Origin of the sequence: Herbaspirillum sp. alder98, from assembly GCF_020179755.1 — a bacterium.
Lineage (GTDB): Bacteria > Pseudomonadota > Gammaproteobacteria > Burkholderiales > Burkholderiaceae_D > Herbaspirillum.
In genome coordinates this window covers 287,506-401,313 of record NZ_JAIUCY010000005.1, presented here as the reverse complement: position 1 = coordinate 401,313, position 113,808 = coordinate 287,506, and the positions used below count along the sequence as shown (strand labels likewise).

Genomic DNA, 113,808 nt, shown 5'->3' with positions numbered 1-113,808 from the left:
CTTCACCCTGGTAGATGAACCAGGGCGCGCCGAATACGCTGGCGGCATTGGCTTCATCGGTGAAGCGGTCGAATTCGGCCTGCACGCTGGCCGTCTCGGCCGACTTCAGCAGCGTCGCGCCGTCGCGCTCCTGGGCGTTGGCGATGGCCACCAGGGTGTCGGTGTCGGCGATGTTGCGTTGCTCTTCCCACACGGCGCGCATGAAAGCGCCCGCCAGTTCGAGTGCGGCACGGCTGCCCTGCGCCAGCTGGACCGCGATGATCATGCGCGCGGCGGTGTCGCTGTTGACCGGGAAGTGGGTCGGCTGCAGCACCATCGGCTTGCCCAGGAATTCGCTCCAGCGCGCCAGTTCCTTGAGCCGATAGGCCTGGCGCTGCGGAGCGCGCTTGGCCAGCGGCAGGCCACCCGATACACCGAAGATCTTCGACAGGTCGAACGGCTTGGGGATCACCTGCACCTGGTGCTTCTCGGCCATGGCCACGAAGCGGTCATGGCCCAGATAGGCGAACGGCGAATGCGGCGCGAAGAAGTATTCACAGACTTTGCTCATGACCGGCTCCGGTTGACTGACGAAAACAATGGGGGGCAACAGGCTTCAGAACGGCTTGACGACGACCAGCACCACGATGGCCAGCAGCAGCAAGACCGGCACTTCGTTGAACCAGCGATACCAGGTGTGGCTGCGCACATTCTTGCCCATTTCGAACTTCTTGAGCAACGAACCGCAGGCGTGGTGATAGCCGATCACCAGCACCACCAGCAACAGCTTGGCATGCAGCCAGCCGTTGCCGGGGCCGCGCCAGAAATCGAAGGTCACGGCCCACAGCCAGGCGCCTAGGCCCAGCGCCACCAGCGCCATGATGCCGGTGAAGCGGTACAGGCGGCGCGCCATGCCCAGCAAGCGCTCGCGCACCACCAGGTGCTCTTCCTGGGCCAGGTTGACGAAGATGCGCGGCAGGTAGAACAGGCCGGCGAACCAGGAGGCGATGAAGACGATGTGCAGCGCTTTGATCCAGAGCATGGTGGTCCTTGGGTGAGTCGATGGGATGGCGCCTGCGCGCCGCCTTTCCTTATAACCGGATCACTGCCGGACCTGGCCCTGGCCCAGCACCACGTACTTGAGCGAGGTCAATCCTTCGAGCCCGACCGGGCCGCGTGCATGCAGCTTGTCGTTGGAAATGCCGATCTCGGCGCCCAGGCCGTATTCGAAGCCGTCCGCAAAGCGGGTCGATGCATTGACCATGACCGAGGCCGAATCGACTTCGCGCAGGAAGCGCATGGCGCGTGTGTAGTCTTCGGTGATGATGGCGTCGGTATGCTGCGACGAATGCGTATTGATGTGCTCGATGGCTTCGTCGATGCCGGCCACCACCTTGATGGCCAGGATCGGAGCCAGGTATTCGGTATCCCAGTCTTCGGCCTGCGCCGTCTTCAGGAACGGGTAGTCGCCCAGGATGGCGTGGCTTTCGGCGTCGCAACGCAGCTCGACTTCCTTGGCACGGTACAGCTCGGCCAGCGGCGGCAGTACGGTGGCGGCGATGTCGCGCGACACCAGCAGCGTTTCCATGGTGTTGCAGGTGCCATAGCGATGGCACTTGGCATTGAAGGCCACGTCGAGGGCACGGCGGGTATCGGCGCGTTCATCGATGTAGACGTGGCAGATGCCGTCGAGGTGCTTGATCATCGGCACCGTGGCGTCGGCGATCAGGCGCGCGATCAGGCCCTTTCCGCCGCGCGGCACGATCACGTCCACATAGTCCTGCATGGTGATGAGTTCGCCCACGGCGGCGCGGTCGGTGGTCTCGACCACCTGCACCGCCTCGGTCGGCAGGCCGGCGCCGGCCAGGCCTTCCTGGACCAGTGCCGCCAGCGCCTGGTTGCACTGGATCGCCTCGGAGCCGCCACGCAGGATGGTGGCGTTGCCGCTCTTGATGCACAGGCCGGCGGCGTCCACGGTGACGTTGGGACGGGCTTCGTAGATGATTCCGATGACGCCCAGCGGCACCCGCATCTGGCCGACCTGAATCCCGCTGGGACGGTATTTCATGTTGCTGATCTCGCCGATCGGGTCGGGCAGGGCGGCGATCTGTTCGAGCCCTTCGGCCATGGTGGCGATGGCCTTGTCCGACAGCGTCAGGCGGTCCAGCATGGCGTCGGCCAGGCCGTTGGCGCGCGCTGCATCGAGGTCACGCGCATTGGCCGCGCGCAGTATGTCCGCGTCACGCCGGATGGCGGCTGCGATCAGCAGCAGCGCCTGGTTCTTGACGGCCGTGTCGGCGCGCGCCATGGCGCGTGAGGCAGCGCGTGCGCGCTGGCCGATCTGGTTCATATAGAGGGCGATGTTTTCCATGGTGTCTGCTTTCCAGCTGCCGCAGTCCGGTGGCTGCGGGCCGTCATAGTTGGGGCTGCCGCAATGCCGGCAGCCGGGGTTGATTCTATCCGCCGCGTGCCAGGGTCAGGCCCAGTTGCGACAGGGCATCCCACGGATCGCCGGCAAAGGTGCGGGCGCGCAGACCTTTGACCATGCGGTCGATCAGCGCGGCCTGGCGCAGTGCATCCTGCAGCGCGCCCAGGCTGATGCGGCGCAGGGCCGGCTCCATCAATCGTTCACGCGGACCCCAGATGCGGTATTCCTTGAGCAGCACCCCGACCGCCTTGCCCTGGGCCACGCCGGACTTGATCTTGAGCAGGGTGCGGATTTCTTCGGTCAGCGCCCACAGCACCAGCGGCAGCGCCTCGCCTTCGCCCTTGAGGCCTTCCATCATGCGCGTCAGGCGCGCAGCGTCGCCGGCCAGCATGGCTTCGTTGAGCTTGAAGACGTCATAGCGGGCGACGTTGAGCACGGCATCGTGCACCTGCTCGAACGACAGCTTGCCAGCCGGGTACAGCAGCCCCAGTTTCTGGATCTCCTGGTGCGCCGCCAGCAGGTTGCCTTCGACCCGGTCGGCGATGAAGTCGAGGCAGGCGCGGTCGGCATTCTGGTTCTGCGCGGCCAGCCGGTTGCCGATCCAGCCGGGCAACTGGGTCCGCTCGACCAGCGGGATATCGATATATACCGCAGCCTGCTGCAGCGCTGCCACCCAGGCTGCTTTCTGGGTCGCCCAGTCCAGCTTGGGCAGGGTGATGATGGTCAGGTTGTCGGGACTCAGGGCGCCGGCGTACTGCTGCAGGGCTTGGCCGCCATCCTTGCCGGGTTTGCCGGTGGGGATGCGCAGTTCGATCAGTTTCTTGTCGCCGAACAGCGATTGCGACTGGTTGGCCGCCAGCAGTTCGCCCCATTTGAAGCTGCGTTCGACCACCAGCACCTCACGCTCGGAAAAACCGTTGGCGCGCGCGGCCTGGCGAATCTTGTCGGCGGCCTCCAGCGCGAGCAGATGCTCGTCGCTGGCGATCACGTACAACGGCGCGAGCGTGCGACCGAGGTGGGTGTCGAGGGCATCATGCCGCAATTGCATCAGGCGTTCTCCGCAGGTCGCCGGCGATCAGGGTTCCGGATCGACGTTTTCGGTCGCCAGCGCCGTCTTGGACGCCGCCAGGCGACGCAGGATCTGCTGCACAAGGTCCGACTGCATGTCGCGGTACAGCAGCACTTCTTCGGCCTGCTTGGCCAGTTCCTGGTTTTCGTCGTAGGTGATCACGCGGCGCAGCACGATTGCCGTGGGTGGAATCAGCACGACGCCCTTGGGATCGGCAACGCTGAAGGTAAAGCGCTGGAACAGCGCGTATTCACGCACCCGGCCATTGGTGTTCAAGGTCAGCACCTGCTTGTCGCGGGTGTCGGCCAGCACCTTCAGGACCGCCTCTGCCTGGTCCGCCTTGTCGACCACTTCACCGCCGCTGGCGCGAATGTTGCGACGCAGTTCGACGCCCACGGTGGAGTTGGGCGAAAAGCCCAGGTAGATGGTCTTGAATGGCAGGTCGGCGGCGCCGCGCAGATGGAAGCCGCAGGCCGTCAGCAGCATGACCACCGTGATGGACAGCAGCCATTGTGCGATGCGCTTCGAATTGTGATGAAGGTGCATTGGAATGCCTTGTATGTCGAAAAGGACGCGAATCAGACCACGATGTTGATCAGCTTGCCGGGCACCACGATGACCTTCTTGGGCGTGCCGGTCAAAAACTTCTGCACGCCTTCGTTGGCCAGCGCGGCGGCTTCGATAGCGGCCCGATCGGCTTGCTTGGGCACCGTCACGCTGCCGCGCAGCTTGCCGTTGACCTGCACCATCAGCTCGATCTCGTTTTGTTCCAGCGCGCTGGCGTCGACCTGCGGCCAGGCGGCATCAAGGATGTCGCCATGGGTCGCGGCAAAGCCCAGCTCCTGCCACAGCACATGGGTGATGTGCGGTGCGATCGGATTGAGCACGCGCAGGAAGATCGAGAAGCATTCGGCCAGCACGGCGTCGCCGGCGGCGCCGTCGGCCAGCTTGGCCGCTTCCAGCGTGTTGAGCATTTTCATGCAGGCCGAGACCACCGTGTTGTACTGGATCCGCTTGAGGTCGTGATCGGCCTGTTGCAGGATCTTGTGCACTTCGCGGCGCAGCGTCTTGTGGGCTTCGTCCAGTGTGGCGGCGTCGAGCGCGCCAGCCTGGGCAATGCGCGCGACATGGTTGTGGCCGAAGGCCCATACCCGACGCAGGAAACGGTTGGCGCCTTCGACCCCGGCGCCGGACCATTCGAGGGTCTGCTCTGGCGGCGAGGCGAACATCGTGAACAGGCGCGCGGTATCGGCGCCGTACTGGTCGATCTGCGCCTGCGGATCGATGCCGTTGTTCTTCGACTTCGACATCTTCTCGGTGCCGCCGATGATCACCGGCTGGCCATCGGCCTTGAGGATCGCCGACACCGGGCGGCCCTTGTCGTCATGGGTCAGTTCGACCTCGGCCGGGTTGATCCAGGTCTTCTTGCCGCTGGCTTCTTCACGGTAGTAGGTCTCGTTGAGCACCATGCCCTGGGTCAGCAGGTTGGTGAAGGGCTCATCGAACTTGACCAGGCCGAAGTCGCGCATGACCTTGGTCCAGAAGCGGGCATACAGCAGGTGCAGCACGGCGTGTTCGATGCCGCCGATGTACTGGTCCATCGGCATCCAGTAGTCGTTGCGGCTGTCGACCATGGCGTCGTTGCTCTGCGGCGAGGTATAGCGCATGTAATACCAGGACGAGTCGACGAAGGTGTCCATCGTGTCGGTCTCGCGGCGCGCCGGCTTGCCGCACGATGGGCAGTCGACATGCAGGAACTGTTCGTGCTTGTTGAGCGGGTTGCCGCTGCCGTCGGGTACGCAATCTTCAGGCAGCACCACCGGCAGGTCCTTTTCGGGGACCGGCACGTCGCCGCAGTCGGCGCAGTGGATGATCGGGATCGGGGTGCCCCAGTAGCGCTGGCGCGAGATGCCCCAGTCGCGCAGGCGGAAGGTGACCTTCTTTTCACCCACGCCCTGCGCGGCCAGATCGGCGGCGACCGCATCGACTGCCGCCTGGTAAGCCAGGCCGTCGTACTTGCCGGAGGCCACCGTGCGGCCCGATTCCTTGTCGCCGTACCATTCTTCCCAGGCATCGGTGGAGTAATCCTTGCCTTCCAGGGCGACTACCTGCTTGATGGCCAGGTCGTATTTCTTGGCGAAGGCGAAGTCGCGTTCGTCATGCGCCGGCACGCCCATCACGGCGCCGTCGCCGTAGGTGATCAGCACATAGTTGCCGACCCACACCTCGACCTTGTCGCCGGTCAGCGGATGGGTCACGAACAGGCCCGTGGGCATGCCCTTCTTTTCCATCGTCGCCATGTCGGCTTCGATCACGCTGCCCTTCTTGCATTCTTCGATGAAGGCTTGCAGCGCCGGATTGTTCTTCGCCGCAAACGTGGCCAGCGCGTGTTCCGGCGCGACCGCGCAGAAGGTCACGCCCATGATGGTGTCGGCGCGGGTGGTGAAAACCCACAGCTTGCCGTCGTTGATCAGCTGGCCGTCATCGGCGATGTCGTGCGGGAAGGCAAAGCGCACCCCGGTCGACTTGCCGATCCAGTTGGCCTGCATCAGGCGCACGCGCTCGGGCCAGCCCGGCAATTTGGTCTCGACGTGCTCCAGCAATTCGTCGGCGTAGTCGGTGATGCGGGCGTAGTACATCGGGATTTCGCGCTTCTCGATCAGCGCGCCCGAACGCCAGCCGCGGCCGTCAATGACCTGCTCGTTGGCCAGCACGGTCTGGTCGATCGGATCCCAGTTCACGGTACCGGTCTTCTTGTAGATGATGCCCTTCTCGAGCATCTTCAGGAACATCCACTGGTTCCACTTGTAGTACTCGGGGCTGCAGGCCGTCATCTCGCGCGACCAGTCGATGGCCAGGCCCATCGACTGCATCTGCTTCTTCATGTAGTCGATGTTGGAATAGGTCCACTGCGCCGGCGGCACGCCATTGGCCATGGCGGCGTTTTCTGCCGGCATGCCGAACGCGTCCCAACCCATCGGCATGAGCACGTTGTAGCCGCTCATGCGCAGGTAACGGTACATCACGTCATTGATGGTGTAGTTGCGCACGTGCCCCATGTGCAGCTTGCCCGAAGGGTAGGGCAGCATCGAACAGGCGTAGAACTTCTTCTTGTCGCGCCCGCTGGCGTCCTTGGCGTGTTCGACGGTCTTGTAGGCGTCGATGGCGTTCCAGTGCTGCTGGGCGGACTGCTCGACTTCGGCTGGGCTGTATTTCTCTTGCATGGCAATGGGCGCGTTGGAAAACGGAAACCCTGCATTATACCGGCTCGACCAGCGCCTGACCTAGCGTTGGCGGCCAATCCCCCTTTGCTCAGAGATAGACCATTTCGATGGTGGCCGACCCGTCCAGGTTGATGATTTCGTTGGCCGGAAGCAAGCTGGCCCTGTTCAGCACCGGTGTGACCCCCAACGTCGCCGTAATGCGCTGGTAGCTGCCCACCGCGACGGTGTTGGCGTCGCCCCACGACAGGGTCTGGTCGGTCCGCACCGTGCCAGTGCTGCTTTTGGTCCAGATCGCGCCGGCCTGGGGGCCCCGAACCAGCAAGTCCAGCGGTACGCTGCCGGCCTGCAGTTTTGTGATGGCAACACGAAACGCACCGATATTGGTCTTGCCCACGGTGCCCAGGCCGTACATGGCGGCCTGGTCGATGATGCTGGGAAAAGCCACCTTGCTGGCGCTGCGGTTGTCGACGGTGCGGATACCTACCCGGGCCGGTGCGGTGCAGGTGATGCTGAGTTCGATTTCGCGGGTGGGCAAGCGGTTGATCTCGGTCTGGCTGAGGCTGCGGTAGCCGACATCGAGATAGTCGATGGTGCCGTCGCCCTGCAGGGCCGGCGTGCAGGCGGCAGGCCGGACGACCCCGTGGACCTGCAGGTGCGTGGAAGCGCCGAGGGCGTCGCCGGGGACAGTGATGGTAGCGGCGGCAGCGGCGAGCACCAGGGCGGTATGGATGAGGCTGGCTTGTTTCATGGGGACTCCTTGGGTTTGGTGGTGGACGGCAGGTATTCTTTTCATCTTTTTTCATCACCCGTCGATCCGGGCGAGCGGCATTCGCATCTTGTCGAGTTGATAATGCCGTTGCCATGTTAAAACTCTCAAAAAGTCACTTGCGCTTTTCATGTGATTTTTCGATGATTTTTTGTTATTTTTCGAGGGAATCGGGACGCAGGAATCCAGGCAGCACGGGTGTTGCAGGGCGAACACGATTCCGGCTGCATCGACGGCGAGCGTCATCAAGGCGTCATATTGGCTCTGCATCATGAAATCGTTTTCATGACGTGGAAATCCAATGCGCCCCTCCATCAAGCAGGTAGCCACACTGGCAGGCGTCTCGATCGCGACGGTATCGCGGCTGCTCAATAATCCCGGCGCCGTGAGCGCCGAGACGGCCGAGAAGGTCCAGCGCAGCATCGCCCAACTGGGCTTTCGTCCCAATTTCACCGGACGCAACCTGCGCGCCGGCAGTTCGCGCACCATCGGCGTGGTCTTGCCGACGCTGGCCAACACGGTATTTGCCCAGTGTCTGCAAGGCATCGAGCTGGCCGCGCGGGCGCTCGACTATTCGGTCATGTTCACCACCACCGAATACCAGCCGGCCGAGGAATCCGACGCCGTCGAACTGCTGTTGGCGCATCGGGTGGACGGCATCATCCTGACGGTGGCCGACGCCAGCGCCAACGCCACCCTGGACTTGCTCGAGCGCGAAGATATTCCCTTCGTACTGACCTATAACCAGTTGCCGGACCAGCCGGCAGGCGCCAGCGGACGGTTTTCGGTCTCGGTCGACAACCGTGCCGCCGCCTGCGATGCCGTGAACCACCTGCTGGCCAGCGGGCATCGCCGTATCCGCATGTTGTCCGGTCGCTTCGATGCCTCTGACCGCGCCATGCAGCGCTATCTCGGCTATCTCGATGCAATGGGCGCGGCCCGGCTGGAGCCGATGCCGCCGATCGAACTCGAATTGCACACCCTGACGGCGGCCGCCGACTACCAGCAGATGTTGTCGGATCCGCTGTTACGGCCGACGGCCTTGTTCTGCTCCAACGACATGCTGGCCATGAGCGCCATGCGCGACCTGCGCGCGCTGGGCCTGCAGCTGCCGCGCGATATGTCGGTGATGGGCTTCGACGGCATTCCCATCGGTGCCCTGGTCGAGCCGGTGCTGGCCAGCGTGGTGCAGCCCTCCGAGCAGATCGGCGATGTCGCGGTGCGCACTTTGCTCGGGCTGCTGGAGCAGCGCGGCGGCAGCGTCGCGCCGGCCACCGGGGCGGGGCGGCAGGTGCTGGCCCACAGTCTGCGCAGCGGCGGCTCGGTGAGCCCGCTGGCAGGCGTCTGATTTTTTTGCAGTCACTTTTCTTCAACCACCTCCAATTCATTTACAGGGGAACCGAAATGTTCGGCAAACGTGTTATTCAAACCTTGGTCGGCGGCGTGATGCTGTCGGCCTGCCTGGCCGCTTCGGCGCAGACCGCGATCTGCTACAACTGTCCGCCGGAATGGGCTGACTGGGCCGCACAGATCAAGGCGATCAAGGACAAGACCGGCATCACCGTGCCGCCCGACAACAAGAACAGCGGCCAGGCGCTGGCCCAGATGCTGGCCGAGAAGGCCAGCCCGGTGGCCGATTTCACCTACCTCGGCGTGAGCTTCGGCATCGAAGCCCGCAACAAGGACCTGGTCAGCCCCTACAAGCCGGCCCACTGGAATGACGTGCCGGCTGGCCTGAAGGACGCCGACGGTTACTGGACCACCATCCATTCCGGCACCATGGGCCTGATGGTCAATGTCGATGCGCTCAAGGGCAAGCCGGTGCCCAAGTCGTGGCAAGACCTGCAAAAGCCGGAGTACAAGGGATTGGTCGGCTACCTCGACCCGGCCAGCGCCTTTGTCGGCTATGTGGGCGCGGTGGCGATCAACCAGGCCCTGGGTGGCACGCTGGACGATTTCTCACCCGCCATCGGCTTTTTCAAGAACCTGCAGAAGAACCAGCCTATCGTTCCCAAGCAGACTTCGTATGCGCGCCTGATCTCGGGTGAGATCCCGATCCTGCTGGGCTATGACTTCGACGCCTATCGCGCCAAGTACAAGGACCATGCCAACGTGGCATTCGTGATCCCCACCGAAGGCACCGTGACGGTTCCGTACGTGGTGGCGCTGGCCAAGAACGGCCCGCATCCGGAGCAGGCCAAGAAGGTGCTGGACTTCCTGCTGTCCGACCAGGGCCAGGCGATCTGGGCCAATGCCTATCTGCGCCCGGTGCGGGCATCGGCCATGTCCAAGGAAGCGGAAGCACGTTTCCTGCCGGCGGTCGACTATGCACGTGCCAAGTCGGTGGACTACGGCAAGATGGCTGAAGCGCAGCGCAAGTTCGGCGAGCGTTACCTGGCGGAAGTACGCTGATGCAAGGGGCAGGACAGACCATGAAGGCAAGCATCATTTCACCGGCACCGTCGCGCTCTGACCCCAGGCGGGGCGAGGGCGTCTGGCTGTGGTTCGCGGCCCCCGGCGTGGCGCTGTTCTGCGCCTTCTGGCTGCTGCCGATGGTGCGGCTGGTGGGCGTGGGCGCCAGCGGGCCGAGCGGGGCGATGGCCTATCTGGCGATACTGACCAATCGCCATTATTTCGCCAGCCTGGTGTCGACGCTGAGCCTGTCGGCGGCGGTCACCGTGGTGACGCTGGCGATCTCGGTAGCCGTGGGTCTGTTCCTGCAGCGCAACCGCTTTTTCGGGCATTCGATGTTGTTGGCCATGTTGACCTTCCCGCTGGCTTTTCCCGGCGTGGTGGTGGGCTTCATGGTGATCATGCTGGCCGGCCGGCAAGGGCTGATCGGCCGTTTCACCGATTGGCTGGTGGGCGAACCGCTGGTGTTCGCCTATGCCTTGCCGGGGCTGTTTCTGGGTTACCTGTATTTTTCGATCCCGCGCGTGATCCTGACCGTGACCGCCGCTGCCGGCAAGCTGGACGGTTCGCTGGAAGAGGCTGCGCGCTCGCTGGGCGCGCGTCCATGGCAGGTGCTGCTGCATGTGATCCTGCCGGCGCTGACGCCGGCGTTGATCTCGTCGGGCGCGATCTGTTTCGCCACCAGTGTGGGCGCATTCGGCACGGCCTTTACGCTGGGCGCCAATATCGACGTGCTGCCGATGACCATCTATAACGAATTCACCGGTTACGCCAACTTCGCCACCGCCGCCTCGCTGTCACTGGTGCTGGGCGCGATCACCTGGGTGGTGCTGGCGCTGGCGCGTTCGCTGGCCGGCAATAGCGTAGCTGCGGCGGCGTGAGGAGCGATGCATGAAACGTGATATTCGATTCTGGCTGCAACTGGCGTTTACCTTGCTGGTGTGCGCCTTCATGATCGTGCCGGTGCTGCTGTCGATGGCCGCGGGCGTGACCGAGAATTTCTTTGTCGGGATCTCCAGCGGATTTACCTTGCGCTGGGTGGCGCAAGTGTGGGAAATGTATCAGCCGACCATCTGGCGCTCGATCTTCATCGCCCTCTCGTGCCTGGTGGTGACGCTGGTCGCCGGGGTGCCGCTGGCCTACATGCTGGCGCGCTATCGCGGCGGCAACAGTCGCCTGGCGCGTGTCATCGAAGAGTTGCTGATGATGCCGGTGGCGGTGCCGGGCCTGGCCACCGCGCTGGCCTTGATCATGGCCTACGGGCAGTACCGGGCATTTCGCGGCAGCCTGCTGTTCATCCTGGTGGGACACGTACTGTTCGTGCTGCCGTTCATGGTGCGACCGGTGCTGGCGGTGATGCAGTCGTCGCAACTGGCGCAGCTCGAAGAAGCAGCGGCCAGTCTGGGCGCGGGCATGATGCGGCGGTTCTTCGGGGTGGTCATTCCCAATGTCAGCGGCGGCATCCTGGCCGGCTCGCTGATGGTGGTGACGCTGTCGATCGGTGAATTCAACATCACCTGGATGTTGCATACTCCATTGACCATGACGCTGCCGGTGGGCCTGGCCGACGCCTATGCGTCGATGCGGCTGGAGATCGGTTCGGCCTATACCCTGATTTTCTTTTTCATGATCATTCCGCTGCTGGTGGGCATGCAGTGGGTGACGCAGTTTGCAGACAAGAGAGCAAGTCTATGAAGCAACCAGTATCGATACGCCTGGCCGCCTGCGCCAAATCGTTCGCGGGTGGCAACCGCGCGCTGCAACCGCTGGACCTGGAGATCCAGGCCGGCGAGACGCTGGTGCTGCTGGGGCCGTCCGGCTGCGGCAAGACCACCACGCTGCGCATGATTGCGGGGCTGGAGTTTCCCGATGCGGGTGGTCAGGTGTGGTTCGGTGACGAAGACGTGACCGCCCTGCCGATCGAGCGGCGTGGCGTGGGCATGGTGTTCCAGAGCTACGCGCTGTTTCCCAACATGACTGTGGGCGAGAACATCGCCTACGGCATGAAGCTGCGCAAGATCGCCGCGCCCGAGCGTGCCGCGCGGGTCGAGAAACTGCTGGAGATGGTGCATCTGCAGGGCCTGTCGCAGCGCCGGGTGGACCAGTTGTCGGGTGGGCAGAAACAGCGCGTGGCGCTGGCGCGCGCGGTGGCGGTGGAGCCGCGGGTGCTGCTGCTGGACGAGCCCCTGACCGCGCTCGATGCCAAGCTGCGCGAGACCGTGCGCAGCGACCTGAACCAGCTGCTGCGCAGCCTTGGCATCACCGCCGTCTACGTCACGCACGACCAGGGCGAGGCGATGGCGCTGGGTGACCGCATCGTGGTGATGGAGCGTGGCCGCATCGCCCAGATCGGCACCCCGCAAGACATCTACTATCATCCCGCCAATGCCTTCGTGGCCGACTTCATCGGCGCCATGAACCGGGTCCAGGGCGTGGTGTCGCAGGGTCGGCTGCAAACGCCGGCAGGCAGCCTGGCGCTGTTCGACCAGGTCACCGAAGGGCAGATGGCCACTGCCATGTTCCGGCCAGAGGATGTGCGCGTCATCGATGCCGGCGCCGAGCATCAGCCGGCCGAGGCGCGCGCGGGTATGGCAGGCATGTTGAATGGTCGGGTGGTGTCCAGCTTCTTCATGGGCGACCGTACGCGGCTTGAAATCGATATCGGCGCCACGCACCCGCTGATCGCAGAGACTGCGCGACGCGGCAGCTGGCATGGCGGGCAGGGGGTGGCGCTGGAGGTGCCCTTGTCGGCATTGGTACGTTTGCCAACCGAGCAGGAGGCAGCATGATCCTGGCGCAAATTTCTGACCTGCACATCAAGACCGATGGCAAGAAATCCTATCGCGTGGTGGATACCGCCGAGAGCCTGCGGCGGTGCGTGGTACAACTCAATGCCTTGCGCCAGCGGCCGGATGCAGTGGTGATCACGGGCGACCTGGTGGATTTCGGCCAGCCGGGCGAGTACGTTTTCCTGCGGCAGCTGCTGGCGTCGCTGGAGATTCCCTATTACCTCTTGCCGGGCAATCACGACGAACGTGGCGCCTTGCGTGCGGCGTTTCCGGATCATGCGTATCTGCAGCAGGGCGGCGAGCGTATCGAGTATGTGGTCGAGGTCGGCCCGCTGCGGGTAGTGGCGCTGGACACGGTGATTCCGCGTGCCAGCGGCGGCGAGCTGGCGCCGCGCAGCCTGCAGTGGCTGGACGATACGCTGGCCCAGCAACCGTCGCAACCGACCGTGATCGTGATGCATCACCCGCCGTTTACCACCGGCATCGGTCACATGGACGACATGGGCCTGGCCAATCCCGAGGCGCTGGCGGCGGTGGTGCGCAAGCATCCTCAGGTCGAGCGGGTGTTGTGCGGGCATTTGCACCGCGCCATCCAGAGTCGCTTTGCCGGGACCCTGGCGTCAACCTGCCCGGGCGTGTCGCATCAGGTGGATCTTGATCTCGACCGCCAGGCGCCGTCGGCGTTCGTGATGGAACCACCCGGTTTTCAATTGCATTGGTGGGATGACGCGGCGCGCTCGTTGATCAGCCACACCGCGTTCATCGGCCAGTTCGAGGGACCTTATCCGTTCTACGACGGCGACGAACTCATCGATTGACGCCACGCGCTGCGTTGGCGCTTACTTCCAGACCAGCTCCAGCACCGGCGGCTCGTCGTAGTCTTCGCAGCGGTCATTGATCGCCGTGCAGCAGAACTCGACTTCTTCGACCAGGTCCGGCAGGCGGCGATGCAGCTCGGCGCTGCCGGTGATCTCGATCTGCAGCAGCTCTTTCGGCTTGAGCCTGAATTTGCACATGCCGTCGTCCTCGCGCAGGTAGGACAGGCAATCGACCCAGGCATTCATGTTGCGGCCGTAGAAGTCGGGGAAGCCGAACGCCTGCGCGCTCAGGTCGTGAAAGCTGTCCCAGTCGGTGATGCGGTCACCCGCCAGTTGTACGCTTGCCATCGTTGCCTTACTTTTTCTTGGGTTCTGTGACGAAGCCGAGTTTGGAGAGGCCGGCGCTCTGCGCGGCCGACATCACCTCGGCGATGATTTCGTAGCGGGTCGACTTGTCGGCCCGCAGTTGCAGCTCGGGTTGCGGCTGCTGCGTGGCGGCCGTGGCCAATCGCGCCTCGAGCGCGGCGCTATCGACGGCCTGGTCGTTCCAGTACAGCTTGCCGGCGGCGTCGATGGCGACCGTGACGGTCTCGGGCTTTTCAGGCGCCGGCGCCGAACTGGCCGTAGGCAGGTCGAGCTTGACCGCGTGGGTAAACAGCGGCGCCGAGATGATGAAGATCACCAGCAGCACCAGCATCACGTCGACCATCGGGGTGACGTTGATGTCGGCCATCGGCCCGGGGTTCTGGTTGTCGTTGAAGCCGCCGAAGCTCATGATGCGGCCCTCCGCTCGCCATTGCCCACTCGTTCGCCGGTGGTCAGGTAGGCATGCAGGTCGTGGGCGAAGCCGTCCAGCTCGGCCAGCCGCACGCGGTTGATGCGGGTGAAGGCGTTATAGGCCAATACCGCAGGAATCGCCACCACCAGCCCCAGCGCGGTCATGATCAAGGCTTCGCCGACGGGGCCGGCGACCTTGTCGATCTGCACCGTGCCACTGGCGGAAACGGCCGCCAGCGCATGATAGATCCCCCAGACGGTCCCGAACAGGCCCACGAAGGGCGCGGTCGATCCGACCGAGGCCAGCAGCGTCAGCCCGCGTTCCAGGCGCGCCGAGACGCGGTTGATCTCGCGCCGCAAGGTGCGGGTGATCAGTTCGCCGGGATCGGTGGCGGCATTGAGCGAGACGCCGGGCTGCGGGCGATTGGACAGGTCGGCGGCGGCCGCCGCCCGCTCGGCCATGGGCGTGTAGATCGCTTCGCTGTCGAGCCCTTGCATGGCGCCGATGGCGTCGGCCAGGGTGGGCGCCTGCCAGAAGTCTTCCAGCGCATTGCTGCCGGCCCGGATGCGCCAGGACGACCAGGCTTTCGACAGGATGTAGTACCAGCTGGCCACCGACATCAGCAGCAGCACGTAGGCCACCGTGTGCGAGACCGCATCGCCTTGCGCCCAGTAATGGGCAAAACCGGTTGTGGATTCCATGGGTTGACCTCTTTCGACGAATAACAGCAGATGGCCGCAAAAAAAATCGCTGCCGGACCAACCCTGGTGCGGCAGCGACTGGCATGGTCGGCGGGCGGTTTAACGCAGGCCCAGCACGTCCTGCATGTCGTACAGCCCGGTCGACTTGTCGGCCAGGAAGCGCGCTGCGCGCAGGCTGCCCATCGCATAGGCAACGCGGCTGGACGATTTGTGCGAAATCTCGACCCGCTCACCGATACCGGCAAACAGCACCGTATGGTCGCCGATGATGTCGCCGCCACGCACCGTGGCAAATCCGATCGAAGAGGGATCGCGCTCGCCGGTGACGCCTTCGCGGGCATACACGGCGACGTCGTCGAGCTTCTTGCCGAGCGAGTCGGCAATCACTTCGCCCATCTTCAGCGCGGTGCCCGAAGGCGCGTCGACCTTGAAGCGATGGTGCGCCTCGATGATCTCGATGTCATAGCCGTGGGCGAAGTTCTTGGCCGCCATTTCGAGCAGCTTCAAGGTCACGTTCACGCCGACGCTCATGTTGGGGGCGGCCATGATGGCGACCTTTTGCGCAGCGCCGGCAATCAGGTCGCGTCCGGCCGGTTCGAAACCGGTCGTGCCGATCACTACCTTGACGCCATGCGCGGCACAGTATTGGACATGCTTCAAGGTGCCTTCGGGGCGGGTGAAGTCGATCAGCACGTCGGCGCCGGTCAGGCCGGTGGCCAGGTCGGCGGTGATCGCAACGCCCGTGGCGCGGCCCAGGAACAGTCCGGCATCGGTGCCCAGTGCCGGCGACTGTGGTACGTCCAGCGCGCCGGACAGGGTCAGGTCGTCGGCATTGACGATGGCTTCGATCAGCATGCGGCCCATGCGCCCGGAGGCGCCGGCTACCGCGATTTTCAGTTCTGCCATGAGATTCTGGTCAGTAAAGTGGTCACTAAGGTTGCTGGAGGATTACGGCTTGGCGGAAGTAGGCGCCTGAGGCGATGCCGGTTTGGTATCGGTATCGATCAGGCGGGCCTTGGAGCCGGTCTTGGCGTTGGTGATCAGGGTCAGGTATTCGCTTTCGGTAGGCAGGTTGTCGCCGCCCTCGATATGCTCGACCAGGTCATCCTTGAAGAAGACCGAGACGCGGCTTGCCATGACTTCGCCATTGCCTTTGGCCAGGCGGAAATCGTAGTCCCAGCGATTGGCGTGGAACATGTCGTTGAGCAGGGGCGTACCCAGCACGAAGCGCACCTGGTCGCGTGTCAGGCCAGGGCGCAGTTGCGCGACCATTTCCTTGGAGACGAAGTTGCCTTGCTGGATGTCGATGCGATACGGCCGCAGGAAGCCGAACAGGCTGCTGCTCTTGCCGGATACCTTCACGCCGGAAGCGTCGGCGTCGGTGGCCGCGGCGGTGTCAGGGGTCTTGGTCGAGGAACAGCCGGACAGTGCCAGCGTCAGCGCCGCCGCCAGGATGGCAAGGCGGCCGGTCGCCACGGAGTGGCTTCGGGACTTCATTCGGGGCAGCATACGCATAAAGAAAGATATCAACCGGGTTGAACCATGGACCTAAAGCGCTATATGATAAGCCAGATAATCCCCAATTTACTCAACCATGCCCAATAATCCCTCAGAACTCAAGGCGAGCGGCCTCAAGGCCACCCTGCCGCGCCTGAAGATCCTCGAGATCTTCCAGAACACCAGCGTGCGTCACCTGAGCGCCGAAGACGTCTACAAGCAGTTGTTGTCGGACAACCTCGACGTCGGCCTGGCGACCGTGTATCGCGTGCTGACCCAGTTCGAGCAGGCAGGCCTGCTGCAGCGCAATCACTTCGAGACCGGCAAGGCCGTGTTCGAGCTCAACGAAGGCTCGCACCATGACCACCTGGTGTGCCTGGATTGCGGCAAGGTCGAAGAATTCTTCGATGCCGAAATCGAAAAGCGTCAGTTGAAGATTGCCCAGGAGCACGGTTTCGAGATCGCCGACCACGCCCTGGCGCTGTACGGCCATTGCAAGAATTGCCGTCGCACGAAGAAGTAAAAAGCGATCAAGAGCCGGTCATCAGGGCCGGAAAACTGAAAAGCCACGTGGTTTTCACGTGGCTTTTGGTTTTTCAGGACTGGAAAAGCCGATGCCCTAGTGCTGGCTCAATGCGCTCGACAGCAGCTTGGCGGTGATGTCGACGATCGGGATGACGCGTTCGTAGGCCATGCGGGTCGGGCCGATCACGCCCAGCGTGCCGACGATGCGCCCATTCACCTCGTACGGGGCGGTGACGATGCTCATGTCGTCCATCGGCACCAGTTGCGACTCGCCGCCGATGAAGATCTGGACCCCGGTGGCCTTGCTGGAGACATCCAGCAACTGTAGCAGCCCGGTTTTTTTCTCGAACATGTCGAACAGCTGGCGCAGTGAATTCATGTTGGACGACAGGTCGGTGACCGAGAGCAGGTTGCGTTCGCCGGAAATCACCACGTTGTTGTCGGCGTCTTCGCTCATGGCGTCGCTGCCGGCCTCGACGGCGGCCTGCATCAGCGTTGTCATGTCGTCACGCAACTGGCGCAGTTCGCCCTGCACGCGCAGGCGCACCTGTTCGAACGACTGGCCGGCGTAATGCTGGTTGATGTAGTTGGCGGCCTGGGTCAACTGGCTGGGGGTGTAGTCGACTTCGGTCAGCAGCATGCGGTTCTGCACGTCGCCCCCCTGGTCGACGATCACCAGCAGGATGCGTTTCTCGGACAGCCGCAAGAACTCGATCTGCTGGAACACCGCTTCGCGCCTGGGCGTCATGACGACCCCGGCAAACTGCGACAGCGACGACAGTACCTGGGCAGCGTTGGTGATGATCTTTTGCGGCGAGGTATTCTGCAGCCGGCTCTGCATGCGGCCTTCGAGGGCGCTTTCGTCGATGGCCTCGACCGTCAGCAGGGTATCGACGAACATGCGGTAGCCGCGCGGTGTCGGCACCCGGCCTGCGGAAGTATGCGGGCTGGCGACAAAACCCATCTCTTCGAGATCGGCCATGATGTTGCGGATGGTCGCCGGCGACAGCTCCAGGCCGGACAGCTTGGACAGCGCGCGCGAACCCACCGGCTGGCCGTCGGCGATATACCGTTCGACCAGGGCCTTCAAGAGTGTACGTGCGCGGTTGTCGAGTTGCATGCTTGCTATTCTAACGACTAATCGGCGCAAAAGCGGTGCTTGGCTTGACGCCGTCGTAAATAAGCCCGATCGCTCAGTTCACCTGTTGCAGCCAGTCGTGCAATTCATGCAGGTCGCGGCAGATGGCGTCGGGCGCAAAGCCGGGTTCCAGTGCGCGTTCGAAACGATTCATCCACACTGCGCGCAATCCGGCCTGCTGAGCGCCGCGCACGTCCAGCGTCAGGTCGTCGCCGACGTAGACGGTGTTGGCCGGGGCGATGCCCAGCGCATCGCAGGCGGCATGGAAGATGGCGGGATCGGGCTTGGCCCGGCCGAAGCGGTGCGCCGCGATCGAAACCTTGAAGTGGCCTGCCAGGCCGATGCGGCCGAGGTCGGCGAAGCCGTTCGACACCGAACCCAGGGTCAGCGACTGGCCCAGCCGCTGCAAGCCCGGCTCGACATCATCGAACAGGTCGACCGTGCTGCGGGCCTCGGAGAACAGCGCCATGGCATGCTCGACCAGTTCCAGGTCTTCACCATGTTCGATAAACATCTCGGTCAGCGCGGCGTGACGCAGTTTCCACAGGTCGATGCGGTATACCGGGTCGCTTTCGAGCAGCGCCATGCGGCGTTCGCGCAGGGATGCGATGGTGTGGCGCTCGGTGATGCGCGGGGCGTTCTGGCGCAGCCAGTCGAATAACAGGGTCTCGGCCCGCGCCAGCACCGGCTGGATCGCCCACAGGGTATCGTCGAGATCGAACAGTACCGCCTTGACGGGCGGCGGTGCGGCGGGGGTTGCAGTTTGATTCATGAAATGAGTTCTAGTAGGTTCTGAGTCGCATCAAATTATGTTCTAATCCGCAGCATGTGGCCCATCAAATTACCCATCCAGGCAGCTGTACCCAAGACGATCGCCATCGTCGGCAAGTTCCAGGCGGTCGGCATTGCGCAACTGCTTTCCGAGATTGCAGTCTTCGTCGAGTCCCACGGGCATACCGTGGTGTTCGAGGCCGAGACCGCCCAGAACGTCTCGCTGGAAGGGTACGACGCCATGACGCCGGAACAGATCGGGCAGCATGCCGACCTGGCCATCGTGGTCGGCGGTGACGGCACCATGCTGGGCATTGCGCGCCAACTGGCGCCTTACAATGTGCCGCTGATCGGGATCAACCAGGGGCGGCTGGGGTTTATCACCGATATTTCCCAGGACCGGATGATACCTTCCCTGGGCGACATGCTGGAGGGCAAGGTCGAGGCCGAGTCCCGTTCGCTGCTGGAGGCGCGGGTGTTTCGCGAGGGCGCCGAGATCTTCCATGCGCTGGCGCTTAACGATGTGGTGGTGGCGCGTGGCGCGACCTCGGGCATGGTCGAGTTGCTGGTCGAGGTCGATGGCCGCTTCATGTACAACCAGCGTTCGGACGGCCTGATCGTGGCCACGCCCACCGGGTCGACCGCGTATGCGCTGTCGGCCGGCGGCCCGATCCTGCATCCCAGCCTGCACGGCATCGTGCTGGTGCCGATTTCGCCGCATGCCCTGTCGAACCGGCCGATTACCATTTCGGACTCTTGTGAAATCGTCATCCAGGTGGTGGCGGGGCGCGAGGTCAGCGCCAACTTCGACATGCAGTCGCTGACCAGCGTGTTGCACGGCGACCGAATCGTGATTCGCCGCTCGGCCCACAAGATCACCTTTCTGCACCCGCAGGGCTGGAGCTATTTCGATACGCTGCGCCAGAAGTTGCACTGGAACGAATATCCGTCGCTGGAAGGGCGGCTACAATAAGCGTCAACTCATGCGGCAGCCCGCTGCCCGCCCATCGCGCCATCCACCTGTCCAGAACATCATGCTGCGTACCCTCACGATTCGCGACTTTGTGATTGTCGACGCCATCGAGCTCGAATTCGCGCGCGGGTTTTCCGTCTTCACCGGCGAGACCGGCGCCGGCAAATCCATCCTGATCGATGCCCTGGCGCTGGCGCTGGGAGGGCGCGGCGACGCCAGCGTGGTGCGCGAGGGCGCCGCGCGTGCCGACATCAGCGCCGATTTCACCCCGACCCCCGAAGTGCAGGCCTGGCTGGAAGCCAACCAGTACACCGACGAAGACGGCGGCGTGCTGCTGCGGCGCGTAATCGACAACGCCGGACGTTCCAAAGCCTATGTCAACGGCAGCGCGGCCACGGCCACCCAACTGCGCGAGCTGGGCGAGATGCTGGTCGACATCCACGGCCAGCATGCGCATCAGTCACTGATGAAGCCGGATGCCCAACGCCACCTGCTCGATAGCCAGGCCGGGCTGCTGGAGCTGGCGCGCGAAGTCGCCAGCGGTCATCGCAGCTGGCGCGCCCTGGCCCGCCAGCGCGAAGAGTTCGAACAGAACCAGCGCAATGTATTGCTGGAGCGCGAGCGGCTGCAATGGCAGGTGAGCGAGCTCGGCAAGCTGGCCGTGAAGCCCGGCGAGTGGGACGAGATCAGCGCCGAGCACAGCCGGCTGTCGCACGCGGCGGCGCTTATCGGCGGCGCCCAGGAAGCCTTGCTGGCGATTTCGGAGTCGGACTCGCCGATGCTCTCGCAGCTGTCGTCGATCACGCAGAAGTTGGGCCGCCTGGCCGATGTCGACGTCGCCTTGAAGCCGGTGCTCGATGTGCTGGAACCGGCCCGCATCCAGATGCAGGAGGCGGTCTATGCGCTCAATGATTATCTGGGGCGGGTCGAACTTGATCCGGCCCGGTTGCAAGAGGTCGAGTCGCGCCTGGAAGCGATCCATTCCACCGCCCGCAAGTTCCATGTGCAGCCGGACGACTTGCCGCAGGAACACCTCACCCTGTCGGAGCAGCTCAGGCAGTTGGCCGACGCCAGCGACCTCGATGCGCTGCGCGCCCAGGAAGACAAACTGAAGTCCGCTTACCTGGCGTTGGCGGGGAAATTGTCCAAGGCACGGGCGGCCGCTGCCGCCGCATTGGGTGCCGCCGTGACGGCCGCCATGCAGGACCTGTCGATGTCGGGCGGGCGATTTGCCATTGCGCTGAACCCCGCCGAGCCTGCCGCCCACGGCCTGGAGCAGGTCGAGTTCCAGGTCGCCGGGCATGCCGGCGTGGCCTTGCGCCCGTTGGCCAAGGTCGCCTCGGGCGGCGAGCTGGCGCGCATTTCGCTGGCCATCTCGGTGATCGCCTCACATGCCACCGGCACCCCGACCCTGATCTTCGATGAAGTCGACAGCGGCATCGGTGGCGGCGTGGCCGAAGTGGTCGGACGCCTGTTGCGCCGGCTGGGGCAAGAGCACCAGGTGCTGTGCGTGACGCACTTGCCGCAAGTGGCCAGCCAGGCCAACCAGCATTTCCAGGTCAGCAAGCGCAGTGAAGATGAGCGCACCGTATCGACCATCGACGGCCTCGACGCCAAGTCGCGGGTCGAAGAAATTGCCCGCATGCTGGGCGGACTCGAGATCACGGCCACCACGCGCAAGCATGCGCGCGAGCTGCTGGCGTCCTGAGCGCTTTCCCTTAAATTTTCAATTCCGATGGCATTCAGACAAGAACCCCCTCGCAACACCAATGAAGCCACGGCTGTCGTGCTGGTCAATCTGGGTACGCCCGACGCGGCCGAGACCGGCGCCGTGCGGCGCTACCTGAAGCAATTCCTGTCCGACCCGCGGGTGGTCGAGATTCCGCGTGCAGTGTGGTGGTTCATCCTCAATGGCATCATCCTGCCGTTCCGTTCGTCGCGCTCGGCCGCCAAGTACCGTTCGATCTGGAGCGAGCAGGGTTCGCCGCTGATGGTGCATACCCGGCAACAGGCCGCAGGATTGGGGCAACTGCTGGCCCAGCGCGGCCATCAGGTGCGGGTCGAGCACGCCATGCGCTATGGCAATCCCGGCTTGCCGGAAGTGCTGGATCGCCTCAAGGTCCAGGGTTGCCAGCGCATCCTGGTGATCCCGGCTTATCCGCAATATTCGGGCACCACCACCGCCTCGATCTTCGATGCCGTGTTCGCGCACTATCGGCAAGTGCGCAATATCCCTGCGTTGCGGCTGGTGCGCGACTATCGCCTGCACCCGGGCTATATCCAGGCCCTGCAACAGTCGGTGCAAGCGTATTGGGCCGAGCACGGGCGCGGCGAGCGGCTGGTGATGAGCTTTCATGGCGTGCCCAGGCGCACCTATGAACTGGGCGATCCGTATTACGACGAATGCCTGCAAACCGCGGAGTTGCTGGCGCAGGCGCTGGGGCTGGAAGCAGATCGCTATCTGGTGACGTTCCAGTCGCGCTTCGGGCGGGCCGAATGGTTGCAGCCTTATACCGCGCCCACGGTGCAGCAACTGGGGCGTGATGGCGTGCAGCGCATCGACGTGATCTGCCCCGGCTTTACCAGCGATTGCCTGGAAACGCTGGAAGAGATCGCCATGGAGGTCAAGGACGAATTCCTGCACGCCGGCGGCGCGCAATTCCACTACATCGCTTGCCTCAACGAATCGACGCCATGGCTGGCGGCGCTGGCCGATATTGCCGAGCAGGAACTGGCCGGATGGCCGACGCGGTAGGCGGGGCTGCTAGAATAACGGGTTCGAGCGGGGGAGCAGGGTCGTGCGGGGAGGCTGGCGGATGGCTGGCCGTGTTGCTAGAGCGTAAATTCCCCGACCAGGTGGGAGTAGCTGATCCAGGCCGTGGCCAGCAGGCTGTAGGCCGCAATCAGGATGGTCACTGCAATCAGAGGCAATTTCATGGTGTCCCCCATTTGAATGTCGACGCCTTCGGGCGGCGCACAATCATCTTAGGTCACGGTCGGTTCAACTTGAAGATGCGTCTCGACATTCTTGTAACCCCTCGTAACAATTCTCTTGTTGAAATGACAGGAAAAGGCAAAAAGGCCTTGAAATGCGGGCAGCCTGCCTTATCTAGGGCGGCATCCGGGTTCGGTCCGGCTGGCTCTGCCGCGCTTCCGGCTGCGGGCAGCCTTGCAGGACTTCACGTAACGCTTTGATTTGTTGGAGGTAATTCAGGAATGCAAGACAACGATAAACAGCAAGCCCAGAACGAGCAGGCGCAGGTCCAGGCCGAACAGGTGGTGGCGCCCGAAGGCGAGGCTCAGGTCGAGGCAGTGGCTGCCGAACCTACGCTGGAAGACAAGCTGGCTGCGGCCGAAGCGCGTATCGCAGAAATGCAGGACGCTTTCCTGCGGGCACGTGCCGAAGGCGAGAACATCCGCCGCCGCGCCCAGGACGATATTGCCAAGGCGCATAAATTCGCCATCGAAGGGTTTGCCGAGTCGCTGTTGCCGGTCAAGGACAGTCTCGAAATGGCCCTGAAGCTGGACAACCCCAGCCTTGAATCGCTCAAGGAAGGTGTCGAGATGACATTGAAGCAACTGTCTTCGGCGTTCGAGAAGAACAAGCTGCAAGAGGTCAATCCGCAAACCGGCGAAAAGCTCGACCCGATGAAGCATCAGGCCATCTCGGCCGTGCCGGCCGAGCAGGAAGCCAACACTGTGGTGCTGGTGTTGCAGAAGGGTTATGTGATTTCCGAGCGTTTGCTGCGCCCGGCACTGGTGACGGTGGCGCAGGGAAAGTAATTCAGGCGGCGGACGCCAAGAGGCATAAAAATTGCTTTTTGGGCTGGCTCCGGCGCTTGAAACTCTGACTGTCCTCCACATATTAAAAACATCTAAAACTACTATGGCCCGGCATCCAGGGCCGATCGAGGAAAAATCATGGGAAAAATCATTGGCATTGACTTGGGTACGACCAACTCTTGCGTTTCCGTCATGGAAGGCAATACCCCCAAGGTAATCGAGAACTCCGAAGGCGCGCGCACCACGCCATCGATCATTGCTTATCAGGAAGACGGTGAAGTCCTGGTTGGCGCTCCCGCCAAGCGTCAGGCCGTCACCAACCCCAAGAACACGATCTACGCCGCCAAGCGCCTGATCGGCCGCAAGTTCGATGAAAAGAACGTGCAGAAGGACATCAACCTGATGCCCTACCAGATCGTCAAGGCCGACAACGGTGACGCCTGGATCGGCGTGCGCGACAAGAAGCTGGCGCCGCCGCAGATCTCGGCCGAAGTGCTGCGCAAGATGAAGAAGACCGCAGAAGACTACCTGGGCGAAGAAGTGACCGAGGCCGTCATCACCGTGCCGGCCTACTTCAACGACGCCCAGCGTCAGGCCACCAAGGACGCCGGCCGCATTGCCGGTCTCGACGTCAAGCGCATCATCAACGAACCGACCGCAGCGGCATTGGCTTTCGGCCTGGACAAGGCTGAAAAGGGCGACCGCAAGATCGCCGTGTATGACCTCGGCGGCGGCACCTTCGACGTGTCGATCATCGAGATCGCCGATGTCGACGGCGAAAAGCAGTTCGAAGTGCTGTCGACCAACGGCGACACCTTCCTGGGTGGCGAAGACTTCGACCAGCGCATGATCGATTACATCATCGAAGAGTTCAAGAAGATCAACGGCCTGGACCTGTCCAAGGACGCCATCGCTCTGCAACGCATCAAGGCATCGGCCGAACGCGCCAAGATCGAACTGTCGTCGTCGCAGCAGACCGAGATCAACGAGCCGTACATCGCCATGGCCAATGGCGCGCCGGTCCACCTGAACCTGAAGATCACCCGCGCCAAGCTCGAATCGCTGGTCGAGGAACTGATCAACCAGACCATCGAGCCATGCCGCACCGCCATCAAGGATGCCGGCGTGAAAGTGTCCGATATCGATGACGTGATCCTGGTCGGCGGCATGACCCGCATGCCCAAGGTGCTGGAGAAGGTCAAGGAGTTCTTCGGCAAGGAACCGCGCCGTGACGTCAACCCCGATGAAGCCGTCGCCGTGGGCGCTGCGATCCAGGGTTCGGTGTTGTCGGGCGACCGCAAGGACGTGCTGCTGCTGGACGTGACACCGCTGTCGCTGGGTATCGAGACCATGGGCGGCGTCATGACCAAGATGATCAAGAAGAACACCACCATCCCGACCAAGTTCAGCCAGGTGTTCTCCACTGCCGACGACAACCAGCCGGCCGTGACCATCAAGGTGTACCAGGGCGAGCGCGAGATGGCTGCCGGCAACAAGGGCCTGGGTGAATTCAACCTGGAAGGCATCCCGCCATCGCCACGCGGCACGCCCCAGATCGAAGTGACCTTCGACATCGACGCCAACGGCATCCTGCACGTGGGCGCCAAGGACAAGGCCACCGGCAAGGAAAACAAGATCACCATCAAGGCGAACTCGGGCCTGAACGAGGACGAGATCGAGAAGATGGTGCGTGACGCCGAAGTCAACGCCGAAGAAGACAAGCGTCTGCGCGAAATGGCCGAAAGCCGCAACCAGGGCGATGCGCTGGTGCACTCCACCCGCAAGGCGCTGACCGAATACGGCGACAAGCTGGAAGGCGGCGAGAAGGAAGTCATCGAAGCGGCCATCAAGGAACTCGAAGATGTCCTGAAGGGCGACGACAAGGCCGCCATCGACGCCAAGACTGCAGCACTGTCGACAGCGGCGCAGAAGCTGGGCGAGAAGATGTATGCCGACCAGCAGGCGCAGGCAGCTGCAGCCGGCGGCGCCGCCGGTGGCGCAGGTGCTGCCGAAGGCGCCAGCGCCGGTGCTGGCCGTGCCAAGGACGACAACGTGGTCGACGCCGACTTCAAGGAAGTCAAGTAATCCCAGCCTGACGCCAACAACGGACGGCATGTGCCCGGGTGTGAAACCAGCTGTGACAAGCGGCTGGTTTTGCAACCCGGGCCGATTTTTGAAGTGCGTATTACCCAGTGCACGCAAAAGCACTGGCGGCCACGCCAGGTTCAGCGACCCACGCTGCACTTGGCTTTTTCCGTATGTTGGTTTCGGCCTTTAGAGACGAGTTGCAAATATGGCAAAACGCGATTTTTACGAGATTCTCGGACTGGCCAAGAACGCCACCGATGAAGAAATCAAGAAGACTTATCGCAAGCTTGCGATGAAGTATCACCCTGACCGCAACCCCGACAGCAAGGGCGCCGAAGAGAAGTTCAAGGAGGTCAAGGAAGCCTACGAGATGCTGTCCGATCCGCAGAAGCGCGAAGCCTATGACCGCTACGGCCATGCGGGCGTCGATCCCAATATGGGTGGCGGTGCGGGCGCGGGCGCCGGCGGCTTTGCCGATGCCTTTGGCGACATCTTCGGCGATATCTTCGGTGGCGGCGGCGGCGGTCGCGGCCGTAGCGCGGGACCGCAGGTGTATCGCGGCGCCGATCTGCGCTACAACCTCGAGATCACGCTGGAGCAGGCGGCGCACGGTTTTGATACCACCATCCGGGTACCGTCCTGGGATGAGTGCGGCACCTGCCACGGCAATGGCGCCAAGCCAGGCACCACGCCTACCACGTGCGGCACCTGCGGCGGTCACGGCCAGGTGCGCATGCAGCAGGGTTTCTTCAGCATCCAGCAGACCTGCCCCAAGTGCCACGGCAGCGGCAAGGTGATTCCCGAGCCATGCCCGACGTGCGCCGGCGCCGGTCGCATCAAGCGCAACAAGACCCTGGAAGTGAATATCCCGGCCGGTATCGATGACGGCATGCGCATTCGCTCGGGCGGCAACGGCGAGCCGGGCGTCAACGGCGGACCGTCTGGCGACCTGTATGTCGAGATTCACATCAAGCAGCACGACGTGTTCCATCGCGAAGGCGACGACCTGAGCTGCGAAATGCCGATTTCGTTCGCCAAGGCCGCGCTCGGCGGCGAGATCGAAGCGCCGACGCTGAACGGCAAGGCGGCATTCGCCATCCCTGAAGGCACCCAGTCGGGCAAGACCTTCCGCCTGCGCGGCAAGGGCGTCAAGAACGTGCACTCCAAGGTGCCTGGCGACCTGTTCTGCCGCGTCGTGGTCGAGACCCCGGTCAAGCTCACCGAGCGCCAGAAGGACCTGATGCGCGAGTTCGAGCAACTGACTACCGAAGGCGGCGCCAAGCACAGCCCGCAGACCAAGACCTGGAAGGACAAGGTCAAGGAATTCTTCGAGTAACGCCTGTCGTGACCGAACCGGTCGGCCCTGTGGCCGGCCGGTTTTTGCATCGTATTTTCTATACAATGCAGTCGCGGTGACGCCGCCATCCAGGATGGCGATGATGCACCGTGGCAACCGGAAGACCTGGAGAACTTCTCCTGATAGCAGCGTCGCGCAGGGGCCGCCACAGAGCGCGCGCGACACCGGCAACATGTGCATCGCAACGATGCATGGCCGCAAGCAGCTCGTCTTTCGCTCATCCAACCAGCGCGCCTGAGCGCCGCCTGCCTGAGCATGCGGCGTATCGATGCGCGCGACCAACCAGATCTTGCCGACCATGACAACACCAAGCCCACAAGACATGATCCAGGAACAGCTGCTCAAGGGAAACCGCCGCTGGGCCTCCGAAATCACCGCACGCGACCCGGATTTCTTCAAGAAACTGGGCGCCCAGCGCTCGCCCGAATACATGTGGATCGGTTGCTCCGACAACCGCGTACCGGCCAATGACCTGCTGGGTTTGTTGCCGGGCGAATTGTTCGTCCACCGCAACATCGCCAACGTGGTGGTGCATACCGACCTGAACTGCCTGTCGGTATTGCAGTTCGCCGTGGACGTGCTGAAGGTCAAGCACGTGATCATCTGCGGCCATTACGGCTGCGCCGGCGTCTCGGCCGCGCTCACCAAGCGCCGTGTCGGCCTGGCCGACAACTGGTTGCAGCACGTGCAGGATGTGCACGAAAAGCACGTGCACTGCTTCCACGACGGCATGAGCCACAGCGAACAGCATGATCGCCTGTGCGAACTCAACGTGCTGGAACAGATGGCCAATATCTGCCGCACCACCATCGTCACTGACGCCTGGGAACGCGGCCAGGAGCTGAGCATCTACGGCCTGGTCTATGGCGTGCATGACGGCCTGCTGCGCAACCTGACCGAAGCCATCGGCAGCGCCGACGATTGCCAGCGCCATCTCACGCAAAGCCTGGCGCGCTACGCCGACGCGGCACCTTGACGGGATGACGTTGCGCCTGAGCGCAACGAGCAGTGCGAACGGCCCGGTCGATCTTTCGACCGGGCCGTTTTCGTTGCGCATGTGACTGGTTGCCGATGGAACCGGGGATGAAGGATTCGTCACTTATTTTCGTTAGATTTACCCCCGCCCACCCAGCCTGAGATGAATGGATCCCGCCAGCACTTTGCCCGCGATCATGAGGATTCTCCCCAGGCGTGATCATGTGAAGAAAAACCAGAATGACGACAATCGGTCCACGCGCCTATATCTCTACAGAAGGCATCAACATCCCTGCGCCAACAGCTGCTCTCCCGGCGCAGGTCACGGCATTGACCGTCGATCAACGCCAGAAACGGGGCGCAGATACGCCCGCCCGCATGCAGCTTGCCGGCAGCGCTCAATCCAAGCTGACCAACACCGCGCGGGCCATGCAACAAGCCGCGCATGAGCTCGGATCCGAATTCGTCGCCCTGGAAGCGACCCTGCGTCGCGAGGCGCAAGAGGAGGACGGCTCCGGCGCATTGATCAAGCGCAATCCGGTCAGGACAGGGTTCGCAAACCTGATGGAGAAGACCAGCGAGGCGACCAATTTCAGGCTCTTCCCGGGCAAGGAAAATGCCAGCGGCAAGGTGCGCCAACTGGCTGCCAGATTGATGGAAAAACAAGGGCCTTCGACCAACGCGTCCGCTGCAAGCGCCCAGTACGGCGAGCTTATCGAGCAGCTCAAGCTGGAGATGAAGCTGGTCACGCTCTTCTCGTACCATCCCGACCTGGCCGAGGTCATCGAACATGCCTGCCGGAGCAAAGGCGTCGCGGCACTGGGGCATCTGGCCGCCAGCAGTCCGAGCGTGGCGGTGACGATGGATGCGATTGACGACATGTTCCATCAGATAGTGAAGGCCCGCAAACCGGGCGAGTCGGATCAGGACATCACGCAAGCCTTGAAGGCGGCGACGGCCAGGCTGGAAGCATCAGGCGGGATCTTCGGCCGGGTATCGACCCGTATCAAGGAAAACCCGAGTAACAATGAAGAGATCGATGCCCGGACGGTCGGCAACTGGATCGCGCAGGGCAAGCCGGTTGAAACCACCGAGGCAGTCCGTTACGGGTTCATCAACAAGAGCCCGGAAGTGGTGACCACGGAGGATCAGGTCCTGCTGGAAAATTTATTGAAGGTGGCGGGAGTCGATACCGGCAAGGCGCCTGTCAACACGCCACTGCTGCTGCGGGAGTGCGCCATGCGCGAACACTTCAGCGAAACCACCGAGGCGCATCTGCGTGCACGACTGATTGTCGATCAACCCTTCGCCGCCAGGGATCCCCGCAAGGCGGATGTGGAAGCGACGCCCCTGCTGCATGGCGCTGCCACCGGGCACACCATGGTCGATATCGAGCAGGTGCCGATGCTGCTGGCACTCAAATATGTCATCTGCGGCAAGGAAGACCACGTGCATCGCGATGTGCTCGATATTCTGGATGACGCCAACATCGTCGCGGCCTTCTCGACGCGCAATCCCGAATTTGCAGCTGAGGTGTCGCAGGCGCTGCGCAACCCTGACAATGCGGCGGCGATGTGTCTGCACCGCAAGCTGGTGGCGGCCGAGTTGATGAACACCTTCCTCGAGGGCGGTTCGGCCTCGGAAACGGCCAAGGACGTCGCCCCCTACGCCGGCGCGGGCATGCTGATGGAAGGCATCAAGAACATGATGCCGGACGGCGTATTGAAATCGGTGGTGACCGAAAGTTTCCTGGGCGGCGCCGATCTGGGCGACAACGGCATGGGATGCATGGCCGAGCTGAGGTCGCAGGCAATGACCGTCAAGGGAATCGAAGTGGGCGGCATCGCCGATCTTTACGAAAAGACCTTCGGTCGTGCCGGCGCCAGCATGACGACCATGCTGTCGCATCTGGTCCTGCTGGGCGCGGGCGCGGCCCAGCCAGATAGCAAGTTGGCCGCGATGGCCGCGGCGATGGGTTTTGAAAAACCGGTCGGGCCACTGGCCTCCATCACCGAGACCCAGATGCAATCGTTCCTCACCGGTTCGGCGGTCAGCATCGGCATGACCACGATCTATTCCGCGGCCGGCGCGTTATCGTCCAACCCCGCAGTCCTGGCGCTGCTCGGCGCCGGCGCCATCATGGGCACCTCTATTTCGCCGGCAATCGGTTTCGGCATGTTGCATGCCGACCTTGCCCTGGCGGTGAAAATGCGACTTCACGATGAGACGCTGCAAGCGCCAGCGGATCTCGATATGCAGGATCATGCCGCAGTCACCGAGTTCTGCAGCAAGGAAGCCATGAATCAACTGATGATGCAGACCGGTAACGGTGCCGGCAACATCGCCTTCCTGCTGGCGCCGCTGGCGTCGAGCGCGAAGCTGATGGGGTTCGTGGTGCCGCAGGAATTGATCGACTTTGCGCTTGAGCCGCTCATGCCAGGCATGGAGAACATCGTCCGCGTCGTTGCGATGGATAGCCACGAGGCATCCAAGAGAGGCGCTATCAAGAAGATCAAGGAAAAATGCATCGACGAGGCAGCCCGGGGCAATACCGCGCCGATCACCCCGGACGAGTTTGACCACCGGACCCTGAACGCGCTCGACAAGATCGCAGCCGAGTGGTCGCTGAAGATAGCCAGCCCCTTCGTCAAGCTGTTGGGGCGCGGTGATTACCCGCATCTGGTGCCGCTGGCGCAACGCCCCCTGGCGGACGATGCTGCTCACTGACGGCGTTGCGCGCCGGCCGCGCTGCGCCGGGTCTCTGGCGGCCTCTCAGAAACAATGTTCCGGGGCTGGGAATGAACCATCCTGCACCGCCGCCACATAGGCCGCCAGCGCCGCATCGATACCGCTGGCGCCTTCCATGAAGTTGCGCACGAAGCGACTCTTGTGGCCTGGAAAAACGCCCAGCATGTCATGCATCACCAGCACCTGGCCCGAACAGTCGGGACCGGCGCCGATGCCGATGGTGGGGATCGCCAGGCGCTCGGTGACTTCCCGGCCGAGGGCGGCCGGCACTGCCTCGATCACGATCAGCGAAGCGCCGGCCTGCTGTAGCGCCAGGCCATCGGCCTGCAGCTGGGTGGCGCCGTCGCTGGTCTTGCCTTGAACCTTGAACCCGCCCAGCTGATGTACCGATTGCGGCGTCAGGCCGATGTGCGCACACACCGGGATGCCGCGCTCGGTCAGGAACCTGACCGTGTCGGCCAGCCAGGCGCCGCCTTCGAGCTTGACCATCTGGGCGCCCGCCTGCATCAGCACGGCCGCATTGCGGAAAGCATCCTCGCGCGTGGCGTAGGTGCCGAATGGCAGGTCGGCGATGACCAGCATCGCGCCGGCGCCGCGCACTACGCTGGCCGTGTGATAGGCAATGTCGGCCAGCGTCACCGGCAGGGTCGAGCCATGGCCCTGGCAGACCATGCCCAGCGAATCTCCGATCAATACCGTGTCCACGCCGGCGCGATCCATCAGGGTGGCGAAGCTGGCGTCATAGCAGGTCAGCATCGAGATTTTTTCGCCCTTGTTGCGCATCGCCTGCAGCGTATGTGTCGTGACCGGCTTGCTGCGCGCGGCCGAACCGGATTGCTGAAGATAACCTGCCATCGTTCAAACTCCCTGATTAAGAAAGGCACGCTTGCCGCGCATCGCTTCGATGTGCAGCAGCAGCGTCTGGAGGTCGGCGTCCTTGTGCGCCGGGTCCAGGTGCTCGGTGTTGATGGTCAGCACCGGCGCCTCTTCATAGTGATAGAAAAAGTTGCTGTAGCCCTCCGACAGGCTTTGCAGGTACTCCGCCGAAATCGCCTGTTCCATGTCGATGGCGCGTTGCGCGATGCGACCCTGCAATACCTCCACCGGCGCCTGTAGATACAGCACCAGGTCCGGCACCCGCACCTGCGCCCGCAACTGCGCATGCAATTGCTGGTAGAGCAGCAACTCGGCTTCGGGCAGGGTCAACTGCGAGAACAGCATGTTCTTCTCGAGCATGAAGTCGGCCACGAAACGCTGATCCAGCAGTGCCTCGTCCAGCGGCGCCTGCAACTGCTGCAGGCGCTGCAACAGGAAGCAGGTCTGCGTCTGGAACGCAAAACGCGGGGCGTCGCGGTAGAACTCGGCCAGAAACGGGTTGGCCTCGGGTTGCTCCAGCAGGGCATGCGCCCCGAACAGGGTCGACAGGCGTTGCGCGAGCGAAGTCTTGCCGACCCCGATGGGGCCTTCAATGGCGATATAACGATAGCTGTCCAGTTCCATGGATGTCCTGTTTGAAGTTCGGAGATCGGGTACCGGCGGGTGCGGCATTGTAATTTATTTTTCCGCTGCCGCCGTAGCGTGTTGTCGAGCGCTAGTTCGTTGATTAAAGAGAATTTATGTGGTTATTTTGGCAATTTTTAGTTTGAAATAATGTGGTGTCCCTGACAATTCGGTAGTAAATGGCCCTTTATTCGAAAGAAAGCGAGGCCCGGTGACACTGCAAAATGGGTTAGCCCATTGATGGGTCTGCCTCGCCCGCGTTTGCGACCGGAGATAGACACGCCAGTGGCACCAATAGTGCCGCGGAGGAATCCAGACCCCGCCACAGAGGGATAAAACAAAGACAACAGGAAGGATCAGGGATTGAAATCGCTACGTCATGTCTTGCCGGTGTTATGTGTGCTCAACCTGCTGCTCTTCATGATGCTGGCCGGTCGCTGGTGGCTGGGCGCGCTGGTTGGTCTGTTCATCGGCGGCGCCTTTTACCTCACCTGCCTGCCGGCGCCGGCGCAGGCAAAGGAGGACTCGCCGAAGGACGCTCCTGACGGCCTGGCTGCCCTGTTGCATCAGGTGCTGCCGGTGTGGCGCGGGCACGTCGAACTGGCGCGGACCCAGACCCAGAGCGCGATCGATACGCTCACCACCCGTTTTGCCGGCATCAACGAACGCCTCGGCCGCAGCCGGCAATTGTCACAGGACGCCCGCAGCGCCGAGCTGCAGCAGTTGCTGCAAGGCGCTGGCGAGCAGCTGGGGGTGCTGGCCAAGGCGCTCGAGAGCGTACTGGCGTCCCGTCAGTCGCTCCAGGGCAAGCTCGAAGGCCTGGCGGCGGCCAATGACGAAATTCGTCAGTTGGCGTTGCAGAACGAACAACTGGCCGGGCAGACCGGCGTGAGCGACCTGCTCAGCAGCCAGCAAAGCTGGCAGGAGCTGGCCGAACGGGCGGCCGCCAACAGCCGCCAGATCGTGCTGCGCACCAAGGCCGCCCGCCAGCAGATCCAGGCGGCGGTGATGGCCGCTGCGGACCTGCCGGATGGCGCCGACGGCATCGTCGAGCATTCACATGCGGCAATCGACCGGGTGCTGGCCGGGTTTGGCCAGGCGGCCACCACCCTGGCCAATACGGTGGACCAGATGGCAGCGGAAAACCGGGCGGTCGACCAGGAAGTGAGCGACATCCTGGTCAACCTGCAATTCCAGGATCGCATCAGCCAGATACTCGCGCAGTTGCAGGGCGACATCGTGCGCCTGCAAGACAGTGCGCCTGCGGCCGCGCTGCCGTCGCCGCAGCAATGGCTGGCCGAACTCGAGAAGACCTATACCACCCCCGAGCAACGCCAGGTGCACGCCGGCGGCGGGGCCCGACCGACGCTGCAGTCGCAGGTCGACTTCTTCTGATGGAGCCACGCATGGAAAAGAGCATTTTGATCGTCGACGATTCATTCAGCCTGCGCCAGACCATCTCGATCGCCCTCAAGGCGGCCGGCTATAACGTGGTCGAGGCCAGTGATGGCCGGGATGCGCTCGCCAGACTGGATGGACGCAAGTTCAATCTGGTCATTTCGGATCTCAACATGCCTAATCTGGACGGCCTCAGCTTCGTGCGCGAAATGAAGCAGATGACGGCTTATCGTTTTACGCCGGTGATCATGCTCACCACCGAAAGCGGCGAAGCGCTCAAGCAGGAGGGCAAGGCGGCCGGCATCCGGGCCTGGGTCCACAAGCCGTTCCAGCCGACGGTGTTGCTTGAAGCGGTCGCCAAACTGGTGCTGCCCTGAATGATGGATACTGTTCGATGCCATTGAAGCATTCCTTCCAGCAAGACCGGTCGCTGTTGACGTTCAACGGTGGCTTCACGATTTTCCAGGCGGCCGAGCGCAAGCCTGAACTGTTGCACATCCTGGCGCGCAGCGAGGGGACGCTGGCGCTGGACCTGTCCGGAGTGGACGAGATCGATACCGCCGGGGTGCAGCTGCTGTTGCTGCTGCGGCGGGAAGCGGCAGCGCTGCAACGCGCGGTTGATGTGGTGGCCTACAGTCCGGCCGTGCTGGCGGTATTCGACCTGCTGCAATTGCATTCGCTGTTTTTCGCGGCGCCGCCGACATCCGGCGCGAAGGGGGACGCATGAAGAAGGATTCGGCACGCGACGCGGTGGTGCAGGAAGCGCGCGAACTGCTGGTGGCGATGGAATCGGCCCTGCTCCAGATCGAGCTGGATGGCCCGTCGCGCGATGCCATCAATGCCATCTTTCGTGCCGCCCATACCATCAAGGGATCGGCTGGCCTGTTCGCCTTCGACAGCATCGTCCAGTTCACGCATCTGGTCGAGAGCGTGCTCGACCGCGTCCGAAATGAACAACTGGCGCTCGACCCGCGCCTGATGTCATTGCTGCTCAGGTGCGGTGACTACATCGGTGAATTGGTCGACGCCATCGAGCGACGCGAGGAAGACAGCGAGCCCGACCTGCCGCGTCGCACTGAACTCGAAGCGTCGCTGAACCTGTTGCTGAGCATGCCTGGCGACGCCGCAGCGGCCGTCGCGCCAGGTGCCAATCCGGCCGCGCCGTCATCGATCGCAAGACCTGCTGCTGTTGCTGCCACCGCCGGTTCGCCAGGCGCTGCCGCGTCCAATCCTTATTGGCACCTGTCGCTGCAGTTCAATCAGAACGTCATGCGCGACGGCCTCGATCCCGTGTCTTTCCTGCATTACCTGCGCACGCTGGGGCGTATCGTGGCGATTGTCACGGTGCACGATGACCTGCCGCCGGTGGCGCAGATGGACCCGGAGACCTGCTATCTCGGTTTCGAGATCTGCCTGATCTCGGACTCGAGCCAGCAGACGCTCGAGAACGTGTTCGAATTCGTGCGCGACGACAGCCGCATCGAGATCATTGCTCCGCATAGCGCGCTGTCGGCCTATGGCGCGGTGCTGCAGCGGCTGGCCCAGCCCAGCGCGCTGGCGCTGGTGCAGGCCTGGCACGTGCATGGCGCCTTGAGCGCCGACGAGCTCGATGGCCTGGGTGCCGTGCCGCGTGACGAACTGGGTGACCTGGTGGTGTCGGCGGCCGAGATCGATCCGGTCGTGCCATTGCCCAGGTCGTCCGATGGCCGCAGCGCGACCGCCGGCGGCGGGCGTCCCAGGCTGCTGGAAGAGCGCCGCGCGCAGGAGCAGAAATTCATCAAGATCGAGGTCGCCAAGCTGGATCAACTGATCGACCTGGTGGGCGAACTGGTGATCGCCGGCGCCGGTGCGCGCCTGATCGCACGGCGTCGCAAGGATAGCCAGTTCGAAGAGGCGACCCAGTCCATCCACGACCTGATGGAACAGATTCGCGATGCCGCGCTGACCCTGCGCATGGTGCAGATCAACGAGGTATTCCAGCGTTTTCCGCGCGTGGTGCGCGATCTGGCGCACGACCTCGACAAGGACATCGAACTGGTCATGACCGGCGCCGACACCGAACTCGACAAGTCGATGGTGGAACGCATCGCCGAGCCGTTGATGCACATCGTGCGCAACGCCATCGATCACGGCATCGAGACGGCGGCGCAGCGCGTGGCCAGCGGCAAGCCGGCCAAGGCCACGTTGCAGCTCAACGCCTCGCACGAGTCGGGCAGCGTGGTCATCGAGGTGATGGACGATGGTCGCGGCATGGATCGCGATCGCATCCTGGCCACCGCAGTGAGCCGGGGGCTGACCACGGCCGACGCCGATCTGTCGGACGCCGAGATCTTCCGCTTCATCTTCGAACCCGGTTTTTCCACCGCGCGGCAGGTCACGGCGTTGTCCGGGCGCGGCGTGGGAATGGATGTAGTAAGACGCAACATCGATGCCTTGCGCGGCGAGATCGATATCGATACCCAGGCCGGGGTGGGCACCGTGGTGCGGGTGCGCCTGCCACTGACGCTGGCGATCATCTCGGGCTTCCAGGTGGTGGTCGGCAATGCCGTCTTCGTGGTGCCGCTGGACATGGTGGTCGAATGCATCGACATGCCGCAGCACGATGGCGATCACCATATCGTCTCGGTGCGCGACGAGGCGTTGCCCTATGTCCCGCTGCGGGAGCTGTTCGACCTGGCCGACCAGGGCCGCGGCCGCAAGAGCCTGGTGATCGTGCAGTACGGCCAGCAGCGCGCGGGCCTTCTGGTCGATGGACTGCTGGGCGAGTGCCAGGCCGTGATCAAGCCGCTCGGCATGCTGTTCGGCAAGGTCAAGGGATTGTCGGGCTCGACTATCCTGGGTGACGGCCGGGTGGCGCTGATACTGGATGTGCCGCACCTGATCCACTACACGCAGCAGCATGATCAGCATCAGATGGCACATGCGCCCCAGCTGGAACGCAGCAGCATGTCCGAATCGTGAACGACCCCAGATAGGGACGCAAGATGAAGAAAACATTGACCCAAAGGATGAGCATCAAGCAGCTTTTCATCTGGCTGGCGCTGGTCCTGTCGCTGCTGGTGGCGGTGGTCATCAGCCTCACCGGCGCGCTGCGCGAGGCCAACCTGGCGCTGGAGCATGCGCATGAGTCGCGTTATTACTCGGCCACCCTGGCCAACGAGTTGCGACGTACCACCGAGGACATGACCAAGTTCGCCCGGGCCTATGTGACCACGGGCGATCCCAATGACGAAGAGCGCTACGCCATGATCGTCGACATCCGCAACGGCAAGCGCGCGCGGCCCCAGAACTACGATCGCTTCAACTGGGACCTGGTCATCGCCCGCAAGATCGTCGACGGCAAGGATGCACGCCCGGTGCCGCTGGCCGAGCTGATCAAGCAGTCCGGTTTCACCGAGCAGGAACTGGCCAAGATGCGCGACGCGCTGCAGGTCGCCGATCAGCTGTCCAAGGTCGACATCACGGCCTTCCATGCGGTCAAGGGCGAGTTCGACGATGGCGAGGGCAAGTTCACCGTGGTCGGCGCACCGAACCAGGCGATGGCGCAGGAGCTGGTGTTCGACCAGAACTATCGCAACCTGTTTGGTCGCGCGATGAGTCCGATCAACGATTTCCTGCGGCTGGTGGACGAGCGTACCCAGGCCAAGGTGCTGCATGCCCAGCAGCAGTATGGTCAATTGCAGTTGAAGATATTCTGGCTGCTGGCGGCGTCGGTGCTGGTGCTGTTCCTGTGCCTGTGGTTTGCGTATTACACGATTCGCTCGCAGATCGGCGGCGAGCCGCGTGATGCCATGGCGGTGCTGCGCCGGGTGGCCGAGGGCGACCTCACCGTCAATGTGCCCCTGTCGGCCCGGGACAAGGTCAGCGTGCTCTACAGCACCCAGCAGGTGATCAACAAATGGACCGATGTCATCGGCGATGTCGGCGGCACCGCCACTTCGCTGGCGTCGGCTTCGGAGCAGATATCGTCGTCGTCGCAGGCGTTGTCGCACAATGCGTCGCAGCAGGCGTCCAATGTCGAGGAAACCAGCGCCTCGGTCGAGCAGATCACCGCCACCATCGCCCAGAATGCCGAGAACGCCCGCACCACCGACAATATCGCCAGCCTGTCGGCGCGCGCCGCCAGTGACGGCGGTGATGCCGTACGGGAAACGGTGGTGGCGATGAAGCAGATTGCCGGCAAGATCGGTATCATCGACGATATCGCCTACCAGACCAATCTGCTGGCGCTCAACGCGGCCATCGAAGCCGCGCGCGCCGGGGAGCATGGCAAGGGGTTTGCGGTGGTGGCGGCCGAAGTGCGCAAGCTGGCCGAACGCTCGCAGGTGGCGGCGCAGGAAATCATCGCCGTGGCAGAGCAGAGCGTGGGGTTGGCCGAGAAGGCCGGCGGGCTGTTGAACCAGATGGTGCCCTCGATCCGCAAGACGGCCGACCTGGTGCAGGAAATCGCCGCCGCGTCCCAGGAACAATCGGCCGGTTTGGAACAGATCAACAATGCCGTGCACCAGATGGCGCAGACGACGCAGATGACCGCGTCGGCGTCGGAAGAGTTGTCGTCGACGTCCGAAGAGATGAGCGCCCAGGCGATCCATCTGCAGGACCTGATGCGCTTTTTCAGGGTAGGGGAGTCACGCGGGGCTTCGTTGCGACCGAGCGCGGCCGTCAACGAGCCGACGGTGATCAGTCCGCATGCGCGGGCGCGGCGGCTGTCGATGCTGGACAACGCGGACCAGCCGGTCGACGAATCGTCCTTCAAGCGCTTTTGAATTCGGCAGGATAGTGGTACAGCAAGGGTCGGGCACGGGGGTGTCGGACTGAACCGGGGGTGGGATATGAAGCTGTCGAACAAACTGACGCTGTTTTTCTTGCTGGGCGCCGTGATCACATTGGGCGTCGGCACCCAGGCCGCATACAACCTGTACAAGGTCAACAATCTGCTGCAGGATATCTACCGCTCCAACCTCAAGACCATCGTCTACCTCAACGACACGCGCAAGTTCGCCCAGGAGGCTTTCCTGAGCATGATGCTGTTGCAGAAATCCCAGGAGGCGGCCGAACGCAGCCGCAATGCCGCCATGGTGGAGCGCCAGTTGCAGGAGATGGTGGCATCCTACGTGGCGTACCAGGGCACCACCGTCCTGTCGCAGCTGGAGGCCGATCTGCAGCGCCAGGCCGATCGCATCCTGGCCGACTACCAGCGGGTGCTCTCTGAGGCGCGCACGACGGTGTTGCGCGGTATTCCCCAGGACAGCGCCGAGATCGAGTTGCATGCCGAGCGCATGCGCAACCAGCTGCAATTGCTGACCGAGGAAAACGTGCGCCAGGCCACCAGCAACAAGCAGCTCGCCGACGATCTGCAGCGCCGCAATATCATCGAGCTGGCGGTGGTCACGTCGATGGCGGCGCTGATCGCACTGGCCATGGGGCTGTATGTGCGCTTCCTGTTTGCGCGCCAGATCGGTGGCGATCCGCGCGAGGCGATGATGAGCCTGCGCCGCGCCGCCGAGGGGGACATGACGGTGCGTTTCAAGGTATCGCGCTGGGGGCATGGCAGCATGCTGCACAGCGCCCAGCAGATGACCGAGCGCCTGGGCGGTGTGCTGGGCGACGTCAACCAGGCCACCACCATGTTGGCCAACGGTGCCAGCCAGCTGGCGGCTGCGGCCATGCAACTGAGCGATAACTCGTCGCGCCAGGCGTCGGACGCCGAAGAGACCGGCAGCGTGGTCGAAGAGATGACCGCCACCGTGCTGCACAACACCGACAATGCCAACAAGACCAATGCGATCGCCGGCGACTCGGCTCGCATGGCCAGCGAAAGCGTGCAGGTGGTGCGCGACACGATAGATGCGCTGCGCGCCATCGCCGGCCAGATCGGCGTGATCGACGACATCGCCTACCAGACCAACCTGCTGGCACTGAATGCCTCGATCGAGGCGGCCCGCGCCGGCGAACACGGACGCGGCTTTGGCGTGGTCGCCGGCGAAGTGCGCAAGCTGGCCGAGCGCTCGCAGGCGGCGGCCCAGGAGATCGTCGAGGTGGCCCGGCGCAGCACCGAGCTGGCCGAGCGGGCCGGTGAGCTGATCGATGGCGTGCTGCCGTCGATCCAGCGCACCGCCGACCTGGTCGACGATATCTCGTTCTCGGCGCGCGAGCAGAATTCCGGGCTGCTGCAGATCAATACCGCGATCACCCAGATATCGGCGGCGGCCCAACTCAACGCGGCCGCCTCCGAAGAACTGTCGGCCACCTCCGAAGAGATGAGTTCGCAAGCGCTCAACCTGCGCGAGCTGATGGGCTATTTCTCGCTGCAGGGAGCGCGCTCGGAAGTGCTCTACCAGCGAGAGCTGGCCAGCGCCAGGGCCGCGGCGCTAGGGGCGGCATGAGCGCCGTCAGGTTCAACCAATACAGCCAGATCGGCAACAGGAGAAAGCAATGCCCAGTGTGACGCTCAATGGGGCCTTCGCCAGGAACAGGCAACCGGAAGTGGTGGTGGAAAGCCGCCAGTTCCTCACCTTCATGGTGGGCAGCGAAAGCTTTGCCATGCCCATCGACCGGATTCGCGAAATCATCGAATTCGGCGGCCTGACCGAGATTCCGCTGATGCCCAGTTTCCTGCGCGGGGTCATCAACCTGCGCGGGGCGGTGGTGCCGGTGATCGACCTGTCGGTACGCTTCGGGCGCGCGCCGACGGTGTTTGCCAAGCGCACCTGCATCATCATCATGGAGCTGGAGCAGGACGACCAGCCACTGCTGCTCGGGGTCATGGTCGATGCGGTAAGCGCGGTGCTGACCCTGGATGCCACCAGCGTCGAGCCGCGACCCTCCTTTGGCGCCGGCATTCGCGCCAGTTTCATCGAGGGCATGATCCGGATCAACGAACGCTTCGTGGTGGTGCTGGATGTCAGGGAAGTGCTGTCGGTGGATGAGTTGTCGAGTTTGCTTGGCATGAGTGCCGACGGGATCCTGGCCGGTGAGGATCGGTCGGAACTCAATGGCGGATGATGCCATGACGCCAGCGCCGATGACGCTCATGCAGGATGTCAGCGATCGCGAGATGCTGCTGTTCCAGCAATTGTTCAAGCGTCACATCGGCCTGCATCTGCCGGTCTCGAAGAAGGCCTTGCTGCAGAGTCGCCTGGGGGCGCGCATGCACGAGCTGGGGCTGGTGCGCTTATCCGACTACCACGCGCTGATCGCTGGCGACGCCAACGGCGTCGAGCGGCAGCGGGCGATTGACCTGATCACCACCAACGAGACTTATTTTTTCCGCGAGCAGGCCCATTTCGATTTTGTCGTGCGCGAACTGTTGCCGGCCTGGGGCAAGCGCCCGCAGCTGCGGGTATGGAGCGCGGCCAGCTCCACCGGCGAAGAAGCCTATACGCTGGCCATGTTGCTGGATCAGCATCGGCCGCGCGGCGGCTGGTCGGTGTTCGGTTCCGATATCAGCCTGCGGGTGCTCAGCTTTGCGCGCCGTGCGTTGTATCCGATGATGCGCGGGCAGAATATTCCGGCGCCGTTGCTGAAGCGCTATTGCCTGCGTGGCACCGGCGAGTACGAAGGGCATTTCCTGATCGAGCGCGCGTTGCGCAGCGCGGTCGAATTCGATCAGCGCAACCTGACGGACCTGGCCGCCACCGACGATGGCCAGTTCGATCTGGTGTTCCTGCGCAATGTGATCATTTATTTCGATTTCGAGACCAAGCTCAAGGTGGTGAGCGATGTGATCGCCCGATTGCGGCCGGGCGGTTATCTGGTGGTGGGACACTCCGAGTCGCTGCACGGCATGCAGCTGCCGATCGAGATGCATTCGCCGTCGGTCTACAGGAAGCCGTCATGATCGGCGTGCTGGTGGTCGACGATTCGTCGGTGGTGCGCCAGTTGATGCAGGAACTGTTGGCCGGGAGCAGCGACATCGAAGTCATCGCGACTGCCTCGGATCCGATCTTTGCCATGCGCAAGATGCGCCAGCAGTGGCCGGACGTGATCGTGCTCGACATCCAGATGCCACGCATGGATGGCATCACTTTCCTGAAGCAGATCATGGCGATCCGGCCGACGCCGGTGATCATCTGCTCCACCCTCACCGAGGGCGGCGCGGCGGTCACCATGGAGGCGCTGGCGGCCGGTGCGGTCAGCATCATCACCAAGCCGGCGCTGGGGGTACGAGATTTCCTGCATGACGCTTGCGATGACCTGGCCAATGCGATCCGCGCGGCGGCGTCGGCCCGGCTGGCGCGTACTGGTGCCTTGGCAAGCAGCGAGTTGCCGGCATGGCCGATGCCCGCAACGGTCACTAACAACCTGCAGCGCCACACGGCCGACGTGGTGCTGGCTGCGCCGGGGGCGACCGATGCGTTTCATCCAGCAACCGAGCATATCGTCGCCATCGGCGCATCGACCGGCGGGCCGCAGGCGCTGGAGGCAGTCCTGGCGGGACTGACGCCGCGTTGTCCCGGGGTGGTGGTGGTGCAGCATATGCCGCAACGCTTTACCCGCAGCTTCGCCGAGCGGCTGGATCAGATATCGGCAGTCGAGGTCAGGGAAGCACAGCACATGGACCTGGTCCTGCCGGGACGGGTCCTGATTGCACCGGGCGGCATGCATCTGATGGTGCGCCGGGATGGCGTGCAGTACTACGTCGAGGTGGTTAATGGACCATTGGTGAGCCGGCACAAGCCATCGGTCGACGTGCTGTTTCGCTCGGTGGCGAAATCGGCTGGTAGCAATGCGGTAGGCATCATCATGACCGGCATGGGCGACGACGGTGCGCGCGGACTCAAGGAGATGTCCGAGCGCGGCGCTGCCACCTATGCACAGGACGAACGCAGCAGCGTCGTCTTCGGCATGCCGAAGGAAGCAATCCAGTTGGGTGGCGTCGGTGGCGTCATCTCCCTTGCAAACATTTCTGCATTGATTGAAGACTATGCCTACCGCAAACCAGAGTAAGCAGATCGAGTCGGCGCTGGTGGTCGACGACAGCGCGCCGCAGCGCCAGCACACGGTGCGCCTGTTGCAGGAGCTGGGGGTGGAGGTCATCTACGAGGCCGGCAATGGCAACGAGGCGCTTGAATTGCTGGCGCTGCTCAAGTTGCCGCCGGGCCTGGCGGTGATCGATCTGGAGATGCCGGGCATGGATGGTATCGAACTGATCCAGCAGTTGCAGCAGAAGGGCGTGGAGATGCCGCTGATCGTGGCCTCCAGTCGTGAAGCCTCGTTGCTGCAGTCGGTCGAGACCATGATTCAGGCGCTGGGCATGAATGTGCTGGGCGCGTTGCAAAAACCGCTGAGCAGCGAAAAGCTCATGTCGGCGCTGCACGCCTTCAAGCCGGGCGGCAACGTCAGCCAGAAACGGGCCGACCCGGGACCCGCGATCTGCGAAGATGATCTTGCCCTGGCGATCGCCGAGCGCCAGATCGTGCCCTTCTATCAGCCCAAGGTCGATGTGCAGACCGGCATCCTGAAGGGCGTGGAGGCGCTGGCGCGCTGGATCCATCCCGAGCGTGGCGTGATCCCGCCGGACCATTTCATCCCGCTGGCCGAGGCTTGCGGCCTGATCCATGACCTGACCATCGCCATGATGGATCAGGCGATGCAGCAGGCGGCCGTCTGGCACAGTCGCGGCCTGCCGATCAAGGTGGCGGTGAACCTGTCGCCGCTGTCGCTGGAGCAACCCGATTTCATGCAGCGCATCCTCGACCTGCTGGGGCGCCACTCGCTGGCGGCCGATCGGCTGGTGCTGGAGATCACGGAAGGATCGGTGGTGGCCAACAAGGGCAACTCGCTGGGCATGCTGGCGCGGCTGCGGCTGAAGGGCTTCGGCTTGTCGATCGATGACTACGGCACGGGTTTTTCGTCGATGCAGCAACTGGCGCGGATTCCCTTTACCGAACTCAAGATCGATCGATCATTCGTGCATGGGGCGCATCGGCGCAAGAACCTGCGGGTGATCCTGCAGTCGGCGCTGGACATGGCGCAACGGCTGGAACTGGTGACCGTGGCCGAAGGTATCGAGACCATCGAGGACTGGCGACTGCTACAGAGTTCCGGTTGCAATATCGGCCAGGGCTATCTGATCGCCAAGCCGATGCCGGCCAATGAATTGCCGATCTGGCTGAAAGGCCATCACCGCCGCCTGCCCGAATTGCGGGTGGAGGGCGACGACGGCATCGCGCGCCCCGAGTGATTCAGAGCCTGGCGATGGCCTGGTCGGCCACGCCCGACAGGCAAGACTGTGCGGCGCCATGGCCGGGGATGACGATGGCCGGCGCAATTTCAAGCAGGGGAACCAGGACGAAGGCGCGTTGCGTCATGCGCGGGTGGGGCAGCGTCAGCTCGGCGCTGTCGAGGCGTTGCTCGCCATGCAGCAGCAGGTCCATGTCGAGCGTGCGAGGGGCGTTGCGATAAGAGCGCTGGCGGCCATGCTGCCGTTCGATCTCTTGCAGCGCATGCAGCAAGGCCTGCGGCGTCAGGTCGGTGGCCACCGCGGCCACCGCATTGACGTAGTCGTCGCCACCGGCATCGACCGGCGCGGTGCGGTACAACGAAGACTGATCCAGCAGGCGACAACCGGCAACTGATGCCAGTTGCGCAATCGCCTGCTCGACGCTGGCACGGGCATCGCCCAGGTTGGCGCCAATGCCGATATAGGCCGTCACCGACATCGACCGTTCAATCCTGATCGGACGGTCCCGGGCCGGCATCGCCGGCGGGCTTGCGACGCCGCGTGCGGGTCCGGCTGCGTGGGGCGCGTGGGGCGGCAGCGACGTCATCCTGAGCGGGGGCGGTGGCGGGGGCAGCAGCGGCAGGTTCGGCGCGTGCCTCGCTTTCGCCGTGCTCGTGGCCGCCATCCGGCGCACCGGTTTCACCATCGGCGCGCGAGCGGCCGCGGCCACCGCGACGCTTGCGTTTCTTGGGCGCGCCGGCGCTCGATGCGCCATCGGCCGGCTTGCGCGCCAGCAGTTCTTCGCGCTCGGCGCCGCCGCCATTCATGAAGTCGGTCCACCACTGCGACAGTTCGGTATCGAGTTCGCCCGACTCGCAACGCAGCAGCAGGAAGTCGTACCCGGCGCGCAGGCGCAGGTGTTCCAGCAGCTTGTACGGCGCCTTGCCGGTGCGCCGTTCGAAGCGCGGCTGCATGGCCCAGATGTCGCGCATGTCGGAAGCGATCTTGCGTTGCAGCGCCAGCTTGTCGGTCTGCGCTTCGAGCACGTCGTCAGCGGCCAGGTGCAGCGCCGGGATCGGGTATTCGCCAGCGGCCTGGTAGGCGCGCCACTTCTCGAGCACCTGGTGCCACAGCAGCGAGGCGAACAGGAAGCCGGGTGACACCGGCTTGCCCTGGCGCACCCGTTCGTCGGTATTGGCCAGCGCCAGGGTGACGAACTTCTCGCCCAGCGGTTGTTCCAGCACCACGTCGAGCAGGGGCAGCAAGCCGTGATGCAGGCCTTCCTTGCGCAACTGCTGCAGGCAGGCCAGGGCGTGACCGCTCATGAGCAGCTTGAGCATTTCGTCGAACACGCGTGCCGCCGGCACGTTGTCGATCAACGGCGCCATCACCCGGATCGGCTGGCTGCTGGCCGGGTCGATGTTGAACTTGAGCTTGGCCGCGAAGCGCACCACGCGCAGCATGCGCACCGGGTCTTCGCGATAGCGGGCCTCGGGTTCGCCGATGATGCGCAGCGTCTTGGCGCGGATGTCGGCGATGCCGCCGTGGTAGTCGAGCACGGTCTGGGCGGCCGGGTCGTAGTACATGGCGTTGATGGTGAAGTCGCGCCGCACCGCATCTTCGTGCTGTTCGCCGAAGGTGTTGTCACGCAGCACGCGGCCATGCTCGTCCTTGGGCGAGGCATCGGCCGAGGCGCCACGGAAGGTGGTGACCTCAATCAGCTCCTGGCCAAACATCACGTGCACGATCTGGAACCGGCGACCGATGATGAAGGCGCGCCGGAACAGTTGCTTGACCTGCTCCGGGGTGGCGTTGGTGGCCACGTCGAAGTCCTTGGGCTTGATCGACAACAGCAGGTCGCGCACCGCGCCACCGACGATGAAGGCCTTGAAGCCCGCCTCTTGCAGGGTTTGCGTCACGCGCACGGCGTTGGGCGACACCAGCTGCGGGTCGATGCCATGCAGCTTGGGGCCGAGGATCTGCGGCTCGGTAGAAGACACCACCGGCGCCTCGACCTTGGCGCGGCCGCGGCCGATGATCGAGCGAATCAGTTTTTTGATCATTGGGCGTGGCCGTCGAAGAGATCCAGCACCGGCCAGCCGCGCGCCTGGGCGTGTGCCAGCAGCTTGGCATTGGGGTTGGTGGCGACCGGGTGGGTGACGCGTTCGAGCAACGGGATATCGTTCTGCGAATCGCTGTAGAAGTAGCTGCGCTCGAACTTGGACAGGTCATGCCCCAGTTGATCGAGCCAGGCTTCGGTGTGGGTGATCTTGCCGGGGCCGAAGGTCGGCGTGCCCAGCAGCTTGCCGGTGAGGTTGCCGGCCTGGTCCAGCTCGGGCATGGCGGCAATCAGGTGAACCTTGCCGAATTGCTCGGCAATCGGCTTGGTCACGAAATGGTTGGTGGCGGTGACGATGGCCACCAGGTCGCCATCGGCCAGGTGCTTCTGCACCAGCGCCACGGCTTGCGGCAGGATCGCCGGTTGCACCACTTCAGCCATGAACTGGCGATGCATCTCGTCGAGTTGCGTGCGCGGAAACCTGGACAGGATGCCGAACGCGAATTCGAGGTACTTGTACGGATCGAGGGTGCCGGCCTGGTAGTGCGCGAACCAGGCGTCGTTGGCCTGGCGGAAGCTGTCGGCTTCGACTGCGCCGGTGCGGGCCAGGAACTCGCCCCATTCATGGTCGGAGTCGAGTGGAAGCAGGGTGTGATCGAGATCGAATAAGGCGAGGTTCATTGTTGTTCGGATTCCTGTTGTATCAGCTCACGCAGCAGGGGCAGCGTGATGGCGCGCTTGGTCGCCAGCGAGTAGCGGTCGAGCGCATCGAGCATGCGCGACAAGGATGGCATGTCGCGCCGGTAATGGGTCAGCATGTACTGCAGCACGCCCAGCGGCACTTCCATGCCACGTGCCAGCGCCGCATGCAACAGCGCGGCGATCTTTTCGTCGTCCGACAGGTCGTGCACCTGGTAGATCAGGCCCCAGCCCAGCCGGGTGCGCAGATCCTCGCGCATTTCGAGGCGGGTCGGGGGCAGCTTGCCGGTCGAGATCAGCCAGCCGCCCTGTTCGCGAATCTGGTTGAACAGGTTGAAGGCGGCGACCTGCGTTTCGTCGGGCAACTGGTCGACATCGTCGATGAGGTAATGCGACACCTGCGGCGTGTAGTCGAAATCCTGTTCGGGAGCGGTCGCGCCGATGAGCCGGGCGTGCTCGCCGACTTCGCGGGCGATGGCCTGCAGCAGGCTGCTCTTGCCCACGCCGCTTTCAGCCCACAGGTAGAGAAAACGGTCGGTGCTGGCACTGACGATGTGACTGGCGCGGTCCGGCCCGACCAGCAACTGTTGCAGTCGTTGCAGCAGCTCCTGGTTGCGACCGGCGATGATGGTCTCGAAGCTTTGCGGGCGGTCCGCGCTGAGATCGAGCGGAATCTGTTTCATGGCTGACGGTTATAGAAATTACTGGCAAGGTATTCGCGGCGCACATGCAGGGCCAGCACCGAGAGAATCGCCGACGCCGGCAGCGCCAGCAAGACGCCGACGAACCCGAACAATTGGCCAAATGCCAACAAGGCAAAAATGACCACCAGCGGGTGCAGCCCGATGCGTTCGCCGACCAGTTTCGGGGTCAGGATAAAGCTTTCCAGCACCTGGCCGGCGCCATAGATCAGGGCGACCCACAGCAGCCCGTAGACGCCGTCGAACTGCAGCACCGCCGCCAGGATCGCCAGCACCAGGCCCAGTCCGAAACCCACATAGGGGATGAATACCAATATCCCGGTCAGTACGCCCACCGGCAGCGCGCTGTCGAAGCCGGCCGCGCTCAATGCTGCTGAATAATAGATCGCCAGAACCAGCATGACCAGCAATTGTCCCCGCAGGTATTGTCCCAGCAGGTCGTCGACCTCGGTGGCCATCAGGTTGACCCGTCCGGCCCAGCGGCGCGGGATCATCGTCTGCATGCGCTTGAGGAAGGGGTGCCAGTCCTGCAGCAGGTAGAACAGCACCATCGGCACGAACAGCAGGTTGGCCAGGCCGGCCAGCAGGGCGGTGCCGCCGACCCGCAGCGACGCCAGCACCGACGCCCACATCTCGTCGCTGCTGGTGCTGATCTGCTGGGTCAGGAGCGCCTTGATGCCGGCCATGTCGAGGCGTACCTCGATGCCCAGTTGATGCAGGCGCGGCGAGACGAAGGCGTTGAGCTGGTCCAGCAGCGGCGGAATCTGCGCCTGCAATTGGGGAATCTGGCGCAGCACCAGCGGCACCACGATCAGCACCAGCGCCAGCATCGCCAGCGCCAGCAACAGCACCATGATGGAGACGGCGACAAAGCGGGGAATCCGCAACGGTCCGATGCGCTTGCGAGCGATCCAGTCGACCCCTGGATTGAGGGCGTAGCCGATGATGCCGGCGGCCACGAAAGGCGACAGCATGGGGCCTAGCGCCACGAGCAGGGCGAGTAGCAAGAACCCGACGATCAGCCACACCAGATTTTGTTTTTGCTCGTCAGACAAAGAAAAAGGCATGGAATCGGGGTTTGAGGGTGTCGGTTTTGTTAAAATCACGGTCTGGCAGGGGCTAGAAGCCCTTGAATTTCCCTATTTTACCGTCTTCAGTGGCAATATCATCATGACTTCATCTACCAATGTGTCCCTTTCCTACCGTGACGCTGGCGTCGACATCGATGCCGGCGACGCCCTGGTCGAGGCAATCAAGCCGTTTGCCAAGCGCACGAGCCGCGAAGGCGTGCTGGGCGGCATTGGTGGTTTCGGCGCCCTGTTCGAGATCAGCAAGAAATTCAAGGAGCCGGTCCTGGTGTCGGGCACCGACGGCGTCGGCACCAAGCTGAAGCTGGCCTTCCACCTGAATCGTCACGATACGGTCGGTATCGACCTGGTGGCCATGAGCGTCAACGACATCCTGGTGCAGGGCGCCGAGCCGCTGTTCTTCCTCGATTACTTTGCCTGCGGCAAGCTGGACGTGCCATCGGCCACCGATGTCATCAAGGGCATCGCGGCTGGCTGCGAACAGGCCGGTTGCGCGCTGATCGGTGGCGAAACCGCCGAAATGCCGAGCATGTACCCCGACGGCGAATACGACCTGGCCGGCTTTGCCGTCGGCGCGGTCGAGAAATCGAAGATCATCGATGGCAGCAAGATCGTGCCGGGCGACGTGATCCTGGGCCTGGCGTCCTCGGGCGCACACTCCAACGGTTATTCGCTGGTGCGCAAGATCCTGGACGTCGCCAAGCCTGACCTGAATGCCGATTTCCACGGCCGCAAGCTGGCCGATGTGCTGCTGGCGCCGACCCGCATCTACGTCAAGCCGCTGCTGGCGCTGATGGAGACACTGGAAGTCAAGGGCATGGTCCACATCACCGGTGGCGGCCTGGTCGAGAACATTCCCCGCGTGCTGCGCGATCACCTGACCGCCGAACTGGACGCCAAGTCCTGGACCATGCCGCCGCTCTTTACCTGGCTGCAACAGCATGGCGGCGTGGCTGACGCCGAGATGCACCGCGTCTTCAACTGCGGCATCGGCATGACCGTGATCGTCTCGAAGGAAAACGCCGACGCTGCCGAAGCGCAGCTGAAGGCCGCCGGCGAGACCGTGTTCCGCATCGGCCAGATCCGCGCCCGCGCCGAAGGCGAAGCGCAGACCATCGTGAAGTAAGTTCGGATGGCCGCGGCCCGACCCTGAACGGGCCGCACCAAAGAAAATGGCTGCAAGCAATTGCAGCCATTTTTTATTGCCAAAAGGAAAATAGGCTCAGGTAGCCTGTTCGGAATCGCCGTCCTGCTGCGCCAGAGTCTGGCGCGGCACCGCCTGCGCTTCGCGGGCGACGCCATGGGGCGGCGGCACGCGTACCGGTTCGCTGTGCTCGGACGAAGACGACAGTACATTGAGCGTGGCCTCGGGGGCGGCATCCCAGACCGGGTCGTCGATAGCCTCGAACACGCGCTTCAATTGCGCACCCCAGCTGCGGCGAATCATCTGGAAATACTGGTTCTGCTCATCGATGGTGACAAAACGCGTCACCGCCAGCTCGTCGGTGTTGTAGACCAGCAGGTCGAGCGGCAGGCCGACCGAGATATTGGACTTCAGCGTCGAGTCCATCGAGATCAGCGCGCACTTGGCGGCTTCGTCGAGGGTAGTCTGCGGCGTGACCACGCGGTCGATGATGGGCTTGCCGTATTTGGCTTCGCCGATCTGGAAATAAGTGTTTTCGTCGTGCGATTCGATGAAGTTGCCGGCCGAGTACATCTGGAACAGGCGGCAGCGCTCGCCCTTGATCTGGCCACCGAAGATGATGCTGACGTTGAAGTCGATGCCGAACTTGTTGAGTTCGCCCGCTTCGCGGTCGTGCACTGCGCGGATGGCATCGCCCAGGATCTGCGCCGCTTCGTACATCGACGTGGCGGTCCAGATGCTGCGGCCGTCGGTATTGGTGCGATCACTCAACAGTTGCCTGATGGATTGCGAGATCGACAGGTTGCCGGCGGTCATCAGGATCATCACGCGATCGCCTGGATTCTCGTAAACACTCATCTTGCGGAAAGTGCCGATGTGATCGACGCCCGCATTGGTTCGAGAATCGGACAGGAATACCAGGCCGCTGTTCAGGCGCATGGCAACGCAATAGGTCATGATGTGATCTGCTAATGTAAAACGCGAATTTTACAGGAACCCCGTTCGCGCAAAAGCGCGCCCGGGTGTTTCTGTCGCCGAGTATCTACACTAACGGCACAATTTTGAATTTTCTTAGGTGCGTTGCCTGAATAGGCAAATTTTCATGCTGCCAAAGGAACAAGAAAATCGCGGCTGATCCGATTGCCCAGCTCGAAGATGCGTTCGAGAAACACCGTCAGGTAATCGTGCAGGCCGGCGTCGAGCACTTCTTCGATGCGGGCGAATTGCAGGTCGGCATGCAGCTTGCCGGCGAAACGCTCGGTATCGGCCGACACGTCGTTATGCACATTCTTCAGGTTCGACAGCACCTGGCCCATGCAACCCAGCAGCGATCTTGGCATGTCGGCGCGCAAGATCAGCAATTCAGCGACCCGCTCGGGCGTGATGACATCGCGATACACCTTGCGATAGATCTCGAAGCCCGACACCGAACGCAGGATCGCCGCCCAGTAGTAGAAGTCGATCTGGGCGCTGTCATCATCGCTGCCCTGCGATTGGGATTGCGACTGCCCTCCCTGGCTTTGACTCTGGCTTTGGCTCTGGCCTTCCTTGGCGCCGTGGAACTTGACGTCGATGATGCGGGCGGTGTTGTCGGCCCGCTCAAGGAAGGTGCCCAGGCGGATGAAGTGAAACGCCTCATCCTTCAACATGGTGCCGATGGTGACGCCACGCGAGAGGTGCGAACGGTGCTTGACCCATTCGAAGAAATCACTGGGATTCTGCTCCAGCGCATTGGTCTGCAGGTACGACTGCATCTTGATCCAGGTGGCGTTCTGGATTTCCCACGCTTCGGTGGTCAGGGCGCCACGCACGGCACGCGCGTTCTCACGCGCCTGGCGCAGGCAGGCGGCAATCGACGACGGGTTGTCGGGGTCGCGCACCATGAAGTCGATCACATCCTTTTGCGTGACCTGCTTGTACTTCTGGTCATAGCCGTGCAGCAGTTCGGAGATGCCCAGCACGGCGCGCCAGCCCTGTTCGGCGTCGTCGGTCGATTGCGGCAGCAGCGCGGTCTGTACATGCACGTCGAGCATGCGGGCGGTATTTTCGGCGCGCTCGGTGTAGCGCGCCATCCAGAACAGGTGATCGGCGGTACGGCTCAACATGTCATTTCTCCAGAATCCAGGTGTCCTTGGTGCCGCCGCCCTGCGACGAATTCACCACCAGCGAGCCCTCCTTGAGCGCCACGCGCGTCAGGCCACCCTTGACCATCGTCACCTGCTTGCCGGACAACACGAACGGGCGCAGGTCGAGGTGGCGCGGCGCGATGCCGGCGTCGACATAGGTCGGGCAGACCGACAGCGCCAGCGTGGGCTGGGCGATATAGCCGTCGGGCTTGGCGATGATGCGGGCACGGAAGTCTTCGATTTCCTGTTTGGTGGAGGCGGGGCCGACCAGCATGCCGTAGCCGCCCGCGCCGTGCACTTCCTTCACGACCAGCTTGTCCAGATTGGCCAGCGTATAGGACAGGTCTTCCTTCTTGCGACACTGGAAGGTCGGCACGTTGTTGAGGATGGGTTCTTCCGACAGGTAGAAACGCACCATGTCCGGCACGTAGGGATAGATCGACTTGTCGTCGGCTACGCCGGTGCCGATGGCATTGGTCAGCGTCACCTTGCCGGCGCGGTACGCCTGCAGCAGGCCCGGCACACCCAATGCCGAATCGGGACGGAACGCCAGCGGATCGAGGAAGTCGTCGTCGATGCGGCGATAGATCACGTCGACCCGACGCGGGCCGCGGGTGGTCCGCATGTAGACCACATTGTCCTTGACGAACAGATCCTGCCCCTCGACCAGCTCCACGCCCATCTGCTGGGCCAGGAAGGCGTGCTCGAAATAGGCCGAGTTGTACATGCCGGGTGTCATCACCACCACCACCGGATCGGTCACGCCGGCCGGCGCCACCGAGCGCAGGTTGTCCAGCAGCAGGTCGGGATAATGATCGACCGGGGCGATCTTGTGGCGGGTGAACAGGTCCGGGAAGAGCCGCATCATCATCTTGCGGTTTTCCAGCATGTACGACACGCCCGATGGCACCCGCAGGTTGTCCTCGAGCACATAGAACTCGCCCTCGCCGGCGCGCACGATGTCGACCCCGGCGATGTGGGCGTAGATGTCGTTGACTACCTTGACGTCCTGCATCTCGCGCCGGTACTGGGCGTTCTGGAAGATCTGCTCGGCCGGAATGATGCCGGCCTTGACGATCTTCTGCTCATGATAGATGTCATGAATGAACATGTTGAGCGTCTTCACGCGCTGCACCAGCCCGGCTTCGAGCTTGGCCCATTCGGCCTTGTGGATGATGCGCGGGATGATGTCGAACGGGATCAACCGCTCGGTGCCGGCGTCGTTGCCGTAGACGGCGAAGGTAATGCCGACGCGGCGGAAGATCAGGTCCGATTCGGCCCGCTTGCGGGCGATGGTCTCGGCCGACTGGGACGCCAGCCACGTAGCGAATTGGCTATAGTGCTGGCGCACGTCCGGCGAAGCGCCAGCGGCGCCGCCTGAGTACATCTCATCGAAAAAATTTGCCATAAGTTTGATTCTTTTTCCTGCTGAAGAAAGAACTCTTCTTGGGTTGAGTTGTGACAAACGAGGCAAGGAGAAGCTGCACCTGCGTGCGTGAAACAAGACTATCAGAGGCCTTAGTTTTTGGACAGTGGAAAGTTCATCCAGACCCTCGGCCCGTCCGGCGCCGGCGCATTGGCTGACAGCCGGCTGTCGGATTCGTCCGACGCGCCAGCCCTCGATTGATTAACTTTTCCGGTCGCATCAAACAGTTAGAACTCCACATCCAGTTCATCGATATCCTCCGGCTCCTTGCGGGCGGCGGTGATCCATTCCTGCATTTCCGGCATGGCCATGATGCGCTTGCCGTAGGCGGTGCAGATCGGGTCCAGCTTGACATCGTAGGTCACGAAGCGCGTCACCACCGGCGCGTACATGGCGTCGGCCATGCTGCGCTGCTCGCCGAACAGGAAGGGACCGCCATATTGCGCCAGGCATTCCCTCCAGATGGTGGTGATGCGAGTGATGTCGGCTTCGGCGCGTGACCAGACCTTGAAATTGGGAAAGTGTCCCTTGAGGTTCATGGGCAGCGCCGCGCGCAGGGCGGCAAAACCCGAATGCATCTCGCCGCACACCGAACGGCAGTGCGCGCGGGCGGCCTGGTCGGCCGGCAGCAGCTTAGCCGACGGTCGGATTTCGTTAAGGTATTCGGCAATGGCCAGGGTGTCCCATACCAGCACCGACCCATGTTTCAGGCTCGGCACCAGGATCGACGATGACAGCAGCAGGATTTCGGCGCGTGCGGCGGCGTCGTCCGGCGGCACGATGTCTTCTTCGAACGAGAGGCCGGCGAAGCGGGCCAGCAGCCAGCCGCGCAGCGACCACGAAGAATAATTCTTGCTGGTGATGCGCAAAGTCGTTTTAGGCATGTCAGTCCTTTATCGGTTTTCTATCGGGTTTGACTTTGAGCACTCAGTGCCAACGCGAGTGGCGTGGGCACGTCCCTTGGTCTCGTATCTGCTCAGTCGGAATCAAGGGGGTGGGCGAGCGTTGTGCGCGGCGCTTGAAGCCAATGCTTGCAAAGCGCGTGCCAGGCGCGTGATTTGTCGCACCGCGCTGCCGACAAAGCCTTGTCGGGCTGAACTTCCGTGGCATGCATATTGCATCGCAACGGTTCACGAGCGACCGAGACTACGCGATACAAGATCAAGAGCTAAAGGCGGCAACTGATGATCAATACCTACCAGCTCTACCAGCAATACGCCGATGCCACCGATCCGCTGCGGGCCTGGGCCAGGATGATGGTGCCGGTCTTGGGCTACCAGTGGCCCGGCTTGCCCGGGCCGCCGCCGATGCGCAAGCTGGCCTCGGCCTGCGAGGTATTTGCCCGCACCCAGCTCACCCATGCGCGACCGGCCTTCGATATCGGCTCGGTCAGCGAGGGCGGACGCACGATTGCGGTGCATGAAGAGATCGTCAGCGCCACGCCGTTCTGCACCTTGCTACGTTTTCGCAAGGCAACATCCGAGCCGCAGCCGCGCGTACTGGTGGTGGCGCCCATGTCAGGCCATTTCGCCACCTTGCTGCGGGGCACCGTCAAGACCCTGTTGCGTGACCACGATGTCTATATCACCGACTGGCGCAATGCACGCGATGTCGAGCTTGGTCATGGCCGCTTCGGCATGGACGAATATGTGGCGCATGTGATCTCTTTCCTGGAGGCCCTGGGGCCGGGGGCGCATTTGCTGGCGGTGTGCCAGCCGACGGTGGCCGCGCTGAGCGCGGCGGCCGTCATGGCCGAGGCCGGCAACCCGGCGCAGCCGCGCAGCCTGACGTTGATGGCCGGGCCGATCGATACCCGCATCAATCCGACCGCCGTCAATGAACTCGCCAAGAGCCGGCCCATCGAATGGTTCGAGCGCAACCTGATCAGCACCGTCCCGGCGCGCCATGCGGGCGCGGGGCGTCGGGTCTACCCTGGTTTTGTGCAGTTGGGGGCGTTCATGAACATGAACCTGAACCGTCACGTGGATGCGTTTCGCAATCTTTACCAGCACCTGGCCGATGGCGAAATCGATCGGGCGACCCAGATCAAGACCTTTTACGAAGAATATTTCGCCATGGCCGACCTGCCGGCAGAGTTTTACCTCGAAACCGTGCGCACCGTGTTCCAGGAGCACGCGTTACCGCTGGGCGCGCTGCGCTACCAGGGGGCGCCAGTGAACCCCGCCGCCATCCGGCGCACGGCGTTATTTACCATCGAAGGCGAAAAGGACGACATCTGCGCCGTGGGTCAGACCCTCGCTGCACAGGAACTGTGCACTGGCATCCGTCCTGCCATGCGCTTGCACCATGTTCAGACGGCCGTAGGTCATTATGGCGTCTTCAATGGTCGCCGCTGGGAAAATGAAATCTACCCGCGCCTGCGTGATTTCATTAATATGCATCACAGGGCATAGCTCATGCACTGTAACGAGGCGGTAAGAAAAATGCATTATCAATCCCGCAGGTCGTGCCAATCGTCAGCCGTCGATTCCAGCGCCGTGATTTCATCTATTCGCATGTCGTAAAGGATATCCATGTCAATCCACGTGGCGTTGAACCATGTCACTTCGTACAAGTATGACCGTGCCATCAATCTGGGGCCGCAAGTCATCCGCCTGCGCCCCGCGCCGCACAGCCGCACCCGCATCCTGAGTTATTCGTTGCGGGTACTGCCCGAGGAACACTTCGTCAATTGGCAGCAGGACCCCGAATCGAACTACATGGCGCGCCTGGTCTTCCCCGAAAAGACGACCGAATTCACGATCGAAATCGACCTGGTGGCCGAAATGTCGGTCATCAATCCGTTCGATTTCTTCCTCGAACCCTACGCCGAACAATTCCCGTTCGAGTACGCTGAAGAATTGCATAACGAATTGCAGCCTTATCGGCACAAGCTGCCGCTGTCGCCGCTGTTCAAGAAATTTTTGGACGAGATCCCGCTGGAGCCGATGGGCAGCGCCAACTTCCTGGTGGCGATCAACCAGAAGCTGGCCGACCATATCGCCTACACCATTCGCATGGAGCCGGGCGTGCAGACGCCCGAGCAGACGCTGGAACTGGGTTCAGGCTCGTGCCGCGACTCGTCCTGGCTGCTGGTGCAACTGCTGCGCCATCTGGGGCTGGCCGCGCGCTTCGTGTCGGGCTACCTGATCCAGCTGACGGCCGACCAGAAGTCGCTCGACGGCCCATCCGGTCCCGAAACCGACTTCACCGACCTGCATGCCTGGTGCGAGGTCTACCTGCCGGGCGCCGGCTGGATCGGGCTCGACCCGACCTCGGGCCTGTTTGCCGGCGAGGGCCATATCCCGTTGTCATGCACCCCCGAACCGGCATCGGCGGCGCCCGTCAGCGGCCTGGTGGAGCCCTGCGAAGTCGAATTCGAGCATCGCATGGGCGTCTCCCGCATCTGGGAGGCGCCGCGCGTCACCAAGCCTTACACCGAACAGCAATGGAGCCAGATCGAAGCGCTGGGACATGCCATCGACCGCGACCTGGTGGCCGCCGACGTGCGCCTGACCATGGGCGGCGAGCCGACCTTCGTGGCGCTGGACCATCCGGATGAGCCGGAATGGAACACCGCCGCGCTGGGCGACACCAAGAAGCCGCTGGCAGCCGACCTGTATCACCGCATGCGCGAGAAGTACGCGGCCCAGGGGCTGCCGCATTTCGGCCAGGGAAAGTGGTATCCGGGCGAGCAGTTGCCGCGCTGGGCGCTGAATTGCTACTGGCGGCGCGACGGCCAGCCGATCTGGCACAACAGCGCGCTGATCGGCGACGAGACCCGTCCCAACGTGACCGACAAGATCGTCACCAGTCACTTCCTGCACCGCCTGGCGCGCCGCCTGAAGGTGGCCGGCACCAACGTCTTCCCGGCGTATGAAGACGTGTTCTATTACATGTGGCGCGAGCGGCGCCTGCCAGGCAATGTCGACCCCTTCGATTCGCGGGTGGACGACAAGCAGGAGCGCGAACGTCTCATGCGGGTCTTCACGCAGGGCCTGCAGAGCGCGGTCGGCCATGTGCTGCCACTGGCGCGCCGCGACGACGGCGCCGGCTGGCAGAGTGGTTCGTGGTTCCTGCGCAGCGAACGGTGCTACCTGTACCCCGGCGATTCGCCGCTGGGTTACCGCATGCCGCTCGATTCGTTGCCGTGGGTGGCCGGCAGCGAGGCGCCGGTGGTCTATCCGGCCGATCCGTCGCAGGCGTTCCGGCCCTTGCCCGCCGCCGTCGAGATCCGCCGTCAGTTCGACCTGCCGCCGCCCTCCGCGGTGCGACTGGCGACGGCGACTAATAATGCCGCCACCGATGGCGAGGCGGTCAGCCAGGCCGCCGCGCCAGGCGAATTCGAATCGGCCAGCCAGATCACCCGTACCGCCCTGTGCGCCGAGGTGCGCAACGGCGTGCTGTACCTGTTCATGCCGCCGCTGGCGCAACTCGAGCATTACCTCGAACTGGTGGCCGCTATCGAGTCGGTGGCCGAAGAGCTCAAGCAACCGGTGCTCATCGAAGGCTACGAGCCGCCCAACGACCCGCGCTTGCGCAAGTTCAGCGTCACGCCGGACCCTGGCGTGATCGAGGTCAATATCCAGCCGGCCAACAACTGGCGCGAGCTGGTCGAGCAGACTACCCATCTCTACGATGCGGCTCGCGCGTCGCGCCTGACGACCGAGAAGTTCATGCTCGACGGTCACCATTCGGGCACCGGCGGCGGCAACCACATGGTGCTGGGCGGCATCACCACCGGCGATTCGCCGTTCCTGCGGCGCCCGGATCTGCTGCGCAGCCTGATTTCGTACTGGCACAACCATCCGTCGCTGTCCTATCTGTTCTCGGGCATGTTCATCGGTCCGACCTCGCAGGCGCCGCGCATCGATGAGGCACGCAACGACTCGACCGTCGAGATCGAGCTGGCCTTTGCCGAAATGGAAAAGCAGCAGGCCAACGGCGGTTGCGCGCCATGGCTGGTGGACCGCCTGCTGCGCAACCTGCTCATCGACGTCACCGGCAACACGCACCGCGCCGAGTTCTGCATCGACAAGATGTATTCGCCCGACAGCGCCACCGGCCGCCTGGGCCTGCTGGAGCTGCGGGCCTTCGAGATGCCGCCGCATGCGCGCATGAGCCTGACCCAGCAGCTGTTGCTGCGCGGCCTGGTGGCGCGTTTCTGGAAGACTCCATACAAGCCGGCGCGACTGGTGCGCTGGGGCACCGAACTGCACGACCGCTTCCTGCTGCCGCATTTCATCGAGCAGGATTTCCAGGACGTGATCGACGACATGGTCGAGGCCGGCTATCCGATGAAGGCCGAGTGGTTTGCGCCGCACATGGAGTTCCGCTGCCCCAAGATCGGCGACTACGCGGTCAAGGGCATGCAGATCGAACTGCGCACCGCGCTCGAACCCTGGCATGTGCTGGGCGAGGAAAACAGCGCCGGCGGCACCGCCCGTTATGTCGATTCGTCGCTGGAACGGGTGCAGGTCAAGGTCGCCGGCATGGCCTCCGACCGTTACGTGCTCAGTTGCAATGGCGTATCGGTGCCGCTGCAGCCGACCGGCCGCGTCGGCGAGTTCGTGGCCGGTATCCGTTACCGGGCCTGGCAACCGCCTTCGGCCTTGCATCCGACCATCGGCATCGATTCGCCGCTCACCTTCGACCTGGTGGATACCTGGAACGGCCGCAGCCTGGGTGGTTGCCAGTATCACGTGGTGCATCCGGGCGGGCGCAGCTACGAGACCTTCCCGGTCAATGCGTTCGAGGCCGAAAGCCGCCGTCTGGCGCGTTATTTCCGGATCAACCACACGCCGGGAAAATTCGATATCGCGCCGCGGCGGGCCTCTATCGAGTTTCCTTTTACGTTAGACTTGCGCTACTTTTAATCCCGGTCTGGCGCGGCATGATTGCCGCGCCCATTCCCTGTTCCTATGCCCCAGCGTCTTCTGGAAAGTTATCCAGTCAGCAGCGATCGCTATGACGAGATGCTGCAGGCCGACGGCCGCTTGCGGCCGCACTGGCGCACGCTGATCGACCAGCTCGAAAACCTGTCGCCGGAAATGCTGCGCCGGCGCGCCAACGAAGTCCGCGACGCCATCGCCAGCGACGGCGTGACCTATAACGTCTATGCCGACCCCAAGGGCGCCAATCGCCCGTGGGAGCTCGACCTGCTGCCGCATATCGTGGCCGCCGACGAGTGGCGTTCGCTGGAGCGCGCGGTAGCCCAGCGCGCGCGCCTGATGAATGCCATGCTGGCCGACATCTACGGCGAGCAACGCCTGCTGCGCGAAGGCCTGCTGCCGCCGGCGCTGGTGTTCGGCCAGCACGGCTATCTGTTGCCGTGCCATGGTTTCACGCCACCGGGCGGAGTGCACCTGCATGCCTATGCGATCGACCTGGCGCGTTCGGCCGATGGCACCTGGTGGGTGGTGTCGGATCGTACCCAGGGGCCGTCCGGCACCGGCTATGCATTGCAGAACCGGCAGATCATGGCGCGCGCCATGCCCGAGGCGCTGCGCGACATGCAGGTCGAGTCGCCGCACGCCTACTTCCATGCGCTGCGCTCGACCTTGATGCGACTGGCGCCGGCCAACGGCGAGCAGCCGCTGGTGGTGCTGCTCACGCCCGGTCCCTATAACGAAACCTATTCCGAGCACGCCTTCCTGGCGCATACGCTGGGCTTTCCCCTGGTCGAAGGGGTGGACCTGACGGTGCGCGGCGACCAGGTCTTCCTGAAGACCCTCAATGGCTTGCGGCGGGTGCATGCGATCCTGCGCCGCATGGACGATGATTTCTGCGATCCACTCGAATTGCGCGCCGACTCGGCGCTGGGCGTGCCCGGCCTGACCCAGGCCGCGCGGCTGGGCAATGTGCTGGTGGCCAATTCGCTGGGCAGCGGCATGCTCGAATCGACCGCGCTGCACGGGTTCCTGCCGGCCATCAGCGAGCGCTTGCTGGGCGAGCCGCTGGCGTTGCCGACCGTGGCGTCCTGGTGGTGCGGCGAAAAGCCGGCGCTCGATTACACGCTGGCGCACTTCGACGATCTGGTGATCGTGCCTGCCTTTTCATCGATGCGCATGCAGCCGGTGTTCGGCCACAGCATCACCGGCAGCGCACGACGTCGCCTGATCGAAAGCTTGCAACTGCAGCCGCATGCGTATGCCGCCCAGGAGTGGGTGCGGCTGTCGCAGGCGCCGGTGATGTCGCGCAGTGGCGACTATCGCCTGATGAATCGCACCATCAGCCTGCGCGTGTTTGCGGTGGCAGACGGCGCCGGTGGCTACAAGGTGATGCCCGGCGGCTTGACCCGCGTGGCGTCGCGCCAGAAGCGCGACGTGGTGTCGATGCAGCAGGGCGGCACCACCAAGGATGTCTGGGTATTGCACGACAACGATACCGGTCGTGAAATCCCTGAAGAAGAAAACGTGGTTGCCCCCGGTGGCCTGGTGATCCGCAATACGGTCGATGTGTCATCGCATGCCGGTGAAAACCTGTTCTGGATGGGACGTTATTCGGAGCGGGTCAAGAACCTGGCGCGGTTGCTGCGCACGACGCTGCAATACACCACCGACGGCCAGAGCGAAAGCCGTGGCATGCTCGGCAGTGTCAGCTGGATCTGCGGCCAGCTGGGGGTGCTGATGCCCAAGGCCGATCCCAGGCCGACCATCACCGGGTTGCAGCAGAGCCTGCAGGCGGCGGTGATTGATCCATCGGCGGCGGTCACCGTCGCCACCCAGTTGCGTCAGCTGGCACAGGCCGCCTACCAGGTACGCGAACATCTCTCGCTGGACAACTGGCATGCCCTCACCAAGATGCCGGCCATGGTCAATGACCGCATCAACAGTCCGGCATCGGCCCAGCAGGTGCTGGGCAATGTCATCGACGCCTGCTCCGGGCTGGCCGGCCATGCGCTGGACGACATGACGCGCGACGCCGGGTGGCAGTTCCTGATGGTGGGGCGGCATATCGAGCGCATGGTCAACATGGCGACCCTGTTCGACAACTTCCTGCGGCTGCCGCCGGCGCGCCAGACGGCGGCGCTGTCGTGGCTGCTGGAGTCCGCCAGCAGCATCGTGACCTATCGCGTGCGTTACCGGCGCACGCCCGAATGGCTGCCGGTGCTGCACCTGCTGGTGTTCGATGTATCGAACCCGCATGGCATGGCCTACCAGTTCCGCATGCTGCAGCAATACCTGGCCGATATCGGCCAGCAGCTTGGCCTGCTCAGCATGACCATCCCGACCCACCTGTCGACTCAGCTCGAGGCGATGAACCTGGCCGACTTCGCGCATGGCACGCCCACCATGGAGCAGGCCAATGCGCGCCTGACGCAATTGATGCGCGATGCGGTCAGCGGCGGCTACATGCTCTCCGACGATCTGTCGCGCCACTACTTCACACCGCTGACCGCGCCGGTCAGCCAGGGGGTTTGAGATGACCGAAGAACTGACGCGTTTCGTCTACCGGATCCGGCATCAGACCAGCTACCAGTATTCGCTGCCGGTGCGGCTGTCGCACCAGATGCTGCACCTGACCCCGCGCACGCTGCCGTGGCAGCGCTGCCTGTCGCACCAGGTCAACGTGGCGCCGGCGCCGCAGCTGGTGCGCAGCTACGAAGACAACTTCGGCAATGTGATCAAGTCCTTCTCGCTCGACACCGATCACACCAGCCTTGAGGTCCATGCCGATTCGCTGGTCGAGCTGACGCCGCGCCAGGTGCCGGGCGACACCATGTCGTGGGAAGAGGCGGCCATGCTGACGTCGTATCAGGGCGCGCGTCCGCTCTCGCCCGACATGCTCGATGCCAGCAATTTCATGTTCGAGTCGTCGCATGTACGCATCAAGCGCGAATTCATCCAGTATGCGGCGCAGTGCTTTCGCCCCGGGACCTCGGTGGTCGAAGGCGTGCGCACCCTTATGTGGCGCATCTTCGAGGAATTTTCATTCGATCCCGAAGCCACCACCGTATCGACGCCGGTCACGGAAGTGTTTGTCAACCGGCGTGGCGTCTGCCAGGATTTTGCGCACCTGATGCTGTCGTGCCTGCGCTCGATCGGCTTGCCGGCGCGCTACGTCAGCGGTTACCTGCTGACCGAGCCGCCGCCGGGACAGCCGAGACTGATCGGCGCCGATGCCTCGCATGCCTGGGTGTCGGTGTATTGCCCCGGCATCGATGGCGCCTCCGGGGCCTGGATCGATGCCGATCCCACCAACGGCATCTTTCCCGACACCGGCCACATCACGCTGGGCTGGGGCCGCGATTTTCTCGACCTCTCGCCGCTGCGGGGCGTGCTCATCGGCGGTGGCCAGCAGGAAATGCAGGTGGCGGTGACCGTGATGCCCAACGACGAAGCAGGGGAGCTGGCGTTTTCCATCTGAAGTCTGCCATCTGAACTACGCCTGCGGCTTCAATAAAAATACGCTGACCGATTGTTGCAGCCGTCGCGCCTGATCCTGCAGCGTGCTGGCCGCAGCCGCAGCCTGTTCCACCAGCGCCGCGTTCTGCTGGGTGGTCTGGTCCATCTGCACGATGGCATCGGCGATCTGCTGGATGCCCGAGGCCTGGTCACGGCCGGCAGCGGTAATCTCGGCGACCACTTCGGACACCTTGCGAATGCTCTCCACCACGCCATCCATGGTGCCGCCGGTCTGCTGCACCAGTTGGTAACCGTTGTTGACGTTGGTGACCGATTCTTCGATCAGGGTCTTGATTTCTCGGGCCGCCGCCGTGCTGCGCTGGGCCAGCGATCGCACCTCCGAGGCCACCACCGCGAAACCGCGCCCCTGTTCGCCGGCGCGCGCGGCCTCCACTGCAGCATTCAATGCCAGGATATTGGTCTGGAACGAAATGGTGTCGATCACGTTGATGATGTTGACGATCTGCTTGGACGACGAGTCGATGGCATTCATGGTGTTGATCATGCGAGTAATCGCCTGGCCGGCATTCTCGGCGATCCCGGACGCGGAGTTGGCCAATTGGCTGGCCTGCGCCGTATGCTCGGCATTTTTCCGTATGGCGGCGGTCAGCTCTTCGATGGCGGCTGCCGTTTCTTCCAGTGCGCCGGCCTGCTGTTCGGTGCGGGCCGAGAGATCGAAGTTGCCGGTGGCGATTTCGCTGGTGGCGGTCACCATGGCGTCGGTGCCGCTACGCACTTCACTGACAATCACTTTCAAATTGCCGCTCATCGACTTGATGGCCCCGAGCAAACTGGCCTGCTTGCTACCGACCCTGATTTCGCCACTGAGGTTGCCGGTCGCGATGCGGTTGGCGATGTCGGTCGCATAGGCCGGCTCACCCCCCAACTGCCCGACCAGCCCGCGCGAGATGGCCAGGGCCAGGGCAATGCCGAGTGTCAAGGCAAGGCCGCCCAGCATGATCATGCTGTGCTTGGCGGTCACATAGAACGAGGTGGCGTCTTCGCTGGCGACTTTGTTGAGCCGCTCTTCCAGTTTGGTCAGTTCATTGAGTTTCGTGCGGCGCAGCGCTTGCTTGGCCGACAGGCTGTCAACCTGCAGTCGACGCGCCCCGGTCATGTCGTCGGCATCCACCAATTCGATCAGTTTTTTCAGGATCGGGGCGGCAGAGGTTGACAGTGTGATGACCTGCGCCATGGTGGCCTTTTCGATGTCGGCGGTTTCTTCCAGGCTGTTGAACATGACATCGAGCTTCTTTTCGATGTTCTGGTAATTGACGATTTCGTCCTTGAGGCGTTCGCTGAAGAGATTGCGGGTCGCCCTATCCGGCGCCAGCAGCAGATCGCGGGTGACAAGCGATTGCTCATAGAGCGAGGCATGCAGGGCGACGGCCAGCTGCGTTTCGACGTTGTTGACGTTGCTGATGGAATTGAGGCGGGTATTGACTTCGCCCATGAGGTGGACGCCGATGGCGACGATCAGCGCCAGCTGCAGCAGCAGGACACCGAACCCAAGGTCGAGGCGACGGGAAACTTTCATCTGGGACAGCTTCATCATGGAACCCTTTCGTGGACTGGATGGTCGGGGGGAACCGTGTTGATAGCCGATGCCAGCAATTTCCTGACAATGCATTGATTCTAATGCGGGGCCCGTATCGCCCGGAACGAAGAGCAGGGAGGTCTTTGCCCCGCTGTTTGCGCCAGCGCCCCGACTGACGTGAAATCCATTGCCTGCGGGCACGACGGCATGGCGTCGTGATCAATCTTCCACGCCGGTCTCACGCAGGCGGCTGCAACCGAGGTATTGCCGTGATGCCATCGACAGCAAGGTGATAGTCGCCAAGGGTCAACGGCGTCGCGTCATTGCCGGAATGGACGAACACGGAAGGGGCCGCCGTGATTTCGTTGAGGCCCGGGATGCCGTGATCCCTCACTGCATGGCCGGCGCCTACATGCGCCACCCAGGCCTGCCCTCTGAAGTGGGCCTGGTCATGCCGAATGACCTGATAGGCGACGTAATTCATCGACGACGTGCGCGGGTGGGGCGAGGTGAACGGCTGGTGCAGGTAATCGGCGGCGGCGGCCGGGACATTGTCCACGGCACGCACTTCAAGACCATGACGGCGTGCGTTCTCGAACAGCCTCAGCAGGCTGGCACTGGGTTGCCCATCCGAAAATTCGGCGCCGCTGCGGGGCATGGCGTTCCTGTCCAGGTTGTTCAAGCGCCTCAGCACGTGATCCGGAAAATCGCCGCCGGCGTTGAATATCCTGAGGAGCTCGTTGTCGGCGTCGCGCTTGAAGACCTCGGTATAGAGCAGCCTCACGCCGCAGTTGGAAAGTCGCTCCAGGTTGTCGTTGATGAACCGTCGGGCCGCTGTGGTGGCATGGTTTTCACCCACCACCAGCCCGCGCCCCAGGGCTGCGTAACCATGCACCGGGGCCGAGCGATAGGCCAGCTCGAACAAGTCGTCGACGTCGGCCAGTTCACGCAGGTAGTGCCGCGCTGGCGGTGTGAGTTGGTTGAAGAATCGGGTGGCCGCCCGATCCAGGCGGATCGCCTGCGTAGCGACTGTGTACCAGCGCGGCGAGCTGGGGGGCGAAGGGGTATGCAAAATGGCCCGGGCGTCCTGGACCGTGGCGTTGAAGGCGCGGCTGTCCAGCAGGGTCGAGATCAGCTTGTGTTCGGCGCGATGCCAGAGATGCGCGCGCGAAGGGCTCAGCACGTAGCCGATCTTGCCATTGATGCGTTGCGGCGGCTTGAACCAGCGGGCCAGGCGAGCGACCGGCTCGTTGCCGGTGGCGCTGCGCGCCAGGGCGTGCGCGCTGCGGCTGCCCGCGATCGCAATCACCGGGTTGGCGGTGCGGCGCAGGCTGATTGATTTGGGTGAGAACGTGGGCGCCGGAATCAGGTTCAGGATCAGGTCGATGCCCAGGCTCAGGCGTGCTGCGCGCAGATCGTCGGCGGTTTTCCCCAGCGCCAGCCTGACCACGCCATCGACGAAATCCACCGGCACGATGCGGGCATATTCCATCCATTCTTCCTTGGCCCGATCGGATGCCGAACGGATGAAATAGGCCGCGTCTGCCATCGCACCTTGCTGGCTGATCGTCACCAGCGCCATGAAGGGGTCACCGGCGATCGGCGACCGGGCCGCCAGCAGGCCATGCAGTCGCTCCTGGCTGCGTCGTCGCATCAGCGCATCATGCCGGGTCTTGGGACGTTCCCGTGCAAGCTGCGGGTTGGCATTGAGCATCGAAGCCTGGTCGACCGACTGCAGCACGCTGATGACGCCGGGCACCAGCGTCAGTCGCAGGCCGCCCGGCGCGCGCCGGTCGTGCGCATCTTCTTGGGCAAAGTGGGTCTGCGCGAAGTCCAGCAGTCGTGGTCGGTCGCGTCCCAGATCGAGCAGGAATTGTCGCGCCGCCTGCAGGTTATCGAAGCCCAGGTACGGCATGTCATCGCCGGCCAGGTAGAGCAGCCGCCTGCCGCTGGCGGTGCAGTGCAGGTGCAGGCAATCGCGGGCGGCATGGCCGCCCACGCGCAACGGGTAGGCAAGCACGTCGTCCCTCAGGTCGGCTGTCGTCCCGAAAGCGGACGCGGCGAGCCGGTAATCGTCAGCGCTCAATTGGCCCTCATGCACCATCAGTTGTGCCGTCAGTTGGGCGCGCTCGCGGGCAAGCCGTGCCAGGGTCGTGGCGTGATCGGTGAAGTAGCGGATGATCTGCTGCTGGTGATGGGCGACAAAGTCGAATTCGCCGCTGTCGATGAGGGCGCGTACCAGCGCTTCCGGGTCGACCACATTGTCGAACTGCTCGTCGTAGTACTGGGGCGAGGTGTCCCGGTGCGAGACGGTGAAATAGCGCTCGCCACCGTTGATCAGGCTCTCCCATACATTGACGACATCGATGTTGCGATAGCTCAATTGCGACAGGGGGATCGAGGTCTTGCGCCGACGCAGCAGATCGATGTCGTTGAACATGTAGAAAGCGACATGCGACTGCGGTGGGTAATATTCGTTGAGCAGCAACTGGTCGACATCGAGGGCGTCGCCCGTGAAGCGATCGGCGAAGGTCCTGCGCAGGAAATCGTGCATGTAGCGTGCCCCGTCGATGCCGATGTCCGGCGCCCGCTGGTGCCAGAGCGCCTGTTCGCGCTCTTGCCGGCACGCGGTTTGCAACAGCTCTTGTTGCAGTTCGGATGACAGCGCCAGCACACCCGTCAGTGGCATGGTCACGATGTGGCTGTCGCGTTCCCAGGTTGAGCGGCCCGGCGCGTGGCGATCCGATGCGGCCATCAGCGCATCCAGCCATGCGCCCGAGGCGGGGTAGGTCGACAGGTCGAGATCGTCGTCGAAGAATCGCTCGGCATCGCTCCATGGAGAGGCGGACATCGCATGGGTCTCGGTTGCCGCAGTCGTGGCGGCCTGTTGCTGACGTCGCGCCACCTGGTGAAATACATCGCCTTCGACACGGACCCGCGCTTCGGCCAGTGCCACCCGTGCCACGGCCTCGCCGCAGCCGAGCCCGGACAGCAGGCTGTCGATGCCGGCCTTGAACGAATCGGGGCGCGCCGCCGGGTCGAAATGGGACGCCCATTGCCGACAGGCGACATCGTTCGCGCACTCTTCCGCCAGCGCCAGGCGCATGGCGCTCATGTCCGGATACTGCTGGAATAGTGGCCATTGACCGGGGCGATACAGGATGACCGTGCCATCGTCGCCACGGATCGTCACCAGGTCGATCGAGATCACGCCGCCGAGGTCGAGCAGGTGGGTTCTTGCCTCTCCTGTCCCGGGCGTGCCAAAGCCGGCCGCGGCGATGATGAGCCGCAGGCCGGTTGCCGAAAGATGGCCGGCGTTGCACAGGTCGTGCGCCGCCAGGCAGGCCTGGGCGGACAGGATCATGGCGTGCGTGTCATCGCCCCCGGATTGCGCGTCGTCATAGCGGCTCCAGTAGCGTGCCACCGCAGTGTGGTGCCGTTGCCGGGCGTCGGCGGCGGCTTGCATCAGCATCTGCTCCAGTGACGAGCGCGTCAGCGCGGCGGCTTGCCAGGCCAGCGCGCCGGCTTGTGCATGCATCAGGTAGAGGTCAGCCTGCGGCGAGAGATCATCAGGCAATCCATCCTGCAGCAAGGTCTCGACAAAACAGACGCGCAACGGCGGCAGGAGGCGATCGGTGTCATCCCGCTCGAACTCGACCAGCGCCAGGGCATGCAGGCTGTGGTAGACGCCCGCACCACGCAGCAGCCGCTTCAACTCGGCAAGTTGTAGCTGGAGGTAGTCGGGATAGCTCGACGCCAGCACGTGACGCAGGCGCATGAACTGCTGATAGCCCGTCATGCGCTCATGCTGGGGCGGCGGCGTGGCCATCGCCCGCCCGATGACCGCGTTCCAGGCGGGGTGGGCAGCGGTCGTGGCAGCGCCCATGTCGGGTTCGGGCAGCAGCCAGTCGATCACGACCGAACCACGGTCGGCCAGGGCCTGCCGACACGCCGAGCTGCGTAACAGGCGATGTCGTTGCAAGGCCGGCACCAGCCTCACGGCCGAAGAGGTCAGCCATGCATTGCGCAAACTGCGGCAGGCTTGCATGACTTGCGCGTGGTCGAGCCCCGCAAAGGGCACCTCCAGCTGGCGCAGCATCGGCGGAACCGTCTGCCGGTACGCCCGCGGGTCCTGGCCGGTGCTATCGAAGATCTGGTTGAGCGACCCCAGCGCCAGGCGCGGCAACGCATGCCGCAGGAACCAGTCGTTGCTGAACTGATAGAGATCTTGCATGGCGAAGGCGTCGTCGCACAGGCGATCCCAGGACGCACGCCAGATCGCCGAGGACGGATACACCAGGCTGCGCGGCGTCTGGCGCCGCGTCAGGACATGGCGCCAGACTTCGTCGGTGACCATATCGAAGGCACCCTCGCCGCGTGCCGACAGGGCATGGTTGCGCAGCCGTGTGATGGCCAGTTCCAGTTCGTCGCGGCCGAGTTCTTGCACCGCGATCGGCAGTTGTCGCGCGCCCGATGCGGTATCGTCGTGGCCGGCTACCTGCATCATGTATTGATGAAAGTTCGAGGCGGAACGCGATCCAATCTCGACGACGATGGTGGTCGTCACGCCAGCGGGCCAGACAAGCGCATAGCGGGCAGACCCTGCCAGGGTGTCGTCGACGTCGATCCTGATGCTCGAAAAACCACCGTCGCGCCAGGCGTCGATCGGGCCGAACATGTCGAGGATCTGCGGCGGCTCGGCCGCCCCTGCAAAGACGAGGTTGATGGCGCATGAAGTCGTGGCCCGGCTCAGCCTGCGGATGTCGACACGCACCTCCGGATCGACTTGTAGTGGCATCGATGGCGGCGTCGGCCTGGCCGCGAGCATGAGGTCGAGTCGCGCCTGGCGCAGGCGACGGGCGCGTTGCGGCAGGGCATCGATGCGCTGTCGCAGTGCTGCGATGGGAGCGCGGTGGTCTGAAATGAACCGATAGCGAATGCGGCCGTGGCGGTTGCTGACCTCGACTTCGCAGTGCCTGCGGTGGGGCGGGCCGACTACGCGGGCCAGGCTGAATCCTTCCGGCGATATCAGGTGCGCGGTGGGGATGGCGATATCGATGTCGCTGTCGTTCCAGGCACGCATCAGGCGCACCGTGTAGTGCGCCAAAGGAGCGCGTTGCACGACCGGTATCAACAGGGTCTGGTGAGCGCGCAGTTCGATCTGGTTGCGATCGAGGGTGACGATGGTGCGTTCTTGCATGACAGGATCCCGGACATGTTGGCAGGTCGGCGAGTGTCATGCGACCAACGGGTGTGTCCGGTTTCTCACGTCGCACGCAAGCCTGAATCGAAAATAATGTCAGGCCTGCGTCTTTGGCTTCAGTGCATCGTCAATGTCAGAACTGTTCCCAATCGTCCTCGCCGGCCGGCAGTGCGGTACGCGTCGGTGCGGCAGGGCGAGACGCAGGAGCGATAGTCGCAGTCGCAGCGGCAGCGGGCTCCGGGCGCGGCGCGCTCGCCTTGACCGATGTGGTGACCTTGGCCGGCCCGCTCGGGACGTTCGATCTGATTGGCGCGCGTCGCACCGATGGCGCTGCCGTGGCGCTCGCCTGGCCGCCGTCGAGACGGAAGATGCTGACGATCTCCTGCAGCGCTGCCGCCTGATCCTGCAGCGATTGCGCCGCCGCTGCCGCTTCCTCGACCAGCGCCGCATTCTGTTGCGTGACCTGGTCCATCTGCACCACCGCCTGGTTGATCTGCTCGATGCCATCGGTCTGTTCACGGCTGGCCGAACTGATCTCGGCCACGATGTCGGTCACGCGCTGGACGCTGTCGACCACCTGGTCCATGGTGCCGCCTGCCTGCACCACCAGTTTGCTGCCGACCTCGACCTTGGCCACCGAGTCATCGATGAGCTCCTTGATTTCCTTGGCTGCGGCTGCCGAACGCTGCGCCAGCGTGCGCACCTCGGAGGCGACCACGGCGAAGCCGCGCCCCTGCTCGCCGGCGCGGGCCGCCTCCACGGCAGCGTTGAGCGCCAGGATGTTGGTCTGGAAGGCAATGCCGTCGATCACGGCGATGATGTCGACGATCTTGCGCGACGATTCGTTGATCGATCCCATCGTGTCGACCACTTGCTTGACCACTGAGCCGCCTTCACTGGCCACGTTCGAGGCCGAGCTGGCCAACTGGTTGGCCTGGCGCGCGTTGTCGGCGTTCTGGCGCACGGTGGAGGTCAGTTGTTCCATCGATGAGGCGGTCTCTTCGAGTGAACTGGCCTGTTCTTCGGTGCGTGACGACAGGTCGAGGTTGCCGGTGGCAATCTGGCCCGAGGCGGTTGCGATGGTGTCGGTGCCCAGGCGCACCTGCGCCACGATACGCGCCAGCGCGTCGCGCATCTGCTTCATCGCAAACAGCATGCTGCTGTTGTCATGCGCCTGCAGCTCGACCTGCACCGTCAGGTCGCCCACTGCGATCTTCTGCGCGATATCAGCCGCATAGGTCGGCTCGCCGCCCAACTGACGCAACAACTTGCGTGTGATCAGCAGCGACGCCACCACCCCCATCAGCAAGGCCAGGCCGCCCATGATCAGCATCTGCAGGCGAGCGCTCTCGAATACCTCGCGCGCATGCACGCCGGCCTGGATATTGGATTCGTCTTCCATCGTGGCCAGCTCGGCCAGGGTGCGACGGCGCAGAACCTGCTGCGGACCGATTTCTTCGGTGATCAGCGTGCGCAGCACCGCGTCTTCGCCGGCGCGGCTCAGTTCGACGGCGCGGGCGAACAAGGCGCTGGTCGATGCCGACTCCTTGGTGGCCATCGCCAGCAGTTCTTTCTCGCGCGTGCTGGTCTGCGGGTCGATGCCGAACATCTCGCCCAGTTTTGCCTGGGCCGTCTTGTAGCGTTCGTCCTGCTTGATCAGGCCGTCGAGTTCGCGGTCAATCGCAGCGCGTTCGCTCAGCAGCGCCACGTTGCGAATGGCAATCGACTGCTCGAAGATGGCGGCGCGCATGGTCATGACCGCGCGGATCTCGACGTTATTGATGTTGACGATGTTTTCGACCTGTTGGTTGATCTGCACCATGCGCGCAATGCCGATGGCGGTGATCGCGGCCAGCAACAGCAATACCAGGCCAAAGCCCAGCGCCAGTTTGGTACCGACTTTCGAGTTGGTGAACGACATGTGAATTCCTCCGGGGGGCGAGTTATATCCATCCGCGACTGCGGATGATTTCTTGTGCGTGGATGTGCCGGCTTCACTTGCCGACTGTATTGATGGCCTGGCGAAGGCGTATTGCGGGCAGGTCGCTCTGCGGCGCCGTGCCTCTGGTCCCGGACGTCGGTCGAGCGGGTGAGTATTAGTGATGAATCCTACCCAAATTGGCAGGAGATGGAAATGACCCTGGAGAAACTGAGAACGTATTGCTGCAAGGCATTACGGCGCGCGAATGTGATCGACCAGCGCCATGGTGGCTTCGTCGGGCGGCGCCGTCAGCAGGCTGGCCACGATCATGGCGGCGAATCCGGCCGGCACGCCGAACACGCCCGCTGAAATCGGTGCGATATGAAACCACTGGTCGGCCGCGCTGCCGCCGAAGGCCGGCATGGTGTGCAGCATGTAGTAGACGCACACGGTGAAGCCGCACACGATGGCGGCCACCGCACCGCTCTGGTTGGCGCGTTTCCAGAACACGCCCAGCACCAGCGCCGGGAACAGCGTGGACGCCGCCAGCGAGAATGCCGCGCCCACCATCGACAGGATGTCGCCCGGCTTCAACGAGGCGGCATACGCCGCCAGCAGCGCCACCACCAGCAACAGCAGCTTGGAGATGGTGACCCGTTTCTGGGTCGAGGCCTGCGGGTCGACCACCTTGTAGTAGATGTCGTGCGAAAGCGCGTTGGAGATCGTCAGCAGCAGGCCGTCGGCAGTCGACAGCGCCGCCGCCAGCCCGCCGGCGGCAACCAGGCCGGAGATGAAATAGGGCAGGCCGGCAATCTCGGGCATGGCCAGCACGATGATGTCGCCGTCCAGGGAAATTTCGCCCAGCTGGACGACGCCGTCGCGGTTCAGGTCGGTGACCGCGACCAGCGGATTGAGCTTGTCGATGTTGGCCCAGTAGTAGACCCAGTCGGGCAGGTGGTTGTAGCTGCTGCCGACCAGCGAGGTATAGATGTCGTACTTCACCAGCACCGTCAGCGCCGGCACGGTGAGGTAGATCAGCATGATGAAGAACAGCGTCCAGAACACCGATTTGCGCGCCGCCGCGACGGTGGGCGTGGTGTAGTAGCGCATCAGGATGTGCGGCAGCGCGGCCGTGCCCAGCATCAGGCAGAACACCAGCGCCAGGAAGTTGTTGCGCTTGATGTCGGAACTGGCCGCATCGCGCCCCGGGAAAGGCTCGGTCTGCGACACCGGCGGCTGCGCCCGCAGCAGGTTGGCGGCGCGCGCATCGCTCCAGCGACGCTGCGCTTCCTCGACGCTCTTGGGATAGGACGACAAGGCGCGGCTGGCAGCCTTGATCTCGGCCAGCGATGCCTGCGGATTGCGCTTGACCTCGTCGATATGGTGTTGCGCCTCCAGGCGGCCTTCTTCCCAGGAGCGCGGCAGGTTCTTCAGGCGTCGTTGATAGTCGTCGGCGCGTTCCTGGAAGATCTTGCGGATGTCCTGTTCCTTAGGATCGTCCTTGAGCCTTTCCTCGATCGCGTTGAGCTTGGGCAGCACCGCGCCGTAGGCCACCGGCGGCACCGGCACCGTGGTGTGCTTGGCCGAGAGCCAGATCACAGGCAGCAGGTAGGCCAGCAGGATGATGATGTACTGCGCCACCTGGGTCCAGGTGATGGCGCGCATGCCCCCCAGGAAGGAACACACCAGGATGCTGGCCAGCCCCAGGAAGATGCCGATCGAAAAGTCGATGCCGGTGAAACGCGACGTGATCAGGCCCACGCCATAGATCTGCGCCACCACATAGGTAAATGAGATCAGGATGGTGGCCGCCACGGCCAGGATGCGGATCAGGTTGTTGCCCAGCCGTCCCGGATAACGCGCCGCCAGGAAATCGGCGATGGTGTACTGGCCGAACTTGCGCAGGTAGGGCGCGATCAGCAGGGCCACCAGGCAATAGCCGCCGGTCCAGCCGAGGATGTAGGCCAGGCCGTCGAAGCCTTGCAGGTACAGGCCGCCGGCCAGGCTGATGAAGGTAGCGGCCGAGATCCAGTCGGCGGCGGTGGCCATGCCGTTGAACAGCGGCGGCACGCGCCGTCCGGCGACATAGTATTCGGGCACGTCGGAGGTGCGGCACACCACGCCGATGGCAGCGTACAGGCCGATGGTGACAAACAGGAACAGATAGCCGATCCAGGTGCGGGGCATGCCTTCGTGTTCGAGGATCGCCAGCACGCACAGGAAGGCGATGAAGCCCGCCGTGTAGAAACTGTAGTAGCGCGTGAGGCGCCAGAAGAAATCGCGGTTACTCTCCATGGCTCTGCTCGCGGTGGGCCAGTTGATCGATACGCCGCATGCGGCGGATGTAGATGGCGACGATGGCCAGGTAGATCAGCATCGTGCCTTGCGCTGCCATGTAGAACGAGACCGGCCAGCCGAACAGGTGCAACTGATCCAGTTCACGCGCAAACCAGATGCACAGGAAGGTGACCATGAACCATGTCAGCAGCAGTATCGCCGTCATGCGACGCATGGCCACCCATGGCGGGACGGCGTCCGTCGTGGTCACCGGAGCTGGCGTCGGTGGCGGTGAAGGCGGGGTCTGGTTCATGGTCAGCCGATGTCGTCGATGGTGGCGTTGCGCGGGGTCAGCTGGAAGCTGACGCGGAACAGGCTGCCCGGATTGCGTGGGTCGGTGCTGCGTGGATTGTCGACGATATCGACCGTGGCCTGATGCTGTTGGGCGATCTCGCGCACGATGGCCAGGCCCAGTCCGCTGCCGGTGCTGGGGGTGCCCAGCACGCGATAGAAACGTTCGAATACATGCTGCCGTTCGGCCAGTGCGATGCCGGGGCCGTTATCCTCGATCTCGAGGATCGCCAGGCCTCCGCCCTCGTCGACGCGGGCGCGCACGGTGACGCTGCCGTTGCCGTCGTGCGGCGTGTAGTGCAGCGCGTTGTCGAGCAGGTTGGAGAGCAGTTCGCGCAGCATCAATGCATTGCCCACGATCATGATGGGATGGCCGGGTTGTTCGAACCCGAGGTCGATGCGCCGGGTAAAGGACGCCGGCACCCAATCCTGCACCACGGTGCGGACCAGTTCGCTCAACTCCAGCGGCGCCATGCCGCCGGCCTGTGACTGCTGGTTCTCGGCCCGCGCCAGCGACAGCAACTGGTTGACCAGCCGGGTGGCGCTCTCGGAGCTCTTGGCCAGTTGTTCCAGCGAGCGCCGCACGTCGACCTGGTCGTCCTGGCGCAGCGCCAGTTCGGATTGCATGCGCATGCCCGCCAGCGGCGTCTTCATCTGGTGGGCGGCGTCGGCGATGAAGCGCTTCTGGATCGCGATGGTCTGCGACAGCCGCGCCAGCATGTCGTTGAGGGAGCGCACCAGGGGCGAGATCTCTTCGGGCACCTGGCCCGAATCGATGGGACTGAGATCGTCCGGGCGGCGGTCGCGAATGCGCTCCTGCAATTCGGACAGCGGCGACAGGCCGCGTGAGAGTGCGAACCACACCAGCGCCAGCGCCACCGGCAGGATGATGAACTGCGGCAGGATCACACCCTTGATGATTTCATTGGCCAGCTGGGCGCGCTTTTCCAGCGTTTCGCCGACCTGCACCGTGGCCAGGCGCGGCTGCGGCGAGGCGTTGCGCTGGGCCGCGCTGCGCCGCACGTCGACCTGCATGTAGGCGATGCGCACGTCGCTGCCGTGCAGGATGTCGCTGCGAAACTGCACCGTGCCGTGGCCGACGCGATCGTCGTCAGGCGGAGGTTGCGACATCTCGACATCGCCCTCGACGTATTCGCCGTTGGGGCCGCTGACCTTGTAATAGATATTGTCGATATCGTCGGCCCGCAGCAAGTCGCGGGCCGACACCGGCAGGCGCGCCACGATCTTGCCATTGACCTCGGAGACCTGCTGGGCCAGCACCGTGACGCTGTCTTCCAGCGCCCGGTCGAACGGTTGATTGGCGATCGACTGCGCGATCAGGTAGGTGATGGCAATGCTCATCGGCCACAGCAGCAGCAGCGGCGCCAGCATCCAGTCGAGGATTTCGCCGAACAGCGAGCGCTGGATGCGTTCTACCGGCTGGGTGGCGATGGCGGAGCGGCGTTTCTTGCGCGGCGCGGCGGCACTGGCGGCGCCGTCGGGAGCAGGGTGGTTGGGGGTGTCACGCGGCATGGACATGCCCCGTGCGCGAGATCATCGGTTCAGCCGCTGCTGGCGGCCGGTGCGATCGACACGGCAGCGTTGGCGGCGTTTTCGGGGAGTTTCTCGAGGCAATAACCCAAGCCGCGCACAGTGGCGATGCGCACGCCGCCGACTTCGATTTTCTTGCGCAGGCGATGGACATAGACTTCGATGGCATTGTTGCTGACTTCCTCTCCCCATTCGCACAGGTGATCGACCAGTTGCTCCTTCGAGACCAGTCGCCCGGTGCGTTGCAATAATACCTCCAGCAGCCCCAGTTCTCGCGCTGACAGTTCCAGCATCTGTTCGCCGATGTAGGCAATCCGGCCCACCTGGTCATACGACAGCGGACCATGGCGGATGACGGTCGGCCCGCCACCGGCGCCGCGTCGGGTCAGCGCGCGGACCCGTGCTTCGAGTTCGGACAGCGCAAACGGCTTGGCCATGTAATCGTCGGCGCCCAGATCGAGCCCCTGCACCCGCTGCTCGACCGAATCGGCCGCCGTCAGGATCAGCACCGGCAGGCGCGAATTGCGTGCCCGCAAGCGGCGCAGCACCTCCAGGCCCGACATGCGCGGTAGCCCGAGGTCGAGGATGAGCAGATCGAAATCCTGGGTCGAGAGGGCCGAATCGGCTTCGATCCCGTTCTTGACGCAATCGGCGGCGTAACCGGAATGCCGCAGCGAGCGGGTCAGTCCATCCGCCAGAACGCTATCGTCTTCAGCCAGCAAGATGCGCATAGGTTTGATCAGCGGGTCGCCCCAGCCGATTTGTCTCGTGAGTTAGAATTATTGTGGTATTTTTATGCATATTCCACTAATTCATTCGTCAATGCAAATGAGGGCGACGATGGATGCGGATAAGAGTAGAAACTCGTAATTCAGGCCAATAATGCCTGGCGCAAAAGACAGGGGTGTCGATTGCGCTGGTCCACCCGAAAAAAGTGTAACAGTGTCGCCTATAGTGCGAATGCGCTATTGAAGTGTGCGATATTGCGCGCATATCGATTACATAAATGGCTGGGATGTCATTTAATGTTCTACTTGATGTGTTTTCCGTTGTGGCCTGTTTTTTTGTTGTTATAATTTCTCGCATTCTCTGCTGGAAAAACTGATGAAACGTTTGTGGGTTCTGTTGCTGATCTGTCTGTTACCGGTGCAAGTATTTGCAGCGGTGCTGACGTACGCCAGCTCGGTAGCCGCAACAGATTTCTCGGCACCGGCCGAGATCAGCGTTGCCGTCAAGTATCTCGACGCGAAGCAGATTGCTGCCGCCGCCGAACAGGCTGTTGCCGACAATGAGCAACACGCCGCCATTGGCGAGAAGAGCTCGTCGGGCGATGACAGCACCGGTTACGCAGACAGTGGCGAAGATTTCTCGACACATGCGGGCATCGGCGACGAGCCGGTCCTGACCCAGACATTGGCAGCCTTGCCACAAACTTCCCAGGTAGCGCCGGCGCTTCGCAGCGACGACGCCAGCCAGCCTCCTTTCCTGCCCCTCGCAGGTCGTCCGCCCCGGGCCTGATCAACTGTCGCTTGCGCGACTGCCTCGCTGCGCCCGCTGAATCGCTCCAACATTTCGAAGCTTCGTGTCGCGCGTCGGCAGTTCTGATCGCAAGTGACTGGTGTCGCCGTCTGTTATCGACGTGGCGACGCGCGCACTCGAACAAGATTTCTGCAATATCACGGCCGATGTGACCGCATCACATCAGATTCCATCCAGGAGATAGTAATGAAAAAAGCATTTGTCGCACTGATAGTGGCGGTCATGACACTGTCGGTAGGCATGACCGCAGTCGAAGCCAAGCGTCTTGGCGGCGGCGGGTCGATCGGCAAGCAATCGTCGTCGGCCAGCCGTCAAGCCCAGAGCCCGGCGCCTATGCAGCAGAACCAGGCCGCCGCTGCCAAGCCGGGTGCCGCAGCTGCTGCGCCTGCGGCAGCCGCCGCCAAGCCGAGCATGTGGAAGGGTTTGCTGGGCGGCGCGCTGCTGGGCCTCGGCCTGGGCGCACTGCTGTCGAGCATGGGCATGGGCGGCGCCCTGGCCAGCATGATCAGCACCATCCTCACCGTCGCGCTGATCGCGATGGCGGCGATGTTCATCTATCGCATGTTCCGCCGCAAATCGGAGGCTTCGCAGCCGCGTCCGGCATGGGCTGGTGCCAACCACAATGCACCATCTGACGTCAACGCGACGCCCAAGATCGGTTCGATGCTGGAAGCGTCGCAACCTGCAGCAGGTCCGCAGGGTGGTGGCTTCGGTGGTGGTTTCGGCAATGTCGAGGCAGCACCTGCCTATGGCATTCCGGCTGATTTCGATACCAATGGTTTCGTGCGCAACGCCAAGACCTACTTCATCCGCTTGCAAGCGGCATGGGACAAGGCCGACATCAACGATATCCGCGAATTCACCACGCCAGAGATGTTTGCCGAACTGCGTCTGCAATTGCAGGAACGCGGCGCCTCGGCCAACCATACCGATGTGGTGTCGCTGGACGCTGAAGTACTGGGCGTTGAAACCGTGGGCAACGATTATATGGCGAGCGTGAAGTTCTTTGGCTTCATCAAGGAAGACGCCACCAGCTCGCCGTCGCAGTTCGCCGAGATCTGGAACATGTCCAAGCCGGCAGTCGGCCAGGGCGGTTGGGTGCTGGCAGGTATCCAGCAACTGGATCCGGTGCAGGCTTAAGGTTCAGCATCAGCAAGACAGGTTTTGTAGTTTGTAAATGTTTGGCGCGGAAGGCGGCGGTTAGTGGATGAGCGTCGCCAGTCCGTTTTACCGCCGGCTTAGGCCGGCGGTTTTTTTATGTCCGTTCCAAACGCATTTTGCGCGTCCCCATGTCATGCCAGTCGGTTCTGGCTGCGCATCAACTTTCCCGTCACGACACTCACCTCTTCCTACGCATTGCTGCGTGATTGTCCTATCGCAACCGCTGTACAGCTCAAGCATGATCGAAGTCTGCGATGCGCCATGAGCACGCTGCCGTATCGTGAGACCAACCACAGTGAAGGAGCCAGCAATGAAGCGCAAGGCATCGGCCGCATGGAGCGGCAATCTCAAGGAAGGCAAGGGTACGCTGACTACCGACAGCAAGACGCTATCGGCCACCCAATATTCGTTCTCGACCCGTTTTGAGAATGGCGTCGGCACCAATCCCGAAGAACTGATTGCAGCCGCTCATGCGGGCTGTTTTTCGATGGATCTCTCGGCGCGGCTGGACAAGGCCGGCCTCGGTCCGAAGCGCATCGATACCGAGGCGACTGTGACGCTGGAGCCCAGCGATCCTGGCTTCGCCATTACCAAGGTCGAGCTGTCGGTCAAGGTTGAACTGAACGACCGCGATGAACAGAAATTCAATGAGGCAGTGGCGGCAGCCAAGGACGGTTGCCCGGTGTCGAAGGTGCTCAACGCCGACATCTCGGTCAATGCCGTGCTGGCTTGATCGATGTTAGCTGGAGCGGTCGTCCGACCGCTCTGGCGGCTCGCGATGCTTGCCCGCAGACAGCGGGAAAAGCAACGCGACGATGACCAGGCACACCAGCAGTACCAGGGTGAACTTGTCCAGGTTATCCATTTATTTTCCCGCTTGCCAGATGGCGACGTCAGCCGTATCGACCTTCCTGGGCAGCAGCCCGGCATTGAAGAAGGTGTCGGCAATCTTCTGCTGTTCTCCCAACGCTTCTTTCCTTACCGCCCGCACTTCATAACTGCGCCGCCCGTTGGCCAGTTCGATGGTATCGGCATCCAGCCCCCACAACGGCGAGAGAAAATTTGCGGCTTCCCTGGCATTCTGCTTGACCCACTTGCCTGTTACCTGCAACTGCTCGAACACGATCCGCAACACGTCCGGATTGGTATTGGCAAAGGTGGTCGAGGCCAGGTAGTAACGCTGGTAATCGGCAATGCCCCGTCCATCGGACAGAATACGCACCTGGGATTGGCGCTGCACACCAGCCAGGAAAGGGTCCCACGTTACCCAGGCGTCGACGCTGCCGCGCTCGAAGGCGGCGCGCGCGTCGGCCGGCGACAGATAGGCGGCATCGATGTCCGAGAATTTCAGGCCGGCCTGTTCCAGCGTGGCGATCAGCAGGTAGTGCACGCCGGCTGCCTTGGTCACTGCGACCTTCCTGCGCTTGAGATCGCTCACGGCGCGAATCGGCGAGTCGGTGCGCACCACGATGGCCTGCGCCGAAGGCGACGGTGACTCCTGTGCCAGGTACGTTAGTCGTGCTCCTGCTGCCTGGGCGAACACCGGCACCGTATCGGCGACGTCGGCACTGATGTCGATGCCGCCGACATTGAGCGCTTCGAGCAGCGGCAGGCCGCTGGAAAATTCATGCCAGCTGAGCTTTGCGCCGCTCGGCGCCAGCAGCTTTTCGAGCGTGCCGTTGGCCTTGATGATGGTCAGCAGCGTCGACGATTTCTGGTAACCGATACGCACCGCGCGGCCACCCGATTGAGCGCGCGCCAGCGCCGGCAACGCCGCTATCAATGCACCCGCCTGCAGCAGGCGGCGGCGATTCACTAAATGTTTGGAAGTTGGCTTCATGAGATGAGGTTCGTTATTGTTATCGTTGATGTTGCGGCCGGTGCGCGTCGCGCCAGCGCAGCGAAGCGTTTTCGACGGCGCGCAGCAGGCTGTCGGATAGCTTGCCCAGCACTGCCAGCACCAGGATCGCCGCCAGCACCAGATCGGGCCGGCTGCTTTCGCGACCATCGGAGAGCAGGTAACCCACGCCCCGGGTAGCGGCAATCAGTTCGGCCGCTACCAGGAACATCCACGCCAGCGACAGGCCGCCGCGCAGTCCGGCAAACAGATAGGGCAAGCTTGCCGGCAGCAGTACATGACGGATCAATTCGGTGGTCGACAAGCCGCAACTGGTTCCAAGCTCCACCAGTTTGTGGTCGATGTCGCGCAGGCCTGCGACCAGGTTCAGATAGACGGGAAAGAATGCGCCGATGGCGATGAGGACGATCTTGGGCGTCTCGTCGATACCCAGCCACAGCAGCAGCAGCGGGATCCAGGCCAGGCTGGGAATAGCGCGCAATGCCTGGAAAGTTGGTTCCAGCAAGGCCTCGGCCCGACGGCTGATGCCGACCAGAAAGCCGAACAGTACGGCCAGCATGCTACCGGCGACGAAGCCGGCCAGCACCCGTGCCAGGCTGGCTCCGATATGCGGCGCCAGCTCGCCGCGCCGGGCCAGGTTCCAAAGGGTCTGTGCCAATTCGCTGGGTGGCGGAAACAGGCGCGCCGGAATGATCTCCAGTCGCGCGCCCAGCTCCACCAGCGCGAAAAAAGCCAGCGGCAGCCACCAGCCGGTCAGGCGACCCGGCCGGTAGCCGCTGTCGCGCGGCCAGCGACGCACTGCAACAGCGCGCGTGCGCCGATGCTGCTGCGCGATGGCAACCGGCTCGGCCGTGGTGTCAGGCACGGATCACCCCCTGGCCGAAGGCTGGATCGATCAGTGCGCCGATGGTGCGCGGCAGATCGGTGCCACTCTTGACCAGGTCTTCTTCCAGCAGGATCGGCGCGGCCGCGCGCAGTGCCTCGACGTGCTCGCGGCCGATCTGCGGATGCGAGAAGTCATTGCGCTTGAGCTGCAGGCGCGCTACCTGCGGCGACAGCTTGGATTCTTCCGAGAGCAGGGCGACGGTGTCTTCGGGGTGGGCGATGATCCATGCACGTGCGCGCTCGTAGGCGGCGATCACGCGCTTGACCTGGTCCGGATGACGCACGGCGAAGGTGTCGCTGACGTTGAGGAAACCGTAGGTGTTGAAATTGACGTTGCGATAGATCAGCCGCGAGCCGGCTTCCAGTTCGCTGGCGGCCAGGTGCGGGTCGAGCCCGGCCCAGGCATCGACCCGGCGCTGTTCGAGCGCGGCGCGGCCGTCGGCATGCTGCAGGTGGACGATCTCGACATCATTCTTGCTCAAGCCGTTCTCGTGCAGCGCGCGCAGCAGGAACAGGTAAGGATCGGTGCCCTTGGTGGCGGCCACCTTCTTGCCCTTGAGCTCGCGCACCGACTTGATCTGCGAATCCCTGGCCACCGCCAGTGCGGTCCATTCAGGGCGCGAATAGACGTACACCGCCTTGATCGGATTGCCGTTGGCCCGCGCCAGCAATGCCGCCAGCCCGGCGGTGCTGCCGAAGTCGATGCTGTCGCTGTTGAGGTATTCGAGGGCGCGATTGCTGCCCTGGCTCAATACCCACTTGACCTCGGTGCCTTGCGCCTTCAGGTCTTCCTCGAGCCAGCCGAACTTGCGCAGCACCAGGCTGGGCGGCGAATAATAGGCATAGTCGAGGCGGATGGTGCGCGGCGGCGCGGCATTGGCGGCCAGGCTGATGGCGGGAGTCGATCCCAGTGCGGCCAGGCCGAGGGCGGTGCTGCCCAGGCGAAGAAAGTGTCTGCGTTCCATGGCTATCCGTTGTTGTTGTGAGAGGGCGAGGCTGCGTGGCAGACAAGCACTCTAAGCACGAATGGCGGACGGCAGAACGACTATTTTCAAGTTTATTTATACGTTCGGCGCATGTCTGCGATGCAGACTGGCCGGATCACGGACGGCGTTCAGGGCAGGCAGAGTTCGAACAACGCACCGCCATCGGGGTGGTTCGACAGGCGCGCCTCGCCTTGCTGGTTTTCCTTGTTGTGGGCGGTGGCGATGGCGTTGCACAGATCCATGCCAAGGCCGGTGGACGGCTTTTTCTCTTGCGTGCCCACGCCAGGACCGTCATCGTGCACGGTGAAGATCAGGCCGCCTGCCGGGTTCTTGTGGCATCCGAGTTCGATGCGGTTGCGGGCGAAGCGGCTGGCGTTCTGCAATGCGGCTTCCAGCGCCAGCGCCACCAGGTGTTCGTCGAAGAATCCGACCAGCGGCATGTCGGCCGGATCGATCACGATCGCCACGCCGTGGCCGTTGCGGCTGGCCTGGTGCTCGCGCAGCAGCGATTCGAGAAAATCCAGCGGCGAGAGCGCCTCGACCTGCGCCCGCAGGCCTTGCGAATCTGCCTTGTACAGCGTGAGGAAGGCGATCAGCTTTTCCTGCAGCGCCAGGCAGGTCACGTGGGCCTGCTGCGCGCGTGGCACGTCATCGGTCAGGCGACGCAATTCGCCCTCGAGGTTGCCCAGCGAGTTCTTGATGTCGTGAATGATGATCGCGGCCAGTTTGGGGTCCATGCTCAGCTCTTCGGGGCTACTTTGCTCAGGGTGTCGCGCAAGAACTTGTGCATCTTGGCTACGCGTTCGTTGCCCGGAATCAGGCGGTCCAGCGTGGCCAGATAACGGCGCACACGCTTGACGTATTCGTCGTTCCAGCCACGCTGGCTCATCCACAGCAAATGCAACTGCGCCGCCGCCAGCAGCACGCCGGTGTTCTCGGGCATGCTGGTCAGCGCTTCCTGCAGCTTGGCCAGCGATTCGTCGGGCTTGGCGCTGCGCATGAGCGCATTGGCTTCGGCGATGACGCTCATGCAGTGCTTCACGGCGCCGTCGATGAGTTCGTCGGCCAGTGCATTCTTGCCGGTATCGGCCAAGACCTTGCGCGCCAGCGTCTGCAGGTTCTTGTTCTCGTGGTCGGACTTGATGGCGTCAGCGATCAGGCGCGCGCCCTCGTCGTCGTTGCCCATCGAGAAAGCCGCCTTGGCCAGGGCCAGCGTGGCGAAATCGGAGACCTCGCCGCCGGTGGCATGTTTCGCCGCCTCGAAGGCCTGCTGGGCCGAAATGGTGTCGCCCAGCTGCACATAGGCCTGGGCCTGCACCGCCGCCTGGGCCGCCGTGAACAACTTCGACTCGTCGTAACGACGCGGTGCGCTCTCGAGCAGTCGCAGCGCGGCATCGGCGTCGCCGCTGTCGACATGCACCTGCGCCAGCGACAACAGGTCGCCGGGTTGCGCCGTGAGCGAACCCTTGGTGTGCTTGAGCACGTTGTCATAGGCTTCGCGCGCCTGGTCCAGATGGCCGCTGCGGTAGGCCACTTCACCCACCAGGCGGCTGCGCCGCGCCGAAGGGATGATCTCGGACGACTTGGTCAGCGCCGCCAGGGCGCCTTCCTGGTTGCCCTGCGCCTCGTCGATCTGGGCCAGCAGGTCGTAGGCGGCGATGAATTGCTTGTTGGCGGCCAGCACGTCCTCGACGATCACGCGGGCGTCATCCATCTGGCCGGCCACGATATTGCAGCGCGCCAGGCCGATCTTGGCCCACACCAGGTCGTCGCGCATGGCCAGCGCCTGCGCGTAGACTTCGCGTGCCTCGTCGATGCGGCGCTGGTCGATCAGCAGCGTGCCCTTGGTCTTCATGATCTCGACGATCCACTTGGGGGCCGCCTTGAGCACGTTGTCGCATTCGATAATGGCGCCGGCGAAGTCCTTGCGCTTCATCTTTTCGGTCACCGGGCGCATCGCATGCTGCTTTTCAAGCAGGCGGTCGACCCGTTCCGCGATGCGGCTGGCCGTGAGCGGCTTGAGCATGTAGGCATCGGGCTGGAACTCGGCCGCGCTGGCGACCAGGTTGTAGCCGCTCTCGGCCGTCACCATGATGAACATGGACGTCGGCGAGAGCATGTTCTGGGTGCGGAAGAACTCCAGCAACTGCTGGCCGTTGCTTTCCTTGTTCAGGTTGTAGTCGCAGATGATCAGGTCGTACATCCCCGCCTGGACGAAACGGATCGCCTCATCAGGGGTGGCGGCCTGGTCTACCTTGGTCACGCCGAGTTGGCCGAGGTGCATGCGCATGTTCTGGCGCATCGTCGGCATGTCGTCGATGATCAGGCAGCGCAGGGCGCTGATGTGGCTAAAGGGGACTAAACTCATGACAACCGTCTTTAAATCTCGTTATATATTGCTGCACCGGAATGTATATCAGAACCAACTGTCCTGGTAGCAAATATAGGGGGTTAATCTTCAGCCAATTCGTGGCACGGGCGAAGTGTGCCGGGTTTTCACCCATTTTGCAGCCAACTGACGTGTAAATGAGGTGTCTGTACTGGCCAATGATGCCCTCTTTATAATCTTTCTGGAGGCGTGGCGCCAGCGATGTGCCACTGTGCCGACAAATTGAGCGACAAAGTGCTTGCGCAATACACTGTTTTTTTATACAGTGTCGTTCATTGGCGGGGCGCATCGATACTCAGGTTTCGATATCGAATTGTCAGCATTGTATGCTCGCTTCACCACACACCTTCATCACGACCTTTTTGCCGAGAGATATTTATGGAAGACAAAAAAGCTGCGAACAACTCTGAAAAGGGCAAGGCGCTAGCCGCCGCGTTGGCGCAAATCGAAAAGCAGTTTGGCAAGGGTTCCGTGATGCGCATGGAAGACGGCGCCGTTGTGGAAGAAGTCCAGGTCGTGTCGACCGGTTCGCTGGGTCTCGATATCGCCCTGGGCGTCGGCGGCCTGCCGCGCGGCCGGGTGGTCGAGATCTACGGCCCGGAATCGTCGGGCAAGACCACGCTGACACTGCAAGTCATTGCTGAAATGCAAAAAATCGGTGGCACCTGCGCCTTTATCGATGCCGAACACGCGCTGGATGTCACTTATGCGCAGAAGCTGGGCGTCAATCTGAATGACCTGCTGATCTCCCAACCCGATACCGGTGAACAGGCACTCGAGATCACCGATGCGCTGGTACGCTCCGGTGCGGTCGACCTGATCGTGGTCGACTCGGTGGCGGCGCTGACGCCGAAGGCCGAAATCGAAGGCGACATGGGTGATTCTCTGCCTGGTCTGCAAGCCCGTCTGATGTCGCAAGCGCTGCGCAAGCTGACTGGTAGCATCAACCGCACCAATACCACTGTCATATTCATCAACCAGATCCGCATGAAGATCGGTGTCATGTTCGGTAACCCCGAAACCACCACGGGTGGTAATGCGCTGAAGTTCTACGCATCGGTGCGTCTGGATATTCGTCGCACTGGTTCGATCAAGTCCGGCGACGAAGTCATCGGTAGCGAAACACGCGTCAAGGTCGTCAAGAACAAGGTGGCGCCGCCGTTCCGCGAAGCGCACTTCGACATTCTTTATGGAGAAGGCACTTCCCGCGAAGGTGAAATCCTCGACCTGGGCTCTGAACACAAGGTCGTTGAAAAGTCGGGCGCCTGGTATAGCTACAACGGCGAACGCATTGGTCAAGGCAAGGACAACGCCCGTAATTACTTGAAAGAACATCCTGAGCTGGCGCGCGAGATTGAAAACAAGGTTCGCGTGGCGTTGGGTGTGCGTGAACTGGCTGCTGTTGCCGGTACGCCTGCCGCTGGTGCATCTGCTGGCGGTAAGTCAGCCGGTAGCAAGGCTGAAGGCGGCAAGACTGACGGCGGCAAGACCGAAGCCCAGGCTTCCTGATTCTTTGCTCAAGTCGGGGCCGGCATGTTTGGCATGGTTTGCCTGACATGTCGGACAAGAATCTGTATTGCTGTGTGGAGAAGGGGAGGGATTTCATCGCTCGCCTTCCCGCAACTCCCTGTCAGTGCAGTCCGCGAGTAGCGTCTGCGGACAGTTTTTGCCGGGAGAGATTGTAAAACTGGCAACATCCGCAACATCCGCAACATCCGCCACATCCGCAACATCCAACAGTAATCTCTTTATCTGCACTATTGCCCGGGCTATCGAACGTCAATGCCTAGACCGCCGATCAGCCTGAAAGCACGGGCACTCAAGTACCTCTCTTCACGTGAGCATAGTCGCCTGGAACTTGCGCGTAAGCTTGCCCCTTACGCGCAAGAGGGCGATGACATTGAGGCACTGCTCGACTGGCTCGAACAATCCCGCTTTCTCTCCCAGGAGCGATTTTCCGAATCGCTGGTGCACCGTCGCGCTGCCCGCTACGGCAACAATCGCATCCTTTCCGAGTTGCATAGCCATGGTATCGAAGGTGATGCGCTCTCTGAACTCCGGCAGGACCTCAAGCTTGGCGAGGCCGCTCGTGCAGCCGAGGTGCTGCGCCGTAAATATGCCGCGCCCGCGCCGGACGCCGAATCGCGGGCCAAGCAGCAACGCTTCCTGATGCAGCGCGGTTTTTCTCATGACAGTATCCGGGCGGCACTGAAGCTGGCCTGGCTGGCTGGCGACGACCAATAAGCGCCGTCGTCTCTCCAGCATGGCTGGTTCGGCATGCCACTGTGGGAATTGTTCGGATTTCAGGTCTTGCGCTTGAGTGAGAACCGCTTTCGTCGCCAGTCGCAGCGACCTATATGACCCCGTGATAGCGCAGCCTCCGCCCAGCCCTGCTGGCGTGTGCTAAAATCCGGAGGTTTTTTGCTGCGGCGCGGGAGTCTGAGGAGATATCGCCCATTGCCGGTTGGTTAAAACGGCATGTCGATGCAGGGCTGACGACGGCGGCGAAGACAGATAATGCGGATTGCAGGGCGCCTGGCGTCAATGCGGTCCCGGATATCAGACCAACTCATGCAGACGGCATGAACATGCCCAATTCTACGAATTCATTCGCAACCTGTGCAGCTCACGCCTGCGCCAGTTCTCATCCGGTCACGGATGCTACGCCCGCCTGCGGGTTGCGGTCTGCTTTCTCGTCAGCTGGCATCGCGCCGACGACATTTTCAATCCGGCAAGTCTTATTCATTTAGTGTCTAAAGGGAAGCTCCCATGAAAATCCATGAGTATCAGGGTAAAGAAATCCTGCGCCAGTTCGGCGTAACCGTTCCGCGCGGCATTCCTGTCACGTCCCTCGACGAAGTCGAAGCGGCAGCAAAGTCGCTCGGTGGCCCGGTCTGGGTCGTGAAGGCACAGATCCACGCCGGTGGCCGTGGCAAGGGCGGTGGCGTGAAGGTGGCCAAGTCCCTGGAACAGGTCCAGGAATACGCCAAGCAAATCATGGGCATGCAGCTGGTCACGCACCAGACCGGTCCTGAAGGCCAGAAGGTTCGTCGCCTGCTGATCGAAGAAGGCGCCGACATCAAGAAAGAACTGTACGTCTCGCTGGTCACCGACCGCGTGAGCCAGCGCGTGGTGCTGATGGCATCGAGCGAAGGCGGCATGGACATCGAAGAAGTGGCCGAAAGCCATCCTGAACTGATCCACAACGTCATCATCGATCCGGCCACCGGCCTGACCGACGCCGACGCCGACGCAGTCGCCACCAAGATCGGTGTGCCGGCCGCTTCCCTCGCCGACGCGCGCAAGCAACTGCAAGGTTTGTACAAGGCCTACTGGGAAACCGATGCATCGCTGGCCGAAATCAACCCGCTGATCCTGACCGGCGACGGCAAGGTTATCGCCCTGGACGCCAAGTTCAACTTCGACTCCAACGCCCTGTTCCGTCATCCGGAAATCGTCGCCTACCGCGACCTGGACGAAGAAGACCCGGCTGAAGTCGAAGCATCGAAGTTCGATCTGGCCTACATCTCGCTGGACGGCAACATCGGCTGCCTGGTCAATGGCGCCGGTCTGGCCATGGCCACCATGGACACCATCAAGCTGTTCGGCGGCGAGCCGGCCAACTTCCTCGACGTGGGCGGTGGCGCCACGGCCGAGAAGGTGACCGAAGCGTTCAAGATCATGCTGAAGAACCCTGAGCTGAAGGCCATCCTGGTCAACATCTTCGGCGGCATCATGCGCTGTGACGTGATCGCCGAAGGCGTGATCACCGCCTCCAAGGCAGTGTCGCTGAACGTGCCGCTGGTGGTCCGCATGAAGGGCACCAACGAAGACCTGGGCAAGAAGATGCTGGCCGAATCCGGTCTGCCAATCATTGCCGCAGATTCGATGGAAGATGCAGCCAAGGCGGTCGTGGCTGCTGCCGCGGGCAAGTAAGAACTCATACATGCAAGCCTGCGCAGCTGCGGCCGCGCCCGATGCGACAAGACGCATCCGGGCCGCATGCAGTGCAGGCATCACAGACAAGGAAGAGAAATGTCGATCCTCATCAACAAAGATACCAAGGTCATCACGCAAGGCATTACTGGCAAGACCGGCCAGTTCCACACCCGTTTGTGCCGTGAATACGCCAATGGCAAGAACGCCTTTGTCGCCGGTGTGAACCCGAAGAAGGCCGGTGAAGATTTCGAAGGCATCCCCATCTTCGCCAACGTGACTGACGCCAAGAAGGCCACCGGCGCTACCGTGTCGGTGATCTACGTGCCGCCAGCCGGCGCTGCCGCTGCCATCTGGGAAGCCGTCGAAGCCGAGCTGGACCTGGCCATCTGCATCACCGAAGGCATTCCTGTTCGCGACATGCTGGCCCTGAAGGATCGCATGGCAAAGGCCGGTTCCAAGACCCTGCTGCTGGGCCCGAACTGCCCAGGCCTGATCACGCCTGACGAGATCAAGATCGGCATCATGCCAGGTCACATCCACAAGAAGGGCCGTATCGGCGTGGTGTCGCGTTCGGGCACGCTGACCTATGAAGCAGTGGGTCAATTGACCGCACTGGGCCTGGGCCAGTCGTCGGCAGTCGGTATCGGTGGTGACCCGATCAACGGTCTGAAGCACATCGACATCATGAAGGCATTCAACGAAGATCCTGACACCGACGCCGTCATCATGATCGGTGAAATCGGTGGTCCTGACGAAGCCAACGCTTCGTACTGGGTCCGTGACAACATGAAGAAGCCGGTGGTTGGCTTCATCGCTGGCGTGACCGCGCCTCCGGGCAAGCGCATGGGCCACGCCGGCGCGCTGATCTCGGGCGGTGCCGACACGGCTGAAGCCAAGCTGGCGATCATGGAAGAGTGCGGCATCAAGGCTACCCGCAACCCGTCAGAAATGGCGCGTCTGCTGAAGGCAATGCTGTAATATCTGCCGATCCGGCGCGCCTGGCGCGCCGGTCAAGCACTGCAATACCTGCATGGGGAGCCGCGGCTCCCCATGTTTTTTCATGGATAAACAAGGACGAGCATGGAATTTCTGGCAAACCTGAACTGGGTCGCTGTCGCACAGATCATCCTCATCGACATCCTGCTCGGTGGCGACAACGCCATCGTGATCGCGCTGGCCTGTCGCAACCTCCCGGCCAACCTGCGCATGAAGGGGATTGTCTGGGGCACCGTGGGCGCAATCGCCATTCGCATCGCCCTGATCGCGTTTGCCGTCACCCTGCTCGAGCTGCCATTTCTCAAGTTGACCGGTGGCCTGTTGCTGCTGTGGATCGGCATCAAGCTGTTGAACGAGGACGAGGACCATGGCGAGATCACCGGCAGCGACCGCCTGTGGAGCGCCGTCAAGACAGTGGTGGTGGCCGACCTGGTGATGAGCGTGGACAACGTGATCGCCATCGCCAGCGCCGCCGAGCAGGCCGGCGAGCACCAGATGCTGCTGGTGGTGTTCGGCATCGTGGTGAGCATTCCCATCATCGTCTGGGGCAGCACCCTGGTATTGAAGCTGATGGAGAAATTCCCGGTTATCATCACGCTCGGCGCGGCACTGCTGGGCTATATCGCCGGCGGCATGATCTTCAGCGACGCCGGCCTGCGCGAACACCTGCAGCCGTTCATCGCCGATAGCGAATTCATCATCCCGGGCGCGCAGTTGCACTTGAGCCTGCCCGGACTGGTCGGGGCCATCGGCGTGGTGCTCACCGGTCTGAGCCTGAAGCGCAGGCGGCAACGGGCAACCCGGCCGTGACGTTGATGCAGGTCAGTGTGCGCATTGGCCGCCCCTGATAGGGTGATAGGTTGGAAGTAATTCGCTATGAAGCAGCGGCGGCACTGCCGACACTGGTGGGCTGGTGTTCCACTCCACTGGACAGTGTCTTTTTATTTTTTACGGGGATTCAATGAAACCGGTCGTGCAAAAAAAGCAGCAAACAATTCGCCAACAAGGCTTTACCCTGCTCGAACTGATGGTGGTGCTGGCCATCATCGGTATTCTTGCCACCATCGGCGCCAGCCAGTTCCAGGGTTATATCGCCCGCGCCCGTGTCACCGAAGGCCTGAACCTGGTGCAGCCCTACAAGTTGGCCGTGGCTGAGCAGATCACTGCCAACGGCGGTGTGTTTAAGGTGGAGCAACTGGGAGTGCCCGCGTTCGTGGCGACTCCTGACGTCACTAAGATTGACGTGACACCGATGGCCTCGAAAGGTATCGGTGGCGTGATCACGATAACGTTTGCCCAGCGTGTGGGCGGTGGCGGTACGCTGACGCTGACCCCGACCATCACTTCTAGCGCCATCCAGTGGCTTTGCGCCGCAGCCGGTGTGGCGGCCCCCACAGGTGAGGGCGCCAATACTGGTTTTATCGCAGGCACCCTGCCGGCCGATGTGGCGCCGGCCAACTGCCGAGGTTGACGGCAGTAGTCAGACAAGAAAAAAGCGCCTCCAGGCGCTTTTTTCACGAACGGGCCAGCAAAAACTAAGGCCGCGCCATGGTGATATCGCTCTTGCCGCCGCGCTTCTCGGTGACGCAGATATCGCTCATCACCATACTCTTGTCGACTGCCTTGCACATGTCGTAGACCGTCAACAGGCCGATCTGCACCGCCGTGAGCGCTTCCATCTCGACCCCGGTCTTGCCGGTCGTCTCGACTCGTGCGGTACACAGCACGCTGGCGTCGTCGGCCCGGGTCTCGAATTCGACCGAGACATGCGTCAGCGCGAGCGGATGGCACAGCGGGATCAGGTCGCTGGTGCGCTTGGCAGCCATGATGGCGGCGATTCGCGCAATGCCCAGCACGTCGCCCTTCTTGGCGGTGCCGCTGTCGATGATGGCCAGCGTCGCAGGCTGCATGCGGATCACGCCGCTGGCCACGGCCACGCGCCGCGTTTCGTCCTTGCCGCCGACGTCGACCATGTGCGCCTGGCCGGTGCTGTCGAAATGGGTCAGGCCGCTGTTGTCGGTGGAGGGTTTGCTGCTTGTGCTCATGGGGTATCGAAGATGAGGAACGTTGGATCAGAGCAGGTATCATAGCAGCCTGCCACCGGGGCAACGTGCCCTGGCTCGACTGGTTCTCGCATAGATATCGCCCATGGCCCGATCCGATAATTCGTCCGCCCGCAATCGTCAGCGCTTCGCCCGCTCCGGCCTGGCGCGCGCCGTGACGGCCGTGGTGCTGCTGCTGACCAGCGTGCCGTTGACGATGACGCCGCTCATCGGCGTGGCGCAAAACCTGCCGACGCTGGGCGACACCGAGCGCGAAGCGCTGGCGCCGCTGACCGAGCGCAAGCTGGGCGAGCAGATCATGCGCGACATCCGGGGCGACCGCGATTACGTCGATGACGGCCCGGTCTCGGAGTACCTGAACAATTTCGGCTTGAACCTGGTCTCGCTGCACCCCGAGGTGCGGGGAGAGGCCGGTTTCGACTTCAACTTCTTCATGGTGCGCGACCCGACCCTCAACGCCTTCGCGCTGCCGGGGGGCTTCATCGGCGTCAACAGCGGCCTGGTGGTGGCGGCGCAATCCGAGTCCGAACTGGCCGGCGTGCTGTCGCACGAAATCGGTCACGTGGCGCAGCGCCACATCGCCCGTATGCTGGGCCAGCAAAAGCAGAATTCCATGATCCAGCTGGCCGCCATCGTGCTGGGCGCGCTAGCCGGGGTGTCCAAGGCCGGTGGCGACGCCGCCATGGCGACCATGATGGGCGGAACCGGCCTGGCCGTGCAGCGCCAGCTCAACTTCAGCCGCGATGCCGAACGCGAAGCCGACCGGGTAGGCCTGCAGATCATGCGCGACGGCGGCTTCGATCCGACCGGCATGGTCACCTTCTTCGGTCGCCTGCAGGCGGCATCGCGCAATTTCACCGATGTCGTCCCGCCTTATCTGCTGACCCATCCGCTGACCACCGATCGTATCGCCGACATCGAGGGCCGGATTCGTGACCAGCGCTATCGCCAGCGGGTCGACAGTCCCGACTTCCAGCTGGTGCGGGCGCGCACCCAGGTGCTGCAGAACGATTCGAACCAGGGCTTGCGCGACCAGGCCGAGCGCTTCATCAGCCAGGCCAAGCAGAACAGCAAGCAACAGATCGTCGCCGCCCGCTACGGCCTGGCCTATGTCTATTACCGGCAGAACAAGCTGGAGCAGGCCGAGGACATGCTCAAGCAGGCGCAGGATGCCGCCCAGCCCCTGAAGCCCGGCATGATGTTCCTGAGCCTGGAGATCGATATCAAGATCGCCCGCAAGCAGGGCGAGCAAGCGCTGCAACTGGCCGAGGCGATGCGTCGCCAGTTTCCGATCTCACGGGTAGCAGCGCGTCAATATGCCGATGCCCTGCTGGCGGTCAAACGCTACGATGAGGCCACCGCCTATCTGCGCGACCAGGCCCAGTTGTATCGCTCCGACGCCCAGATCCAGCAGCGCCTGGCCAAGGTCTATGCGGCCCAGGGCAAGCAGGCACTGCAGCATATGGCGCTGGCCGAATCGTATGCGCTCAATGGCGGATTGTTGTCGGCGCTGGAGCAGCTCACCATCGCGCGCCGGGCCCCGGACGCCACCTTCTACGACCAGGCGATGATCGATGCTCGCGAGCGTGAGTGGAAAGAGCGCTGGAAGGAAGAATCGAAAGACCTGAAGGAGCGCGGCTAAGCTGGCCAGGTTGGCTAGCGCGGCCGGGCGACAAAGCCGAAGTGCTGCGCTACGCGTGACGAGTCGATGGCCTGTATCGCAATCGATGCGCCTGCCAGCTCCAGCGTCACCGGCTCCCGGTGGTCGCCTTCGATCCAACGCATCAACGCCTCGTCGTCCCGACGTCCGCCAATCTTCATGGCCGGTAACAACTGCGCCATGTCGCGATCGTCTACCGCGCAAACCTGTTGCGCGCGACACAGGTAAAGCCGGCCATGTTGGTCAAGGGCGGCGCTGTCGATATCCCGCAATGCGTCACCGGTATGCAGCACCAGCGCCAGTTCGCCCGCCACCGGAGCGGCTTGCGTGTGCGCGATGAAGGGCGTCAGTTCCAGGTCCACGAAGACCCGTTGCGGGCCATTCTGGAAGTACCAGCGACCCTCTTCGTCGTGGGCATAATTGCGATTGATGAAGTCCAGCAACGCCGGATGGGCGATGCGCTCGCCGGCCAGTTCCAGTTGCTGGGTACGCTCGTCACGCATGCGCCAGGCGCCGCGTGCGTCCAGTCGCAGCCAGCCGAAGCAATGCGGCACATTCGGCCACTTGGCCATGGCCTGGCGTACGACCTCATCCATGATGTGCTTCCTGGGCGATACCCATCGCCGGCGGCGCGGCAGTGGCGAGCTCGCCTGCCTTGCCTTCCAGGAAATTCAGCAACCGTTGCGGCAGCCAGTCGAGGCGTCCGGGTGCGGCGCCGTTGGCGAAGCCGACATGGCCGCCATGTTGCGGATAGTCGAGCAGCACCGCAGGGGCGGCAGTTTGCGGCAAATGCTGGGCCGGCAGGAAAGGGTCGTTGCGGGCATTGAGCACCAGCGTCGGCACGGTAATGTCGTGCAGCACATGGCGCGCGCTGGCGCGCTGCCAGTAGTCGTCGGTATCGCGATAGCCGTGCAGCGGCGCGGTGACCACGTTGTCGAAGGCGTACAGGTCGCGCGCGGCCAGCAGCGCCTCGCGATCGAACAGGCCGGGAAACTGCGCCAGCTTCAGCAGGCTCTTGCTGCGCATGGTGCGCAGGAACACCCAGGTGTACAAGCGGTTGAAGCCGCTGGCCAGCGCCGCGCCGCCGCCGGCCAGGTCGAGCGGTGCCGATACCGCGCAGGCGGCATCGACGATTTCGGCCTGGTGTTGCGATTCGCCCAGCCAGCGCAACAGGGCGTTGGCGCCCAGCGAGACGCCGGTGGCGTAGAAGTGGGTCGCGCCCAGGTCCTGCTGGCGCTGCTTGAGCCGTCGCAGGATCCAGTCCAGCTCGGCCGAGTCGCCCGAATGATAGAAGCGCGGCGCCAGGTTGATCTCGCCCGAGCAGCCGCGGAAGTGCGGTATCGCGCCGTGCCAGCCACGACGCTTGATCTCGGCCATCAGGGCGCGCGCGTAATGACTGTCGGAAGAGCCTTCCAGTCCGTGGAACAGCACCACCAGCGGGCGCCCGGGCAGGCCATCGACAAAATCGACATCGACGAAATCATCATCGGGCGCGGTCCAGCGCTCACGGCGAAATGCGACCTCGGGCTTGCGGATGAAGGTCGCCGGATAGATCGTCTGCAGATGACCGCCGGGAAGCCAGCGGGGCGCGATGTAGGACATGGGCAGTGAATCGATGTGGGGCGGATCTAGTGCAGCGTGGTGCCACTGACGGCAGTTTCGACCGGGGCCGCGCCGGGGGCTACCGATGCGTGATGCATGACGATGCGCCAGCCCTGCGTGGTCTTGAGGTAGACATTGGTCGCCACCACGTGGACGTCCGGGGCGGCTTGCTGCGGGCCGTGGTCGATTTCTTCGATGACGCTGTGCACCGAGGTCATCATGTTCTGGGTGGCATGCAACTGGCGCGGACGGATACGCAGGCCGCCATTGCTGAGGATGTCTTCCCATACCGAGCGGATTTCGGCATGGCCCACCAGGCGCTGGGCGCCGGGGTGGATGCAGACGATTTCCTCGTCCTCGGCCCAACACTCCATCAGGCCATCGAGGTCGGCACGCGCCAGCGCATCGTAGAACGCGGCTTCGATGTCGTCGGGTGAACCATGGATCAGTTTTGCGTGCGGCATTGCAGTCTCCGGGTACAAGAGCCAGGGCCTGGGCCCTTTCGATCTCAGTGGTGGGAGACCACACTGCCTGGCTTGAGCTGGTACTGGGTGCCGCAATAGGGGCACTTGGCGGCGCCGTGGGCGTCCAGTTCGAGGAACACGCGGGGATGCGACGACCAGCTGGTCATGTTGGGATTGGGGCAGTGCGCCGGCAGGTCCTTGCCTTCGAGTTGGACGACTGCCTGGGATGCTTGAGCTTGGCTCATTTTTTTCTCCGTGGGTAATGCTGTTTGGGGACGAAACCAACGGGCTCCATTTTAGCGGATTCAAGCGAGTAAAAACTTTCATCTGTAGAATGTCTCGCGTGGCCGAGAATGTTAGTCAAACCGACGCCATCATCGATTTATAAAAATGAGTTCCAACAATGCATGAGGAGACACGCGGCGCTGCCGCGTCCGTCGGCGCGACGCTGGCGGAGGCGCGTCGTATCGAAAAACAGGCCTTCCAGGAAGGCTGGCGCGCCAGTGCATCGACGGTCCCGGCAGTGTTCGCCTGGGGCGTGGTGTCGGGCATGGCCATGGTCAAGTCCGGCATGACCATCTTCCAGTCGCTCGGCATGAGCCTGATGGTGTTTGCCGGTTCGGCCCAGTTTGCGGTACTGCCGCTGCTGATGGCGGGCGTGCCGCTGCTGGTGGTGTTCTTTACGGCCATGATCGTCAATCTGCGCTTCGTCATCTTCTCTGCCGCCATCGCCCCGCATTTCGAGCATCTGCCCTGGTATCGCCGGGTCTGGTATGGCTATTTCAATGGCGATATCGCCATGGGCTTCTTCCCCCGTCGTTTCGGTCCCGACACGCTGGGGCAGCCGGCGGGCAAGATCGGGTATTTTTCTGCCATCAGCTATCCCGGCTGGTTCGGCTGGCAACTGGGCGCGGTCATCGGCATCCTGCTGGCCAGCCAGATTCCCGAGAGCTGGAATATCGGGTTTGCCGGCACCCTGGCGCTGATCGCCATCATGATCCCGATGACCAACAATCTGGCTGCACTGGCCGGGGTGGTGGTGTCCGGCACGGTGGCGGTGCTGGCCATCGGCTTGCCTTATCGCCTGGGATTGTTGCTGGCCATGGTGCTGGGCATGGCCGCCGCGCTGGCCGCGGACAAGTTGCTTTTTGACAATGCTGACGAGAAGGAGTCGTCATGAGCGACTGGTACGTCTGGGGCGCAATCGTACTGATGACGATCTCGACCCTGATCACCCGCAGCGGGTTCTTCCTGTTCGGGCATGCAGTGAAGCTGCCGCCGCGGCTCAAGCATGCGCTCAGCTACGCGCCGGCGGCTGCCATGGCCGCCATCGTGATCCCCGACCTGGTGGTGGTGGCCGACACCGGCGCCGATATCAGTCTGGCCAATCCCAAGTTGCTGGCCGGCATCGGTGGCGCAATTTTCTTTGCTGCAACGCGGCATCTTCTGGGAACTATTGTGGCCGGAATGGCACTGTTTACATTGCTGAGGCTGGTACTCTGAAGGCATCGGCATTTCCTGCCGGAAATGCTCGCCCGAAAACAGGCATCATCGCCCCGCGCCCCAAGCCAGTCGTAGCACCGCCACCGCCCATCGGACCCCAGAAAACCGTCAGGAGTGCGGCCGGCTGGAGTAAAATACGGCTTTTTTCGCCCCTCTCAACGAATTCCCACCTTATGAAATTCAACCGACTGAGCGACCTGATTTCGACCAACCAACTGCAGGGCAAGCGCGTCTTTATCCGCGCCGATCTCAACGTGCCGCAGGATGATGCCGGCAATATCACCGAAGATACGCGTATTCGCGCTTCGGTGCCGGCAATCCGCGATGCCGCCCGTGCTGGCGCTGCAGTGATGGTGACGTCCCACCTGGGGCGTCCGGTAGAGGGCGAGTTCAAGCCGGAAGATTCGCTGGCGCCGGTGGCCAAGCGCCTGTCCGAACTGCTCGGGTTCGAGGTCAAGCTGGTGGCCGACTGGGTCGATGGCGTCGAGGTCGCGCCCGGCCAGGTGGTGCTGCTCGAGAATTGCCGCCTCAACAAGGGCGAAAAGAAGAACAGCGACGAACTGGCGCAAAAGATCGCCAAGCTGTGTGATGTCTATGTCAACGATGCCTTCGGTACCGCCCATCGCGCCGAAGCCACTACCCACGGCGTCGCCAAGTTTGCGCCCGTGGCCTGTGCCGGTCCGTTGCTGGCGGCCGAACTGGATGCACTGGGCAAAGCGCTGAACCAGCCCAAGCGCCCGCTGGTGGCGATCGTTGCCGGTTCCAAGGTGTCGACCAAGCTGACCATTCTCAAGACCCTGGCCGAAAAGGTCGACTATCTGATCGTCGGCGGCGGCATTGCCAACACCTTCCTGCTGGCCGCCGGTCACCAGATCGGCAAGTCGCTGGCCGAGCCGGATCTGGTGGGCGATGCGCGCGCCATCATCGAGCTGATGGCCAAGCGCGGCGCGTCGGTGCCGATCCCGGTCGACGTAGTGGTCGGCAGCGAGTTCTCGCCCACGGCCGTAGCGACCGTCAAGGCGGCCACCGAGGTGGCTGCAGGCGACATGATCTTCGACATCGGCCCCAAGACTGCCGCCCAGCTGGCCGAGCAACTGGCCGGCGCCGGCACCATCGTCTGGAACGGTCCGGTCGGCGTCTTCGAATTCGACCAGTTCGGCAAAGGCACCGAAGCCCTGGCGCAGGCCATCGCCCAGTCCGCCGGTTTCTCGATTGCAGGCGGCGGCGACACGCTGGCCGCGATTGCCAAGTACAACATCGCCGACAAGATCGGTTACATCTCGACTGGCGGCGGCGCTTTCCTGGAGTTCCTGGAAGGCAAGCCTCTGCCGGCCGTCGAGATCCTTCTGCAGCGCGCGCAGTAAGTACGCAATAGGTACGCAATAGGTACGCACTAAGTGTCCGCCTCAGCGGGCACGTCCAGACTCAGTATTACCTGCGGGGCCACGTCCCCGGATGGGAAGCCATGGTCCAGCCAATGCCCGGGAGACAGGGTAGGCGGACTTCAATAACTTGTCGCAAAGGTTTTCATGTCAAGAGCAACAAAAATCGTCGCAACCATCGGTCCCGCTTCGAGCGACCGTGACACCCTGACCCGCATGATCACCGCCGGCGTCGACGTCGTGCGCCTCAATTTTTCGCATGGCAAGCCGCAAGACCATATCGATCGCGCCACGCTGGTGCGCGAAGTGGCCGACGAATGCGGCAAGAAGGTTGCCATCATGGCCGACCTGCAAGGCCCCAAGATCCGCGTGGGCAAGTTCGAGCAGGGCAAGATCTTCCTGGCCAACGGCGACAAGTTCATCCTCGATTCGGACTGCCAGCTGGGTAATCAGGAGCGCGTCGGCCTCGACTACAAGGCCCTGCCGCGCGACCTCAAGGGCAACGACGTGCTGTTGCTCAATGACGGCCTGATCGTGCTCAAGGTCGAGCGCGTGATCGGCAACGAAATCCATACCGTGGTCAAGATCGGTGGCGAGCTGTCCAACAACAAGGGCATCAATCGCCAGGGCGGTGGCCTGTCGGCGCCGGCCCTGACCGCCAAGGACATGGACGACATCAAGACCGCGATGAGCTTCCAGGCCGACTACGTGGCGGTGTCCTTCCCCAAGAACGCGACCGACATGGAAATGGCGCGCCAGTTGTGCAATGTGGCCGGCGAGCCGTCGGCGCATAAGCCGATGATGATCGCCAAGATCGAGCGCGCCGAAGCGATCCCGCTGCTGCAGGAGATCCTCGACGCCTCCGACGGCATCATGGTCGCGCGTGGCGACCTGGCCGTGGAAGTGGGCAATGCGGCAGTGCCTGGCCTGCAGAAGCGCATGATCAAGATGGCGCGCGCCTCCAACAAGCTGACCATCACCGCGACCCAGATGATGGAGTCGATGATCGTCAATGCGGTGCCGACGCGGGCCGAAGTGTCGGACGTGGCCAACGCCGTGCTGGACGGCACCGATGCCGTGATGACCTCGGCCGAGACCGCCTCGGGCAAGTACCCGGTCGAGACCGTCGAGGCGATGGCCGCCATCTGCCTGGAAGCCGAACGCTCCGAGGATTACCAGCTCGACGCCGACTTCCTCAACCTGCGCTTCACCCGGGTTGACCAGTCGATCGCCTACGGCGCGCTGTTCACTGCGCATCATCTGCGAGTGAAAGCGATTGCCGCGCTCACCGAGTCCGGCTCGACCGCGCTGTGGATGAGCCGTCACAACATCGATATTCCTATTTTCGCGATTACCCCGAATGTCGCCACCCGCCGCAAGGCCGCGTTGTTCCGCAACGTGCGCACCTTCGAGCTGGCCCAGTGCGACGACACCGAAACCATGCTCAAGGCAGCGCAGGACCTGCTGCTGGCGCAAGGCGTGGTGCAGAAGGGCGATCACGTCGTCGTCACCTGGGGCGAGCCGATCGGCCAGGTCGGCGGCACCAATGCCTTGAAGATCCTCAAGGTAGGCGAGTACTGATTTTTAACGTTCTGGAGTTCAACATGCCTCTCGTATCCATGCGTCAATTGCTGGACCACGCTGCTGAAAACGGCTACGGTCTGCCAGCTTTCAACGTCAACAATCTGGAACAAGTCACCGCCATCATGCAGGCGGCCGACGAAGTTGGCGCGCCAGTCATCATGCAAGCCTCCGCAGGCGCCCGCAAGTACGCCGGCGAAGCTTTCCTGCGTCATCTGATCTCGGCGGCAGTCGAGGCCTATCCGCACATCCCGGTGGTGATGCACCAGGATCACGGCCAATCGCCGGCGGTCTGCATGGCCGCGATCAAATCCGGTTTCTCGTCGGTGATGATGGACGGCTCGCTGGAAGAAGACGGCAAGTCGGTCGCCAGCTACGAGTACAACGTCGAAGTCTCGCGCAAGGTGGTGGAGTTCTCGCACGCCATCGGCGTCACCGTCGAAGCCGAACTGGGCGTGCTGGGTTCGCTCGAGACCATGATGGGCGACAAGGAAGACGGCCACGGCGCTGACGGCAAGATGACCCGCGAGCAGTTGCTCACCGACGTCGACCAGGCAGCCGACTTCGTCAAGCGCACCCAGTGTGACGCGCTGGCCATTGCCATCGGCACCTCGCACGGCGCCTACAAGTTTTCGCGCAAGCCGACCGGCGACATCCTGGCCATCGATCGCATCAAGGAAATCCACGCCCGTATTCCCAACACCCACCTGGTGATGCACGGTTCGTCATCGGTGCCGCAGGAGCTGCTGGCCGAGATCCGCGAATTCGGCGGCAACATGAAGGAAACCTACGGCGTGCCGGTCGAGGAAATCCAGGAAGGCATCAAGCACGGCGTGCGCAAGATCAACATCGACACCGACATTCGCCTGGCGATGACCGGCGCCATCCGTCGCTACTTCATCGAGAACCCCGAGAAGTTCGACCCGCGCGACTACCTCAAGCCAGCGCGCGAAGCCGCCAAGCTGGTGTGCAAGGCGCGTTTCCTGTCGTTCGGCTGCGAAGGCCAGGCCGGCAAGATCAAGGCGCTGCCGCTGGAAAAGATTGCAGAGAAGTACAAGAAGGGTGAGCTGTCGCAGATCGTTCAGTAACCATCTGCAGTTCACGCATCAACCGACCGGAGTCGCCCATCATGGCGATTCCGGTTTTTGACTTTACGGAAATACCACCATGAGCAGCCTCTACAAATCCTCGATCACTTCACTGCCCCTGCTGGGCACTGGCAAGGTCCGCGAAAACTACGCCGTCGGCGACGACAAGTTGCTGATCGTGACCACCGACCGCCTGTCGGCCTTCGATGTCGTCATGAATGAGCCGATTCCGGGCAAGGGCCGGGTCTTGAACCAGATGAGCGATTTCTGGTTCGACAAGCTGGGCCACATCGTGCCGAACCACCTGACCGGCATCGATCCGGAGTCGGTGGTCACGCCCGCTGAAGTGGAACAGGTGCGTGGACGCGCCGTGGTGGCCAAGCGCTTGAAGCCGATCCTGGTCGAGGCCGTGGTGCGCGGCTACATCATCGGTTCGGGCTGGAAAGACTACCTGGCCACCGGCGCCATCTGCGGCATCAAGCTGCCGGCAGGCCTGCAGCAGGCTTCCAAGCTGGAGGCGCCGATCTTTACGCCAGCGGCCAAGGCCGACCTCGGCGAGCATGACGAGAACATCTCGTTCGACGAAACCGTCGAGCGCATCGGCGTCGAACTGGCCAACAAGATCCGCGACGTCGCGATCCAGTTGTACGTGGCCGCCGCCGATTACGCCGCCACGCGCGGCATCATCATCGCCGACACCAAGTTCGAATTCGGCCTGGACGACAATGGCGTGCTGCACCTGATGGATGAAGTGCTGACTGCCGATTCGTCGCGCTTCTGGCCCGCCGACAGCTATAAGGTCGGGATCTCGCCACCATCGTTCGACAAGCAATTCGTGCGCGATTACCTGGAAACAGTCGATGGCTGGCAAAAGACGCCGCCGGCGCCACCGCTGCCGGCCGACGTGATCGACAAGACCGGGGCCAAGTACCGCGAGGCACTGGAGCGCCTGACTGGCCAACAACTGAAGGACTGACATCATGAATACAGCTGTCAAGCCGCTGGTGGGCGTGGTCATGGGCTCGTCCTCCGATTGGGACGTGATGCAGCACGCGGTCAACATCCTCAAGGAATTCGGCATTCCCCATGAAGCCCAGGTGGTGTCGGCGCATCGCATGCCCGACCAGATGTTTGCCTATGCCGAGACGGCGCGCGCGCGTGGCCTGCGCGCCATCATCGCCGGCGCCGGTGGCGCTGCCCACCTGCCGGGCATGATCGCCGCCAAGACCATCGTGCCGGTGCTGGGCGTGCCAGTGCCGTCGAAGTACCTGCGCGGCGAGGATTCTCTGTTGTCGATCGTGCAGATGCCCAAGGGCATTCCGGTGGCCACCTATGCCATCGGTGAAGCCGGCGCCGCCAATGCCGCCTTGTCGGCCATCGCCATGATGGCCGTCACCGACGACGCCCTGGCGGCCAAGCTCGACGCTTTCCGCAAGACCCAGACGCAAGTCGCCCTCGATATGAAGTTGCCCGTATGACCTCGCAGTCCGCACAACCGTCCCAGGCGCCAGCCGTTCCATCGACCACCCCGGCCACCTGGCTGGGCGTGATGGGCGGCGGCCAGTTGGGGCGCATGTTCGCCCATGCCGCGCAAGCCATGGGTTTCAAGGTGGCGGTGCTGGAGTCGGACGACAATTGTCCTGCAGGCCAGGTCGCCGATCGGCTGTTGCCGGCGCCGTATGACGACGCCCAGGCGCTGGTGCAGTTGGGTAGCCTGTGCGCAGCGGTCACCACCGAGTTCGAAAACGTGTCCGCCAAGAGCCTGTCGCAACTGGCGGCCCTGACATTCGTGGCGCCGGCCGCCAGTGGCGTCTCGATTGCCCAGGACCGCACCGCCGAGAAAGCATTCTTTACCGAATGCGGCAGCCGCTCGGGCGTGTTGCCGGCGCCGCATCTGGTGATCCAGAGCGAAGCCGACATCGCCGGCGTCGCCGACGACCTGCTGCCCGGCATCCTCAAGACTGCCCGCATGGGTTACGACGGCAAGGGCCAGGCGCGCGTGCGCACCCGCGACGAATTGCGCGCTGCCTATGCCGGCATGAATGGCGTGACCTGCGTGCTGGAGAAGATGCTGCCGCTGGCTTACGAAGTCTCGGTGCTGGTCGCCCGTGGCAACGACGGCCAGGCCGTCGTCTACCCGCTCGCCGAGAACGTGCATCGCGACGGCATCCTCTTCACCACTACGGTGCCCGGCCCCAACATTGCCGACGATGTTGCCCAGCGTGCGCAGCAGGCGGCGTTGCAGATCATCGAAGGCCTGCACTATGTGGGCGTGCTGTGCATCGAGTTCTTCGTGCTGCAGGACGGCGCGCTGGTGGTCAACGAGATGGCGCCCCGTCCGCACAACAGCGGTCATTACACCATCGATGCCTGCGTCACCAGCCAGTTCGAACAGCAGGTGCGCGCCATGGCACGTCTGCCGCTGGGCGATACGCGCCAGCATTCGCCGGCGGTGATGCTCAATATCCTGGGTGACATCTGGTTCGACGGCGACACCGTGCGCGAACCGGCCTGGGACCAGATACTGGCGCTGCCCGGTGCGCACCTGCACCTGTATGGCAAGGCCGAGGCGCGACGTGACCGCAAGATGGGCCATGTGACCTTTACCGGCGCCACGCTGGAAGCGGCGCAGCAGCAGTTGCTGGCCGCCTGCGCCATTCTCGGAATTGCAGCCTGAAGCCGGCAGGAGTGTCATGAGCGAGCACCGTCAAGCCACACCCGTCATCGATCAGGCGGCCATCATGCATGCCGCGCGCAAGCTGGAGCAGGGCGGCCTGGTGGCGTTTCCCACCGAGACCGTCTACGGCCTGGGCGGGGACGCCGAGAATCCGGACGCGATCGCGGCGATCTACGCCGCCAAGGGGCGTCCGGCCAACCATCCGGTGATCGTGCATGTGGCGCCTGAGGCCGACATCGCCTATTGGGCTGCCACCGTGCCGGTCGAGGCGCGACGCTTGATCGCCTCGTTTTGGCCAGGCCCGCTGACGCTGATCCTCAAGCGCGCCGCGCATATTCCGGACGCCGTCGCAGGCGGTCAGGATTCGGTTGGCTTGCGCTGCCCGGCGCATCCGGTCGCGCAAGCCTTGCTGCGCGAGTTCCGTGGCGGCAAAGGCGGCGTGGCGGGGCCATCGGCCAACAAATTCGGACACGTCAGCCCGACCACCGCGGCGCATGTGCGCGAAGAATTCGGCGACGACGCCAGCAGTCCCCTGGCCTATGTGCTCGATGGCGGGCAGAGCGAAGTCGGCATCGAATCGACCATCGTCGATCTCAGCCGCATCGACACCCATGGTCCGGTACTGTTGCGACCCGGCCAGGTCAGCGCGGCCCAGATCGCCGCCGTGCTGGGCGTGCCGTTGTCCTTGCCGGATGCCAGCGCACCGCGTGCCTCGGGCACCCTCGATGCGCATTACGCGCCGCACACGCCGGTGGTGCAGGTTGCCACCACCGATCTGGCCGATGTATTGCAGCGTCTCGCAGCGCAAGGCAGGAAGGTGGCATTGATCCATCGCGGAGCGGCCACTGGTAATGCAATGGCGCTGCGCCCGATGGCCGAGGAAGCGAACGACTATGCGCATGACCTGTATGCCGCCCTGCGCGACATGGATCATGCCGGCGCCGACCTGATCGTGGTCGAGGCGCCACCCGGCACCGCGCAGTGGCAGGGCATCAACGACCGCCTGCGCCGTGCAGCCTTCGATTCGCAAGGCATCCTGGCGCGCCTGCTGCCTGCTTGATTCAGCTGCCGTTGCTGACCGCATAGTCAGTAACGGTTGCCAAAAGCAGACAAAATGTCGCATCTCTCGACACCGTCTATACAAATCGTTACAAAGCTGGCATATTAACGCCAAAGAATAGCACGCACGTTCGTTTTGATGATGCGTGCGAGGTACCCAAAACAAGTAAAAGCGGAGCAGTCATCCGCAGGGTTTGCCCACCGACGCCAGCCCGGTGGGAATAACAAAGTTGGGCAGATGCCCTCAACCATGGAGACAACAATGCAGAACCAATTTTCCTTCTTGCCGAAGATCGCCGCCCTGACCGTGATGGCCGCTTGCGCTGCCCCGGTGATGGCGCAGCAGGCCGGCAGCAACATCGTCAACCTGGGCTGGTTCCACCTGTCGCCGCAGGATTCCAGCGGTGGTCTGAACAAGCTCAATGGTCCGGGGGCAGGCAGCTATCCCAATCGCACCTCCGCCGTGAGCAATGCCGACACCGTTGGCCTGGCATTGACGCACTTCTTCACCGACAACTTTGCGCTGACCGCCGACCTGGGCATTCCTCCCGAGTTCAAGCTCAAGGGCACCGGCGATCTGGCTGCGGTAGGCGAGATCGGCAAGGCCAAGCAGTGGAGCCCTGCCATCGTGGCCAAGTACTACTTCGGCAGTGCCAACGACAAGTTCCGCCCCTTCCTGGGTGCCGGCGTGACCTATGTCTGGTATTCGGGCGTGTCGCTCACCCCTGCTTTCCAGAACAGCGCCTCGCTCAATAGCGGCGGCACTGCCACCGCATCGCTGAGTTCGTCGTTTGCACCGGTGATCAATGCCGGCGCCACCTACAATCTCAATGATCGCTGGTCGGTCAGCCTGTCGGTGTCGTACATCCCGCTCAAGACCGATGCCGATATCACCGCGCAGCCAGCCGGTGGGTTGGCGGCGCTGGGACCGCAACGCTACAAGAGCACCATCACGCTGGACCCGATCGTGTCGTTCCTGTCGGTCGGCTACAAGTTCTAAGCTGGATCGGTTGCAAAAGCAAAAGCGCCCCGCGGGGCGCTTTTTGCATGGGGCGGCTGCGGCGTCTTTTAAACGGCGTCGGTCTTGATGAAGCGTCCGTTGTGAAACACCAGCGCAGGTTGCGGCTGCACTTCGCAATGCTCGACTTCGCCCACGAAGATGATGTGATCGCCTTCGGGATACTGGCTGCGGTTGTGGCATTCGAACCAGGCCGAGACGCCTTCCAGTACCGGTTGTCCGGTGCGCGAGAGGGTGTAGTTGACGCCGGCGAAGCGGTCCTCGACCTTGCTGGCGAACTGTTGCGCCAGATGCGCCTGTTCAGCGCCCAGGATATTGATCACGTAATGTGAATTGCCGGTGAAGACCGGCAGGCTGTTGGCCCGCGTGCCGAGGCTCCACAGCACCAGTGGCGGATCCAGCGAAACCGAGTTGAAGGAGCTGGCGGTCAGGCCAAGCAAGCTGCCATCGGCCAGCCGGGTGGTAATCACGGTGACGCCGGTGGCGAACTGCGACAGCGCCTGGCGGAAATGGCCGGTATCGAATTGGCGCGTGTCGGCGCGGGGATAACGTGTGTGCATCAGGTAACGGAATGAGCTGCGGCAGAGGTGCCTGTCCCGCATGATACCGGATCGTGGCCTGCCTGGCCTGAAACGGCAGTGGTCGCGTCATTGCAATTTTCCGGTCGGCCCCGATTTACGTTACAGTTTCAACACAGGAATAACGGGAGTCGATCATGGCAAACCAAATCGCGGTATTGGGTGGAGGCTGCTTCTGGTGTCTGGAGGCGGTGTATCAGCAGGTCAAGGGCGTCACGGCAGTCGAATCGGGTTATACCGGCGGCAGCGTGCAAAATCCTAACTACGAACAGGTATGCGGCGGACAGACCGGGCATGCGGAAGTGGTGCGGCTGAGCTTCGACCCCGATCAGATCAGCTTTCGCGAGTTGCTGGAGATATTCTTCACGATCCACGATCCCACCACGCTCAATCGCCAGGGCAACGATGTCGGCACACAGTACCGGTCGGTGATCTACTATCAGGATGAAGAGCAGCACGAGATCGCCAGGAAGGTCATCGCCGAGATGGCGCTGGTGTGGGATGCGCCCATCGTGACCGAACTGAGTGCGCCGGAAACCTATTACAAGGCCGAGGACTACCATCAGGATTATTTCCGCCAGCACCCGTTCCAGGGATACTGCGCTTTCGTGGTGGCGCCCAAGCTGGCCAAGTTCAGGCAGGTGTTTGCGGCCAAGAGTCGCGACGACTAAGTATCAGTGATCTGATCCGCAGCGTGTAAAAAGGACAGCAGGCCCGGCGCCGCTGTCCTTTTTTCATTGGCCGAGGGCAAGCTCAATGGGCGTAGATATAGTTACGTGACCAGGGCAAGCCTTGCGCGCCACGACCGGCCTTGGTGCAGACGATCTGGTACAGCGAGATCCAGTCGCTGTCGAATGCATAGGCGCTGCCGGCCAGGTACACGCGCCAGATGCGGTAATGCTTTTCATCGGTGACACGGCGGATGGCCTCGGTGTTGGCTTCGAAGTTGTCGGCCCAGACGCTGCAGGTCCTGGCGTAGTGACGTCGCAGGTTCTCGACATCGAAGGCTTCCAGTCCACCTTCCTGCAGTGCGTGGAGCACGGTGCTGATGTGCGGCAGTTCGCCCGCCGGGAAGACGTACTTGTCGATGAATTCGCCAGCGCCGTAGGGCGACTCGCCGTTGTTGATGTCGGTGCTGGTGATGCCGTGGTTCATGGCCATGCCGCCCTCGGCCAGCAACTGGTTGATCTGCCTGAAATACATCGGCAGGTTCTTGATGCCCACGTGCTCGAACATGCCCACACTGGTGATACGGTCGAAGCTGCCGGTGACGTCGCGATAATCCTGCAGCCGGATGTCGATGCGGTCGGCCAGGCCGGCGCGCTCGACCCGCTCGCGGGCCAGCTCATACTGATTCTGCGACAGCGTCACGCCGACGCAGCGTGCACCGTATTTCTGGGCCGCACGCAACACCAGCGCGCCCCAGCCGCAACCGATGTCGAGCAGCGTCTGGCCGGGCTGGAGCCGGATCTTGTCGAGGATGTGGTCGATCTTCTTGATCTGCGCCGTGGCCAGGTCCTCGTCACCGTTTTCGAAGTAGGCGCACGAATACACCATGTTCTGGTCGAGAAACAGCTGGTAGAAGTCGTTGGAGACGTCGTAGTGATACTGGATCGCCTCGGCGTCCTTCTTCTTGGAGTGGGTCACGCTGCGCACCAGGCGACCGAACTTGCCTTCGGCCTTGAGCGTATTGGACGCCAGCGCGCTGGCCACGCTGATGATGTTCTTGACCGCGCCTTCGACCTCGATCTTGCCCTCGACATAGGCTTCGCCGAGATTGGCCAGGGAGGGGTTGAGCAGCGAGGTGATGGCCGAGGCCTGCGGCACTTTGAGGGTGACTTCGGGCGCGCCGTTGCCGAAGTCATATTGCTGGCCGTTCCATAAAACCAATCGCAAGGGCAGCGCAGATGCGGTGCGAATGTTGTCTACCCAGGCGTCAAGCTTCTTTTCCCAAAACACGATTTTCCTCCGCGTTGTGATGTGAATGCTTGCAGCGTTCGGCGCCACCATGTCGATGGCGCCGAACCTTCACAGCCCCGCGAATCGGGTTCGGTTCAGGGCTGCAGGCGTTGCCGTTGCCAGGCGCTGCTGTCGTCGCGAACGTAGAGTACGCGGTCATGCATGCGCGATGGGCGGCCTTGCCAGAATTCGATGCGTTCCGGGATGACGCGGTAGCCGCCCCAATGAGCGGGGCGTTGGGGATGGTCGCCGAATTGCTGCGTCGTCGCTTCGAATTGCCGTTCCAGCGCGGCGCGGTCTGCCACCGGTTGGCTCTGGTGGGAAGCAATTGCCCCCAGTTGGCTGGCCAGTGGACGACTCAGGAAATACGCATCGCTTTCTTCACGGGTCACGCGTTCGAGCTTGCCCTCGATACGCACCTGGCGTTCGAGTTCGACCCAGTGGAACAACAAGGCAACATACGGGTTGGCATCGACTTCCCTTCCCTTGCGGCTGTCGTAATTGGTAAACCAGGTAAAGCCATTCTGATCGAACTGCTTGATCAGGACGATGCGCGAAGACGGTCTTCCATCGGGCCCGACGGTGGCAACGCTCATCGCGTTGGGTTCGGGTATCTGTGCTTTGATCGCTTCATCGAACCAGGCTGCAAACTGCACAACCGGATCGGCGGCGACTTCGAGTTCGGACAAACTGGCGCGGCTGTAGTCTTTACGAAGGTCTGCTATCGACATGCTACTTGGTCCTCTTGGAACAGCGCTAGATTAGCGCGTTTTAAAAAGTTCTGCAGGGCAGCAAAACAGTGAATGCGAGCCATTGTGCGCCAAGCCGGGCGTGGATTCAATGATCCGGGACAAACGGCATGCACGCCGATGAGCTTGATGGGGTCGGTCGAATAGCGTTGCACAAATGAAAAAAGCCGGCGCCAAGGCACCGGCTTTCACGCACCCCGAGGGCGCGAGTCGATCAGTTGGTCTTGACGGCTTCGACCTGGATCGCCAGCTTGGTCACGGTCGAGAAACCGTACTTGGCGCCGTAGTCGATGCCGAAGTCGGCGCGATCAAAGCTGGCCGATGCGTCGCCACCGCAGACTTCGCGCTTGAGCATCGGGTGCTGGATGCACTTGAACTTGTTGAGCGTCAGGGTCACAGGCTTGGTCACGCCGTGCAGCGTCAGCGTGCCTTCGACGGCCACTGGCTGGTCACCCTCGAACTTGATCGAAGTGCCCTTGTAGACGGCGGTCGGGAACTTGGCCACGTCGAACATCTCGGCGCTCTTGGCGTGATCGTTCATCTTGGCATGGCCGAAATCGATCGACGAGGTATCGATGGTGATGTCGACCGTGCCGGTCTTGGCGGCGCGGTCCAGGGTCACGGTGCCGCTGGTCTTGGTGAACTTGCCGCGCCATACCGACACGCCCATGTGGTCAGCTTCGAAGCTGGGGTAGGTGTGGCTTGGGTCGATCGAGTAAGTATCTGCAGCGAAGGCCGAGCCGACGGTGCCGGCGGCGATCAGGGCGAGGAGGGCGTGATTCAGTTTCATTTATTCGTTCCTTAGTAAAAAAGTCCGCCTCAAGACGAAGCAGGGGGTGTATCAGAACACTGCGTGGTTGGCGATGTTATGGCGCGGCGACGATGTGGAACTTGATGCTGACTTCGTCAGCCACCATGCTGGTGTCCTTCCATTCGCCTTCGCCGATGTTATAGGTCAGGCGCTTGATCGGCAGGGCGCCGTCGAACACCTGGTTGCTGCCTTCTTTCTTGACCGTCAGGGGGAAGGAGACATCGGTGCTCTTGCCCTTGATGGTCAGCTTGCCGGCGACATCGAAGCGGGTGCCGGCAGCGGCGCCGGCGCTAGGCTTGATCGAACTGGCGACGAAGCTGGCCTTCGGGAACTGGGCACCGTTGAACCATTCCTTCTTCTGCACTTCCTTGTTGTATTCGGCGTCGCCCAGGTCGAAGCTGGTGACGTCGATGTCGACGCTGGCGCGACCTTCTGCCGGCTTGGCCGGATCGAAGTCGAGGGTGGCGGCGAACTTCTTGAACTTGGCTTCCACCGGCACGTTCAGTTGCTTGAAGGTGGCGCTGACGGCGCTCTTGGTCGTATCGACCTTGAGTGGCGCAGCGTGGGCGGCGGCAGCCAGCGTCAGGGCGACGGCGGCCAGGGTGGTGTTGAGCAGATGCTTTGTCATGGATGATCTCGTCTGGCAGAAGGTGCTGGTTGACCCAGCGGAAAGGGGCGGCAGTCTCACGGCAGGATGCGACGGAACAGGTTGTCGCGATCGATGAACTGATGCTTCAAGGCGGCCAGTACATGCAGGCAGAACGCGGCCAGCAACGTCATGTTGAGCACGTAGTGCAGATCCTTGAGCAAGGGCTTGAGTTCCGGATTGGGCGCCATGAAGACCGGCAGCGGCACGATGCCCAGGTAGACCACCGGCACGCCGGCGGACAGGCTGTAGACATAACCTGAAACCGGAATGGCGAACATCAGCGCATACAGCGCCACATGCATCCAGTGCGCTACCGCCTGTTGCCAGGTCGGCATGTGCGCCGGGTAGGCCGGGGCCTGGTGGGTGAGGCGCCACAGCAGTCGCAGGCAAGCCAGCGCCAGGACGGTGACGCCGACCCATTTGTGCCACGAGAAGTATTTGAGCTTGGTCGGCGTCAGGCCGGGAATATTGACCATGGTCAGGCCCAGCCCGAAGGCGGCGATGATGAGCACGGCGATCAACCAGTGCAGCAGCACGGCAGGTTTGGTATAGCGATCCATAGCGGGCGAAATTTAGTGTTGCGGTTGGAACGACGCGAGGCAGATTGGTTTCGCCAGATGACAGCGTCCAACCCGGTTTCGCGGCAATGAATGCAGAGCTGCACCTAGGTGCGTTGCATCATGCCACTCTTTTGCCAAATTGTGAGTATAAAGACCTTTGCCGCATTGCATTACCTATGCAAATCGAATTTCACTAGTCCGTTTTTGTTGACAATCGAATCGGTATTGCAGCGACGGCCGCGACCAGCCTGAATCGGGCGCACCAATGAAAATGGCGCACCTGTGGGTGCGCCATTGGGCAGTAAGACTGGCCGATTGCGAGCAGGCCGGCGCGGCTGGCCGGTGCTGCGTCGCAAGAGCGTGGATCAGATCGCCTTGGCCAGGGCCACTGCGCTGCCGATGTAATTGGCCGGCGTCATGGCCAGCAGATGGTCGCGCGCTTCCTGTGGAATCGCCAGGCCATTGATGAAATCGCGCAGGCCATCCTTTGAGATACCCTTGCCACGGGTCAATTCCTTGAGCTGTTCGTAGGGGTTCTCGATGCCGTAGCGGCGCATCACGGTCTGGATCGGCTCGGCCAATACTTCCCAGGTGGCGTCGAGGTCGTCGGCCAGGCGCTGCGGATTGACTTCGAGCTTGTTGAGGCCGCGCAGGCAGCTGTCATAGGCCAGCAGGGTATAACCGAAACCGACGCCGATATTGCGCAGCACGGTGGAGTCGGTCAGGTCGCGCTGCCAGCGCGACACCGGGAGCTTTTCGGACAGGTGCTTGAGCACCGCATTGGCCATGCCCAGGTTGCCTTCGGAGTTTTCGAAGTCGATCGGGTTGACCTTGTGCGGCATGGTCGACGAACCGATTTCGCCGGCCTTGGTGCGCTGCTTGAAATAGCCCAGCGAGATGTAGCCCCAGATATCGCGGTTCAGGTCCAGCAGCACGGTGTTGGCGCGCGCCACGGCATCGAACAGTTCAGCCATGTAGTCATGCGGCTCGATCTGGATGGTGTAGGGATTGAACACCAGGCCCAGGCGCTGCTCCACCACGTTTTTCGAGAATGCCGCCCAGTCCATCTCGGGGTAGGCCGACAGGTGCGCATTGTAGTTACCCACGGCGCCGTTCATCTTGCCCAGGATCTCGACGGCGGCAATGCGCTTGACGGCGCGCTGCAGGCGCGCCACGACGTTGGCGATTTCCTTGCCCAGGGTGGTGGGGCTGGCCGGCTGGCCATGGGTGCGCGACATCATCGGCAATGCGGCGTGTTCGTGCGCCAGCTCGGTCAGCTTGGCGATCAGGCCTTGCAGCGCGGGCAGCATGACGCTGTCGCGGGCGGCCTTGAGCATCATGCCGTGCGAGGTGTTATTGATGTCTTCGGAGGTGCAGGCGAAGTGGATGAATTCGGAGGCAGCCACCAGTTCGGGTACATCCTTGACCTTTTCCTTGAGCCAGTATTCGACCGCCTTGACGTCATGGTTGGTGACGGCTTCGATCTCTTTGATGCGGGCCGCGTCGGCTTCGGTGAAGTCGCTCGCCAGCTTGTTCAGCAATGCTCCGGCGGCGGCTGGAAACGGCTTGATCTCGGCCAGGCCGGCTTCGGACAATGCTTGCAGCCATGCAATCTCGACCTTGACGCGGTGGTGCATGAAACCGGCTTCGGACAGGATGGGGCGCAGTTTATCGGTCTTGGAAGCGTAGCGGCCGTCCAGTGGGGACAGGGCAGAGAGAGCGGAGAGGGACATGATCGGAACGGAAGAGATGCGTTGATTGAAGATCGGCGGGAATGTGACGTTAATCGACATTCATACCCGAATCGCCTGAGCCGCGATTTTACCATCGGCCGACCCGCAGTCCCAATTCTGCCGAGGCTAAGGCGCCACGGGGTGCGGCAGCCCTCGAATTGGGGCGCCAGTGCCGATGCTATAATCGCGACGGATCATTACTCTAATTATTATGCTCAAGCTCATTGGCTCTTACAGTAGTCCGTACGTACGTAAGGTACGCGTCGTGATGGCCGAGAAAAAAATCGATCATGAATTCCTGCTTGAGGATGTCTGGAGTGCCGCGACCACGATCCAGAAGAGCAATCCTCTGGGCAAGGTGCCGTGCCTGCTGATGGACGACGGCGGTGCGATGTTCGATTCGCGCGTGATCGCCGAATACCTCGATACCCTGACCCCGGTGTGCAAATTGCTGCCGCCGCACGGACGGGATCGCGCCGAGATCAAGTGCTGGGAGGCGCTGGCCGATGGCATGATGGATGCCGCCGTGCTGGTGCGGGTCGAAAAGACCCTGCGCCCCACCAAGCAACAGAGCCCGGAATGGATCAAGCGCCAGTGGGGCAAGGTCGAGGCCTCGCTCAAGGCGATGGCAGAGGGGCTGGGCGAAAAGCCGTTCTGTGTCGGCAACCATTACACCCTGGCCGACGTGGCCGTCGGCTGTGCGCTGGGCTGGCTGGCGTTTCGCTTTCCGGACCTGGCCTGGCGCACCGACTACCCGGCCCTGGGCAAGCTGTTCGACAAGCTTTCCGAGCGACCGTCATTCAAGGACACCGTGCCGCCCGTGTGATGACGGCGATGTCCTGATTGTCGCCAATAAAAAACGCGCTTCATGTGAAGCGCGTTTTTTTTACGTCTGCCGGAGCAAAGTCGATCTCAGCCTTCGCTGGGCGACATCTGGCTTTGCAGGTAATTCTGGATGCCGACCTTCGAGATCAGGTCGAGCTGGGTTTCGAGCCAGTCGATGTGCTCTTCGGTGTCGTCCAGGATCATCAGGAACAGGTCGCGCGAGACGTAATCGCCGTGTTGCTCCGAGGTGGCAATGCCTTCCTTGACGGTCTTGTGGGCGGCGCGCTCCAGCTTCAGGTCGCATTCCAGCATTTCGGCGGTGTTTTCACCGATCATCAGCTTGTGCAGCGCTTGCAGGTTAGGCAGGCCGTCGAGCATCAGGATGCGGTCGATCAGCTTGTCGGCGTGCTTCATTTCGCCGATCGATTCAGCGTATTCCTTGGCGGCAATCTTGTCGAAGCCCCAGTGCTTGTACATGCGGGCGTGCAAAAAATACTGATTGATCGCGGAAAGCTCGTTGGTCAATTGTGCATTGAGCAACTTGATGACTGCTGGATCGCCTTTCATAGGTACCTCGGAAAATGTTGTTGAATGCGGTCGCCGATGCCGGACATGTTGTTGATCTGTCCATTGTTTGCATGTGGCGGGAACGGGCGCATATTAACGCAGGCGTTTTGAATCTTCACTATTAATTAGCGCGAATCATTCTTGCCCGTGTTTGA

At 62.9% G+C, this 113,808-nt stretch carries 103 protein-coding genes and 2 pseudogenes (1 of these 105 only partly in view); 53 read left to right on the top strand and 52 right to left on the bottom strand.

The window, feature by feature from the left end:
* From LBW87_RS14560 to LBW87_RS14525, 8 genes are all read right to left on the bottom strand, one after another.
* On the bottom strand, nt 1-550 hold the 5' portion of the coding sequence (locus LBW87_RS14560) for a 2-hydroxychromene-2-carboxylate isomerase (RefSeq protein WP_225202205.1). 56 nt of this gene lie to the left of the window's left edge; 550 of the gene's 606 nt are visible here — the first part of the coding sequence; the start codon lies at nt 548-550; the stop codon falls past the left edge of the window.
* A gap of 45 nt (nt 551-595) precedes the next feature.
* Entirely contained in the window at nt 596-1,021 is a 426-nt protein-coding gene (locus LBW87_RS14555) for a CopD family protein (protein ID WP_225202204.1), read from the bottom strand.
* A 60-nt stretch (nt 1,022-1,081) separates the two neighbouring features.
* A complete protein-coding gene (locus LBW87_RS14550; protein ID WP_225202203.1) occupies nt 1,082-2,350 on the bottom strand; it encodes a glutamate-5-semialdehyde dehydrogenase in 1,269 nt (422 codons plus the stop codon).
* Nucleotides 2,351-2,435: 85 nt separating this feature from the next.
* Nucleotides 2,436-3,455 (bottom strand): DNA polymerase III subunit delta, encoded by a 1,020-nt coding sequence (gene holA, locus LBW87_RS14545; protein ID WP_225202202.1) that lies wholly within the window; start codon nt 3,453-3,455, stop codon nt 2,436-2,438.
* 27 nt (nt 3,456-3,482) lie between these two features.
* Nucleotides 3,483-4,022 carry an LPS assembly lipoprotein LptE gene (gene lptE / locus LBW87_RS14540; protein ID WP_225202201.1) on the bottom strand — a complete coding sequence of 180 codons (540 nt, stop codon included), beginning with the start codon at nt 4,020-4,022 and terminating at the stop codon, nt 3,483-3,485.
* Between the two features lie 32 nt (nt 4,023-4,054).
* Nucleotides 4,055-6,700: a leucine--tRNA ligase gene (gene leuS, locus LBW87_RS14535; RefSeq protein WP_225202200.1), complete on the bottom strand. Its 2,646-nt coding sequence runs from the start codon at nt 6,698-6,700 to the stop codon at nt 4,055-4,057.
* 88 nt (nt 6,701-6,788) lie between these two features.
* Complete coding sequence (locus tag LBW87_RS14530; RefSeq protein WP_225202199.1) at nt 6,789-7,448, bottom strand: DUF1120 domain-containing protein; 660 nt, start codon at nt 7,446-7,448, stop codon at nt 6,789-6,791.
* A gap of 54 nt (nt 7,449-7,502) precedes the next feature.
* A complete protein-coding gene (locus tag LBW87_RS14525; protein WP_225202198.1) occupies nt 7,503-7,739 on the bottom strand; it encodes a hypothetical protein in 237 nt (78 codons plus the stop codon).
* 28 nt (nt 7,740-7,767) lie between these two features.
* Here LBW87_RS14525 and LBW87_RS14520 point away from each other — a divergent pair, with 28 nt between their 5' ends.
* Genes LBW87_RS14520 through LBW87_RS14495 form a run of 6 tightly spaced genes read left to right on the top strand, consistent with a single transcriptional unit; the run spans nt 7,768 to nt 13,485 of the window.
* Entirely contained in the window at nt 7,768-8,814 is a 1,047-nt protein-coding gene (locus LBW87_RS14520; RefSeq protein WP_225202197.1) for a LacI family DNA-binding transcriptional regulator, read from the top strand.
* Between the two features lie 56 nt (nt 8,815-8,870).
* Nucleotides 8,871-9,878, top strand: coding sequence for an ABC transporter substrate-binding protein (locus LBW87_RS14515; RefSeq protein ID WP_225202196.1), 1,008 nt, complete (start codon nt 8,871-8,873; stop codon nt 9,876-9,878).
* A gap of 20 nt (nt 9,879-9,898) precedes the next feature.
* Complete coding sequence (locus LBW87_RS14510; protein WP_225202195.1) at nt 9,899-10,759, top strand: ABC transporter permease; 861 nt, start codon at nt 9,899-9,901, stop codon at nt 10,757-10,759.
* Between the two features lie 10 nt (nt 10,760-10,769).
* Nucleotides 10,770-11,573 (top strand): ABC transporter permease, encoded by an 804-nt coding sequence (locus tag LBW87_RS14505; RefSeq protein WP_225202194.1) that lies wholly within the window; start codon nt 10,770-10,772, stop codon nt 11,571-11,573.
* Complete coding sequence (locus LBW87_RS14500) at nt 11,570-12,667, top strand: ABC transporter ATP-binding protein (protein ID WP_225202193.1); 1,098 nt, start codon at nt 11,570-11,572, stop codon at nt 12,665-12,667. Before LBW87_RS14505 ends, LBW87_RS14500 begins: the two co-directional genes overlap by 4 nt.
* Nucleotides 12,664-13,485, top strand: a complete 822-nt coding sequence (locus LBW87_RS14495) for a phosphodiesterase (protein WP_225202192.1) — start codon at nt 12,664-12,666, stop codon at nt 13,483-13,485. Before LBW87_RS14500 ends, LBW87_RS14495 begins: the two co-directional genes overlap by 4 nt.
* A gap of 21 nt (nt 13,486-13,506) precedes the next feature.
* Here the strand turns inward: LBW87_RS14495 and LBW87_RS14490 are convergent, their stop codons facing one another.
* From LBW87_RS14490 to LBW87_RS14470, 5 genes are all read right to left on the bottom strand, one after another.
* Complete coding sequence (locus tag LBW87_RS14490; protein WP_225202191.1) at nt 13,507-13,833, bottom strand: barstar family protein; 327 nt, start codon at nt 13,831-13,833, stop codon at nt 13,507-13,509.
* 7 nt (nt 13,834-13,840) lie between these two features.
* On the bottom strand, nt 13,841-14,260 hold the full coding sequence (locus LBW87_RS14485) for an ExbD/TolR family protein (protein ID WP_225202190.1): 420 nt from the start codon (nt 14,258-14,260) through the stop codon (nt 13,841-13,843).
* Nucleotides 14,257-14,964, bottom strand: a complete 708-nt coding sequence (locus tag LBW87_RS14480) for a MotA/TolQ/ExbB proton channel family protein (protein WP_225202189.1) — start codon at nt 14,962-14,964, stop codon at nt 14,257-14,259. The genes LBW87_RS14485 and LBW87_RS14480 overlap by 4 nt, the downstream gene beginning before the upstream one ends.
* 99 nt (nt 14,965-15,063) lie before the next feature.
* Nucleotides 15,064-15,870, bottom strand: coding sequence for a 4-hydroxy-tetrahydrodipicolinate reductase (dapB, locus tag LBW87_RS14475; protein WP_225202188.1), 807 nt, complete (start codon nt 15,868-15,870; stop codon nt 15,064-15,066).
* Between the two features lie 42 nt (nt 15,871-15,912).
* On the bottom strand, nt 15,913-16,461 hold the full coding sequence (locus LBW87_RS14470) for an outer membrane protein assembly factor BamE (protein ID WP_225202187.1): 549 nt from the start codon (nt 16,459-16,461) through the stop codon (nt 15,913-15,915).
* A 97-nt stretch (nt 16,462-16,558) separates the two neighbouring features.
* On the opposite strand from LBW87_RS14470, the gene fur reads away from it, so the two are divergent.
* Nucleotides 16,559-16,984, top strand: coding sequence for a ferric iron uptake transcriptional regulator (gene fur / locus LBW87_RS14465; RefSeq protein ID WP_225202186.1), 426 nt, complete (start codon nt 16,559-16,561; stop codon nt 16,982-16,984).
* A gap of 96 nt (nt 16,985-17,080) precedes the next feature.
* Here the strand turns inward: fur and hrcA are convergent, their stop codons facing one another.
* Nucleotides 17,081-18,106: a heat-inducible transcriptional repressor HrcA gene (gene hrcA, locus LBW87_RS14460; protein WP_225202185.1), complete on the bottom strand. Its 1,026-nt coding sequence runs from the start codon at nt 18,104-18,106 to the stop codon at nt 17,081-17,083.
* A 73-nt stretch (nt 18,107-18,179) separates the two neighbouring features.
* Nucleotides 18,180-18,896 carry an HAD family hydrolase gene (locus LBW87_RS14455; RefSeq protein WP_225202184.1) on the bottom strand — a complete coding sequence of 239 codons (717 nt, stop codon included), beginning with the start codon at nt 18,894-18,896 and terminating at the stop codon, nt 18,180-18,182.
* A gap of 54 nt (nt 18,897-18,950) precedes the next feature.
* Here LBW87_RS14455 and LBW87_RS14450 point away from each other — a divergent pair, with 54 nt between their 5' ends.
* From LBW87_RS14450 to LBW87_RS14415, 8 genes are all read left to right on the top strand, one after another.
* Entirely contained in the window at nt 18,951-19,868 is a 918-nt protein-coding gene (locus LBW87_RS14450) for an NAD kinase (RefSeq protein ID WP_225202183.1), read from the top strand.
* Nucleotides 19,869-19,929: 61 nt separating this feature from the next.
* Nucleotides 19,930-21,576 carry a DNA repair protein RecN gene (gene recN / locus LBW87_RS14445; protein WP_225202182.1) on the top strand — a complete coding sequence of 549 codons (1,647 nt, stop codon included), beginning with the start codon at nt 19,930-19,932 and terminating at the stop codon, nt 21,574-21,576.
* 27 nt (nt 21,577-21,603) lie between these two features.
* Nucleotides 21,604-22,623, top strand: a complete 1,020-nt coding sequence (gene hemH, locus LBW87_RS14440) for a ferrochelatase (protein WP_225202181.1) — start codon at nt 21,604-21,606, stop codon at nt 22,621-22,623.
* A gap of 461 nt (nt 22,624-23,084) precedes the next feature.
* Nucleotides 23,085-23,651, top strand: coding sequence for a nucleotide exchange factor GrpE (gene grpE / locus LBW87_RS14435; protein WP_225202180.1), 567 nt, complete (start codon nt 23,085-23,087; stop codon nt 23,649-23,651).
* A gap of 138 nt (nt 23,652-23,789) precedes the next feature.
* The gene (dnaK, locus tag LBW87_RS14430) at nt 23,790-25,736 is read left to right on the top strand and encodes a molecular chaperone DnaK (protein WP_225202179.1); all 1,947 of its coding nucleotides are present in this window, start codon (nt 23,790-23,792) and stop codon (nt 25,734-25,736) included.
* A gap of 208 nt (nt 25,737-25,944) precedes the next feature.
* A complete protein-coding gene (gene dnaJ / locus LBW87_RS14425) occupies nt 25,945-27,075 on the top strand; it encodes a molecular chaperone DnaJ (RefSeq protein WP_225202178.1) in 1,131 nt (376 codons plus the stop codon).
* A gap of 319 nt (nt 27,076-27,394) precedes the next feature.
* Nucleotides 27,395-28,072 carry a carbonate dehydratase gene (gene can, locus LBW87_RS14420; protein WP_225202177.1) on the top strand — a complete coding sequence of 226 codons (678 nt, stop codon included), beginning with the start codon at nt 27,395-27,397 and terminating at the stop codon, nt 28,070-28,072.
* 239 nt (nt 28,073-28,311) lie between these two features.
* Nucleotides 28,312-30,798, top strand: coding sequence for a hypothetical protein (locus tag LBW87_RS14415; protein WP_225202176.1), 2,487 nt, complete (start codon nt 28,312-28,314; stop codon nt 30,796-30,798).
* A gap of 45 nt (nt 30,799-30,843) precedes the next feature.
* Here the strand turns inward: LBW87_RS14415 and panB are convergent, their stop codons facing one another.
* Complete coding sequence (gene panB, locus LBW87_RS14410; protein ID WP_225202175.1) at nt 30,844-31,674, bottom strand: 3-methyl-2-oxobutanoate hydroxymethyltransferase; 831 nt, start codon at nt 31,672-31,674, stop codon at nt 30,844-30,846.
* 3 nt (nt 31,675-31,677) lie between these two features.
* Entirely contained in the window at nt 31,678-32,319 is a 642-nt protein-coding gene (locus LBW87_RS14405; RefSeq protein ID WP_225202174.1) for a deoxynucleoside kinase, read from the bottom strand.
* A 363-nt stretch (nt 32,320-32,682) separates the two neighbouring features.
* On the opposite strand from LBW87_RS14405, the gene LBW87_RS14400 reads away from it, so the two are divergent.
* From LBW87_RS14400 to LBW87_RS14350, 11 genes and pseudogenes are all read left to right on the top strand, one after another.
* Nucleotides 32,683-33,714 (top strand): chemotaxis protein, encoded by a 1,032-nt coding sequence (locus LBW87_RS14400; RefSeq protein ID WP_225202173.1) that lies wholly within the window; start codon nt 32,683-32,685, stop codon nt 33,712-33,714.
* Between the two features lie 11 nt (nt 33,715-33,725).
* Nucleotides 33,726-34,094, top strand: coding sequence for a response regulator (locus LBW87_RS14395; RefSeq protein ID WP_225202172.1), 369 nt, complete (start codon nt 33,726-33,728; stop codon nt 34,092-34,094).
* Between the two features lie 17 nt (nt 34,095-34,111).
* On the top strand, nt 34,112-34,444 hold the full coding sequence (locus tag LBW87_RS14390; protein WP_225202171.1) for a lipid asymmetry maintenance protein MlaB: 333 nt from the start codon (nt 34,112-34,114) through the stop codon (nt 34,442-34,444).
* Entirely contained in the window at nt 34,441-36,678 is a 2,238-nt protein-coding gene (locus tag LBW87_RS14385; protein ID WP_225202170.1) for a chemotaxis protein CheA, read from the top strand. Before LBW87_RS14390 ends, LBW87_RS14385 begins: the two co-directional genes overlap by 4 nt.
* Nucleotides 36,679-36,701: 23 nt before the next feature.
* Nucleotides 36,702-38,483 (top strand): methyl-accepting chemotaxis protein, encoded by a 1,782-nt coding sequence (locus LBW87_RS14380; protein ID WP_225202169.1) that lies wholly within the window; start codon nt 36,702-36,704, stop codon nt 38,481-38,483.
* Between the two features lie 66 nt (nt 38,484-38,549).
* Nucleotides 38,550-38,921 (top strand): annotated as a pseudogene (locus LBW87_RS24065) (MCP four helix bundle domain-containing protein); the annotation flags it as partial.
* A gap of 75 nt (nt 38,922-38,996) precedes the next feature.
* A pseudogene (locus LBW87_RS23915) lies at nt 38,997-40,028 on the top strand (methyl-accepting chemotaxis protein); the annotation flags it as partial.
* A 124-nt stretch (nt 40,029-40,152) separates the two neighbouring features.
* The gene (locus tag LBW87_RS14365; protein ID WP_225202168.1) at nt 40,153-40,722 is read left to right on the top strand and encodes a chemotaxis protein CheW; all 570 of its coding nucleotides are present in this window, start codon (nt 40,153-40,155) and stop codon (nt 40,720-40,722) included.
* 4 nt (nt 40,723-40,726) lie between these two features.
* A complete protein-coding gene (locus tag LBW87_RS14360; protein WP_225202167.1) occupies nt 40,727-41,557 on the top strand; it encodes a CheR family methyltransferase in 831 nt (276 codons plus the stop codon).
* The gene (locus tag LBW87_RS14355; RefSeq protein ID WP_225202166.1) at nt 41,554-42,666 is read left to right on the top strand and encodes a protein-glutamate methylesterase/protein-glutamine glutaminase; all 1,113 of its coding nucleotides are present in this window, start codon (nt 41,554-41,556) and stop codon (nt 42,664-42,666) included. The genes LBW87_RS14360 and LBW87_RS14355 overlap by 4 nt, the downstream gene beginning before the upstream one ends.
* On the top strand, nt 42,644-43,903 hold the full coding sequence (locus LBW87_RS14350; RefSeq protein WP_225202165.1) for an EAL domain-containing protein: 1,260 nt from the start codon (nt 42,644-42,646) through the stop codon (nt 43,901-43,903). Before LBW87_RS14355 ends, LBW87_RS14350 begins: the two co-directional genes overlap by 23 nt.
* Nucleotide 43,904: 1 nt before the next feature.
* Here LBW87_RS14350 and folK read toward each other — a convergent pair whose 3' ends face one another.
* The 5 genes from folK to LBW87_RS14325 are packed head-to-tail and all read right to left on the bottom strand — an operon-like array spanning nt 43,905 to nt 48,408.
* Complete coding sequence (gene folK, locus LBW87_RS14345; RefSeq protein WP_225202164.1) at nt 43,905-44,381, bottom strand: 2-amino-4-hydroxy-6-hydroxymethyldihydropteridine diphosphokinase; 477 nt, start codon at nt 44,379-44,381, stop codon at nt 43,905-43,907.
* Between the two features lie 7 nt (nt 44,382-44,388).
* Nucleotides 44,389-45,945, bottom strand: coding sequence for a polynucleotide adenylyltransferase PcnB (gene pcnB / locus LBW87_RS14340; protein WP_225202163.1), 1,557 nt, complete (start codon nt 45,943-45,945; stop codon nt 44,389-44,391).
* On the bottom strand, nt 45,942-46,622 hold the full coding sequence (locus LBW87_RS14335; RefSeq protein WP_225202162.1) for an HAD family hydrolase: 681 nt from the start codon (nt 46,620-46,622) through the stop codon (nt 45,942-45,944). Before LBW87_RS14335 ends, pcnB begins: the two co-directional genes overlap by 4 nt.
* The gene (gene hda / locus LBW87_RS14330) at nt 46,619-47,323 is read right to left on the bottom strand and encodes a DnaA regulatory inactivator Hda (protein WP_225202161.1); all 705 of its coding nucleotides are present in this window, start codon (nt 47,321-47,323) and stop codon (nt 46,619-46,621) included. Before hda ends, LBW87_RS14335 begins: the two co-directional genes overlap by 4 nt.
* Nucleotides 47,320-48,408, bottom strand: coding sequence for an AI-2E family transporter (locus LBW87_RS14325; RefSeq protein WP_225202160.1), 1,089 nt, complete (start codon nt 48,406-48,408; stop codon nt 47,320-47,322). The genes hda and LBW87_RS14325 overlap by 4 nt, the downstream gene beginning before the upstream one ends.
* Before the next feature lie 103 nt (nt 48,409-48,511).
* Between LBW87_RS14325 and purM the strand changes: the two genes are divergently transcribed.
* On the top strand, nt 48,512-49,555 hold the full coding sequence (purM, locus tag LBW87_RS14320; RefSeq protein WP_225202159.1) for a phosphoribosylformylglycinamidine cyclo-ligase: 1,044 nt from the start codon (nt 48,512-48,514) through the stop codon (nt 49,553-49,555).
* Nucleotides 49,556-49,651: 96 nt separating this feature from the next.
* Here the strand turns inward: purM and LBW87_RS14315 are convergent, their stop codons facing one another.
* The 4 genes from LBW87_RS14315 to LBW87_RS14300 form a co-directional block, all read right to left on the bottom strand.
* Complete coding sequence (locus tag LBW87_RS14315) at nt 49,652-50,530, bottom strand: peptidase (protein WP_225202158.1); 879 nt, start codon at nt 50,528-50,530, stop codon at nt 49,652-49,654.
* A gap of 143 nt (nt 50,531-50,673) precedes the next feature.
* Nucleotides 50,674-51,678 (bottom strand): alpha-E domain-containing protein, encoded by a 1,005-nt coding sequence (locus LBW87_RS14310; RefSeq protein WP_225202157.1) that lies wholly within the window; start codon nt 51,676-51,678, stop codon nt 50,674-50,676.
* 1 nt (nt 51,679) lies between these two features.
* The gene (locus LBW87_RS14305) at nt 51,680-53,107 is read right to left on the bottom strand and encodes a circularly permuted type 2 ATP-grasp protein (protein WP_225202156.1); all 1,428 of its coding nucleotides are present in this window, start codon (nt 53,105-53,107) and stop codon (nt 51,680-51,682) included.
* 245 nt (nt 53,108-53,352) lie between these two features.
* Complete coding sequence (locus LBW87_RS14300) at nt 53,353-54,009, bottom strand: glutathione S-transferase family protein (RefSeq protein WP_225202155.1); 657 nt, start codon at nt 54,007-54,009, stop codon at nt 53,353-53,355.
* 300 nt (nt 54,010-54,309) lie between these two features.
* Between LBW87_RS14300 and LBW87_RS14295 the strand changes: the two genes are divergently transcribed.
* From LBW87_RS14295 to LBW87_RS14280, 4 genes are all read left to right on the top strand, one after another.
* Nucleotides 54,310-55,539: a polyhydroxyalkanoate depolymerase gene (locus LBW87_RS14295; RefSeq protein ID WP_225202154.1), complete on the top strand. Its 1,230-nt coding sequence runs from the start codon at nt 54,310-54,312 to the stop codon at nt 55,537-55,539.
* A gap of 120 nt (nt 55,540-55,659) precedes the next feature.
* Nucleotides 55,660-59,001 (top strand): DUF2126 domain-containing protein, encoded by a 3,342-nt coding sequence (locus tag LBW87_RS14290; RefSeq protein WP_225202153.1) that lies wholly within the window; start codon nt 55,660-55,662, stop codon nt 58,999-59,001.
* A gap of 45 nt (nt 59,002-59,046) precedes the next feature.
* Nucleotides 59,047-61,548: a circularly permuted type 2 ATP-grasp protein gene (locus LBW87_RS14285; RefSeq protein ID WP_225202152.1), complete on the top strand. Its 2,502-nt coding sequence runs from the start codon at nt 59,047-59,049 to the stop codon at nt 61,546-61,548.
* Between the two features lies 1 nt (nt 61,549).
* Nucleotides 61,550-62,494 (top strand): transglutaminase family protein, encoded by a 945-nt coding sequence (locus LBW87_RS14280; RefSeq protein WP_225202151.1) that lies wholly within the window; start codon nt 61,550-61,552, stop codon nt 62,492-62,494.
* Between the two features lie 15 nt (nt 62,495-62,509).
* Here the strand turns inward: LBW87_RS14280 and LBW87_RS14275 are convergent, their stop codons facing one another.
* The 7 genes from LBW87_RS14275 to LBW87_RS14240 form a co-directional block, all read right to left on the bottom strand.
* Nucleotides 62,510-64,087, bottom strand: a complete 1,578-nt coding sequence (locus tag LBW87_RS14275) for a methyl-accepting chemotaxis protein (protein WP_225202150.1) — start codon at nt 64,085-64,087, stop codon at nt 62,510-62,512.
* Nucleotides 64,088-64,307: 220 nt separating this feature from the next.
* Entirely contained in the window at nt 64,308-69,269 is a 4,962-nt protein-coding gene (locus tag LBW87_RS14270; protein ID WP_225202149.1) for a membrane-targeted effector domain-containing toxin, read from the bottom strand.
* 136 nt (nt 69,270-69,405) lie between these two features.
* On the bottom strand, nt 69,406-71,193 hold the full coding sequence (locus tag LBW87_RS24000; RefSeq protein ID WP_320442734.1) for a methyl-accepting chemotaxis protein: 1,788 nt from the start codon (nt 71,191-71,193) through the stop codon (nt 69,406-69,408).
* A 252-nt stretch (nt 71,194-71,445) separates the two neighbouring features.
* Entirely contained in the window at nt 71,446-73,488 is a 2,043-nt protein-coding gene (locus tag LBW87_RS14255; protein WP_225202148.1) for a sodium:solute symporter family protein, read from the bottom strand.
* Nucleotides 73,478-73,705 (bottom strand): DUF4212 domain-containing protein, encoded by a 228-nt coding sequence (locus tag LBW87_RS14250; RefSeq protein WP_225202276.1) that lies wholly within the window; start codon nt 73,703-73,705, stop codon nt 73,478-73,480. The genes LBW87_RS14255 and LBW87_RS14250 overlap by 11 nt, the downstream gene beginning before the upstream one ends.
* Before the next feature lie 80 nt (nt 73,706-73,785).
* A complete protein-coding gene (locus tag LBW87_RS14245) occupies nt 73,786-75,354 on the bottom strand; it encodes a sensor histidine kinase (RefSeq protein WP_225202147.1) in 1,569 nt (522 codons plus the stop codon).
* Between the two features lie 29 nt (nt 75,355-75,383).
* Nucleotides 75,384-76,103: a response regulator transcription factor gene (locus LBW87_RS14240; protein ID WP_225202146.1), complete on the bottom strand. Its 720-nt coding sequence runs from the start codon at nt 76,101-76,103 to the stop codon at nt 75,384-75,386.
* 373 nt (nt 76,104-76,476) lie between these two features.
* Here LBW87_RS14240 and LBW87_RS14235 point away from each other — a divergent pair, with 373 nt between their 5' ends.
* The 3 genes from LBW87_RS14235 to LBW87_RS14225 all read left to right on the top strand — a co-directional run bounded on the left by LBW87_RS14235 (nt 76,477) and on the right by LBW87_RS14225 (nt 78,805).
* Nucleotides 76,477-76,890: a hypothetical protein gene (locus tag LBW87_RS14235; RefSeq protein ID WP_225202145.1), complete on the top strand. Its 414-nt coding sequence runs from the start codon at nt 76,477-76,479 to the stop codon at nt 76,888-76,890.
* Between the two features lie 207 nt (nt 76,891-77,097).
* On the top strand, nt 77,098-78,051 hold the full coding sequence (locus tag LBW87_RS14230) for a Tim44 domain-containing protein (RefSeq protein ID WP_225202144.1): 954 nt from the start codon (nt 77,098-77,100) through the stop codon (nt 78,049-78,051).
* Between the two features lie 331 nt (nt 78,052-78,382).
* Nucleotides 78,383-78,805, top strand: coding sequence for an OsmC family protein (locus LBW87_RS14225; RefSeq protein WP_225202143.1), 423 nt, complete (start codon nt 78,383-78,385; stop codon nt 78,803-78,805).
* Between the two features lie 6 nt (nt 78,806-78,811).
* Here LBW87_RS14225 and LBW87_RS23910 read toward each other — a convergent pair whose 3' ends face one another.
* From LBW87_RS23910 to LBW87_RS14200, 6 genes are all read right to left on the bottom strand, one after another.
* Nucleotides 78,812-78,937, bottom strand: a complete 126-nt coding sequence (locus LBW87_RS23910) for a hypothetical protein (protein WP_265112955.1) — start codon at nt 78,935-78,937, stop codon at nt 78,812-78,814.
* The gene (locus LBW87_RS14220; protein WP_225202142.1) at nt 78,938-79,912 is read right to left on the bottom strand and encodes an aliphatic sulfonate ABC transporter substrate-binding protein; all 975 of its coding nucleotides are present in this window, start codon (nt 79,910-79,912) and stop codon (nt 78,938-78,940) included.
* A 19-nt stretch (nt 79,913-79,931) separates the two neighbouring features.
* Nucleotides 79,932-80,795: an ABC transporter permease gene (locus tag LBW87_RS14215; protein WP_225202141.1), complete on the bottom strand. Its 864-nt coding sequence runs from the start codon at nt 80,793-80,795 to the stop codon at nt 79,932-79,934.
* Nucleotides 80,788-81,780 carry an aliphatic sulfonate ABC transporter substrate-binding protein gene (locus LBW87_RS14210; protein ID WP_225202140.1) on the bottom strand — a complete coding sequence of 331 codons (993 nt, stop codon included), beginning with the start codon at nt 81,778-81,780 and terminating at the stop codon, nt 80,788-80,790. The genes LBW87_RS14215 and LBW87_RS14210 overlap by 8 nt, the downstream gene beginning before the upstream one ends.
* Nucleotides 81,781-81,929: 149 nt before the next feature.
* Nucleotides 81,930-82,538, bottom strand: coding sequence for a sensor histidine kinase (locus LBW87_RS14205; RefSeq protein WP_225202139.1), 609 nt, complete (start codon nt 82,536-82,538; stop codon nt 81,930-81,932).
* Nucleotides 82,539-82,540: 2 nt separating this feature from the next.
* On the bottom strand, nt 82,541-84,169 hold the full coding sequence (locus LBW87_RS14200) for a tetratricopeptide repeat-containing response regulator (RefSeq protein ID WP_225202138.1): 1,629 nt from the start codon (nt 84,167-84,169) through the stop codon (nt 82,541-82,543).
* Between the two features lie 399 nt (nt 84,170-84,568).
* Between LBW87_RS14200 and recA the strand changes: the two genes are divergently transcribed.
* The 6 genes from recA (at nt 84,569) to LBW87_RS14170 (ending at nt 90,596) form a co-directional block, all read left to right on the top strand.
* The gene (recA, locus tag LBW87_RS14195) at nt 84,569-85,699 is read left to right on the top strand and encodes a recombinase RecA (RefSeq protein WP_225202275.1); all 1,131 of its coding nucleotides are present in this window, start codon (nt 84,569-84,571) and stop codon (nt 85,697-85,699) included.
* A 273-nt stretch (nt 85,700-85,972) separates the two neighbouring features.
* Nucleotides 85,973-86,434: a recombination regulator RecX gene (gene recX / locus LBW87_RS14190; protein WP_225202137.1), complete on the top strand. Its 462-nt coding sequence runs from the start codon at nt 85,973-85,975 to the stop codon at nt 86,432-86,434.
* Nucleotides 86,435-86,959: 525 nt separating this feature from the next.
* Nucleotides 86,960-88,126 carry an ADP-forming succinate--CoA ligase subunit beta gene (gene sucC, locus LBW87_RS14185; protein WP_225202136.1) on the top strand — a complete coding sequence of 389 codons (1,167 nt, stop codon included), beginning with the start codon at nt 86,960-86,962 and terminating at the stop codon, nt 88,124-88,126.
* 99 nt (nt 88,127-88,225) lie between these two features.
* A complete protein-coding gene (sucD, locus tag LBW87_RS14180) occupies nt 88,226-89,107 on the top strand; it encodes a succinate--CoA ligase subunit alpha (protein ID WP_225202135.1) in 882 nt (293 codons plus the stop codon).
* A 102-nt stretch (nt 89,108-89,209) separates the two neighbouring features.
* Nucleotides 89,210-89,935 (top strand): TerC family protein, encoded by a 726-nt coding sequence (locus LBW87_RS14175; RefSeq protein ID WP_225202134.1) that lies wholly within the window; start codon nt 89,210-89,212, stop codon nt 89,933-89,935.
* Between the two features lie 163 nt (nt 89,936-90,098).
* On the top strand, nt 90,099-90,596 hold the full coding sequence (locus tag LBW87_RS14170) for a pilin (protein WP_225202133.1): 498 nt from the start codon (nt 90,099-90,101) through the stop codon (nt 90,594-90,596).
* Between the two features lie 64 nt (nt 90,597-90,660).
* Here LBW87_RS14170 and moaC read toward each other — a convergent pair whose 3' ends face one another.
* A complete protein-coding gene (moaC, locus tag LBW87_RS14165) occupies nt 90,661-91,170 on the bottom strand; it encodes a cyclic pyranopterin monophosphate synthase MoaC (protein ID WP_225202132.1) in 510 nt (169 codons plus the stop codon).
* A gap of 103 nt (nt 91,171-91,273) precedes the next feature.
* On the opposite strand from moaC, the gene LBW87_RS14160 reads away from it, so the two are divergent.
* Nucleotides 91,274-92,830: a M48 family metalloprotease gene (locus tag LBW87_RS14160; RefSeq protein WP_225202131.1), complete on the top strand. Its 1,557-nt coding sequence runs from the start codon at nt 91,274-91,276 to the stop codon at nt 92,828-92,830.
* Nucleotides 92,831-92,844: 14 nt separating this feature from the next.
* On the opposite strand, the gene LBW87_RS14155 is transcribed toward LBW87_RS14160, so the two are convergent.
* Genes LBW87_RS14155 through LBW87_RS14140 form a run of 4 tightly spaced genes read right to left on the bottom strand, consistent with a single transcriptional unit; the run spans nt 92,845 to nt 95,159 of the window.
* On the bottom strand, nt 92,845-93,444 hold the full coding sequence (locus tag LBW87_RS14155) for a DUF2946 family protein (RefSeq protein ID WP_225202130.1): 600 nt from the start codon (nt 93,442-93,444) through the stop codon (nt 92,845-92,847).
* Entirely contained in the window at nt 93,437-94,450 is a 1,014-nt protein-coding gene (locus LBW87_RS14150; protein WP_225202129.1) for a YheT family hydrolase, read from the bottom strand. Before LBW87_RS14150 ends, LBW87_RS14155 begins: the two co-directional genes overlap by 8 nt.
* A gap of 26 nt (nt 94,451-94,476) precedes the next feature.
* Nucleotides 94,477-94,914, bottom strand: coding sequence for a YybH family protein (locus LBW87_RS14145; protein ID WP_225202128.1), 438 nt, complete (start codon nt 94,912-94,914; stop codon nt 94,477-94,479).
* 44 nt (nt 94,915-94,958) lie between these two features.
* Nucleotides 94,959-95,159: a zinc-finger domain-containing protein gene (locus tag LBW87_RS14140; RefSeq protein WP_225202127.1), complete on the bottom strand. Its 201-nt coding sequence runs from the start codon at nt 95,157-95,159 to the stop codon at nt 94,959-94,961.
* 158 nt (nt 95,160-95,317) lie between these two features.
* On the opposite strand from LBW87_RS14140, the gene LBW87_RS14135 reads away from it, so the two are divergent.
* The 10 genes from LBW87_RS14135 (at nt 95,318) to LBW87_RS14090 (ending at nt 105,204) form a co-directional block, all read left to right on the top strand.
* The gene (locus LBW87_RS14135; RefSeq protein WP_225202126.1) at nt 95,318-96,094 is read left to right on the top strand and encodes an AzlC family ABC transporter permease; all 777 of its coding nucleotides are present in this window, start codon (nt 95,318-95,320) and stop codon (nt 96,092-96,094) included.
* Entirely contained in the window at nt 96,091-96,417 is a 327-nt protein-coding gene (locus LBW87_RS14130; protein ID WP_225202125.1) for an AzlD domain-containing protein, read from the top strand. The genes LBW87_RS14135 and LBW87_RS14130 overlap by 4 nt, the downstream gene beginning before the upstream one ends.
* A 173-nt stretch (nt 96,418-96,590) precedes the next feature.
* Nucleotides 96,591-97,781: a phosphoglycerate kinase gene (locus LBW87_RS14125; RefSeq protein ID WP_225202124.1), complete on the top strand. Its 1,191-nt coding sequence runs from the start codon at nt 96,591-96,593 to the stop codon at nt 97,779-97,781.
* Between the two features lie 165 nt (nt 97,782-97,946).
* Nucleotides 97,947-99,380, top strand: coding sequence for a pyruvate kinase (gene pyk, locus LBW87_RS14120; protein ID WP_225202123.1), 1,434 nt, complete (start codon nt 97,947-97,949; stop codon nt 99,378-99,380).
* A 23-nt stretch (nt 99,381-99,403) separates the two neighbouring features.
* Nucleotides 99,404-100,468 (top strand): class II fructose-bisphosphate aldolase, encoded by a 1,065-nt coding sequence (fba, locus tag LBW87_RS14115; protein WP_225202122.1) that lies wholly within the window; start codon nt 99,404-99,406, stop codon nt 100,466-100,468.
* 79 nt (nt 100,469-100,547) lie between these two features.
* Nucleotides 100,548-101,444, top strand: a complete 897-nt coding sequence (locus LBW87_RS14110) for a phosphoribosylaminoimidazolesuccinocarboxamide synthase (protein WP_225202121.1) — start codon at nt 100,548-100,550, stop codon at nt 101,442-101,444.
* 4 nt (nt 101,445-101,448) lie between these two features.
* Nucleotides 101,449-101,946 (top strand): 5-(carboxyamino)imidazole ribonucleotide mutase, encoded by a 498-nt coding sequence (gene purE / locus LBW87_RS14105; RefSeq protein ID WP_225202120.1) that lies wholly within the window; start codon nt 101,449-101,451, stop codon nt 101,944-101,946.
* The gene (locus LBW87_RS14100; RefSeq protein WP_225202119.1) at nt 101,943-103,145 is read left to right on the top strand and encodes a 5-(carboxyamino)imidazole ribonucleotide synthase; all 1,203 of its coding nucleotides are present in this window, start codon (nt 101,943-101,945) and stop codon (nt 103,143-103,145) included. The genes purE and LBW87_RS14100 overlap by 4 nt, the downstream gene beginning before the upstream one ends.
* Before the next feature lie 16 nt (nt 103,146-103,161).
* Complete coding sequence (locus LBW87_RS14095) at nt 103,162-104,205, top strand: L-threonylcarbamoyladenylate synthase (protein WP_225202118.1); 1,044 nt, start codon at nt 103,162-103,164, stop codon at nt 104,203-104,205.
* Nucleotides 104,206-104,466: 261 nt separating this feature from the next.
* A complete protein-coding gene (locus LBW87_RS14090; RefSeq protein WP_225202117.1) occupies nt 104,467-105,204 on the top strand; it encodes an OmpW/AlkL family protein in 738 nt (245 codons plus the stop codon).
* A gap of 68 nt (nt 105,205-105,272) precedes the next feature.
* Here LBW87_RS14090 and LBW87_RS14085 read toward each other — a convergent pair whose 3' ends face one another.
* On the bottom strand, nt 105,273-105,782 hold the full coding sequence (locus tag LBW87_RS14085) for a flavin reductase family protein (RefSeq protein WP_225202274.1): 510 nt from the start codon (nt 105,780-105,782) through the stop codon (nt 105,273-105,275).
* 155 nt (nt 105,783-105,937) lie between these two features.
* Here LBW87_RS14085 and msrA point away from each other — a divergent pair, with 155 nt between their 5' ends.
* Nucleotides 105,938-106,471 (top strand): peptide-methionine (S)-S-oxide reductase MsrA, encoded by a 534-nt coding sequence (gene msrA, locus LBW87_RS14080; protein ID WP_225202116.1) that lies wholly within the window; start codon nt 105,938-105,940, stop codon nt 106,469-106,471.
* Between the two features lie 82 nt (nt 106,472-106,553).
* Here msrA and LBW87_RS14075 read toward each other — a convergent pair whose 3' ends face one another.
* The 6 genes from LBW87_RS14075 to purB all read right to left on the bottom strand — a co-directional run bounded on the left by LBW87_RS14075 (nt 106,554) and on the right by purB (nt 112,261).
* On the bottom strand, nt 106,554-107,759 hold the full coding sequence (locus tag LBW87_RS14075) for a class I SAM-dependent methyltransferase (protein ID WP_225202115.1): 1,206 nt from the start codon (nt 107,757-107,759) through the stop codon (nt 106,554-106,556).
* Between the two features lie 95 nt (nt 107,760-107,854).
* A complete protein-coding gene (gene pdxH, locus LBW87_RS14070) occupies nt 107,855-108,490 on the bottom strand; it encodes a pyridoxamine 5'-phosphate oxidase (protein ID WP_225202114.1) in 636 nt (211 codons plus the stop codon).
* A 232-nt stretch (nt 108,491-108,722) separates the two neighbouring features.
* The gene (locus tag LBW87_RS14065) at nt 108,723-109,298 is read right to left on the bottom strand and encodes a YceI family protein (protein ID WP_225202113.1); all 576 of its coding nucleotides are present in this window, start codon (nt 109,296-109,298) and stop codon (nt 108,723-108,725) included.
* A gap of 76 nt (nt 109,299-109,374) precedes the next feature.
* Nucleotides 109,375-109,947, bottom strand: a complete 573-nt coding sequence (locus LBW87_RS14060) for a YceI family protein (protein WP_225202112.1) — start codon at nt 109,945-109,947, stop codon at nt 109,375-109,377.
* A 56-nt stretch (nt 109,948-110,003) separates the two neighbouring features.
* The gene (locus LBW87_RS14055) at nt 110,004-110,528 is read right to left on the bottom strand and encodes a cytochrome b (protein ID WP_225202111.1); all 525 of its coding nucleotides are present in this window, start codon (nt 110,526-110,528) and stop codon (nt 110,004-110,006) included.
* 365 nt (nt 110,529-110,893) lie between these two features.
* On the bottom strand, nt 110,894-112,261 hold the full coding sequence (gene purB / locus LBW87_RS14050; protein WP_225202110.1) for an adenylosuccinate lyase: 1,368 nt from the start codon (nt 112,259-112,261) through the stop codon (nt 110,894-110,896).
* A gap of 211 nt (nt 112,262-112,472) precedes the next feature.
* On the opposite strand from purB, the gene LBW87_RS14045 reads away from it, so the two are divergent.
* Nucleotides 112,473-113,087 carry a glutathione S-transferase N-terminal domain-containing protein gene (locus LBW87_RS14045; protein ID WP_225202109.1) on the top strand — a complete coding sequence of 205 codons (615 nt, stop codon included), beginning with the start codon at nt 112,473-112,475 and terminating at the stop codon, nt 113,085-113,087.
* Nucleotides 113,088-113,173: 86 nt separating this feature from the next.
* On the opposite strand, the gene bfr is transcribed toward LBW87_RS14045, so the two are convergent.
* Nucleotides 113,174-113,653: a bacterioferritin gene (gene bfr / locus LBW87_RS14040; protein ID WP_008118571.1), complete on the bottom strand. Its 480-nt coding sequence runs from the start codon at nt 113,651-113,653 to the stop codon at nt 113,174-113,176.
* Nucleotides 113,654-113,808 lie beyond the last annotated feature (155 nt).

What these genes read in the sequence shown, in the direction of transcription:
- LBW87_RS14360 (WP_225202167.1), top strand. Translation starts at nt 40,727, where the DNA reads ATGACGCCAGCGCCGATGACGCTCATGCAGGATGTCAGCGATCGCGAG.
- LBW87_RS14500 (WP_225202193.1), top strand. Translation starts at nt 11,570, where the DNA reads ATGAAGCAACCAGTATCGATACGCCTGGCCGCCTGCGCCAAATCGTTC.
- LBW87_RS14065 (WP_225202113.1), bottom strand. Translation starts at nt 109,298, where the DNA reads ATGAAACTGAATCACGCCCTCCTCGCCCTGATCGCCGCCGGCACCGTC.
- LBW87_RS14290 (WP_225202153.1), top strand. Translation starts at nt 55,660, where the DNA reads ATGTCAATCCACGTGGCGTTGAACCATGTCACTTCGTACAAGTATGAC.
- LBW87_RS14235 (WP_225202145.1), top strand. Translation starts at nt 76,477, where the DNA reads ATGAAACGTTTGTGGGTTCTGTTGCTGATCTGTCTGTTACCGGTGCAA.
- hrcA (WP_225202185.1), bottom strand. Translation starts at nt 18,106, where the DNA reads ATGCAACTCGACAACCGCGCACGTACACTCTTGAAGGCCCTGGTCGAA.
- hemH (WP_225202181.1), top strand. Translation starts at nt 21,604, where the DNA reads ATGGCATTCAGACAAGAACCCCCTCGCAACACCAATGAAGCCACGGCT.
- moaC (WP_225202132.1), bottom strand. Translation starts at nt 91,170, where the DNA reads ATGAGCACAAGCAGCAAACCCTCCACCGACAACAGCGGCCTGACCCAT.
- LBW87_RS14230 (WP_225202144.1), top strand. Translation starts at nt 77,098, where the DNA reads ATGAAAAAAGCATTTGTCGCACTGATAGTGGCGGTCATGACACTGTCG.
- pcnB (WP_225202163.1), bottom strand. Translation starts at nt 45,945, where the DNA reads ATGATCAAAAAACTGATTCGCTCGATCATCGGCCGCGGCCGCGCCAAG.
- leuS (WP_225202200.1), bottom strand. Translation starts at nt 6,700, where the DNA reads ATGCAAGAGAAATACAGCCCAGCCGAAGTCGAGCAGTCCGCCCAGCAG.
- purM (WP_225202159.1), top strand. Translation starts at nt 48,512, where the DNA reads ATGACTTCATCTACCAATGTGTCCCTTTCCTACCGTGACGCTGGCGTC.
- LBW87_RS14485 (WP_225202190.1), bottom strand. Translation starts at nt 14,260, where the DNA reads ATGAGCTTCGGCGGCTTCAACGACAACCAGAACCCCGGGCCGATGGCC.
- lptE (WP_225202201.1), bottom strand. Translation starts at nt 4,022, where the DNA reads ATGCACCTTCATCACAATTCGAAGCGCATCGCACAATGGCTGCTGTCC.
- bfr (WP_008118571.1), bottom strand. Translation starts at nt 113,653, where the DNA reads ATGAAAGGCGATCCAGCAGTCATCAAGTTGCTCAATGCACAATTGACC.
- fur (WP_225202186.1), top strand. Translation starts at nt 16,559, where the DNA reads ATGCCCAATAATCCCTCAGAACTCAAGGCGAGCGGCCTCAAGGCCACC.
- LBW87_RS14365 (WP_225202168.1), top strand. Translation starts at nt 40,153, where the DNA reads ATGCCCAGTGTGACGCTCAATGGGGCCTTCGCCAGGAACAGGCAACCG.
- LBW87_RS14385 (WP_225202170.1), top strand. Translation starts at nt 34,441, where the DNA reads ATGAAGAAGGATTCGGCACGCGACGCGGTGGTGCAGGAAGCGCGCGAA.
- LBW87_RS14275 (WP_225202150.1), bottom strand. Translation starts at nt 64,087, where the DNA reads ATGATGAAGCTGTCCCAGATGAAAGTTTCCCGTCGCCTCGACCTTGGG.
- LBW87_RS14300 (WP_225202155.1), bottom strand. Translation starts at nt 54,009, where the DNA reads ATGCCTAAAACGACTTTGCGCATCACCAGCAAGAATTATTCTTCGTGG.
- LBW87_RS14220 (WP_225202142.1), bottom strand. Translation starts at nt 79,912, where the DNA reads ATGAAGCCAACTTCCAAACATTTAGTGAATCGCCGCCGCCTGCTGCAG.
- grpE (WP_225202180.1), top strand. Translation starts at nt 23,085, where the DNA reads ATGCAAGACAACGATAAACAGCAAGCCCAGAACGAGCAGGCGCAGGTC.
- LBW87_RS14355 (WP_225202166.1), top strand. Translation starts at nt 41,554, where the DNA reads ATGATCGGCGTGCTGGTGGTCGACGATTCGTCGGTGGTGCGCCAGTTG.
- LBW87_RS14350 (WP_225202165.1), top strand. Translation starts at nt 42,644, where the DNA reads ATGCCTACCGCAAACCAGAGTAAGCAGATCGAGTCGGCGCTGGTGGTC.
- LBW87_RS14450 (WP_225202183.1), top strand. Translation starts at nt 18,951, where the DNA reads ATGTGGCCCATCAAATTACCCATCCAGGCAGCTGTACCCAAGACGATC.
- LBW87_RS14255 (WP_225202148.1), bottom strand. Translation starts at nt 73,488, where the DNA reads ATGGAGAGTAACCGCGATTTCTTCTGGCGCCTCACGCGCTACTACAGT.
- purE (WP_225202120.1), top strand. Translation starts at nt 101,449, where the DNA reads ATGAATACAGCTGTCAAGCCGCTGGTGGGCGTGGTCATGGGCTCGTCC.
- LBW87_RS14390 (WP_225202171.1), top strand. Translation starts at nt 34,112, where the DNA reads ATGCCATTGAAGCATTCCTTCCAGCAAGACCGGTCGCTGTTGACGTTC.
- LBW87_RS14305 (WP_225202156.1), bottom strand. Translation starts at nt 53,107, where the DNA reads ATGGCAAATTTTTTCGATGAGATGTACTCAGGCGGCGCCGCTGGCGCT.
- LBW87_RS14525 (WP_225202198.1), bottom strand. Translation starts at nt 7,739, where the DNA reads ATGATGCAGAGCCAATATGACGCCTTGATGACGCTCGCCGTCGATGCA.
- LBW87_RS14550 (WP_225202203.1), bottom strand. Translation starts at nt 2,350, where the DNA reads ATGGAAAACATCGCCCTCTATATGAACCAGATCGGCCAGCGCGCACGC.
- folK (WP_225202164.1), bottom strand. Translation starts at nt 44,381, where the DNA reads ATGTCGGTGACGGCCTATATCGGCATTGGCGCCAACCTGGGCGATGCC.
- LBW87_RS14380 (WP_225202169.1), top strand. Translation starts at nt 36,702, where the DNA reads ATGAAGAAAACATTGACCCAAAGGATGAGCATCAAGCAGCTTTTCATC.
- pdxH (WP_225202114.1), bottom strand. Translation starts at nt 108,490, where the DNA reads ATGTCGATAGCAGACCTTCGTAAAGACTACAGCCGCGCCAGTTTGTCC.
- LBW87_RS14280 (WP_225202151.1), top strand. Translation starts at nt 61,550, where the DNA reads ATGACCGAAGAACTGACGCGTTTCGTCTACCGGATCCGGCATCAGACC.
- LBW87_RS14240 (WP_225202146.1), bottom strand. Translation starts at nt 76,103, where the DNA reads ATGCGCATCTTGCTGGCTGAAGACGATAGCGTTCTGGCGGATGGACTG.
- LBW87_RS14515 (WP_225202196.1), top strand. Translation starts at nt 8,871, where the DNA reads ATGTTCGGCAAACGTGTTATTCAAACCTTGGTCGGCGGCGTGATGCTG.
- LBW87_RS23910 (WP_265112955.1), bottom strand. Translation starts at nt 78,937, where the DNA reads ATGGATAACCTGGACAAGTTCACCCTGGTACTGCTGGTGTGCCTGGTC.
- LBW87_RS24000 (WP_320442734.1), bottom strand. Translation starts at nt 71,193, where the DNA reads ATGTCGTTCACCAACTCGAAAGTCGGTACCAAACTGGCGCTGGGCTTT.
- pyk (WP_225202123.1), top strand. Translation starts at nt 97,947, where the DNA reads ATGTCAAGAGCAACAAAAATCGTCGCAACCATCGGTCCCGCTTCGAGC.
- dnaJ (WP_225202178.1), top strand. Translation starts at nt 25,945, where the DNA reads ATGGCAAAACGCGATTTTTACGAGATTCTCGGACTGGCCAAGAACGCC.
- LBW87_RS14085 (WP_225202274.1), bottom strand. Translation starts at nt 105,782, where the DNA reads ATGCACACACGTTATCCCCGCGCCGACACGCGCCAATTCGATACCGGC.
- LBW87_RS14270 (WP_225202149.1), bottom strand. Translation starts at nt 69,269, where the DNA reads ATGCAAGAACGCACCATCGTCACCCTCGATCGCAACCAGATCGAACTG.
- LBW87_RS14285 (WP_225202152.1), top strand. Translation starts at nt 59,047, where the DNA reads ATGCCCCAGCGTCTTCTGGAAAGTTATCCAGTCAGCAGCGATCGCTAT.
- LBW87_RS14200 (WP_225202138.1), bottom strand. Translation starts at nt 84,169, where the DNA reads ATGAGTTTAGTCCCCTTTAGCCACATCAGCGCCCTGCGCTGCCTGATC.
- recA (WP_225202275.1), top strand. Translation starts at nt 84,569, where the DNA reads ATGGAAGACAAAAAAGCTGCGAACAACTCTGAAAAGGGCAAGGCGCTA.
- recX (WP_225202137.1), top strand. Translation starts at nt 85,973, where the DNA reads ATGCCTAGACCGCCGATCAGCCTGAAAGCACGGGCACTCAAGTACCTC.
- holA (WP_225202202.1), bottom strand. Translation starts at nt 3,455, where the DNA reads ATGCAATTGCGGCATGATGCCCTCGACACCCACCTCGGTCGCACGCTC.
- purB (WP_225202110.1), bottom strand. Translation starts at nt 112,261, where the DNA reads ATGTCCCTCTCCGCTCTCTCTGCCCTGTCCCCACTGGACGGCCGCTAC.
- LBW87_RS14205 (WP_225202139.1), bottom strand. Translation starts at nt 82,538, where the DNA reads ATGGACCCCAAACTGGCCGCGATCATCATTCACGACATCAAGAACTCG.
- LBW87_RS14250 (WP_225202276.1), bottom strand. Translation starts at nt 73,705, where the DNA reads ATGCGTCGCATGACGGCGATACTGCTGCTGACATGGTTCATGGTCACC.
- LBW87_RS14130 (WP_225202125.1), top strand. Translation starts at nt 96,091, where the DNA reads ATGAGCGACTGGTACGTCTGGGGCGCAATCGTACTGATGACGATCTCG.
- sucC (WP_225202136.1), top strand. Translation starts at nt 86,960, where the DNA reads ATGAAAATCCATGAGTATCAGGGTAAAGAAATCCTGCGCCAGTTCGGC.
- LBW87_RS14555 (WP_225202204.1), bottom strand. Translation starts at nt 1,021, where the DNA reads ATGCTCTGGATCAAAGCGCTGCACATCGTCTTCATCGCCTCCTGGTTC.
- recN (WP_225202182.1), top strand. Translation starts at nt 19,930, where the DNA reads ATGCTGCGTACCCTCACGATTCGCGACTTTGTGATTGTCGACGCCATC.
- LBW87_RS14490 (WP_225202191.1), bottom strand. Translation starts at nt 13,833, where the DNA reads ATGGCAAGCGTACAACTGGCGGGTGACCGCATCACCGACTGGGACAGC.
- LBW87_RS14160 (WP_225202131.1), top strand. Translation starts at nt 91,274, where the DNA reads ATGGCCCGATCCGATAATTCGTCCGCCCGCAATCGTCAGCGCTTCGCC.
- LBW87_RS14415 (WP_225202176.1), top strand. Translation starts at nt 28,312, where the DNA reads ATGACGACAATCGGTCCACGCGCCTATATCTCTACAGAAGGCATCAAC.
- LBW87_RS14110 (WP_225202121.1), top strand. Translation starts at nt 100,548, where the DNA reads ATGAGCAGCCTCTACAAATCCTCGATCACTTCACTGCCCCTGCTGGGC.
- LBW87_RS14140 (WP_225202127.1), bottom strand. Translation starts at nt 95,159, where the DNA reads ATGAGCCAAGCTCAAGCATCCCAGGCAGTCGTCCAACTCGAAGGCAAG.
- LBW87_RS14530 (WP_225202199.1), bottom strand. Translation starts at nt 7,448, where the DNA reads ATGAAACAAGCCAGCCTCATCCATACCGCCCTGGTGCTCGCCGCTGCC.
- LBW87_RS14520 (WP_225202197.1), top strand. Translation starts at nt 7,768, where the DNA reads ATGCGCCCCTCCATCAAGCAGGTAGCCACACTGGCAGGCGTCTCGATC.
- LBW87_RS14245 (WP_225202147.1), bottom strand. Translation starts at nt 75,354, where the DNA reads ATGCCGCGTGACACCCCCAACCACCCTGCTCCCGACGGCGCCGCCAGT.
- panB (WP_225202175.1), bottom strand. Translation starts at nt 31,674, where the DNA reads ATGGCAGGTTATCTTCAGCAATCCGGTTCGGCCGCGCGCAGCAAGCCG.
- LBW87_RS14335 (WP_225202162.1), bottom strand. Translation starts at nt 46,622, where the DNA reads ATGAACCTCGCCTTATTCGATCTCGATCACACCCTGCTTCCACTCGAC.
- LBW87_RS14095 (WP_225202118.1), top strand. Translation starts at nt 103,162, where the DNA reads ATGAGCGAGCACCGTCAAGCCACACCCGTCATCGATCAGGCGGCCATC.
- LBW87_RS14325 (WP_225202160.1), bottom strand. Translation starts at nt 48,408, where the DNA reads ATGCCTTTTTCTTTGTCTGACGAGCAAAAACAAAATCTGGTGTGGCTG.
- LBW87_RS14405 (WP_225202174.1), bottom strand. Translation starts at nt 32,319, where the DNA reads ATGGAACTGGACAGCTATCGTTATATCGCCATTGAAGGCCCCATCGGG.
- LBW87_RS14175 (WP_225202134.1), top strand. Translation starts at nt 89,210, where the DNA reads ATGGAATTTCTGGCAAACCTGAACTGGGTCGCTGTCGCACAGATCATC.
- LBW87_RS14310 (WP_225202157.1), bottom strand. Translation starts at nt 51,678, where the DNA reads ATGTTGAGCCGTACCGCCGATCACCTGTTCTGGATGGCGCGCTACACC.
- LBW87_RS14100 (WP_225202119.1), top strand. Translation starts at nt 101,943, where the DNA reads ATGACCTCGCAGTCCGCACAACCGTCCCAGGCGCCAGCCGTTCCATCG.
- LBW87_RS14470 (WP_225202187.1), bottom strand. Translation starts at nt 16,461, where the DNA reads ATGAAGTCCCGAAGCCACTCCGTGGCGACCGGCCGCCTTGCCATCCTG.
- hda (WP_225202161.1), bottom strand. Translation starts at nt 47,323, where the DNA reads ATGAAACAGATTCCGCTCGATCTCAGCGCGGACCGCCCGCAAAGCTTC.
- LBW87_RS14210 (WP_225202140.1), bottom strand. Translation starts at nt 81,780, where the DNA reads ATGGAACGCAGACACTTTCTTCGCCTGGGCAGCACCGCCCTCGGCCTG.
- LBW87_RS14060 (WP_225202112.1), bottom strand. Translation starts at nt 109,947, where the DNA reads ATGACAAAGCATCTGCTCAACACCACCCTGGCCGCCGTCGCCCTGACG.
- LBW87_RS14505 (WP_225202194.1), top strand. Translation starts at nt 10,770, where the DNA reads ATGAAACGTGATATTCGATTCTGGCTGCAACTGGCGTTTACCTTGCTG.
- can (WP_225202177.1), top strand. Translation starts at nt 27,395, where the DNA reads ATGACAACACCAAGCCCACAAGACATGATCCAGGAACAGCTGCTCAAG.
- LBW87_RS14495 (WP_225202192.1), top strand. Translation starts at nt 12,664, where the DNA reads ATGATCCTGGCGCAAATTTCTGACCTGCACATCAAGACCGATGGCAAG.
- LBW87_RS14090 (WP_225202117.1), top strand. Translation starts at nt 104,467, where the DNA reads ATGCAGAACCAATTTTCCTTCTTGCCGAAGATCGCCGCCCTGACCGTG.
- LBW87_RS14145 (WP_225202128.1), bottom strand. Translation starts at nt 94,914, where the DNA reads ATGCCGCACGCAAAACTGATCCATGGTTCACCCGACGACATCGAAGCC.
- LBW87_RS14315 (WP_225202158.1), bottom strand. Translation starts at nt 50,530, where the DNA reads ATGACCTATTGCGTTGCCATGCGCCTGAACAGCGGCCTGGTATTCCTG.
- LBW87_RS14135 (WP_225202126.1), top strand. Translation starts at nt 95,318, where the DNA reads ATGCATGAGGAGACACGCGGCGCTGCCGCGTCCGTCGGCGCGACGCTG.
- LBW87_RS14225 (WP_225202143.1), top strand. Translation starts at nt 78,383, where the DNA reads ATGAAGCGCAAGGCATCGGCCGCATGGAGCGGCAATCTCAAGGAAGGC.
- LBW87_RS14510 (WP_225202195.1), top strand. Translation starts at nt 9,899, where the DNA reads ATGAAGGCAAGCATCATTTCACCGGCACCGTCGCGCTCTGACCCCAGG.
- dnaK (WP_225202179.1), top strand. Translation starts at nt 23,790, where the DNA reads ATGGGAAAAATCATTGGCATTGACTTGGGTACGACCAACTCTTGCGTT.
- dapB (WP_225202188.1), bottom strand. Translation starts at nt 15,870, where the DNA reads ATGGCAGAACTGAAAATCGCGGTAGCCGGCGCCTCCGGGCGCATGGGC.
- sucD (WP_225202135.1), top strand. Translation starts at nt 88,226, where the DNA reads ATGTCGATCCTCATCAACAAAGATACCAAGGTCATCACGCAAGGCATT.
- LBW87_RS14155 (WP_225202130.1), bottom strand. Translation starts at nt 93,444, where the DNA reads ATGGATGAGGTCGTACGCCAGGCCATGGCCAAGTGGCCGAATGTGCCG.
- LBW87_RS14055 (WP_225202111.1), bottom strand. Translation starts at nt 110,528, where the DNA reads ATGGATCGCTATACCAAACCTGCCGTGCTGCTGCACTGGTTGATCGCC.
- fba (WP_225202122.1), top strand. Translation starts at nt 99,404, where the DNA reads ATGCCTCTCGTATCCATGCGTCAATTGCTGGACCACGCTGCTGAAAAC.
- LBW87_RS14125 (WP_225202124.1), top strand. Translation starts at nt 96,591, where the DNA reads ATGAAATTCAACCGACTGAGCGACCTGATTTCGACCAACCAACTGCAG.
- LBW87_RS14295 (WP_225202154.1), top strand. Translation starts at nt 54,310, where the DNA reads ATGATCAATACCTACCAGCTCTACCAGCAATACGCCGATGCCACCGAT.
- msrA (WP_225202116.1), top strand. Translation starts at nt 105,938, where the DNA reads ATGGCAAACCAAATCGCGGTATTGGGTGGAGGCTGCTTCTGGTGTCTG.
- LBW87_RS14150 (WP_225202129.1), bottom strand. Translation starts at nt 94,450, where the DNA reads ATGTCCTACATCGCGCCCCGCTGGCTTCCCGGCGGTCATCTGCAGACG.
- LBW87_RS14455 (WP_225202184.1), bottom strand. Translation starts at nt 18,896, where the DNA reads ATGAATCAAACTGCAACCCCCGCCGCACCGCCGCCCGTCAAGGCGGTA.
- LBW87_RS14480 (WP_225202189.1), bottom strand. Translation starts at nt 14,964, where the DNA reads ATGGAATCCACAACCGGTTTTGCCCATTACTGGGCGCAAGGCGATGCG.
- LBW87_RS14045 (WP_225202109.1), top strand. Translation starts at nt 112,473, where the DNA reads ATGCTCAAGCTCATTGGCTCTTACAGTAGTCCGTACGTACGTAAGGTA.
- LBW87_RS14395 (WP_225202172.1), top strand. Translation starts at nt 33,726, where the DNA reads ATGGAAAAGAGCATTTTGATCGTCGACGATTCATTCAGCCTGCGCCAG.